The sequence below is a fragment of the Lactobacillus sp. B4026 genome, assembly GCF_026535825.1.
GTDB lineage: Bacteria > Bacillota > Bacilli > Lactobacillales > Lactobacillaceae > Lactobacillus > Lactobacillus panisapium.
Window position 1 is genome coordinate 1 of sequence record NZ_JAFNPD010000008.1, and the last position, 107,269, is coordinate 107,269.

The following is a 107,269-nucleotide window of genomic DNA, read 5'->3' on the forward strand; positions in this document are numbered from 1 at the left end:
CTCAAGCTATCACGAGTGCAACTGATAGTGCTTGGAATACTCATCAAAATGTTACTGGTGATACTCCTGAAGAGATTCAAAAGAACGAACTCGATGCAGAAAAAGCAATTGCCAAGGGTGCAGTAGATGATGCTGCTGCCAATGCCAAGAACAAGCTTGATAAAGATGAGACCAAGAAACCGGATGGTTCGAAATACACTGACAAAGAAAAGAAGGATATTAAGGATCAGATTGATAAAAATTCTAAGGATGCTAAAGATCAGATCGATAATTCCGACGATTCTAGTTCAATCGACAAGCATCGAGATGATGGAATTACCATTATTGGTGGATCTAACGTTGAAATTGATAAGGCTGCTGCGCAAACTAAATTTGACCAAGACACTGCTAAATTGCAAAAGCAAATTGACGATGATTTAGCTGCTAAGAAGTTAAGTCAAGATCAATATGATCAGTTAAAGGAACAGATTAGTAAGGTCAAACAAGATGGTACAAAACGGATTAGTGAGTCGACTACTGCTGAAGAATTAGCTAAAGCACAGGAACAAAATCAAACTGATTTAAATAATATAAGTTCTGCTATTGCTAAAATTGAAGCAACAAATAATGGTTCATCTAATAATTCTAATTCGGGTGGCTCTGGAAGTTCATCAGACGGTTCTGGTAATTCACAAGTACCTGTAGCAACTAAGCCAGGAACTGGTGGAGATAAGGATGTTGATACCTCTGTAGCCAATGCCGAGGAAGTTACCTTAATGCATAATGCTTATGTTTATGATCTTGACGGTAAGAGGTGCAATAAGATTATTCTTGGAGCCGGTTCAATTGTTAAGACTTATGGTATAGAAAATATTAATGGCAATCAGTACTACATTTTGATTGATCGAGGTGATAATAATAGAAAATACTATTTGGCGATTGGCAATGTTAAGTATTTGGTACAAAAACTAAAGAATGATGCTTCAGTCTATGATAAGTACGGCAATAAGATTAAGAATCAGGGCGTTATTAAGAAAGGTGAGACCGTTCATACTTATGGTGATGTAGTCAACATTCGTGGTGAAAAGTACTTTATCATTGGTACAAACCAATACATTAAGGCAAGCAAGGTTAATATTGAGAAGATTGTTCCTAAGACAGAAAATGCTGAGGTTACGCCAGTAAGCGTTCCTGAAAGCACGAAAGAAAACGCAACTGTCGAAAAAACAATCATGCATAATGCTTATCTATATGATGAAAAAGGTGTGAGATGCAATAAATTGATTTTTGGAGCCGGTTCGATCATTGATACGGTTGGTATTAAGCGCATTAATGGTAAGCTCTACTATGGTTTAGCTGATGGAATGTATATAGCTGCTGGCAATATTGATCCGAAGCAATTGAAACTAAAGCATAATGCCTTTATTTACGGTCAATATGGTAATCGCATAAGTAAGAGAATTCTACGCAAGCATAAGAAAGTAAGGACTTATGGTGCACCAGTAAAAATTAAAAATAAGCTTTATTACATTGTTGCTAAAAACAAATATGTAAAGAAGGCCAATTTTTAAAAGCTAAATAGATAAAATAAAAGTGGTACAACTTGTTGAAAATACAGGTTGTACCATTTTTTATATTTGATTTAGTTTTGTCTTATATTATATGTATACATAGATACGTATAAACTGGATTTATTAATAAAAAAATAGGAAAAATAGGCCTATGATGATAATAATTTTAGCGTTCTAATAATTACTTTTACTATAATCTTTTATAAAATATATTAAAAAAGCTTTAAAATTGACTTTAATAATTACAGATATTACGGTATAGATGTATAGGCTATAGTTAATAGAAAGGATATCTGTATGTTAGGTAAAAATAATTTTCAAGAACGATTGAAGCAAATGGAAATGCAAGATAAGCATGACCAGTATTCAATTCGCAAATTGAGTATTGGTGCAGTTTCTGTTTTATTAGGCTTTTCATTTTTCGGTATAAATGCTGAATCTGTTAAGGCAAGCGAAATTAGTCCTGAACAACAAACAAGTCAGGTTGCCACAGATTCGACTACCAAAACGGCAAATAATGTAGTAAAAGAAAATAATCATACTGACTTAAATGAAGAAAAAAGTAATAAGCCAGATTTAACAACATATTCTGGTTTAAGCTTGTTTTTTAAAGAAAGCAATGTAGATCAATCTTCAGCTTCTCAAACAAAGCAGAACAGTAAGGTGTCGAAAGTCACCCAAAAAGCTACTAATGATTCATCTGCTCCCAACCATGAAGAGACAGAAAAGAGCAATTCTTCTACTGAAGTGGCCGACTCTAAGGAAAATAATGATACAAATGACAATGCTTCTGCTAACTCTGGAACTAGTAACAGTAACCAAAAGCAAGATAAGCAAAATAAAGGCGACCAAACTAATAATGATTTAGAGCAAAATAAGCTGCCAGATGATTCTTCCAATAAGCAACCAACTAAGCCGGCTAAACAACAACCTAAAGCTAACCAAAACCTAGGCTTGGTGGATATAATAGGTGATACACCGCAAGTAGAAGGCAATGTTGCTAAGGTATATAATTGGCGTCAATTTGTTAATGCCTATCAGCAAAAAAAGATTCCTGCTAATACGACAATTAACGAAATCGATATTATGAATGATATTTCTGCTGACCAAGATAATGGCACTACCGGTTTTGATTTTACAGGAAGAAAATTGCTGATTAAATCGTCTGGTTTGGGTAGACACAAAATTGATTTTAAAGGCAACCATCCTAACTTAACTTCTGCTAATTCTCTAGACTTGACCTATGAAAATTTAGATTTATACAGTGCTGATTTCTTTGGAGTTATTGATACGGCTAATGTTGGTAATCAAAAAGAAGCCGTAATTACATTTAAAAACGTTAATTTCCATGGTTCACAGATGGTTTATTCAAGTTCTAGAACGCACATCCATTTTGTTGGTGACCAAAACTTGGCGGAAACAATTCATTGCCCATATCCTGGTACTACTGCTTCCAATGGAGATAACCAGCAATTATTTGAGTTTACCAAATCTGATAACACAATTGATTTTGACGAAGGTAACTTTATCGGCAAAACAATTGCGGGTAACATCATTCAGATGGATGGTAGCAATAATACCGTCAACGTAGCTAAGGGTGCAACAGTCAACTTAGATCCTCGTGGCAATGCCGATGGTATTAATGCGACTAAAGCTAATCCAGCAGAAGGTACTGGAACTGTTTTTGCAATCGTAATGCGAGGCGATAAAGAAACGGTTAATGTTCAAGGCGATTTGAATATTAATATTGGTTCAGGTATCTTTTCAGATTACGATTACAAACAGGCTTCTGCCATTTATATTAATAAAACCACTAAGGGTAACACTTCCGCCTTTAATATTCTAAATGGCGGAAATGTCAAAATTAATACTAATGGTGATATTGCTGCTTTTAATAAGAGAAGAAATTTATTGTATGATGGTGGCGACATTAATATTCGACCAAGAGGTTCTTTAACCATCATTGGCCAGAACATGGGCGTATATAATGATACTTTGGTTCTGATTGAAGGAACTGCTACTGTTCAAAATGGTAGTTTTGAAGCTCGGCTAGAAGGAGTAGATACTGGTAGAAACGCTATTATCTTGGTGGATACTGGCCAGGGTGGTTCAATTATTGTTAATAACCCTCGTTCCTTAATATTGGATGCACATTTAAATAAGAATCCAGGAACCAGCATTATCGGGAACAATAAGATTTCAATTACTAACGTCCGCCAGGCACTTGATCTAGGTGACTTACTCAATGGGATTGGTCTTACGGGATCAATTGCGCTTCCGCCATACCATGTTTTGCAGGTTCAAAAGGGTAGTGACACACTCAACGTTAATAAAATTGAAATGTTAAATGGTAATACCAAGATTACATCTGATTATGTAAAAGAGTTAGAGAAAAAACCTGTTGTTTCAGCTATTTTAAACCAGATACCGTTCTTAAAGACAATTTTAGAAGATGCAGGTAAACAAAATTCAACTTTTGATACAGTCTTTGCTCAGGTAATTTCTAAGATTTTTGCCAATAGCTTACTTCCCGGATATAACAACGCTCGCTTTATTCCAGCTAATACAAGTGGTTTTTTGGACATAGATCCAACTAAAGTTAGTGTTGTCACCAATGAAGATGGCTCAAGAGAAGTCGTTGGTGCACCTGGATCTGTGCTAAATTATCAAGAAAGCAAGGATGGACCCGAAAGTGATGGCTTATTCAATAAGATTCTTCCGGGCGGAACTGATGCCTATATTTTAGCTAGCCTAAAGAGTCCTAGTGGCAAAATAACTAGCTGGTTCCCGAAAAACGAACAAAATGGCAATATGATTGAGAGCCCATATGGTAAAACCGCAGATTCCGATGGAAGTCTTAAACAAAAGCAATTTGCTGCCAAAGTCAACAATGACGGTTCCTTTAGGTTAGTTTTACCGACATCAACTACAGCTAATCTTGATGAAAAAACTCAAATTTTATTGACACCGCATGCTAACTTCGTTGAATATGATCCGCTCGCTCTTGATGAAGGATCACGGCCAGTTGCAATTGACTTGAAAATTGCTTCATTAGCTAATGCGCAAAAAGAAGCGGCACAAGCGATCAAAGCAGCAATTACCCAAGCCAAAAATAATTTACCGGCAAGCCTAACTCCAGAGCAGGCTGCTGCTTTCAACCAAGCAATGGCCCAGGCAGATGCTTACACGAAACAACCAACCGAAAAGGGTTATGATGAAAATACTTCTGTATATGGGGCAAAAGATCATTTGTCCGTAAGTAGTAGGCAAAAGAAAGCGCTAGCAATAATTCAAGCGGCAATTGATACGGCTAATGCTCATGATAATTTACAAACCCAAAAGTCTAAGGCAATTGACGAATTACAATCATTAGCTAATGATCAGTCGGCTGCTTATCCATCAATTAAAGACAAAATTAACCAAGCATTGGTAACTGCTACAAACAATATTAAGTCATCTACTACTACTGCAGATAATTTAGCTGACATTTTGGCTAGTGAAAAAGAGAATATTAACGGAGTTGTAAAATCTTATAAGAATAATTTTAAACAAGAACTGAGTGAGTCGTTAAGCAGTGTTAAAGATGATTTAAAGACTGCGGGGGGAGATAATAATTTAACTGAAACGCAGCAAACTGCAATTAATGGATTGATTGATGGCCAAGAAATTACTGCGGTCAATGATGTTATCAAACAAAAGGGTACCATTGATCTAGCTCAAAATGAAGACCAAGTCAAGACTGCAGTTGAACAAGCCAAAGGTAATCTCAAATCAGTTCAAGATAAAATTGCGGCTATAAAATTAGTTGAGCAAGAAGCCAATAAGCAAATTGAGCAGCACAGCCAAGATGCTAGTGAGATTAAGGACGCTTTAAATCAAGCTGTTAGTGCAATTCTTGCTGGTAGTGATCACGATGGTTCTGCAGGAAGGGATGCTATTGCCAATGTCCATAATGAAAAGACACTTGCCGCTGCTAAAATCGAAATAGCTAATGCTGCCAGTGCTGCTAAACTGAAATTGCAAAACAGTGGCTTAAACGTTGATGAACAGCAAAAGTACCTAAATGCAATTGATCAAGTTGTTTTAGTTGCGACTGCTCAAAAAGATTCTCCTTCTTTTGATGCAAATAAATCAATTTATGGTAGTAACAATGATCAAGAGATAGCAAATAAAGTTATGCAGGCCAAGAATCTCTTTGAAAAGGAAGTTGCTAAAGCTGAACTTGCCGCTTATGTTAATGAGATTGAGCAGGCATTAGAAACAACTACTGCTGAAAATGACAAAATTAGCACCGAGCAAAAAAATGGTACTGCCAATATAGATTCAGTAAGCGACAAGAATGAAGATGGTTCTATTGCTGATATTGCCGAAAAAGTTTCTGCAGCCAAAGCAACTGCAAAAGAAAATATTTTAAATGAAGTTAAAATTCTAGCAAAAAAGAGACTTGAGGACAAACGTGATACTGTTTTAGATAATATTAGAAATATTTCTGGTTTAACAAGTGAGAATATTGCTAATAACGAAAAAGAAGCTAATAACTTATTAACTTCACAAGACAAAACTGGCTATAGCGATTTAATTGACACTAGTCAAGACTTTAGTGAAATAAAGACGCATATTAGTGAAGGAATTAAAGCATTAGCAGATTTGCAAGCAGCTGCTAATGAAACTGCTCAGCGCAATAATGCCATCAGTAGCGCCAATAATGCAATCGTTGCTAAGCAAAATGAAGTCAATAAAAAGATTGACGAGTTAGATGTTTTAAATGATCAAGAAAAGCAGAGCTTTAAAGATCAAATTGCTGCTGCAATTGTTAGTTACAATAATGCGGTAGAAAAAACGCCAACTTCTGCTATCAGCAAGTTAGCAGATGCACTGGTTTCACAAATTGATAACATTCTTCAGGATGCAACTGGAAAAGTTTCTACCGAATTTAAGGCACAAAAAGAAGCTGCTTTATCTAGTATTAGTAAGCAGGCACAGGATGCTCGTGATCAAATCAGTAAAATTAGTGATGAGCAATTAAGTTCCACTAATAAAGAATATTATAATGACCTAATTAATCAAGCTGAACAGTTGGCAACAACCCAGATTAAGGCCGCACAAAATACTACAGATTTAAATGCGGCTGCAAATCAAGGAAAAGTTGATATTCAGGATGCTCTTACTAAGGCGTTAGTTGAGGCTGCAAGATCAGCAGCAATCAATGATTTGTTAACTGCCAAAAAGAAAAATGTTGCAGTAATTGAGCAGGCTTCAACGGATCATAAGATAAGTAAGGAAAGTGCACAAAAATACATTGATTCAATTACGGGCTATTATGATAAGGCTGTTGGTCTAGTTAAAAATGATACCAGTATTGTTGACATCAATTCAGACAGTACGCTGGGTATTAATAGCATGAACAGTGTTGCTAATAGTATTGCCGATGATGAAGAAGTTCAGCAACTAGCAAAGCATAAGCAAGATGCTTTGGCTGAACTTGACCGGTTGGCTAATTCTACATTAGCCGAAATTAAGGCTAATGCCTCACTGTCTGGCGTAGAAAAAGATCAGTATGAAAGCCAAATTACGGATGCACTTTCTCAAGCTAAAATAGCAATTGAGGCAGAGACTGCTATTGATGGAATTGATCGCCAAAAAGATGTTGCTAAGGCAAAATTAGCTAATATTGGTACGACAGCAGCATTCCAAGGAGCTAAAGAGGAAGCTTGGAACAAGTTAAATACTGCTAAGAGCATTGTGACTGATCAAATTAATAAGCTTGATAGCATTGATCTTCCAACTAAGAATAAGTTTTTGAAAGAGGTTCAAGATAGCTATGATAAGTCATATGCTGCAATAAAGGACCCTAATCCGGAAACGATTGAGCAAATTAAACAAAGTGCCGATGATGGGGTAACAGAGCTTAAAAACATTGTTAGTGATGTCAATGTTGCTATTGCCATCAGTCAGCAGAACTTAAACAATCACGTTGCCAAGGTAATTCAGGAAATTAATAATTCTAGCACTCTAACAGATGATGCTAAGAAAGAAACAATTGCAAAGATTGAAGATGCTTCGGCAACTGCAATCCAAAATATCGGAAAGGCTACTTCCGAACAAGATGCCAAAAAGGCGGAAACTGACGGAGAAAATGCAATTGATAAAATTGTTGCAGAAAGTTTAGACCTTGCAGGCTTAAAAGAGCAGGCGAAAGCTTCAATCACAACAGCGGCTAATAGTGCTAAGAGCGATCTAAAAACTCAATATGATCAGTTTATTAAAGACTATAATGATTTTATTCAAAATAATCCTAATTTGACTACTGCTGAAAAAGCAGCAATTAAAGAAGATTATGATAATGCAAGTAGTGCTTACGAAAAAGCGACGAATAGCGGACAGTTAATCGATACAGCATTAACAACTGCTACGACAAAAATTGATAAAGCTAAGAATAAGTCTGAAGTAAGCGATGCATTAGTTGATGGCAACCATCAAATTACAACTATTGAACAAGAAGCATCACTAGCAATCAATAAAGCACAGGCAAAACTTAATATTAGAAAGGCCAGCGCTGATGCCCATACTAAATTAACTGATGAAAAAGATATAGCTGCTTTAAACGATGTGGTTAACCAAGGTTTGGCTAACATTGATGCTGAAACTGATGCTGGACTTGTTGCTAAAGATGAAAAAAATGCGCTTAATGGCATTAACAACGTTATTTCGATTGCTAATTCTGAAAATACTAAGAAACAGCGAGAAGCTGCTTTAAATGAATTGGCTGCTATTTTAAATGGTGATCCTGAAACTGGCACGGAAGGAATTCTTAAGCAAATTGCTGATCTTTTAGATGAGAATGGAAAACAGGGATTAACTTCAGAACAAGTAGCTGCTTTTCAGCAAAAAGCACAAAATGCTTATGATACTGCAAAAGGTATTATTAGTGGTGCTGATGCAAAAGATATTGCCGGTTTAAAGGCAGAAGCAATCGCAAATATTAATCAAGCATTGATAGATGCTAAGTTGCAAGTTGCTAAAAATAAGGCAATAACTGAGCTCAATAACATTGCCGATCAGGCGCGCGATAATCCTGATGTAGGTGAAGATGATCAGAATGCAATTGAGCAGAGCCTAAAAGATGCAATAGCAACTATCAATCAAGCCACTGATGTCAATTCGGTTGATGCTGCTAAGTCAGCTGGTGAAAAGGCGCTTAACGGTATTGTAGCCCAAGCCAAAGATTCGGCACTGAAAAATGAAAAAGCGGCAGCTAGGGATGACCTGACTAAACAGGCCGGTAAACTCAAAGATCAAATTAGTCAATCGTGGCAAAATCATTTGATTGATCAAACACAATATGATCGCTTAACCAATCAAGTTAACGAAGCACTTACAGCTATCAATTTGGCTCTTGATGGTGCAGGCAGTATTGATGAAGTAAGACTTGCTAAAGGAAATGGGCAGACAAGTTTAGATCAGATTAAGACAGATCTTGATCAATCTGAAGCGTTAAACAAGGCCCTGAGTGATTTGGATAAGGCAAGTCAGAATGCATATCAAATCGTTGATCAGGTGGCAGCTCAAATTGGTAAGACCCCTGAAGAAATAAGTCAAATAGCTAATACAATGAAGGGTCTGATTGACAAGGAGCACGATAAGGCAGTTAACGATGTGAAGACGGCTCAAACCGGCGTAAAGCCAATTTCAACCATGAAGCAAATTGTTAAAGATGCCCAAGATGCTGTTACCAATTTGACTGATGGCTTCCAGCAGAAAAATGAGTTGATTGGCGAGTTAAATAAACATGCGGATGAAATTAAAGCAGCGCTGTCTGATCCGAGTTCCAAACTTGATCCACTTCAAATTACAGCTGGTGAAAATAAGATTGACCAGGCACTGCAAAATGGTATTTCTGCTATTCTAAAAGCAGATAAGACTGCTGATTTGCAATCATTAAAAGATAATGCAATTACAGCAATCGATAATGCTAAATTACCAAGTGATCTTTTGACTGAGAAGAACACTGCAATTGCAGCGATTAATGATTATGCCGTTCAAGCTAAGAAGACCATTGATCAAAATCAAAAATCTGATGAAAATCCGAATGGTTTGGCAAAAGAATTGATTGATTCGCTAAAAGATCAGGTTGAACAGGCTAGAAAGAAGACCATTGATCAGATTAATAACGTTAACTTAACTGCTTTAACTCCAGACAGTTTGAATGACGCCAAAGCTAATATTAGTGCAGCTTTAAACGGTAGTGTACCTGAAGGACAAGTTCCTGATTTTGGTAAAAAGGGAATTGACGTCATTGTTAATTTGACGAAACAAAAAGCAGGAGTTGTACAGGCAAAGCAAGAAGCAATTGCCAAGCTAGAAAATGAAAGAGCTGCTGCTTTAACTGCTATTATTAATTCTAAGCTGTTGCCAGATGAGCAAATACCATTTAAGAATAAATTGCAACAACTATATGACAGCAGTAAGCAAGCTATTAATGATCTTACTGATTCAGATGAACAGGAAGTTAAGAAGAAGGCAGATGACATAATTGCTAATGCTGGTTTTGCTGATTTAATAACGCAGGCAAAACAGCAAGGCAATAAGTCAACTGCTCTGCGTGACCTTGTTTCTAAAAAGGCCAAAGCATCTAAAATTATTAATGCTTCTCAACTATCGCCGGATGATAAAAAAGATGCATTAGCAGAAATTGACCAACTATTTACTGCTGCTAGTGATAAGGTTAATGAAGGTAAAGACATACCAGAAGATGTTGGTAAGGAAATTGATGAATTATGGCAAAGTGGTCATAAGCCAAATGACTGGTTTGCCAAAGCAAAAGAAAATGCTCTGAGTGGATCAGATCAGATTGGCGGCTTGCAAACCGAATTTAATAAATTGACTGATGAGCAGCGTGATAATGAAGCTTATAAACAATATCTTGCGGATATCAATGACGGTATTAGTGCATTTGGTCAAGCTAATACGATGGAAAACATCAATGACGCTTACGACAAAGGAATGACTGCAATTAACAAGCTTAATGCGCAGGAAGAGATTTCACGGAATCTTGAACGTGCTAAAAATGAAATTAACTCTCATCAAAGCTTGAGCCAGCAGGATAAAGATAAATTAATTGAGAAAGTAAATGATTATGCAAAAAGCAGCCGGAATGAGATTGATAACATTGTGGCTCCAGTCGGCGATACTACAGGTAAAGCTGAGCAGATTAAATCTGCAATTGATTATTTTAAAGCCAACATTGAAAGTTATATCAATCAAGCTAAGACTCTCGCCAAAAACAATGCTGACCAAGAAATCAAGGAGACGTATCAACATGCATTAGAGCAACTGAATGAAAAGTTCGGTTCACACGCAGTTACTGCAGCTACTGCTAAAGCATATAACGATCATGAACATGTAACAGGTGACACACCTGAAGCAATTGAGGCTGATAAGCTAACTGCAATTAAGGAAATAGCTAATGCAGCAATTACGGACGCAATCAATAGTGCACAAAAAGTTGTGGCTGAACTCAAGCATAAGGACGGATCTGATTATTCGGCTGCTGAAAAGGCAATTCTTACTAAGGAAATAGCTAAGCAAGGAAAAACTTTAACTGATAATCTTGCTTCGATATCCGATCCTGAGCAAATTAAAGCACTAATTACGCAAGCAGTTAGTCATTTATCCTTGATTAGTTCTGACCCTAAGACTATTTCTGAGATTTTGCAAAACAATTATCCAAAAGATAGCAATATTAGTAATCCTGTTGTTAATCCAATAACTAATCCGGATAATAAGATTCCTGAAAATAAGACAGAAGAAGTAATGTTAATGCACAATGCATACTTGTATAATGCTAATGGTCAGCGTGATAATCAAATTATTTTAGGTGCTGGCTCAATCGTTACCAGTCATGGCATTACCCGAATTAATGGCCGCGATTTCTACATTTTGGTAGATCAAGGTGCAAAGCAGAAGAAGTATTACTTAGCTGTTGGTAATGTGCAATCTACTAGCCGGATTTTACGTCATAATGCCTTTGTCTATAATAAGCATGGCAAACGAATTATGAGTGCAGGTATCCGTTATAAGGGCAAGCAAATTAAAACTTACGGCTCTCAAGTTACAATTAAAGGCAAGAAATACTATATTATTGCCCATAACCGCTATGTCAAAGCAGCAAATGTTGGTAGTAAACTTATTCAAAATGCTCAAACGGCTAATGTTGCCGCATCCAGCGCTTTAACTAGCCAAAATATCATTGAAAAAAGAGTTATGCATAATTCATATCTGTATGATCAAAGTGGTATTCGAGCTAACAGATTAATTGTTTTGGCAGGCTCAAAGCTTAATTTTGAAAAGCAAACGACTATCAATGGTCGTCCATTCTATCGTTTGAGTGATGGCTTGTATATTGCTGCCAACAATATTGATGGTCAAAGTGTTGGGTTAAAGCACAATGCATATATTTATAATCAACACGGAGAGCGTCAAACTAGAAGAATGCTAAGAAAGAGTCAGCAGATAAGAGTTTATGGTGATCCAATCAAGATTAATGGTCACAAATATTATATTTGCGATATCAACAAATACGTGAAAGCTGGTAACTTCTAGTTTTAAATAAGCGATAAAAAAAGAAGTCGTAAACCGATAAAGTCGGTTTACGGCTTCTTTGTGTTATAAAAATGCATGACTGGGCTTAATTATGAGACTTTTTACGTAAGCCTTCGTCTTGCATTTGTCGTAAAATCTCGTATTGCTTTTTAAGGGCTTTTTCTATTTTTGAATTTCCTTTGGGCGCAAAATATTGTTTACCAGTTAATTTGTCTGGCAGGTATTGCTGAGCCACCCAGTCGCCGGAGTATGAATGTGGGTATACATAGCCAGTGCCATGTCCTAATTTTTTTGCTCCAGAATAGTGTGCATCTTTTAAATCATCAGGGATACTGCCGTAATCAGTACTTCGAACATCATTTAAAGCGGAATCAATTGCGCTAATCGCACTGTTGCTTTTGGGCGATAACGACAATTCAATAACCGCACTGGCAAGAGGGATTCTGGCTTCGGGAAAGCCTAAACTTTGCGCAGCTTGAATGGCTGTAATGGCATGTTGGGCAGCAGCAGGGTTAGCAAGACCAATATCTTCATAGGCAATTACGCTAAGCCGGCGACAGATTGAGATTAAATCACCAGATTCAATTAAACGCGCTAAATAATGTAAAGCAGCGTCCGTATCAGAGCCGCGAATTGATTTCTGGAAAGCGGAAACTAAATCATAGTGACCATCACCATGAGCATCAAAATTTTGACTACGCATTTGAATTGAATTAGCCATCTCGTCTTGGTTAATAGTAAAACCTTTTTCGGGATCTTTTTTAGCCATAATGAGTTCTTGCTTTGTAGAACGCACAGCTAATTCAAGTCCATTCAGGGTAGAACGAAGGTCGCCATTTCCTTTTTGAATTAATAATTGCTTGGCATCTGCAGTTAGCTTAACTTTATATTTGCCTAAGCCTTCGGTCTGATCGCTTAAAGCACGGTCAATTGCTTTCGCAACATCAGTTTCAGCAAGCGGTTTAAGTTCAAAAATTTGGCAACGTGACCTAATGGCAGGCGAAATCGAGATATAAGGATTTTCAGTTGTAGCACCAATCAAAATGATTTGACCGGATTCTAATAATGGTAAAAGAAAATCCTGCTTAACTTTGTCTAAACGATGAATCTCATCGAGCAGGAGGATTACTGTTCCGCTCATTTTACCTTCAGCTGCAACTTGTTCAAGCTGTTTTTTACTATCAGTTGCTGCATTAAGTTTACGAAAAGCGTATTTGGTTGAACCAGCAATTGCACTAGCGATACTTGTTTTACCTATGCCCGGTGGCCCATAAAGAATCATTGAGGAAAGAAGTTTGGCTTCAACCATTCGGCGAATTATCTTGCCGGGCCCGATTAAATGTTGTTGTCCCACAACTTCATCTAAGTTTTGTGGTCGCATTCGATATGCTAAAGGTTTCATTATTTGTCTCCATGAAAAATCCGTTTCCAAAAACCGACTTTTTTAGGCTTAGTTGGTTGGCTCAGCTCCGTTTTAGGTATTTCTGGTGGATAAACTTGCGCAATTTCGATTCGCATTTTATTAATTGCTGTTTGCGCAACTACCAAAATCGCCGTATCATCTGGGCCAGTTTTAGCAGTTTCGTCACTGACAATGGTAAATGGAATGTTATGTTGACTGCATTGGGTTTCTACTTGACTTAAAAAATCATCATTCACATTGCAGTTAATTATAAGTGAATATTTAAGATAGTCCTGAAAGTGAGCTAAAAATAGGTCAGTTAATTTTTTATTTTCAACTTCCACATTTGTCATTCTGACAAAAACCCGCTCACGTAGTGATCCTAAGAAGCGCCGGCGTTCATCAGGCTTTGTCTGGGGGGTGATTCCTTGTGCTGCATTGGCAACTCTGGTATTTAAATCATCGGACATTGTTTGCTTGTTCCTTTCGAGTAACAAAAAACCCTTTCCATGTAGGAAAGGGGATTTGCGGATAAAAAATTAAAGTAACTTGTTGTAGTATTCAACAACTAAAGCTTCATTAATTTCTGGTTCCATTTCATCACGTTCTGGAAGACGTACAAGTGAACCTTCCAATTTGTTGTCATCAAATGAAACAAATGATGGACGGGATGCAGCTGCTTCAAGTGCATCTTTAACTTGTTGTAAGTTCTTTGACTTTTCCTTAAGGCCAATAACTTGACCAACTTTAACTTCGTAAGATGGAATGTCAACACGTTTGCCATCAACAGTAATGTGACCGTGGTTTACTAATTGTCTAGCTTGTTCTCTAGTAGTAGCTAAGCCTAGACGGTAAACAAGACTGTCTAAACGGCATTCAAGTAAAATCATGAAGTTAGTACCGTGCTCACCTTCACGGATTTTACCAGCGCGCTTGAACAAAGTTCTAAATTGACGCTCGTTTAAGCCGTACATCCAGCGCAACTTTTGCTTTTCGTGAAGTTGCTCACCGTATTCTGACAAACGACCACGTGAATTAGGACCGTGTTGACCAGGAGCATAGTTACGACGGCTAAGTTCCTTACCAGTACCTGAAAGTGAAATACCTAATCTTCTTGAACGTTTCCAACTTGGACCTGTATATCTTGACATAAAATCCTCCAATAAAATCTGATAACAGTTTTTGGAGTAAAATATTACGTATAAGTTCAACATTCGTGCATCTTAATTTTCATTTTCGCCTGTTGCAGCGTCGGTTACTCGTTCACTTAAACGTATTAAGATGTTGACGTTCTTGTCACTTATAGCTGCAAATATTTTACAACCCCTACATTATAGCGAGCTGTTCCTACTAAATCAAGAAAAAAGTTAAATGAATACTAATTCTGTAGTAAAGTCGTCAGTACTAAATTTTTACTTGTAACGAAAATAATCGCAAAAAACTATTATATAGGTAAATTTTAGTAAAGAATTAGCTCTGATAATTCATGAACTAGATACTTCTGGCACTTCTTGAAATCAGGTTCCCACACTGGTAAAGAAGTTTGGTATAATTGGAAGTAGTTTTGGAGGAAAAATATGTCATCAACTCAGTCAATTATTGTAATAATTGCAATTTTAATCATCATTCTAATTATAGCATTTATGCTCATCGTTAATCGAAAGCAGCTGCGGGAAATAATTGAGCTTGACGACTTGATTACCAAGATTGAGAAAATGAACTTGGACGCAGACATTATCAAGCTGGATAAAATGGATCTTGCGGGAGAGAGTTTAACGACATTAACTACTTGGCGCAAAAATTATGATCAAACCACAACGAAGAAGATTCCAGAAGTTCAGGATTTGATTGAAAAGGCTGCTGAACAAAACGCTCATTATCAGCTTTTTAAGGCTAAGAAAAATATCAATCAAGCTCAGGAAATTATGAGACCGACTTTTGATGATGCAAAAAATACTAAGGAAGTCTTTACTGAACTTTTAGAGTCAAATCGCGAAAATCAAATGCAGCTTGACGATTTAAATAAAAATTATCAGGATATGCGCAAGCAGGTTTTGGCTGATTCTTTTGAGTATGGTCAAGCATTGGACCAAATTGAAAGTGAGCTGTCTGCAATAGAAGGTGACTTTACCGAAGCCAAAAGCCTAACTGCACAAGGTGATCAAGTAGAAGCAAAACGAGTCTTGTCAAAAATCAAGGTTGCATTAACTGGTGTGAAAACTAAATTACCAGAAATCAGACAGGCTCGTCATGAACTTGATACGGTTTTCCAGGATCAACTACGGGAAATTTCTGATTCATACAAAAAAATGATGTCGTCGAAGTATTACATTACCAAGATTGATGTACTAGCAGAAATTAAAAAAGTGCGAACTGAAGTTGATGATGCGCGTAAGTTGTTACAAGATCTAAAAATCGATGAACTTAATGAGAAGATTAGTAAAATTCAAAAAGAAATTGCCAACTTATACGATGTCTTAGCGAAAGAATACAAGGCTCGTCCTTTTGTTGAGGAAAATCAGGACAAAATTCAGCGCCTTCTTTCTCACGAACAAGTTGAATCGAAAAAATTAGTTGAGAAGTTGCGTCATATTGATGAAAGTTACGAGTTAACTCACGGTGAATTAGCTGAAAGTCGGCAGTTAGAGCAAGAAGTAAATGACATGAATCGGCAATATACCGTTGATACTCAAAATATTGCTGACGGAAAGGGAGTCTATTCCGATATTAAGGCTTCTTGGTTAAGCATGCTTGAGCGTCTGCGTGAAATTTCTGATAAGCAGACCAAGATGGCACAAGACGTTGATGGCTTATATGATTCCGAAAATGTTGCCAACGATTCAATCAATCGCTTTAAGCAAGAAGTTTCATTAGTATATCGCCGCTTGGAGCGGAAAAATCTGCCGGGTAATCCTGATACTTTTGTGCAGATGTACACCTTGGTAGTAAATGAAATCGGTCATGTTGCTAAGGAACTTAGCGAAGTAAGAATTAACATGGAAAAAATTTCTAATGAATTAATTCAGATTTCAGATGACGTTGAACGTTTGAAAAGAGAAGCAGACGAAATTATTAACTGTGCCGATTTAGTAGAACTGACCTTGCAATATTCTAATAAGTATTCAAGTAATGAGACAATTAAAAAAGCGCAAACTAAGGCAATGGAATTGTATAGCCAAGAATTTAATTACAAAGATGCTCTTGACACCATCGCCACTGCTCTTGAAAAAGTGGAACCAGGATCATATCAACGCTTAGAAAATGCGTATTATTCAGATAAGAAAAATAACTAACCTTAAATTCGAAAAAGTACTGTATCAATGGCAAAATACGGTACTTTTTTGTTGGCAAAGTAAAATTTTTGAATTATTCACAAAAATAGTGTTACTATTTTAGAGCAATTTTCCATCTAATATTAAGGAAGCAGCGGTTCTTTCTTACTTATCACTGCAAAAAGAGAATTATAATTTCCTTATCTAAATTGCAATTGAAGCGTTGGGGCTTTTAAGTTACAATTTATTAGTTAACAATAGCTATTTAGAGCTTTTTGAGGGGAGTAAAGTTTGTGATTTATTTTGACAATAGTGCAACGACTAAAATTGATCCGTCTGTTTTAAGTACCTATGATCAAGTCGCGCAAACCATTTGGGGCAATCCGTCAAGCTTGCACAAATTAGGTGACCGGGCGTTTCAATTATTGGAAAGCTCCCGAAAACAAATCGCTAGTTTATTAGGAACACAAACCGAGGAAATCTTTTTTACTTCTGGTGGGACTGAATCTAATAATTTGGCGATTAAAGGAACGGCTTTTCAGAAAAGAAAATTTGGCAAACACTTGATAACTTCTAGTGTTGAACATGCGTCTGTCACAAATGCTTTTAATACTTTGGAGTACCTCGGCTTTCGGGTTACGCACTTGCCAGTTGATAAACAAGGGCGGGTTAATGTCAATGACCTTCGCAACGCAATTGATTCAGATACTACCTTAGTTTCAATAATGGGTGTTAATAATGAAATTGGCACCATTCAGCCAATTGATGAGATTAGCGATCTGTTAAGCAATTATCCGACTATCAATTTTCATGTAGATAATGTTCAGGCATTAGGCAAAAATATTTGGTCACGCGTATTCACCCCGCGGGTCGATTTTTCCAGTCTTTCGGCGCATAAATTCCATGGACCACGAGGCATTGGTGTTTTCTATAAAAGAGAGGGTAAGATGCTTGCACCCCTTCACGATGGTGGAGGGCAAGAAAAAGGCATGCGTTCAGGAACCGAAAATTTACCGGCAATTGCGGCAATGGCAAAAGCGATGCGTTTAGTTTTAACTGATGAAAAAGCTAAGGCTGGTAAAGAAGCAGCAATTAAAGCTAAGATTGTTGATTATCTGCAGAAAAAGCCAGGAATTAAAATATTTTCACCAGTTAACGATAATTTTGCTCCGCACATTTTATGCTTTTCACTAGAAGGCATTCGGGGCGAAACACTTGTCCATACTTTGGAAGAACATGATATTTATACTTCCACAACCTCTGCTTGTGCTTCGACCAAGGTAGATGAGGCAAGTACTCTTATTGCTATGCATATTGATGATAAAATCGCGACTAGTGCCATTAGGCTGAGCTTTGACGAAACGAATACACTTGAAGAAGCGGATGAATTTATCGCGGTTTTTGACCAGATTTACCGTCACTTTGCTCGAATTAATCATTTAGGAGAATAATTTTTAATGAAATATACTGAAGTTATGGTTCGCTATGGTGAACTTTCAACTAAGGGAAAAAATCGCAAAGATTTTATTGGTCGTTTGGCTGGTAATGTTACCAAAGTATTGCGCGACTATCCACAAGTTGAGATTCACCCTAAACATGACAGAATGCACATCGTATTGAATGGTGCACCGTTTGAAGAAATAGACCAACATTTGAAAAAGGTGTTTGGCATCCAGACATATTCACCGACAATTAAGGTTGATAAAACGCTTGAGGCAATTGAAGAAACTGCTCTTGCCTTGATGAAAGAAACTTACCAAAAAGGCATGACATTTAAAGTCAATACCAAGCGTAGTGATCATCATTTTGCTTATGATACCAATGAATTAAATTTAATGATTGGTGATTATCTTTTTGATCATATGTCTGATTTAAAAGTTGAAATGAAACATCCCGATCTTGTTTTACGTATAGAGGTTCGCCAGGACGCAATCTATCTTTCAAACCAATTATTGCGCGGCGCAGGCGGAATGCCTGTTGGAACAGGTGGGCGTGCTGTTATGATGCTTTCTGGTGGGATTGATTCTCCTGTCGCATCGTATCTTGCCTTAAAACGTGGCGTTGATATTGAAATGGTCCACTTTTACAGTCCGCCTTATACGACAGAGAAGGCTTTGAATAAGGCCAAGGAGTTAACAGGAATTTTGGCTAATTATGCCGGACGAATTAACTTTATTGCTGTTCCGTTTGCGGAAATTCAAGAAATAATTAAAGAAAAAATTCCTGAAGGTTACTTAATGACGGTTCAGCGCCGCTTTATGTTGCGACTGGCTGACCAAATTCGGGCAAAAAGAAAAGACCTAGCAATTTTCAACGGTGAATCTGTTGGTCAAGTTGCTTCGCAAACGCTTGAATCAATGACAGCCATTAATGATGTAACAACGACTCCCGTATTGCGTCCCGTTGCTACGATGGATAAAACAGAGATTATCAGTTTAGCTGAAAAAATTGGAACATTTGACTTATCAATTCAACCATTTGAAGACTGTTGTACAATTTTTGCTCCCCCACGTCCTAAAACTAAGCCTAGACTTGATAAGGCACGGGAATATGAAGCTCGGCTTGATGTTGATGGCTTAATTCAGCGTGCACTTGCAGGTATTAAAGTAACGCCAATTTATCCTGACGAAAAGTTCTTGGCTGATAAAGCCGAAGAAGATACTGCACTACTTTAAAAAACATGTTATAATGCTAGCAAAGCAAAAATCAAGAGGTATTAACCTTATAAATAGAGAAAGGCCCAATGTTGGTGAAAGGCCGAATGAAGGTTAATTGGTAGCTTGATTAAGCTGGTTAGCTGAACTATTAGTAGGCTAATCCGGTAAGTTCACCGTTATCACTTTCAAGAGAAGCAAGTTTTAACTTGCTTAACCTTAGGTGGTACCGCGGTTAAATTAGATCGTCCTAGACAATTTGTCTAGGATTTTTTTATTGGGAGAAAAATTATGTCAGATTTAGCACCTAAATATGATCCCCATGAGGTTGAAGAAGGCCGGTATCAAGAATGGCTTGATCAAGATCTTTTTAAACCTTCTGGAGATAAAAAAGCTCACCCTTATTCAATTGTTATTCCTCCACCCAATGTTACTGGTAAGCTGCATTTGGGTCATGCTTGGGATACAGCGATTCAAGACACATTAATAAGATATAAACGAATGCAAGGTTATGACACACTCTATTTGCCCGGAATGGATCATGCCGGAATTGCTACACAGGCTAAAGTTGAAGCAAAACTGCGTAAGCAGGGCAAAGACCGTCATCAGATGGGCAGAGAAGCTTTCGTTAAGCAAGTTTGGGACTGGAAAGATGAATACGCCAATATTATTAAGAGTCAATGGGCAAAGATGGGCTTGTCACTTGACTATTCTCGCGAACGGTTCACTTTAGATGAAGGCTTGTCCAAAGCTGTTCGGCGGGTTTTCGTTCAACTATACAACGAAGGATTAATTTACCGTGGTGAATATATCATTAATTGGGATCCAGAACTGCAAACGGCACTGAGTGATATTGAAGTTATTCACCAAGACGATAAAGGTGCTTTTTATCATATTAAATATCCATTTGCCGATGGTTCTGGGTTTGTTGAAATTGCAACTACTCGTCCAGAAACCATGTTTGGTGATACTGCTGTTGCGGTAGCTCATGGAGATGAACGATACAAAGATATTGTCGGTAAAGAATTGATTTTACCACTTGTTGGCCGTCATATTCCGATTATTGAAGATCAACATGTTGATCCGGAATTTGGAACTGGTTTAGTAAAGATTACACCAGCTCACGACCCGAATGACTTTGCCGTTGGCAATCGCCACAATTTGAAGCGAATTAATGTCATGAATGATGACGGTACGATGAACGAAAATGCTGGTAAATACGAAGGCATGGATCGTTTCGAATGTCGTGAAGCAGTTGTCAAAGATTTAAAAGATCAAGGCTATTTAATTAAAGTTAAGCCAATTGTTCACTCTGTTGGTCACTCAGAGCGTTCTGGTGTTCAAGTTGAGCCGCGTCTGTCTACCCAATGGTTCGTTAAAATGAAGCCGTTAGCAGAAAAGGTTTTAGAAAATCAAAAGACTGAAAATAAAGTAAACTTTATTCCTGAAAGATTTGAGCAAACTCTTAATCACTGGATGGAAGATGTTCATGATTGGGTAATTTCGCGCCAGTTATGGTGGGGTCATCGTATTCCTGCATGGTATAACAAAAAAACTGGCGAAATGTATGTTGGCGAGCATGAACCAAAGGATAGCGAAAATTGGGAGCAAGACCCAGATGTTTTAGATACTTGGTTTTCAAGCGCATTGTGGCCATTTTCAACGATGGGCTGGCCTGATGAAAATTCTGCGGATTACCAACGCTATTTCCCAACTAATGCTTTGGTTACTGGATACGATATTATCTTTTTCTGGGTTTCACGTATGATTTTCCAAAGTCTTCATTTTACCAAGAAGCGTCCGTTTAAAGATGTTGTTCTCCACGGCTTAATTCGTGATGAACAAGGCAGAAAGATGAGTAAATCGCTCGGTAACGGTGTTGATCCGATGGATGTTGTTGATCAATACGGCGCAGATGCCCTAAGATGGTTTTTACTTAATGGAACTGCTCCTGGCCAAGATACACGTTATAACCCTAAGAAGCTTGCTTCGGCATGGAATTTTATTAATAAAATTTGGAATGCCGCACGGTTTGTAATTATGAACTTGCCAGCAAATGCCCAGCCAGCTCATATGCCAGATACTGCCAATTTTGACCTGGCAGACAGTTGGATTTTCGACCGCTTAAATCACACTGTTAGTGAAGTTATTCGGTTGTTTGATGAGTATAAATTTGGTGAGGCTGGCCGAGAATTATACAACTTTATCTGGAATGACTTTTGTGACTGGTATATTGAAATCTCAAAGGTTGCTTTAAACAGTGAAAATGAAGAACTGAAGACAAGAAAGCAAGCTAACCTCGTTTGGATTCTTGACCAAACTTTGCGACTTTTGCACCCAATTATGCCGTTTGTTACTGAAAAGCTTTGGCTGTCTATGCCGCATGATGGTCAGTCAATCATGACTGCTAAATATCCAGAAGTACACCCAGAATTTGCTAATGAAAAAGCAAATCACGATATGGCTTTCTTAATTGAAGTGATCAAGGCTGTTCGGAACATCCGTACTGAAGTTAATGCTCCATTATCATCACCAATTGACATCATGATTCAACTTGAAGATGCCGAAAACGAACAAATTCTGACTGATAATGAAGAGTACGTTAAGAACTTTTTGCACCCAAAGAAGTTGACTATTGCAACTGAACTTGCTGCGCCAAAATTAGCTAAGACAGCAGTTATTTCAGGAGCACAAATCTTTGTTCCATTAGCTGATTTGGTTAACATTGACGATGAAATCAAGCGAATGGAAAAAGAAGAAAAAGATCTGGTTAGTGAAGTTGAGCGTTCAACCAAGAAGCTGAACAATCAAGGCTTTGTTGCCCATGCTCCTGAAGCTGTTATCGACAAAGAAAAAGCTAAAAAAGCTGATTATGAAAGTCAACTTGACAGTGTTCGCCAGAGAATTGAAGAATTGAAAAAGAGTGAATAATGTGAATTTTACCAATACTCAAGATGTGATTAGTTATTTATATTCGCTACCGAAGTTTCATGAAAAAGCAGATTTATCATACATTAAAAGAACTTTGGCTGCTTTACACAATCCTCAGGATAAAGTAAAAACCGTTCATGTCACGGGCACTAATGGTAAGGGTTCAACTTGTTATTATTTAAGTAATTTGTTGCAAAAGGCTGGTCAAAAGACCGGCCTTTTTGTTTCACCCTATGTTTTCGAATTTAATGAACGAATTCAGTTAAATGGACAAAACATCAGTGATGACCGTCTCATTGATTTGGCTAATCAGATTGAAAAAGTTCTTAGCAAGATTCGTCAAACTGAACCTGACTTTGCATTAGCGACTTTTGAATATGAAGTGGCGATGGCTTTTCTTTATTTTGCTCAGGAAAAGTGTGACTTTGCCGTGATTGAAGTGGGCATAGGTGGTGAACATGACAAAACTAATGTGATTACCCCAAAAGTAAGTGTCATCACAACAGTAGGGCTTGATCACGAACAAATTATTGGCCCAACACTTAAGGATATTGCCCGCGAAAAAAGTGGCATTATCAAGAAAAATCGGCCGGTAGTTTTAGGCAATATTCCCGAAGAAGTATTACCAATTATTTTAGCTAAGGCCAATGACGAAAATGCCCCTGTGAAGCTCTGGAACAAGAATTTTAGAATGGAAACTGAGCAAAATAAGGACATGATATATCGTGACGGAAACAGCGCCCTATCTTTTATCGCCCGGCCTAAGGTAGAAGGAATTGATATTTCCGTGGCGGTTCAGGCTTTTAAGTTATTAAATTTGAAGTTAACTGATCTTCAAATTGAAAGAGCAATTAATGAAACTGTTATTCCAGGTCGTTATCAAATTTTGGCGACCAAACCGCTAATTATTCTTGATGGTGCTCATAATATTCAAGCAATGAAAAATCTGTTAACTTTTGCTCACGAGCAGCAGCAAAAACGGCATGGAATAATTAGAATTTTGATCATGATGATGAAAGATAAAGATTTAACAGAAGTTTTTGCTCTATTTAAACCTACTGACCGCGTCATGCTTACAACAATTGACTATCCACGGGCGGCTAAAGAAGCCGATTTTCCACCAGAAGTTCGGGAAAAATACGAATATCATTCGGATTGGCAAAAAACCTATACCCAGATGAGACAAGCTAGCCAGGCAAATGATATACTGCTAGTAACAGGTTCGTTTTATTTGGTGGGCAACATCCTGCAAATGGAGGAAAAGAATGAGGATAGAAAACAGCACTGACGAAATTAATGGTGTGCTTCTTGATATGGATGGCTTACTGGTTAATTCAGAAGAATTATACTGGCAGGCGAATATTCAAGCGTCTCATGAAGCCAATTTATCAACTCCAGATGATATGTACTTAAAGTTGGTTGGTTCAACTAATAATGATATGCAAAATTTTTATAATGAGTATTTTGAAAGTAGTGCTCAACGTGATCGGTTTATTAAAAGAACTGATGAACTGGTGTGGCAATGGACTGACCAGGGAAAGCTGAAGCTGCGTCCGGGAGTGCAAGAAACCTTAGATTTTTTGTATGAGCGTGACATACCGATGGCTATTGTCACTAGTAATACAGAGAATGTGGTAGAGCATAATTTATGGGTGACGGGAACGCGAAATTATTTTCAGTTTCACTTAAATTATGATGACGTTTTAAAAAATCACGTTAGACCTAAACCAGCACCGGATATTTACTTGTTGGCTGCCAAAAAAATTGGGGTTGCAAAAACTAATTTGCTGGCATTTGAAGATTCTTCACCAGGGCTGCAATCAGCGGTAAACGCTGGAATCAAATGCATGATGGTTCCAGAACTAATACCGGCTAGCAAAAAGGATCATGAAATTGCCACGTGCATTTGTAAAGACTTTTTTGCAGTTCTAAAGCAATTTCGGTGATTTTATACGTATTTAATAGTGAAAGGAATGATTTAATGAAAATTATGAAGTCCAAGCACTATTTAATTAATACGGATATGGAATTGTTGAGTACTTTATTTGGTCAATTAAAGGAAGAGGGAATTACTGAATTTGAACAACTAATCCAAAAAATAAAAGGATTAGGGTTAAATGATTTTAACGATTTATTTAAATATTTATCGGGCGCAAATTGTCCTGAGAATATAGCTATTATAAGTGAAGATTTGCTTGAAAGATTGCGAATGGCGTCGTTTGATCGTGATGATGTGTTGACTTCTAGTAATGAGGTAGGCATGTATCTGACTAATAAATTAGCCAATCGCAAGCAAGAGGAACTGTGGGCTTTTTATATTGATAACAGCAATCATATTATTGCTGAAAAATGCCTGTTTAGGGGAACTTTGGATAAATCTGTTGCACATCCACGTGAGATTTTCCGCTGGGCAGTAATATATCCTTGTGCAGGTATATTCGTAGTTCACAATCATCCCAGTGGTAACTTGATTCCTTCACAAAGTGATTTGGAATTAACCAAAATGTTGCAAAAAGCATCAGAGATGATGCATGTTGATTTTTTAGACCATTTTATTGTAGGAAAAGGGCGTTATTTAAGTATGCGCGAACACCAATTGTTTTAAGTTCGTCTTAAAGTTACACCGCAAATCTTTTTTAAATTGCACTTTATGCTATAATTATTCAAGATTTAGAGACTGCAGGAATAAGGAGAGATTTTCGTGTTTGGATTAGGAGCAAAAAACATTGGCATCGATTTAGGAACCGCCAATACGCTTGTCTATATGGAAGGCAAAGGTATTGTATTAAGGGAGCCTTCCGTTGTTGCCAAAAATACACAAACTAATAAAGTGATTGCTGTCGGTTCAGAAGCAAGAGAAATGATTGGTAGAACACCATCATCAATTGTTGCAATTCGACCAATGAAAGACGGTGTGATTGCGGATTATGATACAACCGCATCGATGCTCAAGTACTTTATTGAAAAAACAGTTGGTAACGCGAAACCTTCAGTAATGATTTGCGTTCCTTCAGGAGTAACTGAAGTAGAAAAGCGGGCTGTCATCGATGCTGCTCGTGTTGCTGGTGCTCGTGAAGCTTATGTAATTGAAGAACCTTTTGCCGCAGCTATTGGTGCCGGTCTTCCAGTAATGGACCCAACTGGCTCAATGGTTGTTGATATTGGTGGGGGAACAACTGATGTTGCTACTATTTCGTTAGGCGGGATAGTTTCTTCAACTTCAATTCGTCAAGCTGGTGATAAGTTTAATGCTGCTATTGTGAATTACGTTCACTCAAACTTTAACTTGCTTATTGGTGAACGGACAGCTGAAGATATTAAAATCCAGATTGGCTCAGCTTCGGTTGATAAAGCAAAGGATATTGAGGCAGTGAATATTCGCGGACGTGATTTAGTCACGGGTCTGCCAAAATCCGTTGATGTAAAAGCTGTCGATGTTTCTGAGGCAATTCAGGATGTTGTCCAAGATATTATTGTTGCAATTAAAGAAACACTTGAGCAAACTTCACCAGAAATTGCTGCTGATGTGATTGATCACGGAATAGTTTTAACTGGTGGTGGCGCACTGCTTAAGAACTTACCAGATGTAATTTCAGAAGCTACTAAAGTTCCTGTCTTTATTGCCCAAGATCCGCTTGACTGTGTTGCAATCGGCACCGGCGAGTCTCTTAAAAATATCGAAGTAATGCGTAGAAGTCGCAGATAATATTAAAAGTCGGCTGTTTATGCCGGCTTTTCTTTAGGGATCAATTCCAGATGAAGAAGTTTCTACAAAACAAAAAATTATTATCAGTTTGTATTGCCGTTATCGTGATTTTTTCAATCATTGGCGGATCTGTAAGCTTGCGGAATAAAAGAAGCACACCATTAGTTGTTCAAAGCTTTGGCAATGATATTGTTGCTGTAGGAGCAAGAATTGTTGATTTTCCAATTGGACTTGTCTCTGGCAGTTTTAACACGGTTCATGACTTACTAAATACACAAAATGAAAATAATTATCTGAAAAGTCGGGTAACGGAGTTAGAACAAACGAAGACACGGAATGCCAGTCTAGAGGCTGAAAATCGTCAATTAAAAGAAGCGCTAAAAGTGAAGAAGACTCTAACCGACTTTGATATGATTAATGCTTCTGTGATTTCTCGTTCACCTGATAGTTGGACAGATTTACTTGTGATTAATAAAGGTGCAACTGCCGGCCTCAAGAAAAATATGGCGGTTATGTCTGGTGGCGGTGTTATCGGTCGGATTATTGAAGTCAGTGCAGCTTCAGCAAAAGTTGAATTGATTACTGCGACTGATAAGTCTGCTAACCGGTTTGCTGTCGAAGCAGAAGCAACCAATGGCAAAAAGGTTCATGGCATAATTACTGTTATTGGTAATAAAACTTTAGCTTTCACTCAAGCAATTGATAGCAAAAAGCTAAAACAGGGGACTAAAATTTATACCAGTGGAATGGGTGGTAATTCTCCTAAGGGATTATTAGTTGGTAAAGTAGCAACTACGACTCATGATTCCTTTGGCTTATCAGATTTAATTAGAATAAACCCAGCTGGTGAATTGAACGATCCGTCTGTTGTAACCGTTATTAAAAGGACGGTGACGGATTAATGCGTTCTTTACGAAAATTTACGCTGGCTCTATGGTTATTTGTGGCCTTAGTTTTAAATGGTAGTCTATCAATGTACTTGCATCCTTTTTTCAACGTGGGTGTAAATCAACTAATGCCGATTGGGATGATGTTGATTGCCTTATTTGATGACACTAATTCCAAAGAATTATGGTTAGCCATAGGAGCAGGTGTAATTAGTGACATTTACTTTTTTGGTGTTTTAGGACTTTATTCTGTTTGCTTGCCTTGTGTGTGCTGGCTATTGCAAAAGGTTGCACGTTTTTTTCCCGAAGTTTTTTGGGTAAGGCTGATAGCAGTCTTACTAGGTACAATATTAATTAATAGTTATAATTGGTTAGTTTTGAACTTAATGGGTATCAGCAACATTTCCGTTTCTGCATTACTTGGCAGTTTTTTGCCAACTATTGGTTGGTCACTTGTATTTGCAGTAGTTACGTATAAAATTTGGGGCAGTCTAGCTGATAATTTTCCATTTATGGTAAAACTCGAAAATTATCAAAATTAAAAAACGTGAGAAATTATTTCTCACGTTTTTTATTCGAAAATTCCCAGGCCCATTAAAACGTTAACTAAAACAGCCGCTAAGGTTATAATTGCCATTAGCCAAGCCATGAAGATAGTTAATCTTTCAAAACCTGATTTTTTCTTTTTGTGTTTCCGTGCCATTACTAGACCTCCTATTTGAACAATATTTTATTCTACTTAATGGTTTTTTTCAAACAGCTATTAAGCTAAAATGGAAATTAAGTAATAGTAGAGGACAAAAATATGCTTTTAATTTTTTTATTACCACTTATTGGGATTTTTTTGGCAGTTTTATTAAATAGGCTTTTTCCAAAAGCACAGTTTCATGGGTATGATATTCTCCCATTTTTCTTAGTGATTGCCTGCCACTTAATTGTGGTTCAGGAAAAAAGACCTGAATTTTTACCATACGGATTTTTGTTGTTTTTTATTTTAGTAATAATAATCGCAATATCCGAGGCAGTTAAAAACAAAAATATTTCTTTGGGCAAAATTTTTCGTGAAATCTGGGACTTTCTCACCATGAACACGATATTCTGGTACATCGGATTATTATTTATGATGATTTAATGGGCTGACGTGACACCAGCAAAATAACCTTAAAGGGTCGAAATCTCGCATGGGATTTCGATCTTTTTTTGCTTTTAAACATGGATAAATAAAAAATGTAAATTTTATACTAAAAAGTGGTAGGAAGTGGTGAAATGTGGTAAATTATTATTTGGAAGGGGGCTAGACCATGTTCATGGGTGAATATCATCACAATCTTGACAGTAAAGGGCGGTTAATTATTCCCGCTCGTTTGCGTACTCAGATTGGTGACAAGATGATTTTTACTCGTGGAATGGAAGGCTGCATTTTTGGCTATACTACTGAAGCATGGCAAAAAATTGAGGCTAAGTTAGCACAACTTCCGTTGACTAAGAGAAATGCGCGTAGTTTTACGCGTTTGTTCTACTCTGGTGCAATGGAATGCGAATTCGATAAGCAGGGACGTGTTAATCTGACCACAACACTGAAGAAACACGCATCCCTGATTAAAGAATGTGTCATTGTTGGCGTTTCAGACCGGATTGAAATTTGGTCAAAAGAACGTTGGGAAGAATTTAGCGACCAAGCTAATGATAACTATGATGACATCGCAGAAGATTTGGACGATATTGAGCTTTAATATGACTATGGAATTCAAACACACCAGTGTACTCTTACATGAAACAATTGAAAATTTAAAACCCCATGATGGTGGTCTTTACGTAGACGCAACTTTCGGTGGTGGCGGACATGCAAAATATTTGCTAAGCAAAATTGATCGAGGAACACTAATTGGTTTCGACCAAGATGAATATGCAATAAAGTCAGCACAGTTAAACTTTGCGGATTTGTTAAATCCTGATAGTGAACCCAAGTTAGAGCTTGTACACGACAATTTTAGTCATTTGAAGGAGAACCTAGTAGATCTTGGTTATCAAAATGGCATTGACGGTATATACTATGATTTGGGGGTTTCATCTCCTCAATTTGATCAAGCAGGACGCGGCTTTTCATACCGTTTCGATGCTAGACTAGATATGAGAATGGATCAAAGCCAAGAACTTGATGCATACCAATTAGTTAACAATTCGAGTCAGAAAGAATTAGCTAATATTTTGTATAAGTTTGGGGATGAAAAATATTCCCGTCAAATTTCTCGCAAAATCGTCGAAAGAAGACAAAAGAAACCAATAGAAACAACTTTTGAATTGGTAGAGGTTATTAAGGAAGCGATTCCTGCGTTTGCACGCCGGACTGGAGGGCATCCTGCAAAGAAGACATTTCAAGCTTTAAGAGTGGCAGTTAACCACGAACTTGATGTTTTGCAGGAATCACTTGAAGAAGCCATTGAGCTTTTGAAGCCAAGCGGTAGAATTAGTGTGATAACTTTTCAGTCTGACGAAGACAAAATCGTAAAAAACATTTTTAAGAAATACTCAGAAGTTGAAGTTCCGAGAGGAATGCCGATGATACCAGATAGTATGAAGCCAACACTTCGCTTGGTTAATCGTAAACCAATCATTGCTTCAGATGAAGAGTTAAAAAACAATAACCGCTCACACAGTGCAAAGTTGCGGGTTGCGGAAAAATTGTGAAGAGGAAATAGCAATGGCTGATAGTTTAGCAAGAAAAGTAGAATTTAATCCTAATAAACAACAAGAGCCCGAGCAACGAAAAAGACAGGTCTTAGATCATAGTCGCGTTGCTTGGAATGGCCTAGAAAAGTTTTTACTTGTTCTAGGAACCATTATTACACTGGGATTAATGACCCTATTAGTTTCTTCAAGCATTTCTGCCACTTCAGCACAACATGAATTAACCAGTGTGCAACGTGCAGTTGCAAAAGGGCAAAATCAAGTTAGTGATTTACATCAAGAATTAGGTGAGTTAACCTCAAGTGCAAGAATGAATAAAATTGCTAAGAGTAAAGGGTTGACTCTAATTGAAAAAAATATTAGGACTATTCGCTAATGAAAAAGCACAATAGTAATTTAAATTCGCAAAAATCCAAAGCTCACAAATACCGTTTTACAGTAGGTAGATTCCTCCAGGTAGCCGTAGCTTTGGTTTTTCTTGTATTTATAGGCAGATTTTTGTATATTGGAATCTCCAAGACTGTTAGTGGAGAAGATTTAACTAAAAAGACAGAACAGCTTTATATGCGTAATCAAGTTCTGAAGGCAACTAGGGGAACGATTTATGATCGAAATGGTTTAGCGGTTGCACAGGACTCGCATCTATATACTGTTTATGCCATCTTGGATAAGTCTTCGATCAATTATAAAAATAAGCCTGAATACGTTGTAAATAAAGAAGAAACGGCTGCCAAGTTAGCTAAGGTGCTGCCATTATCAAGTAGTCAAATACTGCATTATTTGAATCCTACTCATCCTGTTTTTCAAGTTCAATTTGGGACTGCGGGAATTGGTTTAACCAAGAAGCAAAAGGATCAAATTGAAAAGATGAAGCTTCCGGGAATTAAATTCTTCGAAACGCAATCGCGCCTATATCCTAACGGTAATTTTGCTTCTCATGTGATTGGGATAGCAAGCCCCGAATATGATAAGAAGAAGCGAACTCAGAACTTAGTCGGTACAATGGGCTTGGAAGCATGGTATAACGATGAACTATCAGGTAAGGATGGTTATCAGATTTCATCAGTTGATGCGTCTAATTTTCAAACTCCGAATAGTGTTCAAAACTTCCAACCACCCAAGAATGGTAATAATCTTTACCTAACTATTGATTCTCAACTTCAAGAATATCTTGAAAGTCGCTTGTCGTATGTTCAAAATAATTTTGCCCCAGTTTCAATGACGGCTGTGGTTGAAGACATGAAAACGGGTAAGATTTTGGCTGCTTCACAAAGACCAACTTTTAATCCGCAAACAAAAAAGGGCATAGAACATTCTTACCGTAACATTTTAGTGCAAGATACTTATGAACCGGGTTCAGTTTTCAAGGTATTAACGCTATCTGCGGCAGCTAATAGTGGTAGTTACCATCCAAATCAGTACTATAATTCAGGATCAGTCACGGTTAGTGGTTCTGTAATTCATGACTGGCAACCGCATGGCTGGGGTAGTATTCCATTTTCTCAAGCATTCCCACGTTCCAGTAATACCGGGTTTGTTCACATTGAGCAACAAATGGGTGCAAAAACTTGGCGTAAATATCTGAATAAATTTCATATTGGGCAAAAAACGAATGTAACGTTACCAGGGGAACAACCAGGTTTAATTGCGTTTAAGTCGCCAATTGACCAAGCGGTTACCAGTTTTGGTCAAGGTGTTAACGTCAATGTGATGCAAATGATGCAGGCATTCAGCAGTTTGGCTAATGACGGTCAAATGGTTAAGCCCCAATTCGTTGAGAAAATTACTAATGCGGAAGGCAAAACAATTTCTGGCTACCAAGTAAAAAATGTTGGCCAACCGATTTATTCAAAAGAGACGGCTCAAGTTGTTTTGGCAAATATGCGGCGGGTCTTAAATAAACAAATTGGGACAGGTTCTGTTTACCGCATTAAAGGTGAAAGTATTGCCGTTAAAACCGGTACGGCACAAATCGCTAATCTTAAAGGTGGAGGCTACCTCAAGGGCGATAACAATTATACTTTTTCAGTTGTCGGTGTGACACCAGCTAAGCATCCGCGGTATTGTATCTATATTACTGTAAAGCAGCCACGTAAAATGACTAAACCAGCAGAAGTAATCTTGTCATCAATTTTTAAGCCAGTGATGAACCGGGTCATTTTAATGTCGAAAAATGAGGTCGATGATTCAACGATTGTTAAAATACCTGACTTCACAGAAATGCCTTATTCTGAGGCACAAAAAAAGGCTCGTCAACTGGGCTTAAGGCTTGCCAAGATAGGTAGTGGTGATAAAATAACTGAACAGTCAATTAAACAGAACCAGAAGCAAGAAGCTGGAAAGCGAATGTTTGTTATGACTTCCGGCAAGATTACTTGTCCAAATATGAAAAACTGGACAATTGACGATTTGCACCAGTTTGCTGACTTGACTGGCGCAAAAATTACAATTCAGGGAACTGGCATCGTGCAAGAGCAAAGTCGTTCGGTGAATTCAACCATAAAGTCGGGAACAAAAATCAAAGTTAAATTAAAGGAGTAGCACTTTTTATGCTAGTAATCAGCATCATTGCATTAGTTAGTTCATTAGTCTTAACCGGTATTTTTTTACCGTGGATGATTATTTTTATGCGGAGCCATCATGAAGGACAAGAAATTCGAGATGAAGGTCCAAAGTGGCACGAAAAAAAATCAGGAACGCCAACGATGGGTGGTGTTGTTTTTGTTCTTTCGACGGTTATTTCCACCGTATGGGTTGCCTGCTGGCAAAATCAATTAAATAAATTAATCTGGATTTTATTAATCAGTTTATTAGGATACGGTATTATTGGCTTTTTAGACGATGGTATTAAGCTATTTTATAAACGCAATCTCGGATTAAAAGCCTGGCAAAAGTTTGCACTACAGATTTTGATTGCAGTCATTATTATTGGTATTGCAGCAACGGATCACTTTAGTTTTGGTCTATATATTCCCTTTATTGGCACTGTCACTAGCGTTGTTCTATTCACAATTTTTGAAATTTTTTGGCTGGTTGGCTTTTCAAACGCAGTTAACTTGTCAGATGGGCTAGATGGGCTAGCAACAGGGTTATCAATCATTGCATATGCGACATATGCCTATTTGGCTCTTAAGCAAAAGAATTTTGCGGTTCTCATTTTCTGTATGAGTGTTATCGGCGGTTTAATTTCATTTTTTATTTTTAACCATAAACCTGCTAAAATTTTTATGGGTGATGCCGGCTCCTTAGCACTTGGTGGCGGATTAGCTGCTGTTAGTTTATTCTTAAATAGACCGTGGTCATTGCTTTTGATTGGAATTGTTTTTGTTTGCGAAACGGCTAGTGTAATTCTTCAAGTTATTTCTTACCAAACTACAGGCAAAAGAATATTCAAAATGACGCCGATCCATCACCATTTTGAGATGCTCGGCTATTCCGAATGGAAAGTTGATATCATTTTTTGGATTGTTGGTTTAATTGGTAGTATTTTATATTTAATAATTTGGGGTTAAAAAAATAATGAGGCAAATAAAAAAATATGTCGATAAGAATATTTTAGTTTTAGGCCTAGGAAAAAGCGGTTTTGCAGTAAGTATGTTGTTGCTTAAACTTGGTGCAAAGCTGACTTTGAACGACCAGGCAGAACTTGCACAAAACGAGCATGCCCAAAAGCTCAAGGAATTAGGTGTACGCGTAATTGGTGGTCATCATCCAGTCGAACTATTAAGTGACGAGCATTTTGATTATTTAGTCAAAAATCCTGGTATTCCTTATGACAATCCAATGGTAAAAAAAGCTCTTGATTTGTCTATTCCAGTAATTACTGAACCAGAAATTGCCCTAAACGTAAGTGAGGCACCTTATGTTTGTGTCACCGGTTCAAATGGTAAGACTACGACAGTTATGCTGACGCAGCAAATACTTGAGCATCATTTAGCCCCGCAAAATCACCATGCTTATGCTGTTGGTAATATCGGAGTTCCAATTTCTGAGGTGGTCGAAAAAGCTACCAAAGATGACATTCTAGTTGTTGAAATGTCGAGCTTTCAATTATTGGGAGTGACTGATATTGATCCTAAAGTTGCGGCAATTGTTGATATTTATCACAATGTCCACTTGGATTACCACAAGACATTTGCTAATTATGTTAATGCCAAATTAAATGTTACGCGAACGCAAACGTTCCAAGATTATTTTTTGGCTAACTTTGATCAAAAGGAAATTTTAGCAAAAGAAAAAGAAGCAACCAAGGCCAAGGTACTAACCTTTTCTGAGAATGATCAAGCAGCAGATTATTTTATCGCTGATGGTTATTTGCAGAGCCATGAAGGTAAGATTATGAAGACGCAGGACATGAAACTCCCAGGAATTCATAATCAGCAAAATGCTCTTGTCGCCAGTGCAATTGCGCAGATGATGGGCGCAAATGATGACGATATTCGCAAGGTGCTAGCTACATTTACCGGAGCTAAGCACCGATTGCAATATGTTATGACATTAGACGATCGAAAAATATATAATGATTCAAAGTCAACTAATATCGAGGCTGCAAGTGTGGCCATACCTTCTTTTAGTGAACCAGAAGTGTTGATAGCTGGCGGCCTTGATCGCGGATTTAATTTTGATTCATTGGTGCCGCTACTAAAAAAGCACGTCAAAGCAATCGTGCTGTATGGTGAGACGCGCTATTTACTGGCTGATGCAGCTAGAAAGGCCGGTATCAAGGAAATTGTTATTGAAAACTCGCTTCAAGAAGCTGTCCCTAAGGCCTATGAGTTAACCAGTCCAGGTGATGTTTTGCTATTTTCACCAGCCTGTGCTTCTTGGGATCAGTTTAGAACCTTTGAAGAACGTGGCGATTATTTTGTAAATTTTGTTAAGGAACTTAAAACGAAGTAAAATGAGGATTATTTTTACAGGTGGCGGTACAGGTGGCCACATTTATCCAATAATGGCATTAATCGAGAGATTAAAAGAAAGAAATATTGCAACAAATGATGAAATTCTGTTTGTTGGGACAAAAAAAGGACTTGAAGCGAAGATAGTTCCTGCTGCAGGGGTTAACTTTCAGACAATTGAAATTCAAGGATTTAGTCGGAAACATTTATTAAGTAATTTTGCGACTGTTAACCTATTTATGAAGGCTACTAAAAAGGCTAAGAAGATTATTACTGATTTTAAGCCTGACGTAGTTGTCGGAACTGGTGGCTATGTTAGTGGAGCAATAGTCTTTGCTGCAGCCAAATTGCATGTTTCCACGATGATTCACGAATCTAATTCAGTTGTCGGTGTGGCAAATAAGTTTTTAGGTCATTATGTTGATAAAATATGTTACACCTTTGACGATGCTGCTAAACAATTTCGGGAAAAGAAAAAGCTGGTTAAAACTGGTAACCCTCGTTCGCAGCAAGTTTTAGGTTTGGCTGCCTCGAAGGTGGATTTGCAGAGTAAGTGGGGCTTAAATCCTAAAACTCCTACCGTCCTAGTCTTTGGGGGTTCCCGTGGAGCATTAGCGATTAATCGGATTATGTTAAAATCGTTAACTAAACTGGAAAAGAAGCCTTATCAAATTATTTGGGTAACTGGAACTTATTATTATGACGAAATCCAGAAGAAACTAGCAGGTATTGATTACGGAAAAACAATTAAAATTCTTCCTTATGTCAAAGATATGCCAGCGTTACTACCGAAAATGACGTGTGTAGTTTCAAGATCAGGTGCGACAAGTATAGCGGAATTTACTGCTCTTGGCGTACCGGCAATTTTAATTCCGAGTCCTAACGTGACTCATAATCATCAAATGATTAATGCACTCGACCTTGAGAAAAAGGGTGCGGCAACAGTAATTGCTGAAAACGACCTTAATCCTAATAACTTTATTTCTTCAATCGACCATATTTTGCTTGATAGCAAATATGCAGATGAAATGAGTAATGCTTCTAAAAAGCTTGGCGTTCCAAATGCTTCTGACCAAGTAATAAAGGTAATGCAAGAAATCGCAAAATAATTAAGAGTGGAGGTGAGACAGTTGACAAAAAAGCGGATAACTAAGATTGATCCCAAGGAAAAGCTGTCACGCTATTTGGATCATCAATCTAAGCAAAAGAAAAGAAAAAACCAAACTAAAATCTCTGCCTCACTTTCTAAATTGCACAGTGAGCGTAAAAACGCTCTTTTTAAGCGACTAGGCTTAATTGTGGGCATCTCTATTTTATTTATCATTGCCTTGGGCTATTATATTTCACCACTGGCCAACATTCAGAGTGTCAAAATTGAAGGTGGAACAGATTTACCACTTAAGGAAGTAGTTAAAACTTCCGAAATTAGACCGAGTGACAAGGTTATTGATTATTTACTTCATTTAAATGATGTTAATAATAAGTTAACTGATAAATATACCGAGGTAAAAAATGTTAATATTAGCGTAAACCATTTTAATCAACTAGTTTTACAGATTAATGAATATAAAACGATTGGTTATATTAAAAAAGAAAATGGATATTGTAAAATATTATCCCACGGAAAGTTAGGTACGCAATTATTACCTTGGAATAAAGTAAGTCAAGATAAGCCGGTTTTTATTGGCTACAATCATGAGGTTTCGTTGAAAAACAATCTCAAATTATTTAATAGCTTGCCAAGTGACTTTCAGAGTCAGATCAAGCTTTTGAGTGGAAATACCCGTCGTAAATCGCAAGTGATTTTTTTGATGAAAGATGGAAACGTAGTCATCGGCAACGTCTCAACCCTCAAAAGCAAATTAAAGTATTATAATGAAATAAAGACTAAAGTAGGAAAAAACAGTTTGATTGATTTGGAAGTAGGAGCATTTAGTCGCCCACTTACTCCAAATGAAAAGCGGGCTTATGGCTTAACATAAGCTGAATTTATGCTTTTTTTATGTTAAACTTTTTAAAAGAGCATCGACGGGGGGTTAATTTTGGACAATACAAATCTTTTGGTGGGACTGGATATAGGTACTACCAGCGTTAAAGCAGTTGTTGCGGATTCAGGCAAAGTAATAGGTGCGGTGGCAGTTCCGAATAAAGGAATGCGGCATGGTAATATCGTTGATATTGATGAAACAGCGGATGCGATTGGACGAGCATTAAAAGAAATTGCGAATAAGACTAATGCAAAAATTTATCGTGTTGTAACGGGCATTCCGGTAGGAATGCTGCAGCTTGAAACAGCAAGCGATTTAATTAATGTGAGTGACAACGGTCAAGAAGTCGGTAATAACGATGTTAGACGGGTTGTTCGAGCAGCAATTAAATCAGCAGTTAAAAGTGAAAGGGAACCAATCGCCTTTTTACCTAGTCGATTTTTAATCGATGGTAGAACCGAAGTTGACGATCCCCGTAAAATGATTGCACATTCTTTGGCAGTGCAGGGGATTTTGTTAACTGCGCCTGCGAGCCCGTTGCATAATATCAAAAAGGCAGTCGAGCGTGCGGGCTATCAAAATAACTTCTTTATCCCAACCCCTCTTGCTATTGCTAGTGTTGCTCTTGATGAAAGTGAGCGCACATTTGGTTCAATTATTCTTGATTTAGGTGGTGGAGTTACCACTGCAACAGTTATTCATAATGGCCAGATCAAGTACGCAAATATTGACTTTGAAGGCGGTAGTGATATTTCAAATGATGTTTCTGCCGTTTTGAGCACATCTAAGAGTGATGCAGAGCAAATTAAGCTAGATTATGGCTACGCTGATCCAAATTTAGCGTCAGCTAAGAATAAATTTGCGGTTAACAGTGTTGGTTCTAACGGCCAGCAAATGGTTGATGAAGTCTATCTAAGTGAAATTATTAATGCACGAATTTTGCAAATTGTCAGTCGAATTGAAAAAGGCTTAGTAAAGCATGATGCACTCAAACTTCCGGGTGGGATTGTGATTACTGGTGGCAATAGTTTGCTTCAGGGAATTGATAATATCATTGCTTCGAAACTGAATATTAAAACGCGGATATATCAACCTGATCAAATTGGGATGCGTAATCCAGTTTATTCGGCTGCTTATGGTATAGTAAACTATGCATATAAAATGTCTGATATTGACTTTTTGGTTATCAGTGCCATTTACGGTAAAGACTTACTGGGAGAACCAGAAGAGCACAACGAAAAAATTGCTAAAAATTCAAAAAGAGCAGTTGCTGGTAATGAAACCAAAGTAAAAGAAGAATATAATAGACATGAGTTGTTAAAGCGAGAGAAGAGATCGCAAGGCAAATCAAAAAATAATACGCAAAATAAAGATAAAAGCATTAAGAATTTCTTTAAAAAGTTCTTTGATTAAAGGTGGTTAATTAGATGGATTTCACATTCGATTCGGACGACAATAAAAATGCTGTCATCAAGGTGATTGGTGTCGGCGGTGCTGGTGGTAATGCTGTTAATCGAATGATCGATGACGGCGTACAAGGAGTTTCTTTTGTAGCTGCGAATACTGATGTTCAGGCTCTTAATAGTAATAAGGCAGAAACTAAAATTCAGCTTGGGCCAAAACTAACTCGTGGTTTAGGTGCAGGTTCACATCCTGAAGTAGGTCAAAAAGCTGCAGAAGAGAGTGAACAAACAATCGAAGATGCACTAAAGGGTGCAGATATGATTTTTATTACCGCAGGAATGGGTGGTGGTACTGGTACCGGTGCCGCACCTGTTGTGGCAAAAATTGCGCGTGAAACTGGTGCCTTAACTGTTGGTGTAGTCACACGACCATTCACATTTGAAGGCCCGAAGCGTTCAAAAAATGCGGCTGAGGGTATTTCGCAATTAAAGCAATATGTTGATACACTTGTTATTATTGCAAATAACCGGTTGCTTGAGATGGTTGACAAGAAGACACCAATGATGGATGCCTTTAAAGAAGCTGATAATGTATTAAAGCAAGGTGTGCAAGGTATTTCAGATTTGATTACTTCAACTGATTACGTTAACCTCGACTTCGCTGACGTTAAGACAGTTATGGCTAATCAAGGGGCTGCTTTAATGGGAATTGGCCGCGCTAGTGGTGAAAATAGAACAGTTGAAGCTACTAAGTTGGCAATTTCTTCACCACTTCTTGAAGTTTCAATTGATGGTGCTCGGCAAGTTCTATTGAACATTACTGGTGGACCTGATTTGACTCTATTTGAAGCACAAGATGCTTCAGAAATAGTTTCGAAGGCCGCTGGTGATGATGTCAACATTATCTTTGGTACTTCAATTAATCCTAATTTAGGCGACGAAGTTGTTGTGACTGTTATTGCAACAGGAATTAGTTCGCAGGCTGAAGAAAAGGCTTCAAAGCAGCTACCTGGCCGCAGTCATCAAGTTAAGGCTCAGCCAAGCAAAGAGTCACGCTCACAAGTACCAGAACAAGGTACTGCAAAACCTGCTGCTGAAGAAGAAACGGCGGTTAACCAACAAACACAGGTACAACCAGCACCTAAGCATAAGACTATGGTTGACCCTACAAGTGTTTGGGGCTTAAATAGTGATGACACCCAAGAAACTAGACGTTCGACACCAGCCAGTGTTGAATCTAGTGAAAGACAGACTTCTTTTGATGATGACGACCAAAGCAGTATTTCACAAATTGAAACGAGTGCTATTGACGACGATGATACAGATGATATCCCGTTTTTTAGACACCGTGGTGAAAACTAATAGGAGGCAATGTAATGGCTTTTAGTAAAATAGGTAAGTTTTTCGGTGTTTCTGATGACGAAGACGAGTTATTAGACGGCGAAGAATATGTTGATGACCAAGAAATAACCGATGAGGATAATATTCCAAATGGTGCGATTGATCATGATAAAGTGGTTTCCATCAAATCTGGAATCAATTCTGCTAAAAGCAAAATTGTTTTGTATGAACCCCGTGTTTATTCAGACGCAAAAGATGTTGCACAAAACTTGCTGAGTAATAAAGCAGTAATTATTAATTTCAGTCGAATGGAAGATGCCTCAGCGCGTCGAATCGTTGACTTTATTACTGGCACTGTTTATGCGTTAAATGGCGAGATTCAACGTATTGGTGACAAAATTTTCTTGGCAACCCCGCCGAAGTTTGTTACTAATGGTAAAATTAGCGATTTAGTAGATAAGAAAGATAATTTGAGTTAATGCTTACAGCAATTTATTACATCCTAAATACCATTAAGTGGATTATTTGGGTATACAGTATTGTTATGGTTATTGATGCAATTATGAGCTGGGTGCCGATGCTACGCGATTCATTTGTAGGTCGACTAATTGATCGTCTGGTTGACCCTTATGTAAATCTGTTCCGCAAAGGACCAATTCAAACTTTAACTAATTCGACTGGTTTGGATATATCGTTTTTAATTGGATTGTTAGTGCTTTATTTTATTCAAGATTACGTATTGGGCTGGATTGCTAATATTTTATTAAGGATCTTTTTATAATGAAGAAACGGCAAGCTAGCAAATTCTATCCATATTTTGATTCAGAAGAAAAATCGGTTATTGATAAAATGACCGGTTTTTTCAATAGCATTGTTTTTAAGCATCAACCTATTTTGACTGATTTTTTAAATCCTGGTGAACGAGATATTTTAAAAACAATTAGTGGTAACGACCTGTTTATTCAAGAATTTGGTGGATACACTAATGCTGAGAAAAAACGGGTTTATATGGCTGAGGACTGGGTCAATTTAGCTCCTTGCGCCTATGAAATTACACCTTGCGAAATAGTGTATCCGCAAAAATTCGCGCACTTATCGCATAGTGCGATTTTAGGTAGCATAGTTAATTCTGGAATCGAAACTGATACTTTTGGTGATATCATTACTGACAATGCGGGTCATTGGCAAATCTTTGTAAAAAATGAGTTAGTTACTTTTTTTCAGGAAGAGATTAGCCGAATTGGCCGCTCGCAAGTTAAAATTCGGCCAATTGCTGCCAAAGATATTTTGCATGCTGAAGATGATAGTACTGACGCAACGATTATCGCTGCATCGTTAAGAATTGATGCAGTATTATCGGGCATTAGTAAACAAAGTCGTAAAATGATCAAAGACGCAATTACCGCGAATTTAGTGAAATTAAATTGGCATGGAGTGCGAGATTCTAATATAATAGTAAAAGAAACTGATATCATTAGTTTGCGACATTTTGGAAGATGCCAGGTAATGAATATCTCGTCTACGAGAAAAGGTAAATTTAAGGTGGTGCTGAAGCTGTGGCAGACAAGAAAAAACAGACAAAAAAACTAACCCCCATGGACATTCATGATCAAGAATTTAAAAAACGAGGCCTAAGTGGCTATGATCGGCATGAAGTTGATGCGTTTCTAGATCGGATTGTTGATGATTATGGAGATGCACTTGATGAAACGGTTGATTTGAAAAATCAAATTACACAACTAAATCATCAAGTTGAAAAATTACAAGCGGAAGTAACCAGGTTTCATAATAATGAATCAGCAGCCAAGGCTCAACTAGCTGATGCACATGTAAAAGCCCAAGAAATCATTAATACAGCTACGCAACAAGCTCATAATGAAACTGCTCAAGCTAAAGTTGATACTGAATACCAGAAGCAGCAATTAGATACAATCAAAGCAGATTATGATCGGGTTAAAAAAGAAGTTGCGGGTTATAGACGTTACATTCAAGAACTTTTACAACAAGCAATCAAAAATCTTGATGATGAGAAATGGCAAAAGGCCCTTGATAAATATTTTTCGACTGAACGTTTTTACCCACCAGATGGTGCTGAGCCTATCATGTTAACAGATGCAGAAGAAGTTGTTGATGAAGATGACGACGATGATGTTACTGTTGAGGTTGACAATGGCGGAGATGATGAAGTAAACTTTGATGAAGACACCGCAGATGATCCTAAGCCAATGGCTGGAGATAGTCCTAATTCTGAAACGGTGAATTTACGAGAAAATGAAAATGCGCCAATTGTAGAACCAGGTGCGCAAATTATTTTTCCCGATAGTGATAAGAATCATAAATAATAAACAGGCAGTAAAACTTGAAAGCAAATCAGCGAATTAGCGGTGGTGTAAGGCTAATATAAGAGCTCGATAGTTGATCAGCTGCTAACTAAATTGTTTATTCGGTAATTGCACGTTACGCAATCTATAAGTGGAGTTTAAAAGCTCAATTTAGGTGGTACCACGATGAATAAACCTCGCCCTAATTTTAGGACGAGGTTTTTTGACAGAAAGGAATTTAAATGAGAGTGAAAGATACGCTGAATTTAGGTAAAACTAAGTTCAAAATGCGCGGCAATCTTCCAGTTCGTGAAGCCGAGTGGCAAAAAGAATGGGATGAAAATAAATTATACGAGCAACGGCTAAAATTAAATGAGGGTAAACCACGGTTTGATTTACATGATGGTCCTCCGTTTGCTAACGGCAACATTCACATGGGTCATGCTTTAAATAAGATTTCAAAGGATATTATTGTTCGCTTTAAAAATATGAGCGGTCACTATGCTCCTTATGTTCCTGGCTGGGATACGCACGGCTTGCCAATTGAGCAGCAATTAGCGAAACAGGGCGTTAACCGCAAAGAAATGAGTCGAGCAGATTACCGTCAATTATGTGAAGACTACGCTAAAAAAGAAATCAAAAAGCAAATGGCTGATTTTAAGCGCCTTGGTGTAATGGGCGATTGGGATCATCCTTATATAACGTTGCAGCCGGAATACGAAGCTGAAGAAATTCGTGTTTTTGGTAAGATGTATGAAAAGGGCTACATTTATAAGGGTAAAAAGCCAGTTTATTGGTCACCATCAAGTGAATCCACTTTAGCGGAAGCCGAAGTCGAATATCATGATGTTAAATCACCTTCAATTTTTGTTGCATTTCCGGTTAAAGACGGTAAAAATATTTTAGATCCAAAAGACACCTACTTCTTGATCTGGACAACAACGCCATGGACTATTCCTGCAAACCAAGGTATTACTGTTAATCCAAGCTTTGACTATTCCGTTGTAAAAGTAAATGACAAAAAATATGTCGTTGGAACTGACCGCTTAAAAGCAGTTGCCGAAACTTTAGGTTGGGATAATTATGAGGTAGTTCAGCATCTAGCAGGCTCAGATATGGACCGTATGCTGGCAACTCATCCATTATATGGCCAGGATGTACTGTTGATGAACGCTATGCACGTTACCGCAGAAGATGGTACAGGCTTAGTTCATACAGCTTCGGGCTTTGGTGAAGATGACTATAATGTAGCCCAAAAGTATGGTTTGCCTGTCTTTAGTCCATTGGATAACAAAGGCTGCTTTACGTCTGAAGTACCAGATCCCGATTTAGTGGGCATGTTTTATGATGATGCAAATAAAGTAGTTGCAGAAAAATTGCGCAAATCCGGCAATTTGCTAAAATTGAGTTTCTTTACCCACTCATATCCACATGATTGGCGTACCAAGAAGCCCGTAATTTATCGCGCCACAACTCAATGGTTTGCTTCAATCGAAAAATGTCGTCAACAAATTCTTGATCAAATTGATAAAGTTAACTTCACACCTGCGTGGGGTAAAGTTCGTCTGCATAATATGATTAAGGACCGGGGAGACTGGGTAATTTCGCGTCAACGTGCTTGGGGTGTTCCGTTACCAATTTTCTACGCCGAAGATGATACGCCGATCGTAACGCCAGAAACAATTGAGCATATTGCGCAAATCTTTGCTAAAGAGGGCTCAAATGCTTGGTATAAGCACACTGCCAAAGAATTATTACCGGAAGGCTTTACCTCTGAGCATTCACCAAATGGTGAATTCAGAAAAGAAACTGACATTCTAGATGTTTGGTTTGATTCAGGGTCATCACACCAAGCTGTAATGGCTAAAAGACCAAACTTGCGTTTTCCTGCCGACTTATACCTTGAAGGTAGTGATCAATACCGGGGATGGTTTAACTCAAGTTTAATTACTTCAGTTGCTACTACAAGACAAGCGCCATACCGCAGTATTTTATCTCAAGGGTTCGTCCTTGATGATAAGGGACATAAAATGTCTAAGTCACTTGGTAACGTTATCGCACCAAATGATGTAATCAAACGGATGGGAGCCGAAATTATTCGACTCTGGGTTGCTTCTGTAGATGCAACTTCCGACGTTGCCGTTTCGCAGGATATTTTGCAGCAGACCTCAGAGAGCTACCGGAAGATTAGAAATACATTCCGTTATATGCTTGCCAATACGTCTGACTTTGATCCAGAAAAAGATCGAATTCCGTATGAAGAGTTAAACTCAGTTGATCAATATCTCGAAGTACTTTTGAACCAATTGGTAAAAACTTGCTTAGATAAATACGAGCAATATGATTTTAATACGGTCTATAAGAAGGTCTTTTCATTTATTTCAAATGATTTATCTGCGTTCTACTTGGATTTCGCTAAAGATGTTTTGTATATTGAAGGTCAAGACAGTCATGCTAGACGCTCAATGCAAACCGTTATTTACGATGCAGCAGTCAAATTAGCCAAAGTATTAACGCCAATCTTGCCTCACACGATGGAAGAAATTTGGTCATTTTTAAAAGAAAAAGAAGACTATGTCCAATTAGCTGACATGCCAGAAGTTTCCGAATATCAAAATGAGGCGGAACTACTAGCAGACTGGAAACAATTTATGAGTATGCGTGACGATGTTTTGAAGGCTTTAGAGCAAGCACGTGATAAAAAGTTGATTGGTAAGTCATTTGAAGCTGCAGTGACAATTTATCCTGATAAGGAAACTAAAGCTGTTTTAGCTAAACTTGATGCCAACTTCAGACAAATTTTAATTGTTTCTAAATTAACCATTGCAACTGCCCCAGCACCTGCAAATGCCGAAAAATTGACTAATGGGGCATATATTGTTGAACGTGCTGAAGGCGAGGTTTGTCCACGTTGCCGGATGATCAGAACTGATATTGGTGAGGACAAAGATTTGCCACTAATTTGTGGACGTTGTGCTAAGATAGTCAAAAGTGATTATCCAGATATTGTCCAAGAAGGATTAGAGGAATAATGCGTTTAGGTACAGTAAAACAATTTGATCAAAACAGCAGTTTTGGTTTTATTGAAGATAGTGAGAACCATAAATCGTATTTTGTATTTTATACTGCAATTAAAGAAGAGGGCTATCGTCGTCTTCAAGTTGGGCAAAAAGTTAAATATCAACTTGCTCAAGGAAAAAATGGGCTTCAGTGCGTAAATGTTTACTTGGCCCAATCTACAGGAAAGTGAATAAATGGATTTAACAGAAACTGAAATTTCTTCAAAACAGATTTTCTCAGGTCGAATTGTTGACCTCTCGGTTAGAACAGTTAAATTACCTAATGGTGAAACTACTCTTAGAGAAGTGGTTAAGCATCAACCTGCAGCGGCAGCTATTGCCGTAAATGAAAAGCAAGAAATGCTTTTAGTTGAACAATGGCGGGAACCAATTAAGGAACTAACTTTAGAAATTCCTGCAGGTTTGGTTGACGAAACTGATGCGAGTCCTTTGGACGCGATGAAACGGGAACTGAATGAAGAGGGCGGCTACCATGCCGATTATTGGGAAAAAATCACAGATTTTTATTCGTCACCTGGTTTTACCAACGAGAAATTGTATTTATTTTATTGCGATACATTAACAAAATTGACTGATAAAAGGCCACTTGATTCTGATGAATTTTTAACTGGCCATTGGTTCAGTTTAGAAGAGTTGAAGAGACTTTCTGCACAGGGTAAAATTGTTGATGCAAAGACATTGTATGCAATGAGCGTATGGGAAAATATGCTTTTAACAGGTGCAAACGCAAAGGATTAAGATGACTGAAAAACGATCAGATTACCGTAAGAAAAATAAGCATAAAAAGAATAAGGGCTTTTTCAATACAATTAAATCGGCATTTGATGGCAATGATGAGGAAGTTGACGTTAACCCTGAATTTACTCGGTCTGAAAATGAGGGTGCGTCGAATGTTCAGCAGCCAAACAGGGAAAATACGCGCGAAAAGCGGAGAAAACAAGGCAATTTTAGCCAAAAAACTGCTAATTCGCATATTTCCCCGAATGACCGTGCACTTACTAGTGAACAAAAAGGTCTTAGACTAAAGAAAAAATTGAATCGAGCAATTTTTATTATGCTAGTTTTAATTATTTTGGTATTACTGGCGTTATTTCATCTATAAAATTAACGAGGGTAAAAATGAAGATAGCAATTATTGTCCCGATGGAAATTGAGGCAGAATATTATCACAAGTATTTTCACTCTGGTAGCAAAGAAATGTTCGGATCAACGTTATTCGAGCATTTTTGCGTTAACCATAATGATATTTATATTGGTTTGAGTGGAATAGGTAAAGTTCAGGCTGCGATGAACCTAGCTAGCTTGCTAAGCAAAGTGGATATTGACTTAATATTCATGACTGGTTCCGCTGGATCTTTACAGGCGAAAGTGCACAAAGAAGATTTGATACTAGCTAACGCTTTTGCTTATCATGATGCGCATAACACTCTTGCTGGCGATTATGTTGAAGGGCAAATTCCGGGAGAACCCGCAGTTTTTAAACTAGATTCACCTGCTAGAAAACGATTTGCTACTTTTTTAGAGCAACAGAACGTTAAATTTCAAGAAGGTTTAATAGTTACTGGAGATTCTTTTATCGGCTCTGAAGCGCAAAAAGAGGCGATTAAGGCGAACTTTGCAACTGCTTTAGGAGTTGAAATGGAAGGAGCAGCTTTTGCACAGGTTGCCGCTCATTTCAATAAACCATTAGTAGCTATGCGTGCTATTTCAGATAATGGCGATAATGATGCAAATGAAGATTTCGATCATTTTGCGCAAAAGGTAGGGGCAAAGGCTGCTAAGTTAATTTGTGCCTATTTAGAAGAGATGAATTAAATCATGAAACAAATATATCTTGATAATGCAGCTACAACACCGATGTCTCCCAAAGTGATTGATGTGATTACCAAGGAGATGAAGGATGATTTTGGCAATGCCTCTAGCACTTATGAGTTGGGGAGAAAAGCACGGCATGTAATTGATCAGGCTCGTTCAAAAATTGCGGCAGCGATTAATGCCAAGGATAATGAAATCATCTTCACCTCTGGGGGCTCCGAAAGTAATAATACCGCTATTTTAGGTACTGCTCACAGTCGGCAAAACGAAGGTAAGCGTATTATTACGACTAAGATTGAGCATCCTTCTGTTTTAAATCCAATGAAAAAGTTGGAGCAAGAAGGCTTTGATGTAATTTATCTTGATGTAGATGAACATGGTCATATTGCTCTTAATGACCTAAAAAAAGCTTTAACGCCTGAAACGATTCTGGTATCAATCATGGCGGTCAACAATGAAATTGGGGCAATTAATCCATTAAAGGAAATTGGGGCAATTGTAGCTCAAAGCAACGCTTATTTTCATGTTGATGCGGTTCAGGGGCTGGGTAATATTGATTTGGATGTCAAAGAAATGAAGATAGATTTGTTGTCTACTTCAGCCCATAAAATAAATGGTCCCAAATTTCTTGGCTTTTTATATGAAAATAACCAAATTAAGTTACCGCCACTCGTTTACGGTGGAGAGCAAGAAACTAAAAGGCGGGCTGGAACGGAGAATGTTCCTGGTATTGCTGGTTTTGGTGAAGCTGTTACAGAAATTACTGCTATTGATAAGAATGATTTGCAGAATAAATATCAAAAATTACAAAAAATTATTTTAGACAAATTGACTGCAGAAAAAATTGCTTATCAGATTAATGGTGGCGTGGGTGAAAATGTATCCCATCACGTTCTAAATTTACGCCTAAATGGTGTTTCAACTACAGTGCTGCAGGCTAATCTTGACCTAGCTGGTTTTGCTGTCTCGGGTGGCTCCGCTTGTACAGCTGGTTCACTTGAGCCGTCACATGTGTTAATTGCGTGTTTTGGTAAAGATTCTCCTAGAATTTCAGAATCAATCCGAATTTCATTTGGCCGGTATAATACTGAAACAGAAGTAGAGGAATTTGCTGAGCAACTAAGCAAGATCGTTAAAAAAGTCCAACAAAGGGAAAATTAGTTGCTTTTTAAGAAAAATTAACTTATTATTTGTAAGCAAGAGGTGTAATCATGGCAAATACAGTTATAATCAATGGTGATAATCGTAAATTTACGCTTAGTCCAGAACTAAAGCTTTATGCATTAATTGATGCGGGCTTTGTTAAAACAGTTAAAGGGAATTTTAATTACGAACATCCTTTGTACAATGATTCACCTTATAATGCGCCAACCAAGCTTAAGATGACGATTAACAAAGATTTAAACCATTTAACGATGGTCATTACGGATCGTAATGGTTTGCAAAAAGTAAATATTTTTAAAAACAAGCAATTAGCGCCCACGGTTGAACTTTTGAACTATATTTTAAAAGATCTTGAAGAGCGTAATATTATTGTTGCTGTAAAGGATTGATTTAATTGGCTAAAAAGACCAGAGTTGTTGTTGGAATGAGTGGCGGAGTTGATTCCTCTGTATCTGCATTATTGCTTAAAGAGCAGGGCTATGATGTTATCGGTGTTTTCATGAAGAACTGGGATGACACGGATGACGCCGGTGTTTGTACCGTAACTGAAGATTACGAAGATGTTAAAAAAGTTGCAGATCAGATTGGTATTCCATATTATTCAATTAACTTTGAAAAAGAATATTGGCACCGTGTTTTTGAATATTTTTTAAACGAATATCAAAAAGGACGGACGCCTAATCCTGATGTAATGTGTAACAGTCAAATTAAGTTTAAATCGTTTTTAGAATTTGCTTTAAATTTGGATGCTGACTATATTGCTATGGGTCATTATGCTAAGACCGTGACTGATAAAAACGGTATTACTCATATGATGCGTCCAAAAGATGGGAATAAGGATCAAACCTATTTTTTAAGTCAATTGACGCAAGACCAAATAAAACGGGTAATTTTTCCGTTAGCAAATCTAACCAAACCGCAGGTTAGAGAAATCGCCATTAAAAATGGTTTAGTAAATGCTAAAAAGAAGGATTCTACTGGAATTTGCTTTATCGGTGAACGTAATTTCCGAAAGTTTCTGAGTGAATTTTTGCCAGCACAAGCGGGTAAAATGGTTACTCCTGACGGTAAGATCGTAGGCGAGCATGCTGGTCTGATGTATTACACCATCGGTCAACGTTCAGGTCTAGGGCTTGGCTCGACTAAGGAGTCTACTGCACCTTGGTTTGTGGTCGGGAAAAACTTAGCTAAGAATGAACTAATTGTGGAGCAAGGCTATGATAGCAAGTTGCTTTATGCGACTGAGCTTAAGGCAAGCGGGATGACGTTTTTTACTGGTCAGCCTGATCATGACCTAACGCTTCATTGTAGCGCAAAGTTTCGTTACCGTCAGCCAGATGTTGAAGTAACAGTGGATTACCACGCAGCAACCAATACCGCGACGGTTTACTTTGCTGAGCCGGCTCGAGCAGTTACACCTGGTCAGGCACTCGTTTTATATAATGGTGAAGAGTGTCTTGGTGGCGGCAATATTGATTGTGCTTATCAGAATGAGCAAAAATTACAGCTAGTTTAAACAGTAATAACAATTAAGAAAAATGTGTATAGAGCATTTTTCTTTTTTTGTTGGCTTTTTCAAATACAACATAAGATTGTTAGTCTTATTGAATTTTTTGCTTTTTTCAATTGCGTTAATTAAATGATAAACTATGAAGGTAACAATAAGAGGAGATTGATCGATTAGTAATGCAGATTTATTTTATAAGGCATGGAAAAACAGAATGGAACTTAGAACGAAAATTTCAGGGAGCACATGGTGATTCTCCACTCTTACCCCAAAGTTTAATTGATATTCAAAAACTTGGACATTATTTAAGTCAAACGGAGTTTGCTGGCTTTTATTCTAGTCCGATAAATCGTGCATATGAAACTGCCAAAAGATTAAAGTCGAGTATGTCTTCTTCTTTAATAATTAACCGAGACAAGCGTTTACGCGAATTTGACTTGGGTAAAATGGAAGGACTTAATTTTTCAGAGGCTGCTAGGCAGTACCCACAGCAAGTCGCGGATATTTGGGATAGCCCTGAAAAGTACGATGGCAAAAGTATCGGTGGGGAAAATTATTCAGACGTGATTCAGCGTGGATGGAGTTTTGCGCAGGAAATTGCTCGAAAATACCCTGATGATAGCGATAAAGTAATTGCTGTAAGTCATGGTGCAGCTTTAAGCGCGATCATGGGCGGACTTTTAGCTTATCCTCTTTATGATATTCGTCATAATGGCGCCCTCAGTAATACTAGTTTAAGTATTTTGGAAACGACCGATCAGGGAAAAAGTTTTCACTTACTCGTTTGGAATGAAACTAAGTTTTTAGGAAGAAAAATATTAGGAACAGATTCACTATGACAAATGACCAAAATAACCAAGCAAAAAATAAGCAGCAATCTGAAAAGCAGATTCATGATCTGATTACTAAAATTGATGCAGACCCGCAAAATACTGAAAATTACCTAAAACTTGCTACTTGTCTAATTGAACAGGGGAGTTTTGACCAAGCAACGCAGCTTTTAGAACAAGCAAAACATCTTGTTAAAAATCCGCAAGATTTAGACTATGATTTGGCAGTTTGTCTATATCTGCAAGGCGATTTTGCTAAAGCCCTAGAGTTACTAAACAAAATCCCAAATGATGACTTGGTCTTATACCAAAAGGCTCTGGTTTTTCTCAAATTGGGACAAAGACAGAAAGCTTTAGCCCATGCATTAACAATTAAAAATATCGATAATCGGGTTAAAGAATTGCTGGGAGATATTTGGTTAAGCTTAGGTGATTTAACTAGTGCAAAATCGAGCTATCAGCAAATAAACGAGAATCAAAGAAGTGCTAAGGTCAATTTCATGCTAGGCATAACAACTCTTAATGATAATCGCAAGGAAGCTGAAGAATATTTATGCAAGGCTAAACAAGAGGATCCTAAATTTTACCAGCAGGCTCAAGAACAATATGATGCAATTTTAAAAATGATTAACGATTCGGAAAAGAAAAATGACTAAGTTTAACGGTAAATTAAATCGAATAGTTTTTGAAAACGATCAGGATCTTTTTAAAATTCTTGATGTAACTATCATTGGTAAACTAGAAGATTATGATCGAGAAGAAATTAAAGTTACTGGTAGTTTTGGCGATATTCAGGAAGGTGGAACTTACACTTTTGACGGCAAGCTAGTCGTACATAATAAATTTGGCTTGCAATTTCGCTGTGACAGCTATAAGCAATCAGTTCCGCAAGAAAAAGGAAGTTTAACACGCTATTTAAGTTCCAGTAAATTTCCGGGAATTGGGAAAAAGGCTGCGGATACTATCATCTCAGCTTTAGGAACAAATGCTTTAACCGTGTTAAAAGATAATCCGGCTAAAGTGGCTACATTGCCATTAACCAAAAAGCAAAAGGACAGTTTGATTTCGGGTGTTAATTCAATGGACTCATACTCAGAGATTGTTCTTAAATTAGCACAATTTGGCTTAAATAAAAAAGTGGCAGCTAGACTGTATCAAATTTATCACGGTGAAACTCTAGCTAAATTGGAGCAAGATCCGTATGCCGCGATTGCAGAAGTTACGGGCTATGCGTTTAAAAGTGCTGATAGAATGGGCAGTAAATTAGGAATTGCTGCCGATGATCCGCGACGTATTAATGGTGCAATTTTCCAAATCTTACTCGATGAACTAAGTAAAGAGGGAAATACCTTTGTAAAGTTGGCTTTACTTCTAACGCAAGCAAGTAAGTTATTACAAATTAAACAATTTGATCCCATTGCTACGTGCGTTAACAATCTCCAGCACCAGGGCAAAATTGTTGTATCTGGTGAAGATGCTGCATTGCAGTCTATTTTTGAGACTGAAAACGAAATTGCTCTCACGATGAAGAATTTGATTGAGCGGAAGAATACCACCAAGCCATATAAGGAACGAGCAATTCAAACGGTCATAAAAAATGCTGAGAAGAAATTAAAAATTAGCTATGACGACACCCAAAAGCTGGCCATTAAAAATGCTTTAACTAACCCGATTTCGATTCTGACAGGTGGCCCGGGAACAGGTAAGACAACTATTATCAATGGTATTTTACTTTCATTGCGAGAGCTGGCTGAAATTCCTGCTTCGTCTTTGTACAGTAGCGATCCGCCTTTTTTGCTAGCTGCTCCAACAGGTCGGGCTGCTAAAAGAATGGAAGAGATTACCGGTATTACGGCCAAGACCATTCACAGGATGTTGGGATTAGGAATTGGTGAAAATGACGCTACTGATTTAAACGAATTAAACGGCGAAATTTTAATTATCGATGAAATGTCTATGGTTGACATGTTTTTGTTTAAGCAACTGATTTCTAGCATTAATGATACAAAGCATATCGTTTTTGTTGGGGATAAGGACCAATTGCCATCGGTTGGTGCAGGCAATGTCTTTAGTGATTTAATTAAGGCTAATGCTTTTCCTACAACTGTTTTAAAGCAAATCCACCGTCAAGGAGACGACTCGAGTATTATTACGTTGGCTCATGATATTAATGAGGGTGAAGATCAGCAATCTTTGTTTACTAAAACTAAAAATTATTCTTTCATTTCTTGTCCGCCGCATGAAGTTGATCATGTAGTAAGCCAAATAGTTGAAAGAGCTATTGCCCATGGTTTTGCTAAAGATGACATTCAAGTCTTGGGTGCCATGTATCAAGGACCAGGTGGAGTAACCAATCTGAATAATGTTATACAGGAAATTATGAATCCGGCTAAACCTAACGGTAAAATCCTCGAAGTTCATGATGAAGCTTTTCGGATAGGGGATCGGGTTTTACAGTTACAAAATAACCCTGAAAAAGATATATATAATGGTCAAATTGGTAAAATTTTAGCGATTGATGAAAAAAATCCGCAAAAGTGTATGACTGCAGACTTTGATGGACGGGAAATAAACTTTAGCAAAAAAGATTTATTTGATTTGACCAGAGCTTATGCAATAACAATTCATAAGGCCCAAGGTTCGGAATTTCCACTAGTAATTTTGAGTTTAACAATGCAAAATTATGTTATGTTGAAACGGAATCTGCTGTACACGGCGGTTACGCGTGCCGAAAAAAACTTGGTTTTAATTGGCGATCCTCGGGCGTATGTGATGGCGCTTAATACTTCTGGTAATGATCGGCAAACTGGTTTAAGTCAGAAATTGCAAGAGCAATTAGGCGTTGTTAGTCAGACAACCCCTGAGAAAAAGGTAGAAACACCAAAAGTAGACGAGCAGGTAGAAGAAAAGCCTAAAGATTATTTACTTACTTCTGAATTAATTTACGCTGGTAAAATCGACCCAATGATTGGAATGGCTGATATTAAGCCAGGAATGAAGCATTAACTCAGAATAGGAGAAACTTTTTAAATGAACCAAAATTTTGCTAATGAAAGTCAACAATTAAAAAAGGCAATCGGCTCGTGGGTCCAGGACCAGACGCAAATTTGTCAGATCGCAGATAATGCTTGGGAAATTGTTACGTTTGTTCAAGATGCAATGGGTGAGTCAATCTATTGTTTTGTAGAACAAAAAGATAATTATTTCCGGGTTGGCGATGATGGTCGAACTCTTTTTAAAATTGATCCCAGTGCCAGTGATCAAAACTTGCTAGATTCGGCAGAAGAACTAATTTTAGCTGATGGCTTTGAATATGATGCAAATACGGGTGAAATTTGGGCTCAAGCAGATGAAGAAAGCTTAGTTGCGGTCATAATGGAATTAGTCCAACTTGCCGCAGCGATTTCCTACCTAAGTTGATATTGTTACACTTCAATGTTATAATTCATTAATTCTTAAAAATTAATGAAAAGAGGACTTGCCAATGGCGCTAAAATTTGAGCAACTAACAAAAAAATATGGCAAAAAAATGGTTTTAAATCAAATTGATTTAACAATTAATGTTCAGCCAAAAGTTGTAGGCCTAATCGGCCCAAATGGTGTAGGCAAGTCTACACTTTTGCGTCTTATTGCAGGAGTTCTGGAGCCAACGGAAGGCCGAATAACCAATGATCAAGTAGCCCAAGATTATGCTAAATGGGCAAGTTCACACACGTCTTTTATTGCTTCTGGTGAAAGAGGACTAATTAACCGGCTGAATACTTGGGAAAATTGTCAATTTTTTGCCTCAATTAAAGGTGTTGATCCCAAAGTTGCCCAAAAGAGCATTGCCAAATTGGCTGCTGAATTGAATTTTTCTCCAAATATGAAGACAATTTTTCAAGAATTATCGACAGGTCAAAAGAAGAAGGCAGCTGTTCTAGTTGGTGCCGCCATGCAAACGGATTTTGTCCTCCTTGATGAACCATCAAATGGCTTAGATATTTCTGCGCAAAAGGATTTGGCAGACTTCATTTTGGCACTGAAAAATAATCAGCATAAACTAATTTTCGTTTCGTCGCATGATACTCAGATGTTATCGGGGGTCGTTGATCAATATCTCTTTATTAAAGATAAAGTGATTCCGCGTGTAGTTGATCATCATCTCGAAGAAGCTGATTTGTTGGCAATTTACCATAATATATACAGCTAGAGTCAAGGGGTGAATTAAAGGGGTGAATTAAATGAATAAGTTAAAACAGCTGGTAACTTTGTTTGTGGTTCAGCTTAAGCTGCAGCTAAAAATTAAACTGCGTTATCTCAGTGCAACAATCACCGAAATGATCATATATGCTGGTGCTTTGCTACTCATTTTATTCGGAGCAAACGGTAATAATATTGGTCAGCAATATGGGATCAAGGGCAACATCTTGATAACTCTAATCGGCTATTTGTTCTGGAGCAATGGTGTTTCTGCCTTAAACTCATGTAGTAGTAGTGTCGAAAGCGATGAAACATCGGGAATATTTGAAACTGAGGCGCAATCAGCTCTTCCCTTATGGCTAATCTATTTAGTCCAAACAATTGTTGAAGAACTCTACACCTGGATTTATTTAATCATTATCAGTATTGTCACGAGCTTTTTTGGTCATTTTTCATTGCTTGACTTGTGTATTGCTTTTCTACTAACATTTGTTTTTACCTTGATTTCAAACTTAGGAATGTTTGGTATCGGGCTGATTTTTGCCTCCGGTTCAATTCATTATAAGCGAATGGGACAGTGGGCAACAATATTGCAGGCCTTACTGGTAATGTTTTCCAATATCTATCAACCAATGATTACGCCTTATCAGCAGATTATTCCCTATGCCAGTGGTATCGAAATCGTACGGAGCTTATTTATAGGTAAAAGCGTTCCGCTTAATACCTACATAATTTTTGTAGTGGTTAATTTGTTTTGGCTAATTGTTGGCATTGTTATCTTCAATTATTGCTTTAAAAAGGAAAAAAAGAATGGTTCGTTTGATGCATTTTAGATTAATTTTTAGAGAGAAAGAAAGGGTATTATTTTAAAATTTAAACAGGTTAAATGGTTATCTGCTAATTATCGGAAAGTTAAAAAACTATATTTAAGTGCTTTCCCGCAAAATGAGCGATTCCCACTTTGGCAGTTGCAGTTATTGTCCTTAAAAAAAGCAGTTCAATTTGATGGTCTGTATGATCAGGATCAGTTCATTGGTCTCACTTATACTGCGGTTGATGAAAAGGCGGTTTATCTTTTCTATTTAGCAATTGACCCGACCAAAAGAGGACACGGGTATGGCAGTCAGGTACTGACTTTACTAAAAGAAAGATACCCCGCTAAGCAGATCTTCTTAGATATTGAGCCCGTTACTTCTGAGGCCGACAACTATGAACAGCGACAAAAGCGCTTAGCATTTTATCAGCAGAATGGCTTTAATTTGACTAAGCATCGCTTAATTGACGATGGTGGAATTTATGATATTTGTACTACTGGTAGCCATGTCAATCTTCAAGAATTAAACAAACTTACACGTAAAATGAGTATTTTTGCTCAATCCAAAATCGTATAGTCTTTATCAAATTTAAAGCAAAAAAAGAATCATAAAGATAAATTCTTCATGATTCTTTTTGTTTTTACCGGTACAGTCTAAATTGATCAACAGCAAACTCAAGTTTAAAGGGCTGTCGTTTTATTTGCTCGCCATCAACTTGGGCGAATTCTTTTTGATTAGTTATAACCGTAATTTTATCTGCCTCAATATAATGAAATTGCGGATCATTAAGATGAGAACCATCTTTTAATAGATCAAGAAAAAGCTTAACTAATTTTTTTAAGCTATCTTTTTCAACAATGACCGTGTCAATTTTATGACTATCAATTTTAGCGCAGGGTAATAGAGGGATGCCACCACCAAGATATGGGTGGTTAGTTGTAGTTACTAAAAAGGCATCGTTATAATGCCATCTTTTACCGTTAGCCTCCAGATCAACGTGAAAGGTATCCTGCTTGTACAAGGCCGATAAAATATGAAGACCGTAGATTAACTTGCCTTCATTTAGTTTATTCAGCAGTTTTTTTAGGTTAGAAATATTGCTAAGGTGGTTCACATATGCGTCAAAGCCAATCCCAAAACTATTCGCAAAATAATAAGTTTGCTCACTAATCTCGGGAAGTCTAAAGGAGCCACAATCAGTTAGGGTGGGGCTAAAGACGTGCTGTTTTATATTGTCAAGAAGCACTTGCGGATCACTCGGAAGATTAGCAGCACGGCCAAAGTCATTTCCGGTTCCGGCCGGTAAGTAGGCGAACGGGGTTAACGGATTCTGCGATCTTTTGATACCGTTTAATACTTCGTTTAGTGATCCATCACCGCCAATAATAATTAAAACTTCGTTATTCAAATGCTGCTTGTCAGCATATGTTTGTGCTAACCGAATGGCTTCACCGGCAAATGCACTCTTTTTAACATCAAAAGTTATTTTTTCCTTTATCAGCAATAAAACCATGCGATCTAATATCTTTTTTGCACGACCATTACCAGCAGTTTCATTGACGAGTAGGTGTATTTTTAAATTAGAATTCATTTTGTTTTTTACTTTAAATAAAAAAGCCCGTTTGGGGCTTCAATTATTTTTTCTCAACTATCATCGGCAAAATCATTGGCCTTCTTTTAGTTTTGGAATATAAGAAATCCGCTAAATTCTCAATAATTGCCTTGCGAACAACGCTATCTTTAGGCGTTTCTACCTTATCCATTTCGCTTTTGATAATGTGATAAATGTGTTTTTGCGCTTGATTGATTAATTCTGTTGACTCCCGCATATAGACAAAACCACGACTTAAAACATCGGGGCCAGCCAATACTCGTTTATGCTTGTAGTCAACTGTTGCAACTACCACGACTAAGCCGTCTTCTGATAACACTTGGCGATCATGCACAACCACATTGCCCACATCTGCAGTTCCGGACGTATCAACATAAACATCGCCGGCAGGAACATGACCTGCAATTCTTGAACCTTCTGGGCTAAAGCAGAGGACTTCGCCATTTTCTAAGACAAAGGTGTGATCTTCCGGTACTCCAGCAGCTTGTGCCAATTCCGTATGTACAACTTGCATTCTATATTCACCGTGCACAGGAATCATATATTTTGGCTTAGTCAATCTGACCATCATCTTCAGCTCTTCCTGACCACCATGTCCAGATGTGTGAACGTTATTGATGCGGCCATGAATAACGTTTGCGCCACCTTCCATCAGTTTATTAATGAGGTGGTTAACACTTAAAGTGTTACCTGGTATTGGATTGGAAGAAAAGATTACGGTATCGCCCGGCTGCAAACTAATTTGCCGGTGCGTACCATTGGCTATGCGGGAAAGAGCGGCTAATGGTTCTCCCTGAGAGCCAGTACAAAGAATCATTGCTTGTTCAGCTGGAGTATGATTGATTTCATTAGCATCAACGATTAAACCTTCAGGTACATTTAAATAGCCGAGGTCAATTCCGTTTTGGACGCCATTTTCCATACTTCTACCAAAAATGGCAACCTTTCTTCCGGTATCAATTGCCGCTTCGATTGCTGTTGATACCCGGTAGAGGTTGGAGGCAAAGGTGGCAAAAATAATTCTGCCATGAATGCCTGTGATTATATCATGCAGTGAGTGGGCAACGAATCTTTCCGATTTAGTAAATTGCGAAACTTCGGCATTAGTCGAATCCGAGAGAAGGGCCAGCACGCCCTCGTTACCAAGTTTAGCCATTCTCTGAAAATCTGGTGCAGGTTGGTTCATTACTGGAGTTAGGTCAAATTTAAAATCACCAGTAAAAACAACCGCACCCAGTGGTGTGTGAACCGCGATTCCGAGTGTATCAGGAATTGAGTGAGTAGTTCTAAAGAAGGTAACAGTTAATTTCTTAAATTTCAGAACCGTATCTTCATGTTCTTCATGAAGTTCAGTTGTCCGCAAAATACCATGTTCTTCAAGCTTTCCCTTAATTAATGCAAGTGCAAAAGGTGTAGCATATACGGGGATTTCAGGTATTTTTTCTAAAAGAAATGGAATCCCGCCAATGTGGTCTTCGTGTCCGTGGCTAACTACCAAGGCTTTGATTTTTTTCCGATTCTTAATTAAATAAGAATAATCGGAAATAACATAATTAATACCAAGAAGGTCATCCTCAGGGAATTTAATTCCACAATCCATGATGATAATTTCATCTTGGTATTGAACACAATACATATTTTTGCCGATTTCGTGCAACCCCCCGATTGCAACGACAGCGACTTCATTATTTTTAATACGCACTTAAACTACTTCTTACTCTCGAAAGACGTCAATTTAAAATCAGCGTGCTCTTTTTCATATTCGAGTGAATTTCCAGCTAATTCTTGGATGAGTTCAATGTTGTAGGGGGTATTTTCCTCAACCAAAGTTCTAGCTGTGACTAAATTTTCAGCCTCTAAGTAAAGAGTCTGAGTAGTTTCACGACGAGGGTTAACTACCTTATCTTTTTGATACAAAACTTTGTAGATCATATTTGTATTCTCCTTATTCAGTTAATAAAACGTTCTTGTTTGGGTAGCTTAAAGTATCCAATAGCTAGTAAAATTTTACCATAATTGTTATTTCAAGTATAGAATCGAGTTCTAATAGTTTAATAAAAAAACCGTCAAACACCAGCTGACGGTTTAATTTCGGGTATATTCAATTAATAAATAACAACAGTATCATCATCTAATTGGAACGGATTTTGTTTGTTAATCCGGTCATAAAAGAGGTGACCACGTAAGTGCTCAATTTCGTGTGAAGCAACAATGGCAGGGTAGTCTTTAAGCCGAATTGTCTTTTCTTCACCATCGACTGTATAATAATGAAATTTTAATTTATCAGGTCGTGGTACATAACCATCAATCACTTTATCAACACTTAAACAGCCTTCGCCTTCGCTGAGACATGCTTGACGAACGGATTCAGATAAAATTTCTGGGTTAACAATTGTTTCTTTAAAAATAATTTCGTTTTTATCGTTGGGTACGAGCAAGGATGCCATTTGGACGCTTTCGCCAACCTGCGGCGCTGCAAGTCCAACACCGGCACGCAATTGGTGCTTCTTAGCGATTTCTGGATCTTGTGAGTTAATTAAGTATTCCATCATTTCATCAGCAAGATGGCGATAATGGTCGCTTAAAGGAAAAGTTAGCGGTTTTGCTACTTGTCGTAACACAGGATCACCGTCGCGGGTAATATCTTTCATTAAAATCAATTACATTCACTCTTTCATAAAAAGTTATATCTATATTTTTACCATAAGTTAGGCTAATTTGTCTGCTTTTTATTCTATACTAAATTTTTAATTTGAAAAAGAGGGATAAACGTTGACCAGTATATAGTTAGGTGTTAAAATCAATGAGCGTAAATATACAGATATGAAACACTTCGATTAGCATGTTTTTGACGTGCCGCCGAAACTGTGACATTGTCACAGTTTTTTTATTGAGGAGTGGAGGAGGAATACTTTTGTCAGAAAAAAGAAGAGACGATATTAGGAATATAGCTATCATAGCTCACGTTGACCATGGTAAGACAACTTTGGTTAACCAATTATTGAAACAATCCGACACTCTGCCCGAACATATGGCTCTGGAAGATCGTGCAATGGATTCTAATGATATTGAACGTGAACGTGGTATTACTATTTTATCTAAGAATACTGCGGTTAAATATGGTGATACTACCATCAATATTTTGGATACGCCTGGACACGCCGACTTCGGTGGTGAAGTTGAACGTATCATGCACATGGTTGATGGGGCTTTGCTATTGGTGGACGCCTATGAAGGTACAATGCCACAGACTCGTTTCGTGTTGAAGAAGGCGTTAGAGGCTGGTGTTAAACCAATCGTTGTGATTAACAAGATTGATCGTCCTGGTGCTCGTCCTAAAGAAGTTCTTGATGAAGTTCTGGAATTATTCATTGAATTAGGTGCAAATGATGAACAACTTGACTTTCCGGTTGTTTATGCTTCAGCATTGAATGGTACTTCCTCATATGATCCGGATCCAGCAACTCAAAAAGAAACAATGGACCCAATTTTCGACACAATCATTAAAGCTATTCCAGCTCCACTTGATAATGCTGATGAGCCACTTCAATTCCAAATTACAATGCTTGACTGGGATGATTATGTTGGCCGTATCGGTGTTGGTCGTATTTACCGTGGTAGTGTAAAAGTTGGCGACAACATTACAGTTATGAAACGTGATGGTTCACAACAAAACTTCCGGGTTACTAAATTATTTGGTTTCTTTGGTTTGAAGAGAAATGAGATCACAGAAGCTAAGGCTGGTGACATCATTGCAATCAGTGGTATCAACGATATCTTTGTCGGTGAAACTATTGCTTCTGCTGAAGATCCTGAAGCATTGCCATTTCTTAAGATTGACCCACCAACTTTGCAAATGGACTTTGTTGCTAGTGACTCACCATTTGCAGGTCGTGAAGGAGACAAGGTTACCCCAAAGAAATTGGAAGACCGTTTAATTAAGCAAACGCGGACAGATGTTTCTTTGAAGGTAGAACCAACTGACCAAATTAATGCGTGGACAGTATCTGGTCGTGGTGAATTACACTTATCAATTTTAGTTGAAGAACTTCGGCGTGAAGGTTTTGAATTGCAACTTTCCCGTCCAAAAGTAATTTACCGGGAAATTGATGGTCAAATGTGCGAGCCTTACGAAGCTGTGCAAGTTGATACGCCAGATGAATATGTGGGTTCGGTTATCGATACGCTTTCCCAACGTAAAGGTGAAATGAAGAACATGGAATCAACTGGTAATAACCAGACTCGCCTTGACTTCTTAGTTCCTTCACGTGGGTTAATTGGTTATAACAATGAATTTATGTCTCAAACTGGTGGTTATGGTATTTTGAACCATAGTTTTGACTGCTATAAACCAGTTGTTAAGAACTGGGAACCTGGTCGTCAAAATGGCGCATTGGTTTCAATTAGTCAGGGTAAATCAACTACGTATTCATTACAAACTGTTGAACAACGTGGAGAACTATTTATCGGTGCCGGTGTTGAAGTTTATGAAGGAATGATTGTCGGTCAATCATCTCGTGACCGTGATATTGCAGTCAATGTTATTAAGGGTAAAAACTTAACTAACACACGTGCTGCTGGTAAGGATCACGCTGCCGCAATCAGAACGCCAAAAACTTTAACTTTGGAAGAAGCTATTGAGTTCTTAAATGATGACGAATATTGTGAAGTAACACCTGAATCAATTCGGTTACGTAAGAAGATCTTAAACACTTCTGAACGGCAAAAAGCTGATAAGAAACGTAACAAAAAGTAAATATTATCAACAAGAACGGCACTCACTGATGAAGTGGTGCCATTTTTGTTTTATAATAAGGGATAATAATTTACAAAAAAGGAGGGCTACTTTTGCGACAGAAATTTCAACATCTGGACTATAAAATTTTAGTTCCTTATCTGTTACTGGTTGTATTTGGCATTATCATGGTCTATTCAGCTAGTTCTGATATTTTGCTCGTAAATGGTTTTAAGCCGGCAACATATGGAATCAAACAAGCAATATATGCTGTGTTTGCTGTCTTCCTTTTTGCGGCAGTAACTTTCTTATTAAGGCTCGAAATCTTCAAAAATACTAAGTTTGTGGCTTGGTTTTTAGGTATCAGTATGATGCTACTGCTATATTTGATTATCCTGAAGATTTTTAAAGGTTCTGACGCAGCAGTTAACGGAGCGGTAGGTTGGATTGATCTGAAAGTCATCAAAATACAGCCGCTCGAAATTGCTAAGTTAGCACTGGTGCTTTATTTAGCTTATTATCTTGATCGTCATGACGGTTCTTTTAATCAAGGATATATTATTCAAAATCTGTCTAGACCAGCAATTTTAGCCGGCGTAATGATGTTTTTGGTTGTTCTTGAGCCCGATTTAGGCGGAACAGCGATTTTGGCAATGATTGTAATAGTGATGTTTTCTGTTTCTGGAGTTCCAGCAAAGAAAGCAGTCCTTTGCTTGTTAGCAATTGCTATTGGTGTTTTTTTTCTTGTTTTTTTAATCATTAAATGGAACCCCAAGTTTTTACAAGATAGTTACCAATATCGGCGACTCATGTCATTTATGCATCCCTTTGAGCTTGAGCAAAAAGGCGGAGCCCAATTGGTCAACTCCTATTATGCCATCCATAATGGTGGACTGTTTGGTGTTGGCTTAGGAAATAGCATGCAAAAGCGGGGCTATTTACCTGAACCATATACTGATTTTATTTTAGCTGTGGCGGCTGAAGAAATCGGGGTAATTGGGGCTTTAGCCGTTTTAGCGCTGTTGTTTTACTTGATGTGGAGCATTATGGATGTTGGTATTCATGCCGAATCACAGTTTGATGCGTTAGTTTGTTTTGGTGTTACAACCATTATTTTTACAGAAACTTTATTTAATGTTGGGGCTGTTCTAGGTTTACTACCGATTACTGGTGTTACTCTGCCATTTATTTCCTATGGTGGATCTTCCTTAATCGTGCTTTCGACTTCAATCGGACTAGTCTTGAATATCGCTGCAAATGAACGAATTAGAAAAGAGGAAGAGGCTATTAATGAGCATTAACCATGATTTAGTAGCTAGTAATGTAACTAAGAGGCAAGGCTTAATCGTTTACCTGAACTCTGTCAGCAATCAATATAAATTGAGACGCTTTGGCGATATCGTTTATTTTTCGAAAAAAATGAACTATTGCGTCTTATACGTTGATCAAAAAGATGCTGATAAAACTATTGCTGTTTTGAACTCACTCGATTTTGTTAATGGTGTTGACCGTTCCATCGGTGAAAATATTGATTTATCAAGTACACATATTGAACAGCAGATTAAAGATTTAGCCAGTGAAGCAGAAGAACAGTTGCTTGAAGAACAAGAAAAAAATACGGAACAGTTATCATGAGAATTATTGCAGGTAAATATGCTAAGCGGAATTTATTGACGCTTAAAAGCCAGAAAACTAGGCCAACAAGTGATAAAGTCAAAGAATCGCTTTTTAATAGCTTAGGGCAATTTTTTGCGGGGGGCCAGGTTCTTGATTTATACGGAGGCAGCGGTGCACTAGCAATCGAGGCGGTTTCACGAGGATTAGAGCATGCCACAATTGTTGATATCAATTACCAGGCCGTTGAAATCATCCGTAAGAATGTCGCATTAACTAAAGAAGAGGATCGGTTTACTGTATATAAAATGTCTAGTAATGCTGCTTTAAAAAAATTGGCAAGTGAAAAGCAAAAATTTGATTTAGTCTTCTTAGATCCCCCTTATGCTAAGCAAAAAATTGCAGCTGATATGAAGAAAATGCTTGAAAAAGATTTGTTAACTAATGCGGCAATTGTGGTTGCAGAAACAGATGATGAAACCAGTATTGGTGAAGTTGAAGGCTTTTCTTTAACGAAAAAGCATCATTTAGGTAAGACAATTGTTCGTTTTTATCGAAAGGAAGATAAATGAGTTTCGCACTTTTTCCGGGTAGCTTTGATCCCATTACTAATGGTCATGTCGATGTGATTAACAAAGCCGTTAAAATTTTTGATAAGGTTTACGTTGTGGTAATGACTAATACTTCAAAAAAATATCTTTTTGATGTTGATAAACGGGTTAGTCTTGTGCAAGATGCCACCGAAGGTCAAGCAAAAGTCGAGGTTTTAAAACGACCGGATAAATTAACTGTTAATGTTGCGCAAGAGTTAGGGGCGTCAGTAATTATCCGGGGCGTGCGTAATAGTGAAGATTTTCTGTATGAACAGGAAATCGCAGCCATGAATCATGATTTAAATCCTAAAATCGAAACGGTTTTATTTTTTACGGAACCTAATAATAGTTATGTCGCTTCAAGTGTTATCAAGGAGGTTGCACAGTTTGGTGGAAATATTAGCAGCTTTTTACCAGCAAGCTCGGCAGCGGCTTTAAAAGAGAAGTTGAGGAAGGGCTAATGAGCGATCATCCAAAACCACAAGGTAAAAAGACTAACAAAAAGCGTAACTGGCTACTCGCCATTTTGGCAGTTTTATTAGTTGCCATCGGGTTAAGCTGGCCAACTGATTACTATATTGAAATGCCAGGAGAAGCTGTTCCCATTAACCTATTTATGAAGAGTAAAAACAAGAAGCCCAATAATTTTTACTTGGTAACGGTGAGTGAAACTACGCGTCCCGCCTCAGTTTTGCGGTACCTGCTAAGTTATACGCAAAAGTTTTATACGCGGGTTCCCAAGGAACAATTACTCGGCGATGCCACTAGCAGCCAATACCAAGAATTACAAAATTGGTATATGGAAACAAGTCAGCAAAATGCGATTTACTATGCAGCCAAAAAGGCTGGATTAAAGCCTAAATTGAATTATGAGGGCGTTTATGTCATGCAGGTTCAAAAAAATTCCAGCTTTAAGAGCAAGCTGCAGATTGGAGATACCGTCCTCGGAGCTAATGGCAAGAGATTTCATTCTACTGAGGAAATGATCGCTTATTTTCAAAAAATGCAAATCGGTTCGAATGTCGTTATTAATGTTCTACGCAACGGTCGCGAACGCAAATTTACTGGTAAGATCGTGAAAGTTGCTGGGACGAATAAGCCAGGAATCGGAATCCAATTAATTGAACACGTTAAAATCACCACTAAGCCAAAATTAAGTATTAATGCTGGAGCAATTGGCGGCCCTTCAGCGGGATTAATGTTTACCCTAGCTAGCTATGAAACTTTTACTCAGCAAAACCTGGCAAAAGGGCATAAAATAGCCGGGACGGGAACAATTTCTGTTAAAGGCCAAGTTGGTGCGATTGGCGGCGTAGACAAAAAAGTTGTGGCCGCAGATAAGGCTGGCGCGGAGGTCTTTTTCGCACCAACTGATACCACGGTTTTAAAAAAGAGCGAAAGTAACTACGCGGTTGCTTGTAAAACTGCTAAAGAAATTAAAACTAAGATGAAAATTGTTCCTGTTGGAACCTTTGAAGATGCTTTAAATTATTTAAATAAACATTACCGCTAAAAAGTTCAGAAAAAATTTCTGGGCTTTTTTTCGTACTTATTATTAGAGGTGATAAGTATGAATTGGCAAAAAATCAAAGATTTCCTTCTGGAAAACAAAAAATATGTCTTGATTGCTGGAGTTGCTATTATCGCTTTCTTTTTATATTTACACCAAAGCCAAGGTGAGCAAGAAAGTGCCAACAATATCGTCAAAAGTGAACCCAAAGTGGTTAATTCAACGTCTTCTGTCAAGCAAGATTTAGATGATAAAAAACAAAAGGAATCAACTTCAGTTAATCAAAAAACAAGTGAGGTAACTTGTGATATTGGGGGAGCAGTTAAAAATGAAGGAGTTTATACTTTAAAAAATGGTGCTCGCTTGAATGAATTGATTATGGCAGCAGGTGGTTTAAGTAGGAATGCTCAATTAAAAAATGTTAACCGGGCATTAATTCTAAAAGATCAAGACAAGATCCACATTCCATATCGCGGAGAAAAAGTGAGAGGCAATCAGATTGTTTTATCAGTTAATGAAAGTTCTAATTCTTCCGCCAATAATGCAAGAAGCGAAGAGACACCAGATGCGAAAGAACAAGAAAAAAGCAGCAAGGTCAATATTAATACAGCCAATGCTCAAGAATTACAAAAGCTGAACGGGATTGGCGAGAAAAAGGCAGAATTAATTGTGGCTTACCGCCAGAAAAACGGCCAGTTTGCTAGTATCGAAGACATAAAGCAGATTTCTGGAATTGGAGACAAGACATTTGCGGCGCTTAAAGATCAACTCGAAGTTTGATGTCCTTGAGCCTGGTCTGTTCTTAGTTGCCGCCTTATTACTAGTTGATTGCAGTTTTTTGCTTTACCAATGCACGACTATCATAGCTAAAGTAGTTACTGTTTTATTAGCTGTCTATTTATGCGGATTGGTCATAGTGAAATATCGCAAACTTGTATGTGTCCTTTTATTGCTTCTAACTAGTTTTTTGCTTGCAAACTGGTTTACTGCTCGTCCCAGCTCTTTATCTCTTACTAAAAATTCGGTGATTAAACTTTACCCTGATGAAACTAAACTCAGCGAGGACTGGCTTTCAGGCCAAGGAACATTAAATGGTAAAAAAGTCTTAGTGACGGTTAAATTAAGTCAAAAACAAATTTGGCAAGCAAAACAAGGAAAAACAATCTGGCTAAGTGACTTGCAAGGCGAAGTAAATTCAATTGAACCGGCAACAAATTATGGTCAATTCGATGCGCAAAAATACTATGCCACTAAGAAAATTTGGCAAAAAGTTAATTTAAAAGCATGCAGAATATCCTTTAAAAGAACTGGTTTAATTGATTACTTGCATCACTTGCGCTACCAATTACAAAGGTATTTTCAAAGAATGCCGCAAATTTTAGGATTTTTTAGCAGCGAACTAATTTTAGGAGAAAATCCTAATTCAGCTAATCAAATTATCTTAAATAATTATCGAGATCTGGGAATTATTCATATTCTAAGTATTTCTGGACTTCATGTTGGCATTTACACCATAGTAATTACAGCAATTTGTTCCTTTCTTAAGATGACCGAAAAAGAAAGTTTTGTTAGTTGTTTGCTAGTATTAGTTATTGGGATTTTTTTAAGCAAAGGTCAGGCCGGCTTTATTCGAGCTAGTTTAACTTTTGTTTTAAAGCAAATCTTCAAATTTAAGAAAATTCCAATCGCACAATATGACGTCTTGGGGCTCGCCTGCATAATTCACTTACTATTTGATCCGCGATTAATGAGTGGGGTGGGTGCTTTATTGAGTTATGTATTGGCACTAGGATTAGAAATGACTAATAAAATGTCCAGTATTAAACAGTCAATAGCTTTAAATGCTTTGCTATTGCCATTATTACTGTTTTACTTTTTTCAGTTTAATTTTTTAACCGTTATTTTTAACATTTTCGCGGTACCATATTTTAACTGGATTGTAATGCCGTTAACATTTTTAAACTTATTCATTTTTGCCAAACTACCAACAATATCTGGTTTTTTTGAATTCATTTTAGAAACCGGTGAAAAGATGATTGGTCAGATTTCGACTACACAATTGGGCTTATTGTCGTTTGGTAAGATTAATTGGTGGCAATGTGGGGGATTGCTTTTAGTGACGGGTGGAATAATAGTTTGTCTGAATGACGGTGTTTTACTTAAAAAAATTAAATTTATTGGCGGACTTGGTCTCTTGTATGGGTTGCTTTTTTGTACGATTCACTTTCCTTTAACGGGACAAGTAAGTTTCATTGATGTTGGGCAGGGAGACAGTATCTTAATCACTACGCCTTTTCCGCGAAAGGTCTACCTTATCGACGTCGGCGGCAAACTTAATTTTGGCAAACGAAAATTTACCCCGCAGGTCAATAAAATTACACTTCCATTATTAAAAGCATTAGGAATAAATCAAATTGATGGCATTTTTGTTACTCACCAAGATGCAGATCATGTTGGTGATTTGGGTCCGCTCTTAAGTCAAATTAAAGTAAAAAAGCTGTATATGGCTGCCGGACTCATTAAAAACCCATCATTTGCCAAAAGAATTGCGGGGCATCTTACTACTGACCAATTAGTGGAGCTTATTGCCGGTGATCAAGTAATTGAGCCTCAGATTAGTTTTAATGTTGTTTATCCTTTTAAGCCCGGTCCAGGGAAAAATGAGGATTCTTTGTCGTTAACTTTTAAATTAAAAAATAAAAGATGGCTTTTCACGGGAGATCTAGGTCAAGAAGGCGAAAAAGAGATTATGGCCAATTTTCATCTAAGAGCTAATTATTTTAAACTAGGCCATCATGGTAGTAAAACTGCTTCAAATCCCATTTTCTTAAAGCAATTGCAACCGGAAATGGTCTTTATTTCTGCCGGAAGAAATAATCATTTCGGGCATCCTCATCCAGAAACAATTGCAACATTAAGAATGCAGCATATTCCTTATGCGTCTACACAAGACTGTGGAATGATTACTTGGACTTATAGCAGGTTTGCAAGTTCGAAGTTCTCTAGTTTTTTACCAGTAAAAGCAAAATAAAAAAGCCCAATGCAGAAAGCAATAGGCTTTAATAGCTAGAAGGTAGGTCGGATAAGTGAGGTATCTGGGAAACTAAAGTTAGTTCTTGGAATGTGATATGATTATTACTGTTTATAAAACTAATAGCTTTAAGGTGAAGAAACAAATGACACTACTTTCCTTATTTAAAAATACCGCCAGCAATAATCCGCAGACGATACTGGTTGGGGAAGATAGCTTTTTAAATGACTATCTTTCCCGTTCGTTGATGCATGAAGAGCGCTTTTCTTCCTATGAAAAAGTGATAATAGATTGTGAAACTGATGGTTTGGATAATCTAATTGCCGATATCACGGAATCTAGTTTATTTAGTCAAAAAAAGATGATAATCGTGAAGAATCCTTTTTTCCTGACTGCCAAGGTTCCCAAAAAGTACCAAAAGCAAGTAAATCAATTGCAACAGATTTTTACTAATATGGATCAATTGGATGATGTTCTGGTATTAGTAGCCTCGTATGAGAAATTAGACCGCCGAAAAAAATTAACGAAAACAGTTTTAAAACAGTTTAATGTCATAGAGACAAAAGTTAAGACCTATGAAATTAGTAAAATAACCAAATCATTAATTACGGCCGAAGGTTATCAAATTTCAAAGTCTGCTTTACAGTTGTTGCTTGAACGAAGCGACCAAATTTTAGATACGATTTTAAGCAACTTTAATAAATTGAAAGTTGCTGCGGTCGATCAAAAAATTACTGAAACACTAATTAAGCAGAATGTTGATCTATCTTTTGCCCAGAATGTTTTTGCAATACTAGAAACGGCATTAAAACATCATTATCGTGAAGCGTTAGATCGGCTAGATAATCAGTTGCGTGAAGGTAGCAGTCCCGTTCAATTATTAGCCGTTTTTGAAAATCAATTAGAATTGATTTTAGTAGCTAAGATTTTGAAAAGTCGGGGTAGGAGTGAACCAGAAATAGTTCGAGAACTTGCTGTTCATCCATACCGGATTAAATTGGCGTTAAACAATAATTTGGAAATAACGCAACTGGCTAGTTTACTAAAAGAGGCAATAAGGTTAGATTATAATTACAAAAATGGTCAATATCGTGAAGATAATTTTTTAAAGCTATTTATTTTAAGCGTCTAAAAAAGGCAGGGATGATTATCCCTGCCTTTTTAAAATTGATAGTTTAGTCAAATTTATTTAGCTAACTTAGCTAAGCGACTCTTGTCACGGCTAGCCTTGTTTTTATGAATAAGACCTTTTGAAGCAGCCTTGTCCAAAGCACGAGCAGCAGCAACATGTAATTCGGAGGCGTTTTCAGCACCAGCGGCTTGAGCAGTCTTGAACTTCTTAACAGCAGTTCTTAATTCTGACATTTGAGCAGCATTGCGCTTTCTAGCAGCGTCTTGAGTTTTAACACGCTTAATAGCTGATTTGATTTGTGGCATAAAATTCACCTCCATTGACCGTAATTTTACTTAATAGATTATACTGAAGAATAAATGCAGATGCAAGACAAATTATGCTTGCTTTTTAAAAAAATAATCTGTATTATACTATTGTTGTGAACCGTTAACGCTGTTTGCTCGCTCACACCTGACGGTTAACGTTGTTAACGGCAATTTATTTTATTGAAAGGTGAAAATTATGGCAATTTCTAAAGCAGAAAAAGATGAAATTATTAAGCAATTTGCTACTCACGAAGGTGACACTGGTTCAACCGAAGTACAAGTTGCTATCCTAACTAAAGATATTAACAATTTAACTGAACACATGAGACAACACTCTCATGACCACCACTCATACGTTGGTTTGCTCAAGAAGATTGGTCACCGTCGTAATTTACTTCGTTATTTACAAGACAACGATATTAATCGTTACCGTGAATTAATCAAGAAGTTAGGTTTGCGTCGTTAATCGCAAAAATAATTATTAAGAAGTCAGTTCTATAAAAGAACTGGCTTTTTATTTTTGTCATAAATGCATTTTATGCTAGAATAAAAAAAGATACTTTTTACGTTGTGATCACGCTGATCCATAAATTAACAACTGAATAGCAAAAAAAGAGAAGGAAATAAAATGACTGATCAAGTTAAGATAATGATTTTGAGCGGTGTTCGTGAGCAAGGAAAAGACATGTTCGCCGTTCAAGTTAATGACGAAATTTTTGTTCTTGATGCCGGCCTAAAATACCCTGATAGTTCATTATTTGGAATAGATTTGGTAATTCCAGATCTTGATTTCTTTGAACAATATGGTGATCAGGTTGTCGGCATTTTTTTAACTCATGGACACGCAGATTCAATTGGTGCGTTGCCATATATTTTACGCAAATATGATATACCTGTTTTTGGTTCGCAATTAACAATTGAGCTCGCAAAGATTACGGTTAAGCGGGAAAATAAACGGCTGAAAAATAGTCTGTTTCATGTTATTGATGCTGAAACTGAAATCGAGTTTAAAAATGCTAATATTTCATTTTTCCATACAACTCATTCAATTCCAGATTCACTCGGTATTGATGTTCATACGCCAGCTGGCGAGGTTGTATATACCGGCGACTTTAAATTTGATCCATCTGCGACACCGAAATATCGAACAGATTTGGATCGTTTAGCTGAGATTTCACAAAAGAAGGTTTTGGCACTACTCAGTGATTCTTCTAACGCAGAAGCATCATTTCCTAATGTTTCCGAGCAAGAAATTGGCGATTATGTCACTAATGTTTTTCGTAATGCTAAGGGACGCGTCATTGTTGCAGCTAAGGCATCTAATTTAATCAGAATACAAGAAGTTTTAAATGGCGCCCATAAAACTGGTAGACATGTTCTTTTAACAGGACGTGATGTTGCCAAAATAGTTAGAACTGCCATGGACTTAGGGTATCTAAAAGTACCGAAGAATCTCTTAATTCGGGTAAAAGATTTAAAGACTACGCCGGATGATAAAGTTGTCATTCTTGAAACTGGTCAAATGGGTGAACCGCTAAACTCATTACAGAAGATGGCTAAAAAGCGGCATAGCATGATTACGATTCATGAAGGCGACTTAGTCTTTATTGCTACGACGCCTTCACATTCTGTCGAAACAGTTGTAGCTCAAACTAGTGATTTGGTTTATCGCGCTGGCGGAACAGTCATTGAACTTGGAAGAGCTAAGCATACCAGTGGACATGCAACTGGACGCGACTTGCAAATGCTAATTGATATTTTGAAGCCGCAATTCTTGATCCCAGTTATAGGTGAATACCGCTTAATGGAAGTTCATAAAAACTTGGCAATTAGAGCTGGAATTGCCAAAGAAAATATCTTGATTACTAAAAATGGCGATTGTTTAGACTATGACTTTAAGCAGCACAAATTCCATCTAACAAACCCAGTGCCGGGAGAAGACATCATGATTGATGGCTCGGGAATTGGTGATGTTGGCAATATTGTTTTGCGTGACCGTGAAGTGTTATCTGACGATGGCATCTTTATTGCCGTAGTTACAATTGATCGGCGTAAAAAGAAAATTATTGCGCAGCCACAAGTCACTAGCAGGGGATTTGTTTACATTAAAGCAAATCATAAGCTAATGCATGACAGTATTGAACTGATTAAGACCACTATCAAAAATAATTTTGAACACAAAAAGTTCGACTGGACGGAAATTAAGCAGGATGTTAGAAACGATCTTGAAAAGTTTTTATACAAAAAGACTAATCGTCGTCCGGTAGTTTTACCAGTTGTTATGGAGGTTAACCAAAATCGCCATCGAGCTATGCAAAAACGTGGCAATAAAAACGAGAATGGTAAAACCAAGGAGCATCATCCCGTTGATGTCAATAAAACTGGTCAAAGAATAGTTAAGAAAGAATAACGATGACGACGTTAAGCCAAAAAAATTTGCTAAAGTTAGCGAAAAAGAATGAAGCTGAAGGTAATTTTTCATTAGCTATTCAAAATTGTGAAGAAGCTTTACGAGCTGGCGATAGTCAAGAAGTAATTCTGCAGCTGTGTGACTTATACTTGAAAGACAAACAAGAATATTCTGCTTACACGCTCATTAAAGAAGAAAAGGATTTATTTTCAAATCAGGCGATCTTTGATGAGTACAGCAAAATTTTGCGAGCCAATCATTTTCTAATTGAAGCTCTCCAAGTCCAAAAATTAAGTCAGGGCGAGTGGATTATTGAAGTAGAGCCCATTTCTGAAACTGAGCAGCAACAAGTAATGCAGCAATTCAGACAAAAGAACCAGCCAACTAAATTTGATTATGAACAATTATTTAAGCTGAATCTTGAGCATTTTACGACTTTCGCGCAAAGCTTATTGCTTGATCCGAGTTTAAACTTCGCCGTTCGTTTGGTTTTGTGTGAAGACTTAGCCCGGCTGCAGCTTAAAACGGAATTTACGGTTTTAGTGCTAGGTCAACAAGAAAAATTTGTTCCTGCTAAAATCAATTTATTGGAAAAAGATCCGATATACCGTGAAGTTGTTTCGGGGATTGGCTCACGGTATTATCATCGTCCTAGCCAATTGCCAGCCGTTTTAGGCGAGGTCAATCTAATTTTAGGTAGCTTATATCCGGTATTACCGAAATATATTACAGAGCCTGACAGTTTCGCTAGTGACTTAGCTTCTTATATTGATCATCATGATGGGCGCGCAAACCAGGACCTGTTCGTGCGAATCGATAATAGTTTGCCGAAATAATTTAGATAAAAAGTCTTTACTTTTTTTTCGTATTTAGTATAATATCAAAGGACGTTTTCATTAGGCATGGCTCTATGCATTAAAATACTAGGCATTTGCCAATGAAAGTAGTACAATATTCAACAGAGAACTATCCGTTACTTACTCAACGGACTTCTTGCAAATTTACAGGAGGGTCATTTTAATGGCAGAAAAAGAACATTACGTTAGAACAAAGCCACACGTAAACATTGGTACCATCGGTCACGTTGACCATGGTAAGACCACTTTAACAGCGGCTATTACTAAAGTTTTATCAGAAAAGGGCTTGGCAAAGGCTGAAGATTATTCAGAAATCGATGCAGCTCCAGAAGAAAAAGAACGTGGTATTACTATCAATACCGCTCACGTAGAGTACGAAACTGAAAAACGTCACTACGCTCACATGGATGCTCCAGGTCACGCTGACTACATCAAGAACATGATTACTGGTGCCGCACAAATGGATGGTGCTATCTTAGTTGTTGCTGCAACTGATGGTCCTATGCCTCAAACTCGTGAACACATTTTACTTGCTCGTCAAGTTGGTGTTAACTACATCGTTGTCTTCTTAAACAAGACTGACTTAGTTGACGATCCAGAATTGATCGACTTAGTTGAAATGGAAGTTCGTGACTTGTTGACTGAATACGATTACCCAGGTGATGATATTCCTGTAATCCGTGGTTCAGCATTGAAAGCTTTACAAGGCGACAAGGAACAACAAGAAGTTATCATGAAGTTAATGGACACAGTTGATGAATACATTCCAACTCCAGAACGTCAAACTGATAAGCCATTCTTAATGCCAGTTGAAGATGTCTTCACTATTACTGGTCGTGGTACTGTTGCTTCAGGTCGTATCGACCGTGGTACTGTTAAAGTCGGCGACGAAGTTGAAATCGTTGGTTTAGTTGACAAAGTTCTTAAGTCAGTTGTTACTGGTTTGGAAATGTTCCACAAGACTTTGGATTCTGGTGAAGCCGGCGATAACGTTGGTGTATTGCTTCGTGGTATCGACCGTGATCAAGTTGTTCGTGGACAAGTTTTGGCCGCACCTGGCTCAATTCAAACTCACCGCGAATTCAAGGGTCAAGTTTATGTCTTGAAGAAGGAAGAAGGCGGACGTCACACTCCATTCTTCTCAGACTACCGTCCACAATTCTATTTCCACACTACTGATATTACTGGTGAAATCGAATTGCCAGAGGGTACTGAAATGGTTATGCCTGGTGATAACACAGAATTTACTGTTAAGTTAATCAAACCAGCAGCCATTGAAAAGGGTACTAAGTTCACTATCCGTGAAGGTGGTCGTACTGTTGGTGCTGGTCAGGTTACTGAAATCCTCGACTAGTTCGAAAAAAACAGTTTAAAAAGATGTACTTCTTCATAGAAGTGCATCTTTTTTTGCCTAAATTTGTTTTTTGCGAGCGTTTAATGTAAGATAATTTAGTATGCAACGATGCAGTTTAACTTGACATTGGAGGTATTTAATTAATGTCTGTAAAATGGAATAAAACCGGTAAAACTACTGGCGAACTTACTTTTGATATTTCTCAAGCTGAGGTGAAGCTTGGATTAGATCAAGCATTCAAAAGAGTAAAAAAGAATTTGCGTGTTCCTGGCTTTAGAAAGGGTCACGTATCCCGTGTTATTTTTGATCAATACTATGGTGAAGAAGCCTTATACGAAGACGCTTTGAACCTTGTTTTGCCAAACGCATATGCAGCTGCTATCAAAGAAGCTGGTATTTCTGCTGTTGGCCAACCTCAAATTATTCCTGATTCAATGGAAAAGGGCAAGGACTGGACGATGAAAGCCACAGTTACTGTTGAACCAGAAGTTGAATTAGGCGATTACAAGGGAATTGAAGTACCTAAGCAAAACACTCGTGTTTACGCTAAAGACATCGATGCTGAGCTTAACAAGGAACGTGAAAAGAATGCTGAACTTGTTCTTAAGAAGAGTGCAGCTGCTAAGGGTGACACCGTAACTATTGATTATAAGGGTACTATTGATGATAAGGCCTTTGATGGTGGTTCTGCAGAAGATTATGCTCTTGAACTTGGCTCAAATACCTTTATCCCTGGCTTTGAAGACCAATTGATTGGTCACAAGGCTGGCGATGAAGTAGATGTTGTTGTTACCTTCCCAGAAGATTATGGTGCAAAAGATTTAGCCGGTAAAGAAGCTCACTTTGCTACCAAGATTCATGAAGTTAAATCAAAGCAATTGCCTAAACTTGATGATGAATTTGCTAAAGACGTTGACGACTCAGTTGACACTCTCGATGACTTGAAGGAAAAGATTAAGAAAGACTTGAAGTCTAAGAAAGAAGAAGCTGCTAAGGATGCAATTGAACAAGCTGCAATTGAAGGTGCGGTAAAGAACGCTAAAATTGATGAAATTCCTGATGCAATGATTCAAGAAGATGTTAATACTCAAATGAATCAATACTTGGGTAATATGCAACGTCAAGGTATTGACCCACAAACTTACTACAAGCTTACTAATACTACTGAGGACCAATTACGTGCTCAATTTAGTAAGGATGCAGCTGAAAGAGTTAAGACCAACTTAGTTCTTGAAGCAATTGTTAAGAAAGAGAATATCAAGGCTTCTAAAGAAGAAATTGATAACGAAATCAAAGATCTTGCTGGCGAATACAATATGGATGAAAAGACAGTTCGCAACACATTAACTGATGATATGCTTTCTCATGACATCAACGTTCGCAAAGCCATCGATCTTGTAGCTGATAGTGCAAAACAAGTTGCTAAATCCAAGAGCAAAAAAGATGATAAAAAATCTGAAAAATGATAGGATTTAAAATCTAGGTAAAAAGGTGGTCGTTGAACTGCCTTTTTATTTTTCTACAAGCAAATTATTCAAGCAATACTCTCGATGTATGATACTCTTATTCTTGTAGATATGAGGAGGAATATAATGGCATCACAGTTTACTGATCAGGAAGAAATTAAATGTTCTTTTTGTGATAAAACACAAGATCAAGTTAAAAAAATGATTGCTGGTAACGGGGTTTATATTTGTAATGAATGTGTCGACTTGTCAAAGAAAATTATTGATGATGAGTTAAAGTCAGATTCATTAAAAAAGGCTAGAGACCTTCCGAAACCAATGGAAATAAAAAAGCAACTTGATCAATATGTAATTGGACAAGAAAGCGCTAAAAAAGTTTTATCAGTAGCCGTTTATAATCATTACAAACGAATTAGTCAGATGGATGTTGATTCTTCAACTGAGCTGCAAAAATCAAATATTGCGCTCATTGGGCCAACTGGCTCTGGTAAAACTTATCTGGCACAAACTTTAGCCCGAATTTTAGATGTTCCGTTTGCCATTGCTGACGCTACCACCTTGACTGAAGCTGGTTATGTCGGTGAAGATGTCGAAAACATCTTGCTGAAATTGTTGCAAAATGCAGATTATGATATTGAACGTGCTGAACGGGGAATCGTTTATATCGATGAAATTGATAAAATTTCGAAAAAATCAGAAAATGTCTCGATTACGCGCGATGTTTCTGGTGAAGGTGTTCAGCAATCACTTCTAAAGATTTTAGAAGGCACTGTTGCTTCAGTTCCACCACAAGGTGGACGTAAGCACCCACAACAAGAATTAATTCAAATTGATACCACCAATATTTTATTTATCGTTGGTGGAGCTTTTGATGGCATTGAACAGATTGTTAAAGACCGCATGGGTAAAAAGATTATTGGTTTTAGTGCCGAAAACAAGTTGAACAAAACTAAAGATGATTCTTGGACGAAGCATTTAACTACTGGTGATTTAGTTAAATTTGGAATGATTCCAGAATTTGTTGGCCGAATTCCGATTATTACAACCTTAGATAAATTAAATCAAAAAGACTTAGTTAGAATATTGACTGAGCCTAAGAATGCGTTGGTAAAGCAATACAAGAAGTTATTGTCTCTTGACCAAGTTGAACTCGACTTTTCTGATAGCGCACTGAGTGCTATCGCCGATTTAGCAATCGAACGAAATATGGGTGCGCGTGGACTGAGAACAATTATTGAAAATGCGATGATGAGCATTATGTATCAGACACCTAGTGATCCAGATATTGAAAAAGTCGAAGTGACTAAGGATGTAATTACTAAAAACGCAGAACCACGAGTAACTCGGAGAGCTAGCGAGGACACCCAAGAAGTTAAGGCAGCAAATGATCATTAAAAGTAGCGATTATGCAATTAGTGCAGTAAAAGAAGAACAATACCCTAAAGATAATTTGCCTGAGATTGCCTTGGCAGGAAGGTCAAATGTGGGTAAGTCTAGCTTGATTAATTCACTATTAGGTCGCAAAAATTTGGCAAGAACATCATCACAGCCAGGTAAAACCCAGACGCTAAACTTTTACGTTGTCAATCAGGATTTTTATTTGGTTGATGTGCCTGGGTATGGCTATGCGAAAGTTTCGCAGGTGCAACGACAAAAGTTTGGTGAGATGATTCAGGACTACTTGGAAACAAGGGAAAACCTTCAGGGGCTAATTCTTTTAACTGATTCACGTCATGAACCAACAAAAGATGATGTTGCAATGTATAATTATGCTTTATACTTGAATTTACCAATTTTAGTTATTTGTACCAAAATTGATAAAGTTAAAAAGAGCCAGGAAAACAAGGTAATAGCTAATTTGAACAAGAAGCTAGATTTAGCTTATGACAATGTTAGTGTACTTACTTATAGTGCAGTTAAAAAGACCCATGTAAAAGAAGTATGGGATTGGATCGAGCAAAATTTATAAAATAAAAATGACTCTCCTTCTTAGAGAGTCATTTTTATTTACTCTTTTCTTTGCCGTCTTTCTTACTAAGCTTTTTCTTTTTATCCTTAGGAACAGTAGCAAATTTATCAAATAACTTTTCTAATTCATCTTGTTTTTTAAATGTTAAGCCCATATTTTCGTTCCTTTCATTAATTATCATCATTATAATAAATAAGCGGTTAACAAGCCAGTAATAATGTAGTTCGATTTAACCGTCATTTTATTACCCAGTCTTAGACTGTGGTCATTAAAAAATCATTAGTTCGCATTTTGTGGTAAAATTGATAGAGCAAATTTTGGGAAGGGGTGATTTTTTGGCATCAGAATTAATTGAAAATAAATTGAAACTTCTCCCAGCAAAACCCGGCTGTTATTTAATGAAAGATATTAATGGTAAGGTCATCTATGTTGGCAAGTCAAAAAATCTGAAAAACCGGGTACGGTCTTATTTTAAAAGTAAGCAAGTAGGTAGACGAGCTGAGCTGGTTAGAGAAATTCGTGACTATGATATAATCACGGTTTCAACTGACAAGGAATCTTTTCTGCTTGAAGTTACTTTAATTAAGAAATACCAACCATATTATAATGTGCAATTAAAACAGGGAACGGGTTATCCTTACATTGAGATTACCAATGAACGTGATCCACAAACTAAGTTGACAAGTATTGTCAGAAAAGATGGCGGTTATTATTTTGGACCATACCCAAATGTATACGCGGCGCAAGCAACATTGAAGTTTATTCAGAAAGTTTATCCTTTAAGACGCTGCAATGGGCGGCAGAAAAGACCGTGCCTTTATTATCATATGGGTCAATGCCTAGGTGCATGTTTTAAGACCGTTCCTAAATCAGTTTATAGCGCCCAAATTAAAAAAATTAAGAGCTTTTTAAATGGTGATATCGGGCGTGTTAAACAAGAATTGAATCAAAGGATGGTTGCAGCATCACAGAATCTTGAATTTGAGCGTGCTGCGGAAATTCGTGATCAATTGAAATACATTGAAGAAACAGTTGAAAAACAAAAAATCATCTCCAATGATAATACACAGCGTGATATCTTTAATTTTTATGTCGATAAATCTTGGATTTCAATTCAAATCTTTTTCCTCCGGCAAGCAAAGCTGCTTCGAAGAGAAACTAGAATGTATCCTTTGACGGATACTGGGGATCCGGAAGACACTTTTACCTCATTTATTGTTCAATTCTATGGCCAAAAAAATCGTGTTCTTCCCAAAGAGGTTTTAGTTCCTGCTGGAATTGATAATGAGGCACTCAGCGAAGTGCTTAAGGTTCCTGTTAGGACACCCAAAAGGGGACAAAAGCGGTCGTTATTATCAATGGCAAAAGAAAATGCCAAGTTGAAATTAGACGACAAGTTCCGTTTGTTAGAATTAGGCAATCGTAAAACTAAGGGAGCACAAAAAGAGATTTTTGCTGCTCTAGGGTTGCCATACGGACATGTGATTGAAAGTTTTGACCACTCACATATTCAAGGAACCGATCCAGTTTCAGCGTTAGTTGTATTCAAAGACGGCGAGCCCGATAAGAATTCATACCGTAAGTATAAGTTAAAGGGTGAAGTTGAACACCAAAATGGGGGCGACGAAGTTCGCAATACGCGTGAAGTTGTGCGAAGACGCTATAGTCGGCTTTTACGTGAGCATAAACCAATGCCTGATTTGATCCTAATGGATGGTGGGCAAATTCAAGTTGATGCGTGTGAAGATATTTTACGTAACGAACTTAATCTTAATATTCCCGTTGCGGGGATGGTAAAGGATGACAAGCACCGGACCAACCACTTGCTTTATGGGGATCCCATTAATGGGGTACCGATGAAATTAATTCCGATGGATCCAAAGTCACAGGGATTTTATTTGATGACCCGGATTCAGGATGAAGTTCACCGCTTTGCGATTACATTTCATCGCCGAACACATGCTAAAAACGCACTATCAAGTAAACTTGATTCAATTAAAGGCATCGGACCTAAGAGTCGTAATAAATTATTGCGCACTTTCGGTTCATTGAAAAAAATTAAAGAGGCATCGGTTGAACAATTATGTGATGCTGGTTTAACTCTGCCCCAAGCACAGACGGTTAAATTGACATTATAACCGGTAATTTTCCCACGAAAAATAAGCCTTTTGTGGTATAGTATTTAAAGTTAGAGCAGACGGAAGGAGAATTTGCATGCCTACATTTGTCGATCAAACCAAGATTGAAGTCCAAGCCGGTAAAGGCGGGGATGGCATGGTTGCTTTCCGCCATGAAAAGTACGTTCCAAATGGCGGACCCGCTGGTGGAGACGGTGGCCGTGGCGGTAGTATCATTTTTGTAGCTGATAGTGGCTTAAGAACCCTAATGGATTTTCGCTATCGGCGTAAGTTTAAAGCTGAGAGCGGTGAAAATGGCCGTATTAAGTCACAATATGGTCGCGGTGCCAAAGATTTATATCTTCGTGTTCCTGTCGGAACTACCGTATATGATTTTAATACTAATGAAGAAATTGGCGATTTGACTAAAAATAAGCAAGAGCTTGTTGTTGCCCGCGGTGGTCGTGGTGGTCGTGGCAATATTCATTTTGCTACGAGTGTAAATACTGCACCAGAAATTGCTGAAAATGGTGAACCGGGTGAAGACCGAGTTTTGCGGTTAGAACTAAAGGTTTTAGCTGATGTTGGTCTTGTCGGTTTTCCTTCAGTTGGGAAGTCAACGCTGCTTTCAGTAGTTACTAAGGCAAAGCCTAAGATTGCAGCTTATTCGTTCACTACTTTAACTCCTAATTTAGGTATGGTGATTTTGCCAGATGGCCGTGATTTTTCAATGGCTGATTTGCCAGGATTAATTGAGGGTGCTAGTCAGGGAGTTGGCCTTGGAATTCAATTCTTACGTCACATTGAAAGAACCAAAGTAATTTTACACTTGGTTTCAATGGATCCTGAAAATGGCCGAGATCCTTTAGAGGATTACCAAAAGATCCGTAAAGAATTATTGCTTTACGACCAAAGCCTAAAGGAAAAGCGTGAGTTAATTGTTGCAACTCAACTGGATTTACCTAATTCGGCTGAAAAATTGGCGGAGTTTAAAAAAGAACTTAGCCAAGCTGGAATTGACCAGCCTGTTTATGCAATTTCAAGCGTAACTCATCAGGGCGTTAGCCAATTAATGCAAGATACTGCAACGGTAGTGGCGGAAGTAGAAAGCAAGCAGGCTGAAAAGGAAGTCAAGCCGGCAGCTGGCGTAAAGGAATACAAATACCAGGCGCCTAAGAAAAACGAATTTACGATTACTAAACTTGAAGATCATGTTTTTGAAATTAAAGGTGAGAGTTTAGAACGACTAGTTGAACGAACGAACCTTGATTACCAAGATGGTGTCTTACGTTTAGCACGCAAATTGAAGAACCTGGGTGTAGATGAAGCATTGCGTGAAAAAGGAGCCGTTGACGGCGACGATGTAATAATTGGCACGTTCAATTTTGAATTTGTCCAATAATAATTAAAAAGAAAAGTAGAAATATGGCAAAAAATCGGTTTATTACAGGATATTCTGGACTTAGGGCGTTAGCAGTTATTGGGGTGATTTTATATCATCTTGATCCTAATACTTTTGTTGGTGGTTATCTTGGGGTACCGATTTTTTTTGTATTATCAGGATACTTAGTTACCTGCCAAATGCTTAAGGCATATGATGATCACGGCTTTTTTGATAACAAGAATTTTTATTTAAAAAGGCTGAAAAAGCTTTATCCGCCTTTAATTGCGCTATTATGGCTTTGTGCCGCTTATATTTTTGTCTTTCAGCGAAATTTATTGGCTAAGTTGAGTCAGATTGTGATAACGAATCTGTTAAACGTTTATAATTTTTGGCAGATTTTAAATGGTCAAAGTTATTTTGAGCGTTTTGCCGCCAATGAATCGCCTTTCGTACATTTATGGACAATGTCGATTAACGGACAATTCTATTTCTTGTGGCCATTAGTGATCTTTTTGCTGGTTAAATTTAGTAAAAAACGGGAAAACACTTTTTGGATTCTATTTAGCGTCTCAATGTTATCGGCACTAGAAATGGCAATCATGTATAAAACCGGTGTCGATTTAAACCGGATCTATTATGGCACTGATACAAGATTCTTTTCACTGGGACTTGGTGCCAGTTTAGCTGTAATCTGGCCAATGGATAAATTAAAGGCTAAAATCGAGCGAATTGATGCTAATTTGCTCGACATTAGTGGACTAATCTCGCTTCTTGCTATGATCTTTTTATTTTTTAGTCCGTTAATGAATCCGGAAAATGCTTTTCCTTATTATGGTGGGATGCTCTTATTTACTATTTTTACGGTTTTATTGGTTGGAATTATCGCACATCCTTGTAGTCATTGGAATAACTGGCTAACTAACCCACTTTTTAACTGGATTGGTTCTAGGAGTTACGGTATTTATCTTTACCAATTTCCCGTAATGATCTTTTTTGAAGATAAAGTAACTAATATGGCAGATCATGTCTTGCTGTACCATCTAATTGAAATTTGCTTAATTTTGATTTTGAGTGAAATGTCCTATCGTGTGATTGAAAAGCCATTGGGTAAGGTGACGTGGGCAAAAACTAAGAATTACTTAGATAGTCTTTTTGATAAAACAAGAGAAAGTAATGCCCCTCGAATTAAAGCCGTTATTGCCTGCTTAATTTTTGTAATTGGTAGCGTCGCAATTCTTGTTTCGCCAACAGCAAGAGCAGAAGATTATAATAAATCACAGTTAGCTCAGCGAATTAGTGCTAATCAACAACGGCAAAGCAGGGAAAATAAGACCTTAATTGCTAAACTGAAGAAATCAAATACTAAGGGGCCGAGGGCTGCTAAGCTGATTGCTCAGGCTAAACGTTCAGCTAAGAAGCACCCGGTAAATAAATCATTCAAAAAGTTCGGCATTAGTCAGGTGGATTTACAATTGGCTCATCAGGTACCATTGACTGCAATTGGTGATTCAGTGATGGCAGGCTCAAGTAATGATTTAGCTAAATTAATGCCTAAAGCCGTCATTGATGCGGCCGTTTCCAGGCAATTATCGGTAGCGTTTGGGCTAATTAACCAATATAAATTGCAAAAAGTTTTAGCTAATAATGTCTTAATTGCCTTAGGGACAAATGGCCCATTTCCAATGTCAGATTTAGATCATTTGATGACTGAAATTGGTCCAAAAAGACAAGTATTTTGGGTGAATACTCATGTTCCAAATAAGCCTTGGCAAAATCAGGTAAATAAAACTTTGCAAACTGCAGCTAAGCGCTACCACAATTTAACAGTTATTAACTGGTATAATCATTCGCAAGCGCATTCTAACTGGTTTTATGAAGATCAAACCCACCCAACGCCAGTGGGATCGAAGTATTACAGTGCTTTCATTGTCAAAACAATTGTTGAGCACGCTAAATTTTAGAATAGGAATTATATGGAATTACAATTTTTAGGTACAGGGGCAGGCCAACCATCAAAACAGCGTAACGTCTCAAGCATTGCGCTTAAAATGTTAGATGAAATTAATGAAATTTGGTTATTTGATGTTGGTGAGGCAACACAACACCAAATTTTACGGACTAATATTCGTTTACGGAAGGTCACTAAAATTTTTATCTCCCATAATCACGGTGATCATATTTTTGGCTTGCCAGGGTTACTCGCAACTAGATCATTTCAGGGTGATGTCGGCCCGATAACAATCTATGGTCCTCCTGGTTTAGAGCAATTTGTAAGAACTGCTTTAAAAATTTCGCGGACAAAGGTTTCATACCCCATAAAGTTTGTTGCCTTAGAGGAGGGCGGTTTAATTTTTCAAGGACAAGGGTTTAAGGTTTATGCCGAAAAATTAGCCCATCGCGTCCCCAGTTTTGGTTACCGGGTTGTCGAGGATGCACATCAAGGCGAACTTTTAATGGACAAATTAACGCAATATAATATACCTAATGGGCCATTACTTGGTAAACTAAAGAATGGCGAGACTATTACTTTGGATGATGGGACAATATTAGATGGAAATGACTTTTTAGGTCCAAATAAAGCTGGTAGAATAGTTACTATAATCTATGATACGCGTTCAACTCCTGTGATTGCCCAACTCGCCAAAAATGCTGATGTACTGGTCCATGAATCGACTTTTGCTGGCCATGAAGCTGATTTAGCTCGTTCTTATTATCATTCTACAGCAGTTGAAGCTGCAAAGATTGCGCGCGATAATGGAGTAAAGCGGTTGTATTTGGACCATATCTCTGCTAGATATCTAGGTGCTAAAGCCAAAAAACTAGAGAATCAGGCTGTAAAAATATTTCCTAATACCAAGCTAGCAAATGATTTTGATCGAGTTATAATTCCGATGAAAGGTGAGAAGAAATGAGTGATTCATTAAGAAATAAAGTTGTTGTTGTTACCGGTGCTTCTAGTGGAATTGGACATTCAATTGCTTTAGAAAGTGCCGGTCGCGGCGCTACTGTTATCTTAATTGCCAGAAATAAAAATAAACTGGAGAAAGTAGCCGCTGAGGCACATGAATTATCAGGTGCTCCTACCTATATTTTTGCTACTGATATGGGTGAAAGTGAGCAAATCGATGCTGCTTTTAATAATATCGTTAAGGTAACAAAACATGTTGATTACTTAGTAAATTGTGCTGGTTTTGGCAAGTTCGAGAATTTCGTCGAAATGGATCGGCGTGAAGTAACTGCAATGTTCCAGGTCAATGTATTAGGTTTAATGTACTTTACTAGACTGATTGGCAGGCTAATGATGGATCAAAAAACTGGTCAAATAATCAACTTTGGCTCAATGGCTGGTAAAATGCCAACCGTTAAATCTGCTGCTTATAGTGCATCAAAAGCTGCCGTTATTCAGTTTTCTAATGTTTTACGACTTGAATTAAAGCCTTTTGGCGTTAAAGTAATGACGGTTAACCCGGGACCGGTTTACACCAATTTCTTTAATATTGCTGATAAGAGTGGTAATTACGTTAAAAATGTTGAGCGCTATATGCTTGATCCCGATGATGTGGCCTGGCAAGTTGTCCATTTCTTTGGCAGCAATAAACGCGAATTGAATTTGCCGCTAAGTCTTGCATTTTTAGCTAAACTTTATAATCTGTTTCCAGCAATTGGAGATGAATTATCGCTTAAGTTTGCATCAAGAAAGTAGTGCAGAACAATGAAAGATAAAACTCGACAAATTAAAATGGTATTGATTTTAATCCTTTGCCTGTTGGCAGTGATCTTTGTTGTTCTCAATACCAACAATGTGGCCATCAATTTTGGCTTATTTAATGTGAAAGTGCCATTGATAATTATTTTGGTTATCATGATTATTATTGGTGTCCTCATTGGTTGGTTTTGTGGTTCAAACGGACATAATCAAGATAAGAATAACTAATATATCTTGATTTATTTAAGATACAATAGTATCATTAACAAACGTGAAGTGTTTTAGGCACTCTTTTATTAGTGACCTAAAAACGTAATTCTACAATAAAGGAGATCAAATAAATGGCAGTTCCTAAGAGACATACTTCTAAGCAAAAGAAACGTTCACGTCGTGGCCATATCAAGTTAGCTGTTCCAGCAATGCACTATGATGCAACTACTGGTGAATATCGTTTAAGCCACCGCGTTTCACCTAAAGGTTATTACAAGGGTCGTCAAGTTGTTAGTGAAACTAACGCAAGCGACAACAACTAATTAAAAAGGGCACCTATTATGTGGTGTCTTTTTTTTACCTAAAATTATTTAATTGCCACGGGAAAGGTAAATAATGAAACTAGTATTTTTGAGTTCAAGCGATATTCATGGTTATATTTTGCCAACTGATTATCAAAACCAGCATGACACTGATGCACCAATTGGGTTAGCTAGGGTGAGTGCAATCTTTAAAGCCGAGCAAGCTCGTTATGGGAAAGAAAATGTCATTCTAACGGATGCGGGTGATTACTTACAAGGATCACCACTTGCCTCTTATGTTCATTCGGTTAAGAATTACCGTGCTTTGTCTAAGTACGTAGCTTTTGACCAAGCAATTGGCTATGATGCTCGTTGTCTAGGGAATCACGATTTTAACTATGGGCTTGATTATCTCAAATATTTTCTTAGTCATAATTCCAGTCCGATCGTGAATAGTAACATCTTGGATCAGACGACTAACCAACCGGCTTTTGGCAATGATTATTTGATTATTGAAAAAAATGGGCTAAAAATCGGACTGATTGGTTTGACAACGCAAAAGGTCCCTAGCTGGGAACCGGCAGCGCATGTCGCTGGCTTACGGTTTGCTTCTGCCTATGAGCAGGCAAGTTATTATGCGCAATTATTGCGGCCTCAAGTTGATGTCTTAGCAGTTTTATATCATGGCGGTTTTGAAAAGGATCCAGAATCTGGTCAGATAACTGAACCAGCAACAGGGGAGAATGAAGGTTACCGAATATTAACGCAAATTCCAGAAATCGATATCATGTTAACTGGGCACCAGCATCGCCGAATGAGCCTAGTAGCTCATGATACCGCGATTGTACAACCAGGTTATCGCGGAGAAGCAGTGGGAAAAGTTGTTCTTGAAATTGATGAGCAAACAAGAAAAATTAAGACAAAAACGGCTTCGTTGATTGATGCTAAAGACTTTGCTCCTGATCCAGAAATAATCAACCTAGCGGCGACCTTGAATAAAGAAACGCAAATTTGGCTAGATCAACCTGTTGCTGAGCTTGCTCAACCGGCACCGATTAATAATGCCGAGCAAGCTCGCATCAAAGGAGCACCATTTGTCAATCTTCTGCAGCAAATGCAACTATATTTTACTCACGCTGATGTTTCTGCGACTGCTGTTATGAGCGATACAGCTAAGGGCTTTGGCAAAAGTGTCACCATGCGTGATATTTTATTAAATTACCCGTACGCAAATCAGTTATGCAAAGTTAAGCTTACTGGCCAAGAAATACGTGAGATTATTGAATATAGCTTATCTTTTTTAACAAAAGACGCTAAGGGACAAGTGACTTTTCTACCTGCTAAGCGTGATCAATTATTTAATTTTGATATCTTTTATCCCATTAATTATCAGGCAGACATTAAGAAAAAACCGGGCCACCGATTGACTAAGCTTGAATTAAATGGTCAACCAATTGAAGATAGAAAAATGTATTATTTAGCTGTTAATAATTACCGCGCAATGGGCGGAGGATTTTATCCGGGCTATGCTCCCGAAAAAATCACATCAATTCTTGCTAAAGATTATGTTCAAATGTTTCAAGAATTTTTGACTAAAGCTAAACCTCAAGTCGATTGCAAACCAAACTTTTTATTGCAATAAGAAAAGCCATTAACGCAAATGCGTTAATGGCTTTTACTATTTATCTATTTTATTTAAGCTTAGAATACTTGCTCTTATCTTTACTTGAGTGGGCGGTAATAGTTGGAATAATGGCAGCGAATAACACTCCAAAAATTAAACCAACAATCGCAGCTTCGCCTAAGTTAAAAACATTTTGTGTTAAAGGTGCGGCAATAAAACCGACGATTAACATATAAACAATGCTCCAGCAAATTGTTACGATATAACGACTCATAGCAGTTCCCTCTTTCATAGAAGAATTTTAGCAAAGTTTGTGCAGGTTTTCAAACTAAAAGAGAGGTTTTTGGTATACTAAATTTAAAATAAAGGAGGAGTCCAGATGAAAGTTGCGGCACTGCAAAATATTAGTTCATTTACATTGTTAGAAAGCCCAATTAAAATTAGGGACTTATTGAGTGCGGCCAAAAAGGCTGACTATGAAGCAGTTGCGTTAACCGATATTAACGTTACTTATGGTCTGGTCAACTTTTATGAAATTGCGCAAGAACTTGGTATTAAGCCACTGCTAGGGATGCAGCTTAGGCTAAACGGATTGATTGATAGCGCACACCACTATGATTTGATTGTTCTAGCTAAGACGGATGAAGGCTACCGCAATATTTTACGAATTTCGAGCAGAATTAATCTGTTAACTGAAAATGGGACAAAAAAGGCAGTTTTAACTTTAAAAGAAGTCCAAAAAGATTTGCATGATATCGTACTTATTGTTCCAGCTAACACGCATAGCGAGCTTTTACAGTTGCAAAAGCAAGATGAACAACTCGGCAATGATTTATTACGTCAATTATTGGCATTAGTGGACGATAGCGACTCAGTTTATTTAGGGGTTTATGGCTCAGAAAAGCAGCAGACTTATATCAATTATGTTAGAGCATTGTCTAAACAATTTAAGATACCACTTGTTAGTGTTGAAGATACGCAATATTTGCAACCTCACGATCAATTTCTTGCTAAGACATTGCGAGCAGTAAAAAAAGGCGAGGTGCTACAAGACATTGATGAACTAGCAAAACAAAAGGGTTCACACTATTTGCCTTCTGCCCAAGAACTTAGCAACAGATATCATGAATTGGATTTGGATGATGCCTTAAAGAATACGCACAAGCTTGCACAAGAATGTAATGCTAAAGTTATTTTTCAAACCCCTGTCTTACCCAAATACAAGCAAACTAAGTTTAAAACGTCGAAAGAATATCTTTACTACTTAGCACAAAAAGGATTACAGGAGCGCTTTAATGGTGGGCAAGCACCGGAAAAATACCAAAAGCAGCTTGATTACGAACTCCAAGTAATCGATCAGATGGGATTTAATGATTACTTTTTAATTGTGTGGGATGTAATCAATTATTGCCATCGAGCCGGAATTGTCACGGGGCCAGGACGAGGTTCTGCTTGTGGTTCGTTAGTTTCTTATTCTTTGCGAATTACGGAAGTTGACCCGATCGAATATCAGCTGCTCTTTGAGCGTTTTTTAAATCCTGCTCGGCATGAAATGCCGGATATTGATTTAGATATTCCTGATAATCGCAGAGATGACGTAATTAAATACATGTTTGAAAAATACGGAATGGATCATGCAGCGCAAATCTTGACTTTTGGAACATTGGCCGCAAAGCAAGTATTGCGTGATACGGGGCGCGCTTTTGGCTTAAAAGAACCGGAAATGGCAAAATGGTCGCAGAGTGTGCCTTATTCTAAGACTAAAATTTCACTACCAGAAGCTTACGAGAATTCGTCTAAGATGCGGTTACTGGTTGGAGCTAATACTAAAAACAAATTATTGTTTGAAACAGCTAAGAAGCTTGAGGGCTTACCGCGGCATTATTCAATTCATGCTGCTGGCTTAGTCCTCAGTGATAATTCAATCGCAGCTATTTCTGGCTTGCAGGCAGGGCAGCTTGGCATCCCGATTACCCAGCAAACCAAAAAATATGTTGAAGCGCTTGGACTTTTAAAAATCGACTTTTTGGGATTACGAAATCTAACCATTTTAGGCGATACCGTTGACATGATTCACAGTCAAGGAAAAAGAATTGATGTCAATCAGATTCCGTTAGATGATCCAGCGACGATGAAAATGTTTCAAGAAGGAAAGACTGACCTTGTTTTCCAATTTGAATCAGGCGGGATTAGAGGAGTTTTGCGCGAATTGCACCCCGATAACTTTGAAGATTTAGTAGCCGTCAACGCCCTTTATCGTCCAGGTCCGATGCAAAATATCCATTCTTTTATTGCCAGAAAAAGGGGAAAGGAAAAAGTTACTTACCCCGATCCTAGTTTGAAGCAGATTCTGGCGCCCACGTATGGTATCTTGGTTTATCAAGAGCAAGTTATGCAGACGGCCCAGATTTTAGCTGGCTTTTCGTTAGGAGAAGCCGATATCTTGCGGCGGGCAATGTCAAAAAAGAATCAGAAAGTAATTGAGCAAAAGCGGGCCGAATTTATTAATGGCACGGTCAAAAATGGTCGTTCACGTGAGGTAGGACAAAAGGTTTATAGCTACATTGAGCAATTTGCCAATTATGGCTTTAACCAATCACATGCAGTTGCGTACACCAAAATAGCCTTTTGGCTTGCCTACCTTAAGGTGCATTTCCCTGCAGAATTCTACGGTGCCATGTTAAATTCTAATAGTGGCAATCATTTCAAAGTTAGTGATTACATCATGCGGGCACAAGGCGCTGGGGTTAAAATCTTACCACCGGATATTAATAAAAGCGCACTAAGCTATCAAATTGTTAATGGCCAAATTTTAGTTGGTTTGCGAGCAGTTAAAGGTCTGAGAAATGACTTTCTGACTCAAATTATTAAGCAGCGTAACAATAAGCTCTTTGATTCGTTTGATGATTTTTTACGGCGGATCAATTCAAATTACTTGAAGATTAAAATGATTCAACCTATGATCAAGGCTGGTTGCTTTGATAACCTGAATGCCAACCGAAATGAATTACTGGAAAATAGTCCAGAAATTATTGAAAATATTCAGTTAACTGGTAATAATCAGGCACTATCTGAAAGTCTCGGTGGGGTACCAATTAAGCAGGCTCCTGAACCAACTAGCGCGGAAAAAGCAGATATGGAGCAAGAAGCTTTAGGCTTTTCCACGATGACTTCGCCTCTTGTTGCCGTTCAAAAGTATGCTGAAAAATTTAAGGCTAGGCCACTAGAGCAATATGAAATTAATGATTCGGGAGTTGCCGTGGGAAAACTGATGTCCCTAAAATTGATCAAAACCAAAAAAAATACCACGATGGCTTTTGGTAATTTTGTTGATTCGACTAGTCGCCAAGATATTGTAATTTTTCCTAATATGTATGAAAAAATTCAATCTATTTTAAAAGAAGGTAACATTTATTTATTGGGAATAAGAGTTCAAAATGACCGTTTTGATTCAAGTAAAAAGCAGTATGTTTTGACTAATTTACGGGTGGTTAATTACAAATAAGCATTTTTTGCGCATACTTGAGCAATTTCAGACTGATAGCGCTAACAAGCAAAAAGACTGGTAAATCAAGAAAATATCTCATTTTTTGTGAGATTTTTTTGGCAAAGAATGTTAAAATTTAGTGGATGTGAGAAATTACACAATAAATCTTAATGAGGTGAATTCATGAAACGAATTGGTATTTTAACGAGCGGCGGCGATGCTCCTGGTATGAATGCAGCCGTTAGAGCTGTTACCAAGACTGCTATTCATAACGGGCTTGGTGTCGTTGGTATTCGTTATGGCTTTGCCGGGTTAGTTGCGGGTGACTTTGTTACGCTAACTGCTGAAAAAGTTGACCACATGATAAGTTTAGGCGGCACTTTTCTTTACAGTGCACGTTTCCCAGAATTTGCACAAGAAGAAGTGCAAAAAAAGGGCGTCGAACAGTTAAAGAAACATGACATTGATACTGTTATCGTTATTGGTGGTGACGGTTCTTATCACGGTGCTTTGGCATTAACCCGTCTTGGCATTAACTCGATTGGTCTGCCAGGAACCATTGATAACGATATTCCTTGCACTGATTACACCATTGGCCTTGATACAGCCTGCAATACAGCTTTAGAAGCAATCGATAAGATTCGTGATACTGCTAGCAGCCATCACCGCGTTTTCATTGTTAACGTAATGGGACGTGGCTGTGGTGATATTGCAATGCGCGTAGGTCTAGCCAGTGGTGCAGACGCGATTGTTGTTCCTGAACGTCCTTATGATATTAAGGAAATTGCTCAGACACTAACACGTGGCTTTGCAGAAGGCAAGGATCATGGTATTATCGTATTGGCTGAAGGCGTAATGGATGCCGATGAATTTAGAACTGAACTTCTAAAATACGGCGATTTTGACGCCAGAGCTAATATCTTAGGTCACATGCAACGTGGTGGTTCACCAACTGTTTTGGATAGAATCAATGCGACAAAAATGGGTAATTATGCTGTTAAGTTACTTCTCGATGGTAAAGGCGGTTTAGCTGTCGGCATGGAGAATGGCCAATTAGAAACACATGATATTCTCGATTTGTTTGATGATACCCACCGCAGTGATGAGACGTTATTAGATATAAATGATGAAATGACTAAATAATTTAGTCGATTTTGGGGAGATTTTTACATAATGAAGAAAACTAAAATTGTTAGTACCTTAGGGCCAGCATCGAATGATATTGAAACTATTACTGCTCTAGCAAAATCTGGAGTAAATGTATTTCGTTTCAACTTTTCACACGGTGACCATGCTGAACACCTTTCACGGATGAAGATGGTTCGCCAAGTTGAAAAAGAAACTGGTTTAGTTCTTGGTATTGCTTTAGATACTAAAGGTGCTGAAATTAGAACCACTGATCAAGAAGGTGGCAAGTTCACTCTCAACACTGGTGATAAGATCCGCGTTTCAATGGATGCAACTAAGCCAGGTAACAAGGACATGATTCATGTTACTTACGACGGACTTTATGATGATACTCATGTTGGTGGTCATGTTTTAATTGATGATGGTTTAGTTGATTTATTAATTAAAGAAAAAGATGATGCTAACAGAGAATTAGTCTGTGAAGCACAAAATACCGGTGTAATCGGTTCTAAGAAGGGTGTTAATGCACCTGGCGTTGAAATTCGCCTTCCAGGAATCACTGAAAAAGATACTGATGACATTAAATTCGGTTTAGAGCACGGAATTAACTTTATTTTCGCTTCATTTGCTCGTAAAGCCCAAGATATTCTTGATATCCGTAAGCTTTGTGAAGAAGCTGGTTGTGATTACGTTAAGATTTATCCTAAGATTGAATCACAAGAAGGTATTGACAATGCCGATGAAATCTTACAAGTTTCAGATGGTTTGATGGTTGCTCGTGGAGACATGGGTGTTGAAATTCCATTCATCGATGTACCATTTGTTCAAAAAGATTTAATCAAGAGAGCTAATGCCCTTGGCAAGCCAGTTATTACTGCTACACAAATGCTTGATTCAATGCAAGAAAACCCACGTCCAACTCGTGCTGAAGTTTCTGACGTTGCTAATGCTGTTCTTGATGGAACCGATGCGACAATGCTTTCAGGTGAATCAGCAAATGGTTTGTATCCAGTTAAGGCTGTTAGTGCAATGGCTGAAATTGACGAAAGAACTGAGCAAGAACTTCTTAAGCGCAATACTTTAGCTTTACAAAGATTTGAAGAATACAAGGGTTCAAACGTAACAGAAGCAATCGGTGAATCTGTTGTTCGGACTGCTCAAGAATTAGGTGTCAAGACTATTATTACTGCAACTAATTCTGGTTACACTGCAAGAATGATTTCTAAGTACCGTCCAAATGCCAACATCTTGGCTTTGACCTTTGACGAAAAGATCCAACACTCACTCGGCATTTGCTGGGGCGTTCAACCAATGCTCACTGAAAAGCCTGAATCAACTGACGACATGTTTGAAGTAGCTGCTAAAGTTGCTAAGGAACAAGGTTATGTTAAAGATGGTGATTTAGTAATTATCGTTGCCGGTGTTCCTGTTGGTGATTCTGGTACAACTAACTTGATGAAATTACAAATCATTGGTAGCAAGTTAGCTCAAGGCTTAGGCGTTGGTAATGGTTCAGTTGTTGGCAAGACTGTTGTTGTTAACAGTGCTGAAGAAGCTATTAGCAAGACTAAGGAAGGCGACATCTTAGTTGCTAAGACTACAGACCCTGACTACATGCCTGCTATTAAGAAGGCTTCTGGCTTGGTTGTAGAAGCTTCTGGTTTAACTTCACATGCTGCTGTTGTTGGACTTTCACTTGGTATTCCAGTTGTTGTTGGTGTAACCGATGCAACTGAGAAGATTGCTGGTGACACAACTATTACAGTTGATGCACGTCGTGGTGCAATTTACCAAGGCGAAGTTTCAAACCTTTAATTTTGTGAACCAATATTAATGAAAAAGTTAGCAGGGATGCTAGCTTTTTTGTTTTTTCAAGAATCTAATACTCATTTTACAGGAGGCTACTGCTCGCTAATTAAATAAGATTAGCGATTGTCAAATTCTTTCGGTAAAATGGTATACTTGGTAAAGATGAAATATGTAAAATTAGGGGAGAAGTTTATGCTCGGCACGATTGCAAAAGGAAAAATTATTGACCAAAATGATGAAGCTTATTATGTTCAGATTGAGGGACTGACTTACGAATTAAAGCGCAAGGAAATTACTCAGGAACAGCAGCCTAAGCTTGGCGATGAAATAAAGGGCTTTTTATATGACGACAAGCAGCATAACCGGGAGATGACACAATTTCTACCTTTTGCGCAACAAGACCAGTACGGTTGGGGTAAAGTAACCGATGTAAAATTCGATTTGGGCGTTTTTGTTGATATTGGCTTACCGGATAAGGATGTCGTTTTATCAGTTGATGATTTGCCCTTTGCCAAAGAGAGATGGCCCCGTAAAGATGATCAATTGTTAGTTCACCTTGAAACAGATGATAAAGAGCGAATTTGGGCCAAGTTGGCTGATGAAAATATTTTTGAGCAATTGGCAGCCCACTTTCCTAACGATATGAAAAATAAGGATGTTTTTGGAACAGTCTATTCTAGTCGAGAAATTGGTGCTTTTGTGATTACTACTGATTATTATTTAGCTTTTGTTCATGCCTCCCAAATGAGTCGTCCGCTACGTTTAGGTGAGCAGTTTAAAGGTCGTGTAATCGGGATTAGTCAATATGGCAGGTTGAATTTGAGTAGCTTGCCACGTGCTTTTGAAGAAATAGATGATGATGCCCAAATGATTTTAATGAGTTTGCGGCGAAAGAATACTAAAACATTACCGTTTTACGACAAATCTGATGCGCAAGAAATTAAGAATTATTTTGGCATTTCAAAAGCGGCCTTTAAACGGGCTCTGGGCCATTTGCTTAAAGCACGTTATATTTCGGAAGATAAAACTGCCGGTACAATTAGTTTGATTAATGATCCAGAAGACGAGCAAGATGCATAAACTGCGAGAAGATGTTGAAGATTATTTAAGATACAGCCAAATTGAGCGCGGACTCAGTGACAATACCATCACTGCATATCGGCAAGACTTAATGGATTTCTTGACTTTTTTAAAAAACGAGGGTCTTACGTCTTGGCCAACAAAAGCAGTTGATATCGATGCCTTTTTAGCTGGTCAAAAAGACTTAAATAAGGCAACTAGTTCAATTAGCCGCATGATTTCGAGTCTGCGGAAATTTTATCAGTGGCTTGTTCGTCAGAATATCCAAAAACTTAATCCGATGCTTGAAGTTGACTCACCAAAAAAAGAGCATAGATTGCCGGTAGCGTTAAGTGTCGCTGAAGTTAATAATTTATTGCAGCAGCCTGATGTAAAGAAAAAACTTGGTTTACGTGATCGAGCTTTGCTCGAAACCCTATATGCAACGGGAATTCGTGTGAGTGAGTTAATTAACCTTAAATTTAATGATTTGCATGAAGAATTAAAATTATTGAAAGTATTCGGTAAAGGTTCGAAGGAGCGCTTGATTCCGATTAGTGACGTGGCAATTTCTTGGATTAACAGCTATCAGGAAAAAGTCCGTGATCCTTTATTACTAAAAGTAGGTAAGAATACTGACTTTATTTTTCTCAATAATCGTGGCGGTGCTTTAACTAGACAGGCAGTTTGGCAAATTATTAAACGTTATTGCCAGATGGCGGGGATAACCAAAAATGTTACACCGCATACTTTGCGTCATACTTTTGCGACCCATTTACTAGAAAATGGTGCAGATTTACGCGTAGTGCAGGAAATTTTGGGCCATTCTGACATTAGTACGACGCAGATTTATACCAATCTATCCCAAAAGCATATTTTAGAAGTTTATGCAAAAACACATCCGCGATTTTAGGTGAACATATGTTAATTGAATGCAAAAATGATAAAGAAAAAGTAGCGATGGGCTTGTTGTCCTACCTCCCAGACTTTAAAAATTTAGCTAATCTAAAAGATGAAATCCGGCTTAATAAAAATAGTAAGGAATTTCGGTTATTTTTGTATCGCGACCATAATCCCAACTTTGTTGGCGTAATTGGTACTCAGTGGGATGAACAATTTATTGTCATACGCTATATTTCCCTTGCTCCAGATTACCGTAAGAAAAAATATGAAGAGCAGGCAATTTGTGAATTAGCGGCTGGCAATCCCCAGAAAAAAATAACCACTGTCCCAGAATACGTTTATTTGATGAAATATTTAAAACAGAAATAGAACTATGACCAGTAACTTAACTTTAGAATTGCCCAATTTTGAGGGGCCGCTTGATTTACTTCTTCACTTAATCAAATCACAAAAAATTGATATCTATGATATTCCAATTGCTCAGATCACCAGCCAATATTTGTCTTATTTGCATGAGATGCAGAAACTAAACTTGCAAATTGCTGGCGAGTATTTTGTCATGTCGTCAATGCTATTGAGGATCAAGTCCCAATCACTTTTGCCTCAAAATGATTTTACCGAAAATGATGAACCCGAAGAAGATCCTAGAGATGAGTTGGTACAACAGCTAGTTCAGTATTCCGTTTTTAAAAAAGTATCGGCTTATTTTAAGCAGCGAAATAATGAAGTACCTATTACAGCAGCTAAAGAAGAAAGTGTACCAGCTACCAAAAAGGTGCAACCGTTACCTTTGGGCCAAATTACCTCTTCAGAATTAGCTAATACTTTCATCGTTGTACTTCAAAGATTAAAACTCCGCCAGCCCGATATTGTTTCCGTTAATGTGAAAGAAACGCCAATTAATGATATGATTGACTTCTTACGCACCAAATTGGCTAAGCAGAAAAAAATTAGCTTTTTCTCTTGTAGCGACAAGATGACTAGCTTATCAGATGTAATTGGCTTGTTTTTAGCATTATTAGAATTATGTAAAAAACAAGAGATTAAGGTCAAGCAGTCGCGAATTTTTGGTGATCTGGAATTAGAAAGAATTGATAAAGATGGTAAGTAAAATTGCACAATTGGAGGCATTGCTATATGTAGCAGGCGATAATGGCATTCCAAGTGAAAATTTGTGTGAGTTAATGCAAGTTGAGCATTCCGCATTGCGCGAATTAGCCAAAAATCTGGCAGCTAAGCTTAAGCAAAATCAAGATTCTGGTTTGCAGGTAATACATATCAACCATAACTATAAATTGACTACTAGACCAGAAGTTAGTGAAGTAGTGGCTAATTTTTTTCAAAAAGATTTGTCAAAGTCGTTAAGTCAATCGGCACTAGAAATTTTATCAATTATTGCTTATCGTCAGCCCATTACGCGCATTGAAATAGATGAAATTCGTGGGGTAAATTCGTCTGGGGCGCTCCAAACTTTAATTTGGCGTGGACTTATTAAAGCAGATGGTAAAAAGGATGCACCAGGACACCCCAATTTGTATGTCACCAGTGATTATTTCTTACAGTATTTTGGCTATCAAAGTCTAGCTGACTTACCTCTGATAGAAGACTTTGAAGATGAAAGTATTAACTCTGAGGGTGAAATCGACTTATTCTCAGCTAATGGAAAAGCAGATAAAAATATTGCTGAAGCACAAAAAGGAGATAAAGAATGAGTTTACAACGTTTACAAAAGGTAATCGCAGAGGCGGGAATTGCCTCTCGTCGTAAGGCTGAAAAAATGATTGAAGAAGGCAGAGTAACCGTTGACGGCGAGATTATTACCAAACTTGGAACCAAGGTAGATACTTTTAGCAATATCACGGTTGATGGGGAACCAATTGAGCGTGAAAGTCTGCATACATATCTTTTTTATAAACCACGCGGCGTCGTTTCAACAGCAAATGATGACAAAGGAAGAAAGACCGTAGTAGATTATTTTTCCGATTTGCCTTATCGGCTGTACCCAATTGGCCGGCTTGATTATGATACTTCAGGCTTGTTATTAATGACTAATGATGGTGAACTGGCTAATTTAATGATGCATCCTCGCAATAAGGTTGCTAAGGTCTATGTAGCAAAGATTGAGGGTCAACTGACACCAGAGGAAATTCATCGTTTATCTCATGGAGTCAGAATTGATCGTCATCGAAGTGCACCAGCTAAAGTAAAAATTATCCGGAGCGATAAAAAGAAGAATAGCCAAATTGTGCAGTTAACGATTCATGAAGGACATTATCATCAAGTCAAAAGAATGTTTAAAGCCGTAGGCCATCAGGTAAAGAAATTATCCCGTGAACGATACTCCTTTTTGACTTTGGGTAATCTTGTTTCTGGCAAATACAGGGAACTTACCCACAGTGAAGTTGACAGATTAAAACAGGTAGACTAGTATTTACTTGTAGTTAAATATCAGTTTGTTGTCTTCATGGCAGGGTGAAAATCCCGACCGGTGGTGAAAGTCCACGACCCACTTTTGTGGTGGAACCAATTATGGTACCGATAGTTAAAGTCTAGATGAAAGAAGACAGGCTAAACTAAAAGTTAAGACTTATTTTTGAATACTTACTTTTATTAGGTCTGTTGCTAGGAGCAACAGACCTATTCTTTTTGGAGGTAAGTATTGTGAAAAGAAGAAATATCACAAATCTAACTAATATAATTGCTTATGTACTAATTGGAACCATTTCATTTATCTTAATGGAATTGGCTTTTCCTCTCCCAGTAGCTAGCTTTTTAAAATTCGACTTTTCTGATGTTATTGTTACGATTGGGACCTTTTTATTCGGTCCAGTACCTGGTCTTATTATTGCCGCTGTTCGAATGTTAATTGACTTGATTTATAAAGGATTTGCATTGCCAAGTGTCATTGGCCAATTAGCTGCTTTAGCCGCCTCTATGTCATTTGCACTGCCATTTTATTACATTGCTAAGGATGTTTCGGCTGACGAAAAAAATGCCAAAAAACTTTATGTTAAACCAATTATCGGAATTATTTTGGGCATAATAGCGATGACAATTGTTTTATCCTTGTTAAATGCCTTAATCTTGACGCCAATATATGCAGTGACTACGGTTACGAATTTACCAGCAATTCACGGCTATACTGGACTGCTTAACTTTACGGAGAAAGTTTATCTTGGTCAACTTCTCCATATTCCGTCAATGTCTACGTATATTTTTGGCATAATCGTTCCATTTAACTTATTAAAAGGAGCAATTAATGGGGTAGTGGTTTATTTCCTATTTGAAGTTGTTTTGCGCAGCTTAAAGCCATTCGTAAGAAAGCATTTTAATTTAAAGAATTAACCTAATCTTGGGATATTATTTTTTAAAATATGATTAGGAAAACAGTTCTCGTTCAAGAACTGTTTTTTATTTGCCACTTTTTGCCCTATCATTTTAAAGTTGAAAAAACTAGTAAAAATTGATTTTATTTTTGGTAAAAGTGGTGCTAATTCCGGCATTGCTTAAGTATTATTGACTTGATTAATGCGTATCAAAACATATTAAGTGGTATAATATTTATGCATTTATGATTAACTTTATCCATTAAAAATACTGGATTTTTAATGTTTAAGTCAGCCATAAGTGTTTATGGAAATAAAAATGGGTACTAGTAAGCACTTGAAGTCGTTTGATTAGGTTAATTGAACGATAAAGTAATTACTTATTTACTAAGAAGGAGAAAAAATGGCAAATAGACGTAAGAAAATTAATTTGAGCAAAAAGCTGTTAGTTAGTTCCGCAATTGCCGGAATTATTGGCGGGACCGCGGTCACGCTTTTTCCCACGCAAGCGGGCTATATCCAGACTGTGCAGGCTAAAAAGAAGAAACCGCACTATAGTTCAATAATTAATATTAGTAGATTTTCTGAAAACAATGACTGCCTTCTAAAATATGATGTGACAACTAAGACTTTACATATTAAAGAAGGGGCTAACAGCAATACGTTAGGGAGGACCCCAATTTATCGGGCAGTTTACGATGCGAAAAAGCATATCTCTAAAAGAAATATGTTTAAGCCTACTGATATTGAACACATCAGTATTGATAGTCAGATTAAATTACCAGGAAATTCTAGCCTTTTGTTTGGTAGATTATACAAGCTGCAAGATATTAGCGGTCTTGATAAAGTAGATACCGGTGATGTTGATAGTTTTGAGAAATTATTTTATAAAGATAAAAGTTTACAAAGCCTAGATTTGAGTTCATGGGACATAAGTTCTATAGGCTATGCTGGAGCTAGCGAAATGTTTTCCGGCGCAAAGTCATTAACTCAGATTAATCTAACCAATTGGGATGATATCCCAGATACTGACATGCTTTCGGGTCTTGATACCACCAAAGTCAAGATTATCGGCTTTGATGTAGATGAAGATTAATCGTAAAAAGTGATACATTCTTTTGGTAAAATATCGCAAATCATATTTTTAGGCATTAAGCTACAAGGTAACTTGATGCTTTTTTCATGACTAAAATTTTGCGGCCTTATAGCCAGTTAAATTCGTAAAATTGCAGTGACTATGAATTTGGCATTCAGTTAATCGCCCCAATATTAATCACTTCTTCCTTAAGAATTACAAGTCCAAGCATTTCTTGTTGTTTTATTATTTACATGTAGTACAATTAAACCTGTCAAAAATAAAACAACAAATTATGAATTCTGAAAGGTAAGAATAAAAATGAAATACGCTGTTACAGCTGCAACCGGAAATTTTGGCCAACTGGCTGTGAAATATTTAAGTCAATTAACTAGTTCAAAAGATATTGTCGTCATTGCCAGAAATCGGGAGAAAGCCGAGAAGCTTTTTCCTAACTTTGAAATAAGAATTGGTGACTATGATAAGCAAACATCAATTACCGAAGCATTGCAGGGAATTGATCAGGTCTTATTTATTTCCTCTCAACCTGGCGGAAAAGTTGACCGCAAAGTGCAGCACCAAAATGTAGTTAACGCGATTCAGGCAAATCATGTTAGCTTTGTGGCCTATACTAGTTTTGCTCATGCTCAAAGTTCACCTACACCGCTAGCTCAAGATCACAAGCTAACTGAAGACATGATTATTAAAACCAATATTGCGCACTCGTTTTTGCGTAACAACTGGTATTTAGAAAATGAAGCAGGATTTTTTGCAAGTGCTAAAGAAGCACAAAAAGCTGTTTACTGGGCAGACAATTGTGCCGGCTGGGCTTTAGAAAGTGAATATGCACAGGCAGCTGCTAATGTTTTAACTTCTTCAGAGCCACGTGAAGTTTACGAATTTACGGGCAAGCCAATTACTTACCAAGAGCTAGGACAAGCTACAAGCGAAGCATTGGGCAAAAAGTGTTCAATTTTGCAGGTCTCTCGTGAAGATTATATTGCTGACCTGGAAAATAAGGTGTTGGATCACTCAACGGCAACTCTTTATGCCTCTTTCCAAGAGCCAATTGCTAGCGGTTCCTTAAACGAAACTAGTTCAGATTTACCACTAGTGTTAGGACACCCATTGACCGATTTAAGTACAGCAATCAAGAAAATTGTTTTATAAAAGGAGAACAAAATTAAATACTCTTATAAATTAAGTGATGCTATTCATGTTTTAGCTTATTTATTACTTTGCCCAGATTCTGACCATTCAAGCAAAGCAATTGCAGCAAGCGTAGAAGCTAATCCTAGTGTAATCAGAAGCTTAATGAGTGACTTACGCAAAGCTAATTTACTTTCTAGTCATCAAGGTTCAGTTAAACCAACTTTAGTTAAGCCGCCTTCCGAAATCAGTCTATTCGATATCTATCAAGCTCTTAATGTTAATCACCATCTTTTCCATGTCGATCCTGATACCAATCAAAATTGTATTGTGGGCAGAAATATTCAACCAGTTCTTCAAAATGTTTATGGTGAAATTGAAAAAGATGCAGAAAAGAAAATGATGGAAATAACTTTGGAAGATATCGTTAAGCAAATTAACCAACAAATTGCGGACCATGCTTCTTCAAACGAAAATACTAACTAAAAACAGTTTCTAAATTCAACTTGATTCAATATTATTTTTATCCATTTTACCTATTAAATATGCTAAAATTAAGCAAGTTAGGTGAAGGAGGTTTTCAAATTGAATCAGAACCCGCAAGGACCGTTTAAGCATTATGAACGCCCTCATAATTCTAGGACGATGATTAATAAGTCAGGCTCAAAATACTGGATGATCTTAATGGTTCTTATAGTTATTATTATTGTTGCTCTTGTACCGGTTGTGCATCATTTGGCTGCAAATAGTGAAACCAGCAACCGGGTAGTTGAATTGCAAAAAGCGACTAAGAAGCGCAAACGGGTAACAGAAAAGAAGACTTCCAAGACTCAAATTAATGCGAAGGTTAAAGACAAGGCAAAGAAAAAAACATTATCCAAGCCTAAAGTTCAGGCACAGGATAAGCCAGCTGAAACAAAAGTTAAACAATATACTGTTCAAAGCGGCGATTCTTTAACTAGTATTGCAGATAAATTTAACCTAACGGTTAATGATTTGGCACAACTTAATCAACTCAATCCAGAAGATCAAGTAAACGCCGGTCAGAAGCTGAGAGTAAAGTAGTTAATAGAAAGGGCAGGGACTTCAAGTCCCTTTTTTAATGGCATGCAGATAGCAATTGATGGACCAGCTTCAGCTGGTAAAAGTACAGTCGCAAAAATTATTGCGCAAAAATTGGGTTTTACTTACATTGATACTGGGGCAATGTATCGTGCCTGCACGGTAATAGCACAAGAAAATCAGCTTGATTATGGTGACGAAGAGGCGATCCTAGCCGCAGTTGATCAAAATCAAATTGAATTAAAAGTAGTTGATGGTGAACAAAAAGTTTTTGCAGGTAAAAATGATGTTACACAGGCAATTCGAATGCCTGAAGTTTCAGCGAATGTTTCCCAGGTTTCAGCACTTTCCGGTGTCAGGGAAAAAATGGTCAGTCTTCAGCGGCAAATGGCAGGTAAGATGAATGTCGTAATGGATGGTCGTGATATTGGCACAACAGTTTTACCTCACGCAGAAGTGAAAATTTTTTTGGTAGCTTCAGCACAGTCTCGTGCCCAAAGAAGAATGCTTGACTTAAAGCAGCGCGGAATAAAAAGTAGTCAAACATTGGCAGAGATTGAAGAAAGTATTAAGCAACGTGATTACAAGGATTCTCATCGCAAAATTTCACCGTTAAAAAAGGCGCCAGATGCGGTTGAAATTGATACGACTAAGATGAGTATTGAACAAGTTGTTGACGCAATTTTGGCTGAAATTGCTAAAAGTCAAAAAAATATTTAAAAAAGGTGCTAAAACAGTAGAAAAATATCTCACTTTCATTTAAAATTAGATTATGATATTGGGAGGTAAATAATGTCAGAAAACAGTAATCAATTTTTAGATGCATTAAAGCAAATGCAAGGAGTTGAGGTCGGCGATATTGTAGATGTTGAAGTATTAGACGTTGAAGAAGGTCAAATCGATGTTGGTGTTGAAAATGCTGGTGTCGAAGGTGTGATTCCACGTCGTGAATTCACTTCAGATCGCAACGTTGATCTACGCGAAGCCGTTAAGCCAGGAGACAAGTTTAAAGCTTTAGTCTTGAGAAAAGCTGGTGGAGACAAGGAGAACGGTGAGTTCTTCTTCTCAGTAACTCGTCTTAAGGAAAGAGAAGCTTACGACGAATTGCAAAAAGACTTTGAAGCAGGTAAAACAATCGAAGGTACTGTTACTTCATCAGTACGTGGTGGTTTATTAGTTGATGTTGGTACAAGAGGATTCTTACCAGCTTCACTTATTTCTAACCGCTATGTTTCTGATCTTAAACCATACATTGGCAAGACAATGAAGCTTAAGATTACAGAAATTGATCCAAGCAAGAACCGTCTGATTCTTTCTCACAAGGATTTAATTGAAGAAGAACGTGAAGAAGCCTTTGATAAAGTAGCATCACAATTAGTTGTTGGTGATGTAGTAGAAGGTAAAGTTTCTCGTTTGACCAACTTTGGTGCTTTTGTTGATGTTGGTGGTGTAGACGGTTTAGTTCACATCTCTGAAATTTCTTACAAGCACGTTGACAAGCCTAGTGATGTATTAAAGGCTGGTCAAGATGTTAAAGTTAAAGTTATTGGTATCGATGATGACAGACACCGCATCTCCCTTTCAATCAAGCAAACTGAACCTTCCCCATTTGAACAAGCTACAGCTGAATTACACGAAGGCGACATTTTTGAAGGTGAAGTTAAGTCTTTAACTAACTTTGGTGCCTTTGTAGAAGTTGCTGATGGCATTCAAGGCTTGGTCCACGTTTCTGAAATATCATATAAACACGTAGACAAACCTAGTGATGTTCTTGAAGTTGGACAAACAGTTAAGGTTAAAGTTTTGAACATTGACCCTAATGAACGTAGAATTTCACTTTCAATGAAGGCTGCTGATTCTAAAGGTTCTGAAAATGAAGGATCTCATTCGCACAGTTCATACAACAGAAACTCTGTTAACAAGAAATACATGAACAACGATGACAGTGGCTTTGCTTTAGGTGACATTATTGGTGACCAATTGAAAGATCGTCGTTAGTTGTAAATTTAATGAGCCGACTTTTTAAGTCGGCTTTTTTTATTATTAAAAGGAGGCTGAAAATATGGTTTTACCTGTAGTTGCAATTGTAGGACAACCAAATGTTGGTAAATCTACTCTTTTCAACCGGATTATTAATGAGCGTTTGGCAATTGTAGAAGATAAGCCCGGCGTTACCCGTGACCGCAATTATGCCCAAGCTGAATGGATGGGACATAAATTTGACTTAATTGATACTGGCGGTATTACTTGGGAAAATGGCCGAATCGAAGATGAGATTCGTGCCCAAGCCGAAATAGCTATTGAAGAGGCAGATGTGATTGTAATTTTAACTAGTGTTACTAATCACTTAACCGATTTAGATGAGCGAATTTCGCAAATGCTTTATCAAACAAAAAAGCCGGTTATATTAGCGGTTAATAAAGCAGATAATCCTGAACAAAGAATGGATATTTATGATTTTTACAGTTTAGGTTTCGGGGATCCAATTCCCATTTCTAGTGTTCACGGAACGGGAATTGGTGATTTGCTTGACCGAATTGTTAGTGAACTACCAAAAGATCTAGCTAAAGATGATGATGACCAGATTTCGTTCAGTGTAATCGGGCGACCAAACGTTGGTAAATCATCGATTGTCAATAGTTTACTCGGACAAAAGCGGGTAATTGTCAATAATGAAGAAGGGACAACTCGTGATGCTGTAGATACCCCCTTTATTAGCGAAGATGGTACAAAATACCGAATTGTTGATACAGCTGGAATCAGACGACGAGGCAAAGTCTATGAAAAAACTGAGAAGTATTCGGTAATGCGTGCAATGAGTGCGATCGAGCACTCTAATATCGTCTGCTTGGTTCTTGATGCTAGTACCGGCATTAGGGAACAAGATAAACATGTTGCTGGGTACGCACATGAGGCTGGACGCGGCATTATTATTGTCGTTAACAAATGGGATTTACCGAAGAAGAACAGTAATAGTGGTAAAGATTTTGAACGAGTTATTCGTGAAGAATTCCAGTATCTAGACTATGCGCCTATTTTATTCGTTTCAGCAAAAACGGGCCAAAACTTGGAGCAAATTCCGAAGATGGTTAAGCAGGTTCACCAAAACCAGACTCAAAGAATTAAATCCAGTGTTTTAAATGACCTCCTGCTCGAAGCCAGCAAGTTGGTACCAACACCAATGGTACGAGGAAAACGCCTTAGAGTTTATTATATGACTCAGGTGTCTACTAATCCGCCCACTTTTGTGGTGTTTGTAAATGATCCAGAATTAATGCATTTTTCCTATGAGCGATTTTTAATAAATCAATTACGTGATAACTTTGATTTTACTGGCACACCAATTAAGGTTATTGCACGTAAAAGAAAATAGTTTGTATCTAGCAAATAGATAAAAATGACAATTTTCGGCTAAATTGCTTGTTGTACTATGGCTTTTGTGCTATTTTGAAACAAGGAAAGAATGATTAGTCATGATCATTGTTCCTTGTTTCTCTGATGAGGAATAAGTAAAGAATCTCTGTTATGAGATTCATTTTTGGGAGGTGAATTTTCTATGGCAAATAAAGCAGAATTAGTTACTGAAGTTGCTTCAAAAACTAAGTTAACTAAAAAGGATGCAGCTACAGCTGTTGATGCAATTTTCAGTTCGATCCAAGAGGATCTTTCAAAAGGTAAAAAAGTTCAATTGATTGGCTTTGGTACTTTTGAAGTGCGTAAGCGTGCAGCTAGAAAAGGACGTAACCCACAAACTGGTGATGAAATTGAAATTCCAGCTAGTGTTGTTCCTGCATTTAGACCTGGTAAAGCTCTTAAAGAAGCTGTTAAATAAGCTGATTAGTTTTATCCAAAAAGATGGTGGCCATAATGCCATCATCTTTTTGTTTGTACTTTTATCTAAAATGAACACGATGAATCTGAGACAGGAAGGAAAATTATGAGCTATTCAGAAGAGTTGCTAGATTCAATTCAAAAACAAGATTTTTCCAAAGAAAAAATTTTATTAAAAAAGGCTCTAGATGAAGATGAACCAGAAATTTTGGCTTCCTTAGCCGAAAATTTAACTGGCTTAGGTTTTACTGACATAGCCAAAGAAGTTTACCGTAGTTTAATTGCGCGTTTTCCAAAAGAAGACCTTTTCAAAATTTATCTCGCTGAAATTCTGTTGAACGATGGTAAAGACGATGATGGACTGTCACTTCTTTATGCAATTCCAGAAGACTCATCCGCTTATTTGGATAGCCTATTAGTCCAAGCGGATTACTATCAAACTAATGGCTTGCTTGAGACGGCGTATAGCAAGCTCCTAAAGGCCGCTAAAGTGGCACCTGAAGAAGATGTCGTAAAGTTTGGATTAGCTGAACTAGACTATCTTAGTGGCCGTTATGAGCAAGCCTTAGATTTGTATCAGGATTTATTAAAAAGACATAAAAACTTTAGTGAGATTAACCTAAATGACCGTCTGTTTCAGACTCTAGCTAAGTTGGGCCGCTATGAAGAAGCAAGTGAAGTAATTGAAAAACACGCGAGTGAACTGTTAGACATTGACAGTAAGTACCAAGCAGCCTTAGTTATGTTAGCGGTGAATAAAGACGATCAGGCAATCAAATACCTAGATGAAGTGATTGACCAAAGTCCTGATTACGTGAATGCATATCGGCTGTTGGCGACTGCTTATGAACACAAAAATGATAATGACCAAGTTTTACGGTCAGCACAAGCAGGAATCGCATATAACGAGCTTGATGCATCTTTATACGCAATTGGGGCAAAAGCTACTGTTAAGCTTAATGAATTTGACACCGCTGAGGAATTGCTCAAAAAGGGCTTGAAATTTTTACCTGAAAACGTTGATTTACGTTTACAACTATCAGATTTATATTTAAAGGAAAATAAGCACCAAGAAAACTTAGAATTATTTAGTAAAATACCTGATAATGAATTAGAGCCACAAGCACATTGGAACATGGCTCTTTCTTACGAGGCTCTTGAGCAGACTGAAAAGGCTAAAAGTGAGTTTTTACTTGTTTATCCCGAATTTCAGGATAATACCGCTTTTTTACGACAAATGATTCTCTTTTTTAATGCTGAACCTAATTCAACTACCATTGTTCAAGAATTATTAAATCGTTATTTGAAACTTGAACCAGAGGATACAGAAATGCAGGATTTAGCTAATAATTTACTTGATTAGCAGAACTAAAAAAGATCGCATATGATATGAACCCCGAAGTTAGGACAACTTCGAGGTTTTTATTATGGCTAAATTATCCAAACAAGATAAAATTGAAATCTTCAATC

96 protein-coding genes and 1 riboswitch are annotated in these 107,269 nt (G+C 37.6%); of the genes, 85 read left to right on the forward strand and 11 right to left on the reverse strand.

Annotation, left to right across the window (positions count from 1 at the left end):
• Both J3U69_RS07320 and J3U69_RS07325 read left to right on the forward strand, forming a co-directional pair.
• A partial coding sequence (locus tag J3U69_RS07320) for an SLAP domain-containing protein (protein ID WP_267413564.1) occupies positions 1-1,550 on the forward strand: 1,550 nt, incomplete at its 5' end.
• A gap of 297 nt (positions 1,551-1,847) precedes the next feature.
• On the forward strand, positions 1,848-12,152 hold the full coding sequence (locus tag J3U69_RS07325; protein WP_267413565.1) for an SLAP domain-containing protein: 10,305 nt from the start codon (positions 1,848-1,850) through the stop codon (positions 12,150-12,152).
• Positions 12,153-12,237: 85 nt separating this feature from the next.
• On the opposite strand, the gene J3U69_RS07330 is transcribed toward J3U69_RS07325, so the two are convergent.
• From J3U69_RS07330 to rpsD, 3 genes are all read right to left on the reverse strand, one after another.
• Positions 12,238-13,554 (reverse strand): replication-associated recombination protein A, encoded by a 1,317-nt coding sequence (locus J3U69_RS07330; protein ID WP_103751506.1) that lies wholly within the window; start codon positions 13,552-13,554, stop codon positions 12,238-12,240.
• Positions 13,554-14,024 carry a YueI family protein gene (locus J3U69_RS07335; protein ID WP_267413566.1) on the reverse strand — a complete coding sequence of 157 codons (471 nt, stop codon included), beginning with the start codon at positions 14,022-14,024 and terminating at the stop codon, positions 13,554-13,556. Before J3U69_RS07335 ends, J3U69_RS07330 begins: the two co-directional genes overlap by 1 nt.
• Positions 14,025-14,093: 69 nt before the next feature.
• Positions 14,094-14,705, reverse strand: coding sequence for a 30S ribosomal protein S4 (gene rpsD / locus J3U69_RS07340; RefSeq protein WP_103751508.1), 612 nt, complete (start codon positions 14,703-14,705; stop codon positions 14,094-14,096).
• A 426-nt stretch (positions 14,706-15,131) separates the two neighbouring features.
• Here rpsD and ezrA point away from each other — a divergent pair, with 426 nt between their 5' ends.
• The 10 genes from ezrA to mreD all read left to right on the forward strand — a co-directional run bounded on the left by ezrA (position 15,132) and on the right by mreD (position 27,546).
• Positions 15,132-16,847 (forward strand): septation ring formation regulator EzrA, encoded by a 1,716-nt coding sequence (gene ezrA / locus J3U69_RS07345; RefSeq protein ID WP_103751509.1) that lies wholly within the window; start codon positions 15,132-15,134, stop codon positions 16,845-16,847.
• 272 nt (positions 16,848-17,119) lie between these two features.
• Entirely contained in the window at positions 17,120-18,277 is a 1,158-nt protein-coding gene (locus J3U69_RS07350; protein WP_103751510.1) for a cysteine desulfurase family protein, read from the forward strand.
• 6 nt (positions 18,278-18,283) lie between these two features.
• Entirely contained in the window at positions 18,284-19,501 is a 1,218-nt protein-coding gene (gene thiI, locus J3U69_RS07355; protein WP_220221067.1) for a tRNA uracil 4-sulfurtransferase ThiI, read from the forward strand.
• Positions 19,502-19,771: 270 nt separating this feature from the next.
• Entirely contained in the window at positions 19,772-22,411 is a 2,640-nt protein-coding gene (locus J3U69_RS07360) for a valine--tRNA ligase (RefSeq protein ID WP_267413567.1), read from the forward strand.
• Position 22,412: 1 nt separating this feature from the next.
• Positions 22,413-23,699 (forward strand): bifunctional folylpolyglutamate synthase/dihydrofolate synthase, encoded by a 1,287-nt coding sequence (locus tag J3U69_RS07365; RefSeq protein ID WP_267413568.1) that lies wholly within the window; start codon positions 22,413-22,415, stop codon positions 23,697-23,699.
• Positions 23,677-24,357: an HAD family hydrolase gene (locus J3U69_RS07370; RefSeq protein WP_267413569.1), complete on the forward strand. Its 681-nt coding sequence runs from the start codon at positions 23,677-23,679 to the stop codon at positions 24,355-24,357. Before J3U69_RS07365 ends, J3U69_RS07370 begins: the two co-directional genes overlap by 23 nt.
• A 35-nt stretch (positions 24,358-24,392) precedes the next feature.
• Positions 24,393-25,016 carry a JAB domain-containing protein gene (locus J3U69_RS07375; protein WP_103751515.1) on the forward strand — a complete coding sequence of 208 codons (624 nt, stop codon included), beginning with the start codon at positions 24,393-24,395 and terminating at the stop codon, positions 25,014-25,016.
• Between the two features lie 96 nt (positions 25,017-25,112).
• Complete coding sequence (locus J3U69_RS07380) at positions 25,113-26,117, forward strand: rod shape-determining protein (RefSeq protein WP_103751516.1); 1,005 nt, start codon at positions 25,113-25,115, stop codon at positions 26,115-26,117.
• A 50-nt stretch (positions 26,118-26,167) separates the two neighbouring features.
• Entirely contained in the window at positions 26,168-27,019 is an 852-nt protein-coding gene (mreC, locus tag J3U69_RS07385) for a rod shape-determining protein MreC (protein ID WP_103751517.1), read from the forward strand.
• Positions 27,019-27,546 carry a rod shape-determining protein MreD gene (mreD, locus tag J3U69_RS07390; RefSeq protein ID WP_220221072.1) on the forward strand — a complete coding sequence of 176 codons (528 nt, stop codon included), beginning with the start codon at positions 27,019-27,021 and terminating at the stop codon, positions 27,544-27,546. The genes mreC and mreD overlap by 1 nt, the downstream gene beginning before the upstream one ends.
• Before the next feature lie 29 nt (positions 27,547-27,575).
• On the opposite strand, the gene J3U69_RS07395 is transcribed toward mreD, so the two are convergent.
• Entirely contained in the window at positions 27,576-27,707 is a 132-nt protein-coding gene (locus J3U69_RS07395) for a DUF4044 domain-containing protein (protein WP_103751519.1), read from the reverse strand.
• 102 nt (positions 27,708-27,809) lie between these two features.
• Between J3U69_RS07395 and J3U69_RS07400 the strand changes: the two genes are divergently transcribed.
• From J3U69_RS07400 to J3U69_RS07545, 30 genes are all read left to right on the forward strand, one after another.
• The gene (locus tag J3U69_RS07400; protein ID WP_103751520.1) at positions 27,810-28,136 is read left to right on the forward strand and encodes a DUF3397 domain-containing protein; all 327 of its coding nucleotides are present in this window, start codon (positions 27,810-27,812) and stop codon (positions 28,134-28,136) included.
• A 169-nt stretch (positions 28,137-28,305) separates the two neighbouring features.
• Positions 28,306-28,737 (forward strand): division/cell wall cluster transcriptional repressor MraZ, encoded by a 432-nt coding sequence (mraZ, locus tag J3U69_RS07405; protein ID WP_103751521.1) that lies wholly within the window; start codon positions 28,306-28,308, stop codon positions 28,735-28,737.
• Positions 28,738-28,744: 7 nt separating this feature from the next.
• Positions 28,745-29,692 carry a 16S rRNA (cytosine(1402)-N(4))-methyltransferase RsmH gene (gene rsmH / locus J3U69_RS07410; protein WP_220221073.1) on the forward strand — a complete coding sequence of 316 codons (948 nt, stop codon included), beginning with the start codon at positions 28,745-28,747 and terminating at the stop codon, positions 29,690-29,692.
• A gap of 13 nt (positions 29,693-29,705) precedes the next feature.
• On the forward strand, positions 29,706-30,068 hold the full coding sequence (gene ftsL / locus J3U69_RS07415; protein ID WP_103751522.1) for a cell division protein FtsL: 363 nt from the start codon (positions 29,706-29,708) through the stop codon (positions 30,066-30,068).
• Positions 30,068-32,233 carry a penicillin-binding protein gene (locus J3U69_RS07420; protein ID WP_267413570.1) on the forward strand — a complete coding sequence of 722 codons (2,166 nt, stop codon included), beginning with the start codon at positions 30,068-30,070 and terminating at the stop codon, positions 32,231-32,233. The genes ftsL and J3U69_RS07420 overlap by 1 nt, the downstream gene beginning before the upstream one ends.
• Before the next feature lie 8 nt (positions 32,234-32,241).
• On the forward strand, positions 32,242-33,204 hold the full coding sequence (gene mraY, locus J3U69_RS07425) for a phospho-N-acetylmuramoyl-pentapeptide-transferase (RefSeq protein WP_220221075.1): 963 nt from the start codon (positions 32,242-32,244) through the stop codon (positions 33,202-33,204).
• A gap of 7 nt (positions 33,205-33,211) precedes the next feature.
• Positions 33,212-34,591, forward strand: a complete 1,380-nt coding sequence (murD, locus tag J3U69_RS07430) for a UDP-N-acetylmuramoyl-L-alanine--D-glutamate ligase (RefSeq protein WP_267413572.1) — start codon at positions 33,212-33,214, stop codon at positions 34,589-34,591.
• Between the two features lies 1 nt (position 34,592).
• Positions 34,593-35,699, forward strand: coding sequence for an undecaprenyldiphospho-muramoylpentapeptide beta-N-acetylglucosaminyltransferase (murG, locus tag J3U69_RS07435; protein WP_267413573.1), 1,107 nt, complete (start codon positions 34,593-34,595; stop codon positions 35,697-35,699).
• 21 nt (positions 35,700-35,720) lie between these two features.
• Positions 35,721-36,572: a cell division protein FtsQ/DivIB gene (locus tag J3U69_RS07440; RefSeq protein WP_220221078.1), complete on the forward strand. Its 852-nt coding sequence runs from the start codon at positions 35,721-35,723 to the stop codon at positions 36,570-36,572.
• A 60-nt stretch (positions 36,573-36,632) separates the two neighbouring features.
• Positions 36,633-37,991, forward strand: coding sequence for a cell division protein FtsA (gene ftsA, locus J3U69_RS07445; protein ID WP_267413574.1), 1,359 nt, complete (start codon positions 36,633-36,635; stop codon positions 37,989-37,991).
• A 14-nt stretch (positions 37,992-38,005) separates the two neighbouring features.
• Entirely contained in the window at positions 38,006-39,343 is a 1,338-nt protein-coding gene (gene ftsZ / locus J3U69_RS07450) for a cell division protein FtsZ (RefSeq protein ID WP_267413576.1), read from the forward strand.
• A 14-nt stretch (positions 39,344-39,357) separates the two neighbouring features.
• Complete coding sequence (locus J3U69_RS07455; RefSeq protein WP_220221081.1) at positions 39,358-39,801, forward strand: cell division protein SepF; 444 nt, start codon at positions 39,358-39,360, stop codon at positions 39,799-39,801.
• Positions 39,801-40,103, forward strand: coding sequence for a YggT family protein (locus J3U69_RS07460; RefSeq protein WP_103751531.1), 303 nt, complete (start codon positions 39,801-39,803; stop codon positions 40,101-40,103). The genes J3U69_RS07455 and J3U69_RS07460 overlap by 1 nt, the downstream gene beginning before the upstream one ends.
• Positions 40,103-40,912, forward strand: a complete 810-nt coding sequence (locus tag J3U69_RS07465; protein WP_267413577.1) for an RNA-binding protein — start codon at positions 40,103-40,105, stop codon at positions 40,910-40,912. The genes J3U69_RS07460 and J3U69_RS07465 overlap by 1 nt, the downstream gene beginning before the upstream one ends.
• Entirely contained in the window at positions 40,879-41,664 is a 786-nt protein-coding gene (locus tag J3U69_RS07470; protein ID WP_267413578.1) for a DivIVA domain-containing protein, read from the forward strand. The genes J3U69_RS07465 and J3U69_RS07470 overlap by 34 nt, the downstream gene beginning before the upstream one ends.
• 221 nt (positions 41,665-41,885) lie before the next feature.
• Complete coding sequence (gene ileS, locus J3U69_RS07475; RefSeq protein ID WP_267413580.1) at positions 41,886-44,675, forward strand: isoleucine--tRNA ligase; 2,790 nt, start codon at positions 41,886-41,888, stop codon at positions 44,673-44,675.
• Positions 44,675-44,893 carry a cold-shock protein gene (locus J3U69_RS07480; RefSeq protein WP_103751535.1) on the forward strand — a complete coding sequence of 73 codons (219 nt, stop codon included), beginning with the start codon at positions 44,675-44,677 and terminating at the stop codon, positions 44,891-44,893. The genes ileS and J3U69_RS07480 overlap by 1 nt, the downstream gene beginning before the upstream one ends.
• 4 nt (positions 44,894-44,897) lie before the next feature.
• Positions 44,898-45,461 (forward strand): NUDIX hydrolase, encoded by a 564-nt coding sequence (locus tag J3U69_RS07485; protein ID WP_220221085.1) that lies wholly within the window; start codon positions 44,898-44,900, stop codon positions 45,459-45,461.
• Position 45,462: 1 nt separating this feature from the next.
• Positions 45,463-45,825, forward strand: coding sequence for a hypothetical protein (locus tag J3U69_RS07490; protein WP_267413582.1), 363 nt, complete (start codon positions 45,463-45,465; stop codon positions 45,823-45,825).
• 17 nt (positions 45,826-45,842) lie between these two features.
• Positions 45,843-46,538, forward strand: coding sequence for a 5'-methylthioadenosine/adenosylhomocysteine nucleosidase (locus tag J3U69_RS07495; RefSeq protein WP_103751538.1), 696 nt, complete (start codon positions 45,843-45,845; stop codon positions 46,536-46,538).
• Between the two features lie 3 nt (positions 46,539-46,541).
• Positions 46,542-47,699 (forward strand): cysteine desulfurase family protein, encoded by a 1,158-nt coding sequence (locus tag J3U69_RS07500; RefSeq protein WP_267385264.1) that lies wholly within the window; start codon positions 46,542-46,544, stop codon positions 47,697-47,699.
• Positions 47,700-47,749: 50 nt separating this feature from the next.
• Positions 47,750-48,091: a DUF1831 domain-containing protein gene (locus tag J3U69_RS07505; RefSeq protein ID WP_103751540.1), complete on the forward strand. Its 342-nt coding sequence runs from the start codon at positions 47,750-47,752 to the stop codon at positions 48,089-48,091.
• 5 nt (positions 48,092-48,096) lie between these two features.
• Positions 48,097-49,218, forward strand: a complete 1,122-nt coding sequence (mnmA, locus tag J3U69_RS07510; protein WP_267413583.1) for a tRNA 2-thiouridine(34) synthase MnmA — start codon at positions 48,097-48,099, stop codon at positions 49,216-49,218.
• A 170-nt stretch (positions 49,219-49,388) separates the two neighbouring features.
• Positions 49,389-50,048 carry a histidine phosphatase family protein gene (locus tag J3U69_RS07515; RefSeq protein ID WP_220235371.1) on the forward strand — a complete coding sequence of 220 codons (660 nt, stop codon included), beginning with the start codon at positions 49,389-49,391 and terminating at the stop codon, positions 50,046-50,048.
• Positions 50,045-50,695, forward strand: coding sequence for a tetratricopeptide repeat protein (locus tag J3U69_RS07520; protein WP_103751542.1), 651 nt, complete (start codon positions 50,045-50,047; stop codon positions 50,693-50,695). The genes J3U69_RS07515 and J3U69_RS07520 overlap by 4 nt, the downstream gene beginning before the upstream one ends.
• Positions 50,688-53,045 (forward strand): ATP-dependent RecD-like DNA helicase, encoded by a 2,358-nt coding sequence (locus J3U69_RS07525; protein WP_267413584.1) that lies wholly within the window; start codon positions 50,688-50,690, stop codon positions 53,043-53,045. The genes J3U69_RS07520 and J3U69_RS07525 overlap by 8 nt, the downstream gene beginning before the upstream one ends.
• A gap of 24 nt (positions 53,046-53,069) precedes the next feature.
• On the forward strand, positions 53,070-53,459 hold the full coding sequence (locus J3U69_RS07530) for a DUF1828 domain-containing protein (RefSeq protein ID WP_103751544.1): 390 nt from the start codon (positions 53,070-53,072) through the stop codon (positions 53,457-53,459).
• Positions 53,460-53,523: 64 nt separating this feature from the next.
• Positions 53,524-54,231: an ABC transporter ATP-binding protein gene (locus tag J3U69_RS07535; RefSeq protein WP_103751545.1), complete on the forward strand. Its 708-nt coding sequence runs from the start codon at positions 53,524-53,526 to the stop codon at positions 54,229-54,231.
• Between the two features lie 31 nt (positions 54,232-54,262).
• A complete protein-coding gene (locus J3U69_RS07540) occupies positions 54,263-55,054 on the forward strand; it encodes an ABC transporter permease (protein ID WP_267413585.1) in 792 nt (263 codons plus the stop codon).
• 144 nt (positions 55,055-55,198) lie between these two features.
• The gene (locus J3U69_RS07545) at positions 55,199-55,612 is read left to right on the forward strand and encodes a GNAT family N-acetyltransferase (RefSeq protein ID WP_267413586.1); all 414 of its coding nucleotides are present in this window, start codon (positions 55,199-55,201) and stop codon (positions 55,610-55,612) included.
• A gap of 64 nt (positions 55,613-55,676) precedes the next feature.
• On the opposite strand, the gene J3U69_RS07550 is transcribed toward J3U69_RS07545, so the two are convergent.
• The 4 genes from J3U69_RS07550 to def form a co-directional block, all read right to left on the reverse strand.
• Positions 55,677-56,627 (reverse strand): diacylglycerol/lipid kinase family protein, encoded by a 951-nt coding sequence (locus J3U69_RS07550; RefSeq protein WP_267413587.1) that lies wholly within the window; start codon positions 56,625-56,627, stop codon positions 55,677-55,679.
• Between the two features lie 43 nt (positions 56,628-56,670).
• Positions 56,671-58,350, reverse strand: a complete 1,680-nt coding sequence (rnjA, locus tag J3U69_RS07555; RefSeq protein WP_220221095.1) for a ribonuclease J1 — start codon at positions 58,348-58,350, stop codon at positions 56,671-56,673.
• 5 nt (positions 58,351-58,355) lie between these two features.
• Entirely contained in the window at positions 58,356-58,580 is a 225-nt protein-coding gene (locus J3U69_RS07560) for a DNA-dependent RNA polymerase subunit epsilon (RefSeq protein ID WP_103751550.1), read from the reverse strand.
• A gap of 173 nt (positions 58,581-58,753) precedes the next feature.
• Positions 58,754-59,308 (reverse strand): peptide deformylase, encoded by a 555-nt coding sequence (gene def, locus J3U69_RS07565; RefSeq protein WP_267413588.1) that lies wholly within the window; start codon positions 59,306-59,308, stop codon positions 58,754-58,756.
• A 254-nt stretch (positions 59,309-59,562) separates the two neighbouring features.
• On the opposite strand from def, the gene typA reads away from it, so the two are divergent.
• The 9 genes from typA to holA all read left to right on the forward strand — a co-directional run bounded on the left by typA (position 59,563) and on the right by holA (position 69,263).
• Complete coding sequence (gene typA / locus J3U69_RS07570) at positions 59,563-61,404, forward strand: translational GTPase TypA (protein ID WP_103751552.1); 1,842 nt, start codon at positions 59,563-59,565, stop codon at positions 61,402-61,404.
• Positions 61,405-61,496: 92 nt separating this feature from the next.
• Positions 61,497-62,684 carry an FtsW/RodA/SpoVE family cell cycle protein gene (locus tag J3U69_RS07575; protein WP_220221097.1) on the forward strand — a complete coding sequence of 396 codons (1,188 nt, stop codon included), beginning with the start codon at positions 61,497-61,499 and terminating at the stop codon, positions 62,682-62,684.
• Positions 62,674-63,018, forward strand: coding sequence for a YlbG family protein (locus J3U69_RS07580; protein ID WP_267413589.1), 345 nt, complete (start codon positions 62,674-62,676; stop codon positions 63,016-63,018). Before J3U69_RS07575 ends, J3U69_RS07580 begins: the two co-directional genes overlap by 11 nt.
• Positions 63,015-63,569, forward strand: a complete 555-nt coding sequence (gene rsmD / locus J3U69_RS07585) for a 16S rRNA (guanine(966)-N(2))-methyltransferase RsmD (RefSeq protein ID WP_103751555.1) — start codon at positions 63,015-63,017, stop codon at positions 63,567-63,569. The genes J3U69_RS07580 and rsmD overlap by 4 nt, the downstream gene beginning before the upstream one ends.
• Positions 63,566-64,051: a pantetheine-phosphate adenylyltransferase gene (gene coaD / locus J3U69_RS07590; RefSeq protein ID WP_103751556.1), complete on the forward strand. Its 486-nt coding sequence runs from the start codon at positions 63,566-63,568 to the stop codon at positions 64,049-64,051. Before rsmD ends, coaD begins: the two co-directional genes overlap by 4 nt.
• Positions 64,051-65,103 (forward strand): SepM family pheromone-processing serine protease, encoded by a 1,053-nt coding sequence (locus tag J3U69_RS07595; RefSeq protein ID WP_103751557.1) that lies wholly within the window; start codon positions 64,051-64,053, stop codon positions 65,101-65,103. Before coaD ends, J3U69_RS07595 begins: the two co-directional genes overlap by 1 nt.
• A gap of 57 nt (positions 65,104-65,160) precedes the next feature.
• Complete coding sequence (locus J3U69_RS07600) at positions 65,161-65,880, forward strand: helix-hairpin-helix domain-containing protein (protein WP_267413590.1); 720 nt, start codon at positions 65,161-65,163, stop codon at positions 65,878-65,880.
• Positions 65,849-68,131 (forward strand): DNA internalization-related competence protein ComEC/Rec2, encoded by a 2,283-nt coding sequence (locus tag J3U69_RS07605; protein WP_267413591.1) that lies wholly within the window; start codon positions 65,849-65,851, stop codon positions 68,129-68,131. Before J3U69_RS07600 ends, J3U69_RS07605 begins: the two co-directional genes overlap by 32 nt.
• Positions 68,132-68,276: 145 nt before the next feature.
• A complete protein-coding gene (holA, locus tag J3U69_RS07610) occupies positions 68,277-69,263 on the forward strand; it encodes a DNA polymerase III subunit delta (RefSeq protein ID WP_267392703.1) in 987 nt (328 codons plus the stop codon).
• Positions 69,264-69,316: 53 nt separating this feature from the next.
• On the opposite strand, the gene rpsT is transcribed toward holA, so the two are convergent.
• Positions 69,317-69,568: a 30S ribosomal protein S20 gene (gene rpsT, locus J3U69_RS07615; protein WP_103751560.1), complete on the reverse strand. Its 252-nt coding sequence runs from the start codon at positions 69,566-69,568 to the stop codon at positions 69,317-69,319.
• 199 nt (positions 69,569-69,767) lie between these two features.
• Here rpsT and rpsO point away from each other — a divergent pair, with 199 nt between their 5' ends.
• The 7 genes from rpsO to yihA all read left to right on the forward strand — a co-directional run bounded on the left by rpsO (position 69,768) and on the right by yihA (position 77,627).
• Entirely contained in the window at positions 69,768-70,037 is a 270-nt protein-coding gene (gene rpsO, locus J3U69_RS07620; protein ID WP_046306781.1) for a 30S ribosomal protein S15, read from the forward strand.
• Positions 70,038-70,199: 162 nt separating this feature from the next.
• On the forward strand, positions 70,200-71,981 hold the full coding sequence (locus J3U69_RS07625) for a ribonuclease J (RefSeq protein ID WP_267413592.1): 1,782 nt from the start codon (positions 70,200-70,202) through the stop codon (positions 71,979-71,981).
• A gap of 2 nt (positions 71,982-71,983) precedes the next feature.
• Positions 71,984-72,817 carry a tetratricopeptide repeat protein gene (locus J3U69_RS07630; RefSeq protein WP_220221102.1) on the forward strand — a complete coding sequence of 278 codons (834 nt, stop codon included), beginning with the start codon at positions 71,984-71,986 and terminating at the stop codon, positions 72,815-72,817.
• 184 nt (positions 72,818-73,001) lie between these two features.
• Positions 73,002-74,192 carry an elongation factor Tu gene (gene tuf / locus J3U69_RS07635; protein ID WP_103751563.1) on the forward strand — a complete coding sequence of 397 codons (1,191 nt, stop codon included), beginning with the start codon at positions 73,002-73,004 and terminating at the stop codon, positions 74,190-74,192.
• Positions 74,193-74,335: 143 nt separating this feature from the next.
• Complete coding sequence (tig, locus tag J3U69_RS07640) at positions 74,336-75,658, forward strand: trigger factor (protein WP_267413593.1); 1,323 nt, start codon at positions 74,336-74,338, stop codon at positions 75,656-75,658.
• A gap of 126 nt (positions 75,659-75,784) precedes the next feature.
• The gene (clpX, locus tag J3U69_RS07645) at positions 75,785-77,053 is read left to right on the forward strand and encodes an ATP-dependent Clp protease ATP-binding subunit ClpX (protein ID WP_220221104.1); all 1,269 of its coding nucleotides are present in this window, start codon (positions 75,785-75,787) and stop codon (positions 77,051-77,053) included.
• Entirely contained in the window at positions 77,043-77,627 is a 585-nt protein-coding gene (gene yihA, locus J3U69_RS07650) for a ribosome biogenesis GTP-binding protein YihA/YsxC (protein ID WP_103751566.1), read from the forward strand. The genes clpX and yihA overlap by 11 nt, the downstream gene beginning before the upstream one ends.
• A 34-nt stretch (positions 77,628-77,661) precedes the next feature.
• Here yihA and J3U69_RS07655 read toward each other — a convergent pair whose 3' ends face one another.
• A complete protein-coding gene (locus J3U69_RS07655) occupies positions 77,662-77,781 on the reverse strand; it encodes an SPJ_0845 family protein (protein WP_258566339.1) in 120 nt (39 codons plus the stop codon).
• A gap of 181 nt (positions 77,782-77,962) precedes the next feature.
• On the opposite strand from J3U69_RS07655, the gene uvrC reads away from it, so the two are divergent.
• The 8 genes from uvrC (at position 77,963) to J3U69_RS07695 (ending at position 86,988) form a co-directional block, all read left to right on the forward strand.
• The gene (gene uvrC, locus J3U69_RS07660) at positions 77,963-79,765 is read left to right on the forward strand and encodes an excinuclease ABC subunit UvrC (protein ID WP_103751567.1); all 1,803 of its coding nucleotides are present in this window, start codon (positions 77,963-77,965) and stop codon (positions 79,763-79,765) included.
• A 76-nt stretch (positions 79,766-79,841) separates the two neighbouring features.
• A complete protein-coding gene (gene obgE / locus J3U69_RS07665) occupies positions 79,842-81,146 on the forward strand; it encodes a GTPase ObgE (protein WP_220221105.1) in 1,305 nt (434 codons plus the stop codon).
• Between the two features lie 23 nt (positions 81,147-81,169).
• Entirely contained in the window at positions 81,170-83,089 is a 1,920-nt protein-coding gene (locus tag J3U69_RS07670; RefSeq protein ID WP_267413594.1) for an acyltransferase family protein, read from the forward strand.
• A 12-nt stretch (positions 83,090-83,101) separates the two neighbouring features.
• Positions 83,102-84,040: a ribonuclease Z gene (gene rnz / locus J3U69_RS07675; protein ID WP_220233019.1), complete on the forward strand. Its 939-nt coding sequence runs from the start codon at positions 83,102-83,104 to the stop codon at positions 84,038-84,040.
• Positions 84,037-84,831, forward strand: coding sequence for an SDR family NAD(P)-dependent oxidoreductase (locus J3U69_RS07680; RefSeq protein ID WP_103751571.1), 795 nt, complete (start codon positions 84,037-84,039; stop codon positions 84,829-84,831). Before rnz ends, J3U69_RS07680 begins: the two co-directional genes overlap by 4 nt.
• A gap of 9 nt (positions 84,832-84,840) precedes the next feature.
• Complete coding sequence (locus J3U69_RS07685) at positions 84,841-85,062, forward strand: lipopolysaccharide assembly protein LapA domain-containing protein (RefSeq protein WP_103751572.1); 222 nt, start codon at positions 84,841-84,843, stop codon at positions 85,060-85,062.
• Positions 85,063-85,175: 113 nt separating this feature from the next.
• Positions 85,176-85,367: a 50S ribosomal protein L32 gene (rpmF, locus tag J3U69_RS07690; RefSeq protein WP_046306801.1), complete on the forward strand. Its 192-nt coding sequence runs from the start codon at positions 85,176-85,178 to the stop codon at positions 85,365-85,367.
• Positions 85,368-85,440: 73 nt separating this feature from the next.
• The gene (locus J3U69_RS07695; RefSeq protein ID WP_267413595.1) at positions 85,441-86,988 is read left to right on the forward strand and encodes a bifunctional metallophosphatase/5'-nucleotidase; all 1,548 of its coding nucleotides are present in this window, start codon (positions 85,441-85,443) and stop codon (positions 86,986-86,988) included.
• Between the two features lie 49 nt (positions 86,989-87,037).
• On the opposite strand, the gene J3U69_RS07700 is transcribed toward J3U69_RS07695, so the two are convergent.
• Positions 87,038-87,244 (reverse strand): DUF2929 family protein, encoded by a 207-nt coding sequence (locus tag J3U69_RS07700; protein WP_103751574.1) that lies wholly within the window; start codon positions 87,242-87,244, stop codon positions 87,038-87,040.
• A gap of 105 nt (positions 87,245-87,349) precedes the next feature.
• Here J3U69_RS07700 and J3U69_RS07705 point away from each other — a divergent pair, with 105 nt between their 5' ends.
• The 19 genes from J3U69_RS07705 to J3U69_RS07795 all read left to right on the forward strand — a co-directional run bounded on the left by J3U69_RS07705 (position 87,350) and on the right by J3U69_RS07795 (position 107,162).
• Positions 87,350-90,475, forward strand: a complete 3,126-nt coding sequence (locus J3U69_RS07705) for a DNA polymerase III subunit alpha (protein WP_267413596.1) — start codon at positions 87,350-87,352, stop codon at positions 90,473-90,475.
• Between the two features lie 165 nt (positions 90,476-90,640).
• Entirely contained in the window at positions 90,641-91,600 is a 960-nt protein-coding gene (pfkA, locus tag J3U69_RS07710) for a 6-phosphofructokinase (RefSeq protein WP_220221109.1), read from the forward strand.
• Positions 91,601-91,630: 30 nt separating this feature from the next.
• A complete protein-coding gene (gene pyk / locus J3U69_RS07715) occupies positions 91,631-93,400 on the forward strand; it encodes a pyruvate kinase (protein ID WP_103751577.1) in 1,770 nt (589 codons plus the stop codon).
• Between the two features lie 186 nt (positions 93,401-93,586).
• A complete protein-coding gene (locus tag J3U69_RS07720) occupies positions 93,587-94,474 on the forward strand; it encodes a S1 RNA-binding domain-containing protein (RefSeq protein ID WP_103751578.1) in 888 nt (295 codons plus the stop codon).
• Positions 94,467-95,366: a site-specific tyrosine recombinase XerD gene (xerD, locus tag J3U69_RS07725; protein WP_267413598.1), complete on the forward strand. Its 900-nt coding sequence runs from the start codon at positions 94,467-94,469 to the stop codon at positions 95,364-95,366. The genes J3U69_RS07720 and xerD overlap by 8 nt, the downstream gene beginning before the upstream one ends.
• An 8-nt stretch (positions 95,367-95,374) precedes the next feature.
• Entirely contained in the window at positions 95,375-95,725 is a 351-nt protein-coding gene (locus J3U69_RS07730) for a reductase (RefSeq protein WP_103751580.1), read from the forward strand.
• Between the two features lie 4 nt (positions 95,726-95,729).
• Positions 95,730-96,467 (forward strand): segregation and condensation protein A, encoded by a 738-nt coding sequence (locus J3U69_RS07735; RefSeq protein WP_103751581.1) that lies wholly within the window; start codon positions 95,730-95,732, stop codon positions 96,465-96,467.
• Positions 96,457-97,068 carry an SMC-Scp complex subunit ScpB gene (gene scpB / locus J3U69_RS07740; protein ID WP_103751582.1) on the forward strand — a complete coding sequence of 204 codons (612 nt, stop codon included), beginning with the start codon at positions 96,457-96,459 and terminating at the stop codon, positions 97,066-97,068. Before J3U69_RS07735 ends, scpB begins: the two co-directional genes overlap by 11 nt.
• A complete protein-coding gene (locus J3U69_RS07745; RefSeq protein WP_103751583.1) occupies positions 97,065-97,784 on the forward strand; it encodes a pseudouridine synthase in 720 nt (239 codons plus the stop codon). The genes scpB and J3U69_RS07745 overlap by 4 nt, the downstream gene beginning before the upstream one ends.
• A 26-nt stretch (positions 97,785-97,810) precedes the next feature.
• Positions 97,811-97,925: riboswitch (FMN riboswitch) on the forward strand.
• A gap of 92 nt (positions 97,926-98,017) precedes the next feature.
• Positions 98,018-98,701: an ECF transporter S component gene (locus J3U69_RS07750; RefSeq protein ID WP_267413599.1), complete on the forward strand. Its 684-nt coding sequence runs from the start codon at positions 98,018-98,020 to the stop codon at positions 98,699-98,701.
• A 384-nt stretch (positions 98,702-99,085) separates the two neighbouring features.
• Positions 99,086-99,778 (forward strand): BspA family leucine-rich repeat surface protein, encoded by a 693-nt coding sequence (locus J3U69_RS07755; protein WP_267413600.1) that lies wholly within the window; start codon positions 99,086-99,088, stop codon positions 99,776-99,778.
• A 300-nt stretch (positions 99,779-100,078) separates the two neighbouring features.
• Positions 100,079-100,927, forward strand: a complete 849-nt coding sequence (locus tag J3U69_RS07760; RefSeq protein ID WP_267413602.1) for an NAD(P)H-binding protein — start codon at positions 100,079-100,081, stop codon at positions 100,925-100,927.
• Positions 100,928-100,939: 12 nt separating this feature from the next.
• A complete protein-coding gene (locus tag J3U69_RS07765) occupies positions 100,940-101,392 on the forward strand; it encodes an Rrf2 family transcriptional regulator (protein WP_267413607.1) in 453 nt (150 codons plus the stop codon).
• 99 nt (positions 101,393-101,491) lie between these two features.
• On the forward strand, positions 101,492-101,971 hold the full coding sequence (locus tag J3U69_RS07770; protein ID WP_267413603.1) for a LysM peptidoglycan-binding domain-containing protein: 480 nt from the start codon (positions 101,492-101,494) through the stop codon (positions 101,969-101,971).
• Positions 101,972-102,013: 42 nt separating this feature from the next.
• The gene (gene cmk, locus J3U69_RS07775) at positions 102,014-102,688 is read left to right on the forward strand and encodes a (d)CMP kinase (protein ID WP_267413604.1); all 675 of its coding nucleotides are present in this window, start codon (positions 102,014-102,016) and stop codon (positions 102,686-102,688) included.
• 72 nt (positions 102,689-102,760) lie between these two features.
• A complete protein-coding gene (rpsA, locus tag J3U69_RS07780; protein ID WP_103751587.1) occupies positions 102,761-103,966 on the forward strand; it encodes a 30S ribosomal protein S1 in 1,206 nt (401 codons plus the stop codon).
• Positions 103,967-104,030: 64 nt separating this feature from the next.
• A complete protein-coding gene (gene der, locus J3U69_RS07785) occupies positions 104,031-105,341 on the forward strand; it encodes a ribosome biogenesis GTPase Der (protein ID WP_220221117.1) in 1,311 nt (436 codons plus the stop codon).
• Between the two features lie 183 nt (positions 105,342-105,524).
• A complete protein-coding gene (locus J3U69_RS07790) occupies positions 105,525-105,800 on the forward strand; it encodes an HU family DNA-binding protein (protein WP_103751589.1) in 276 nt (91 codons plus the stop codon).
• A gap of 105 nt (positions 105,801-105,905) precedes the next feature.
• Positions 105,906-107,162 (forward strand): tetratricopeptide repeat protein, encoded by a 1,257-nt coding sequence (locus J3U69_RS07795; RefSeq protein WP_267413606.1) that lies wholly within the window; start codon positions 105,906-105,908, stop codon positions 107,160-107,162.
• Positions 107,163-107,269: the final 107 nt, after the last annotated feature.

Excerpts from the sequence above, each read along its gene's own strand:
- J3U69_RS07325 (WP_267413565.1), top strand. The coding sequence starts at position 1,848 with ATGTTAGGTAAAAATAATTTTCAAGAACGATTGAAGCAAATGGAAATG.
- J3U69_RS07330 (WP_103751506.1), bottom strand. The coding sequence starts at position 13,554 with ATGAAACCTTTAGCATATCGAATGCGACCACAAAACTTAGATGAAGTT.
- J3U69_RS07335 (WP_267413566.1), bottom strand. The coding sequence starts at position 14,024 with ATGTCCGATGATTTAAATACCAGAGTTGCCAATGCAGCACAAGGAATC.
- rpsD (WP_103751508.1), bottom strand. The coding sequence starts at position 14,705 with ATGTCAAGATATACAGGTCCAAGTTGGAAACGTTCAAGAAGATTAGGT.
- ezrA (WP_103751509.1), top strand. The coding sequence starts at position 15,132 with ATGTCATCAACTCAGTCAATTATTGTAATAATTGCAATTTTAATCATC.
- thiI (WP_220221067.1), top strand. The coding sequence starts at position 18,284 with ATGAAATATACTGAAGTTATGGTTCGCTATGGTGAACTTTCAACTAAG.
- J3U69_RS07360 (WP_267413567.1), top strand. The coding sequence starts at position 19,772 with ATGTCAGATTTAGCACCTAAATATGATCCCCATGAGGTTGAAGAAGGC.
- J3U69_RS07370 (WP_267413569.1), top strand. The coding sequence starts at position 23,677 with ATGAGGATAGAAAACAGCACTGACGAAATTAATGGTGTGCTTCTTGAT.
- J3U69_RS07375 (WP_103751515.1), top strand. The coding sequence starts at position 24,393 with ATGAAAATTATGAAGTCCAAGCACTATTTAATTAATACGGATATGGAA.
- mreC (WP_103751517.1), top strand. The coding sequence starts at position 26,168 with ATGAAGAAGTTTCTACAAAACAAAAAATTATTATCAGTTTGTATTGCC.
- mreD (WP_220221072.1), top strand. The coding sequence starts at position 27,019 with ATGCGTTCTTTACGAAAATTTACGCTGGCTCTATGGTTATTTGTGGCC.
- J3U69_RS07395 (WP_103751519.1), bottom strand. The coding sequence starts at position 27,707 with ATGGCACGGAAACACAAAAAGAAAAAATCAGGTTTTGAAAGATTAACT.
- J3U69_RS07400 (WP_103751520.1), top strand. The coding sequence starts at position 27,810 with ATGCTTTTAATTTTTTTATTACCACTTATTGGGATTTTTTTGGCAGTT.
- mraZ (WP_103751521.1), top strand. The coding sequence starts at position 28,306 with ATGTTCATGGGTGAATATCATCACAATCTTGACAGTAAAGGGCGGTTA.
- rsmH (WP_220221073.1), top strand. The coding sequence starts at position 28,745 with ATGGAATTCAAACACACCAGTGTACTCTTACATGAAACAATTGAAAAT.
- ftsL (WP_103751522.1), top strand. The coding sequence starts at position 29,706 with ATGGCTGATAGTTTAGCAAGAAAAGTAGAATTTAATCCTAATAAACAA.
- J3U69_RS07420 (WP_267413570.1), top strand. The coding sequence starts at position 30,068 with ATGAAAAAGCACAATAGTAATTTAAATTCGCAAAAATCCAAAGCTCAC.
- mraY (WP_220221075.1), top strand. The coding sequence starts at position 32,242 with ATGCTAGTAATCAGCATCATTGCATTAGTTAGTTCATTAGTCTTAACC.
- murD (WP_267413572.1), top strand. The coding sequence starts at position 33,212 with ATGAGGCAAATAAAAAAATATGTCGATAAGAATATTTTAGTTTTAGGC.
- murG (WP_267413573.1), top strand. The coding sequence starts at position 34,593 with ATGAGGATTATTTTTACAGGTGGCGGTACAGGTGGCCACATTTATCCA.
- ftsZ (WP_267413576.1), top strand. The coding sequence starts at position 38,006 with ATGGATTTCACATTCGATTCGGACGACAATAAAAATGCTGTCATCAAG.
- J3U69_RS07455 (WP_220221081.1), top strand. The coding sequence starts at position 39,358 with ATGGCTTTTAGTAAAATAGGTAAGTTTTTCGGTGTTTCTGATGACGAA.
- J3U69_RS07460 (WP_103751531.1), top strand. The coding sequence starts at position 39,801 with ATGCTTACAGCAATTTATTACATCCTAAATACCATTAAGTGGATTATT.
- J3U69_RS07465 (WP_267413577.1), top strand. The coding sequence starts at position 40,103 with ATGAAGAAACGGCAAGCTAGCAAATTCTATCCATATTTTGATTCAGAA.
- ileS (WP_267413580.1), top strand. The coding sequence starts at position 41,886 with ATGAGAGTGAAAGATACGCTGAATTTAGGTAAAACTAAGTTCAAAATG.
- J3U69_RS07480 (WP_103751535.1), top strand. The coding sequence starts at position 44,675 with ATGCGTTTAGGTACAGTAAAACAATTTGATCAAAACAGCAGTTTTGGT.
- J3U69_RS07485 (WP_220221085.1), top strand. The coding sequence starts at position 44,898 with ATGGATTTAACAGAAACTGAAATTTCTTCAAAACAGATTTTCTCAGGT.
- J3U69_RS07490 (WP_267413582.1), top strand. The coding sequence starts at position 45,463 with ATGACTGAAAAACGATCAGATTACCGTAAGAAAAATAAGCATAAAAAG.
- J3U69_RS07495 (WP_103751538.1), top strand. The coding sequence starts at position 45,843 with ATGAAGATAGCAATTATTGTCCCGATGGAAATTGAGGCAGAATATTAT.
- J3U69_RS07500 (WP_267385264.1), top strand. The coding sequence starts at position 46,542 with ATGAAACAAATATATCTTGATAATGCAGCTACAACACCGATGTCTCCC.
- J3U69_RS07505 (WP_103751540.1), top strand. The coding sequence starts at position 47,750 with ATGGCAAATACAGTTATAATCAATGGTGATAATCGTAAATTTACGCTT.
- J3U69_RS07515 (WP_220235371.1), top strand. The coding sequence starts at position 49,389 with ATGCAGATTTATTTTATAAGGCATGGAAAAACAGAATGGAACTTAGAA.
- J3U69_RS07520 (WP_103751542.1), top strand. The coding sequence starts at position 50,045 with ATGACAAATGACCAAAATAACCAAGCAAAAAATAAGCAGCAATCTGAA.
- J3U69_RS07525 (WP_267413584.1), top strand. The coding sequence starts at position 50,688 with ATGACTAAGTTTAACGGTAAATTAAATCGAATAGTTTTTGAAAACGAT.
- J3U69_RS07530 (WP_103751544.1), top strand. The coding sequence starts at position 53,070 with ATGAACCAAAATTTTGCTAATGAAAGTCAACAATTAAAAAAGGCAATC.
- J3U69_RS07535 (WP_103751545.1), top strand. The coding sequence starts at position 53,524 with ATGGCGCTAAAATTTGAGCAACTAACAAAAAAATATGGCAAAAAAATG.
- J3U69_RS07540 (WP_267413585.1), top strand. The coding sequence starts at position 54,263 with ATGAATAAGTTAAAACAGCTGGTAACTTTGTTTGTGGTTCAGCTTAAG.
- J3U69_RS07550 (WP_267413587.1), bottom strand. The coding sequence starts at position 56,627 with ATGAATTCTAATTTAAAAATACACCTACTCGTCAATGAAACTGCTGGT.
- J3U69_RS07560 (WP_103751550.1), bottom strand. The coding sequence starts at position 58,580 with ATGATCTACAAAGTTTTGTATCAAAAAGATAAGGTAGTTAACCCTCGT.
- J3U69_RS07580 (WP_267413589.1), top strand. The coding sequence starts at position 62,674 with ATGAGCATTAACCATGATTTAGTAGCTAGTAATGTAACTAAGAGGCAA.
- rsmD (WP_103751555.1), top strand. The coding sequence starts at position 63,015 with ATGAGAATTATTGCAGGTAAATATGCTAAGCGGAATTTATTGACGCTT.
- coaD (WP_103751556.1), top strand. The coding sequence starts at position 63,566 with ATGAGTTTCGCACTTTTTCCGGGTAGCTTTGATCCCATTACTAATGGT.
- J3U69_RS07595 (WP_103751557.1), top strand. The coding sequence starts at position 64,051 with ATGAGCGATCATCCAAAACCACAAGGTAAAAAGACTAACAAAAAGCGT.
- J3U69_RS07600 (WP_267413590.1), top strand. The coding sequence starts at position 65,161 with ATGAATTGGCAAAAAATCAAAGATTTCCTTCTGGAAAACAAAAAATAT.
- holA (WP_267392703.1), top strand. The coding sequence starts at position 68,277 with ATGACACTACTTTCCTTATTTAAAAATACCGCCAGCAATAATCCGCAG.
- rpsT (WP_103751560.1), bottom strand. The coding sequence starts at position 69,568 with ATGCCACAAATCAAATCAGCTATTAAGCGTGTTAAAACTCAAGACGCT.
- rpsO (WP_046306781.1), top strand. The coding sequence starts at position 69,768 with ATGGCAATTTCTAAAGCAGAAAAAGATGAAATTATTAAGCAATTTGCT.
- J3U69_RS07625 (WP_267413592.1), top strand. The coding sequence starts at position 70,200 with ATGACTGATCAAGTTAAGATAATGATTTTGAGCGGTGTTCGTGAGCAA.
- J3U69_RS07630 (WP_220221102.1), top strand. The coding sequence starts at position 71,984 with ATGACGACGTTAAGCCAAAAAAATTTGCTAAAGTTAGCGAAAAAGAAT.
- tuf (WP_103751563.1), top strand. The coding sequence starts at position 73,002 with ATGGCAGAAAAAGAACATTACGTTAGAACAAAGCCACACGTAAACATT.
- tig (WP_267413593.1), top strand. The coding sequence starts at position 74,336 with ATGTCTGTAAAATGGAATAAAACCGGTAAAACTACTGGCGAACTTACT.
- clpX (WP_220221104.1), top strand. The coding sequence starts at position 75,785 with ATGGCATCACAGTTTACTGATCAGGAAGAAATTAAATGTTCTTTTTGT.
- yihA (WP_103751566.1), top strand. The coding sequence starts at position 77,043 with ATGATCATTAAAAGTAGCGATTATGCAATTAGTGCAGTAAAAGAAGAA.
- J3U69_RS07655 (WP_258566339.1), bottom strand. The coding sequence starts at position 77,781 with ATGGGCTTAACATTTAAAAAACAAGATGAATTAGAAAAGTTATTTGAT.
- obgE (WP_220221105.1), top strand. The coding sequence starts at position 79,842 with ATGCCTACATTTGTCGATCAAACCAAGATTGAAGTCCAAGCCGGTAAA.
- J3U69_RS07670 (WP_267413594.1), top strand. The coding sequence starts at position 81,170 with ATGGCAAAAAATCGGTTTATTACAGGATATTCTGGACTTAGGGCGTTA.
- rnz (WP_220233019.1), top strand. The coding sequence starts at position 83,102 with ATGGAATTACAATTTTTAGGTACAGGGGCAGGCCAACCATCAAAACAG.
- J3U69_RS07680 (WP_103751571.1), top strand. The coding sequence starts at position 84,037 with ATGAGTGATTCATTAAGAAATAAAGTTGTTGTTGTTACCGGTGCTTCT.
- J3U69_RS07685 (WP_103751572.1), top strand. The coding sequence starts at position 84,841 with ATGAAAGATAAAACTCGACAAATTAAAATGGTATTGATTTTAATCCTT.
- rpmF (WP_046306801.1), top strand. The coding sequence starts at position 85,176 with ATGGCAGTTCCTAAGAGACATACTTCTAAGCAAAAGAAACGTTCACGT.
- J3U69_RS07695 (WP_267413595.1), top strand. The coding sequence starts at position 85,441 with ATGAAACTAGTATTTTTGAGTTCAAGCGATATTCATGGTTATATTTTG.
- J3U69_RS07700 (WP_103751574.1), bottom strand. The coding sequence starts at position 87,244 with ATGAGTCGTTATATCGTAACAATTTGCTGGAGCATTGTTTATATGTTA.
- J3U69_RS07705 (WP_267413596.1), top strand. The coding sequence starts at position 87,350 with ATGAAAGTTGCGGCACTGCAAAATATTAGTTCATTTACATTGTTAGAA.
- pfkA (WP_220221109.1), top strand. The coding sequence starts at position 90,641 with ATGAAACGAATTGGTATTTTAACGAGCGGCGGCGATGCTCCTGGTATG.
- pyk (WP_103751577.1), top strand. The coding sequence starts at position 91,631 with ATGAAGAAAACTAAAATTGTTAGTACCTTAGGGCCAGCATCGAATGAT.
- J3U69_RS07720 (WP_103751578.1), top strand. The coding sequence starts at position 93,587 with ATGCTCGGCACGATTGCAAAAGGAAAAATTATTGACCAAAATGATGAA.
- xerD (WP_267413598.1), top strand. The coding sequence starts at position 94,467 with ATGCATAAACTGCGAGAAGATGTTGAAGATTATTTAAGATACAGCCAA.
- J3U69_RS07730 (WP_103751580.1), top strand. The coding sequence starts at position 95,375 with ATGTTAATTGAATGCAAAAATGATAAAGAAAAAGTAGCGATGGGCTTG.
- J3U69_RS07735 (WP_103751581.1), top strand. The coding sequence starts at position 95,730 with ATGACCAGTAACTTAACTTTAGAATTGCCCAATTTTGAGGGGCCGCTT.
- scpB (WP_103751582.1), top strand. The coding sequence starts at position 96,457 with ATGGTAAGTAAAATTGCACAATTGGAGGCATTGCTATATGTAGCAGGC.
- J3U69_RS07745 (WP_103751583.1), top strand. The coding sequence starts at position 97,065 with ATGAGTTTACAACGTTTACAAAAGGTAATCGCAGAGGCGGGAATTGCC.
- J3U69_RS07755 (WP_267413600.1), top strand. The coding sequence starts at position 99,086 with ATGGCAAATAGACGTAAGAAAATTAATTTGAGCAAAAAGCTGTTAGTT.
- J3U69_RS07760 (WP_267413602.1), top strand. The coding sequence starts at position 100,079 with ATGAAATACGCTGTTACAGCTGCAACCGGAAATTTTGGCCAACTGGCT.
- cmk (WP_267413604.1), top strand. The coding sequence starts at position 102,014 with ATGCAGATAGCAATTGATGGACCAGCTTCAGCTGGTAAAAGTACAGTC.
- rpsA (WP_103751587.1), top strand. The coding sequence starts at position 102,761 with ATGTCAGAAAACAGTAATCAATTTTTAGATGCATTAAAGCAAATGCAA.
- der (WP_220221117.1), top strand. The coding sequence starts at position 104,031 with ATGGTTTTACCTGTAGTTGCAATTGTAGGACAACCAAATGTTGGTAAA.
- J3U69_RS07790 (WP_103751589.1), top strand. The coding sequence starts at position 105,525 with ATGGCAAATAAAGCAGAATTAGTTACTGAAGTTGCTTCAAAAACTAAG.
- J3U69_RS07795 (WP_267413606.1), top strand. The coding sequence starts at position 105,906 with ATGAGCTATTCAGAAGAGTTGCTAGATTCAATTCAAAAACAAGATTTT.